Origin of the sequence: Holdemania massiliensis AP2, assembly GCF_000327285.1 — a bacterium.
Lineage (GTDB): Bacteria > Bacillota_I > Bacilli_A > Erysipelotrichales > Erysipelotrichaceae > Holdemania > Holdemania massiliensis.
The window spans coordinates 116807-232149 of the sequence record NZ_HE998567.1; the positions used below are offsets into that span (position 1 = coordinate 116807).

At 48.0% G+C, this 115343-nt stretch carries 108 protein-coding genes (2 of these 108 running past the window's edge); 95 read left to right on the top strand and 13 right to left on the bottom strand.

Annotation, left to right across the window (positions count from 1 at the left end; translation table 11 throughout):
- Positions 1-1130, top strand: the 3' portion of a protein-coding gene (locus BN162_RS00555) for a sensor histidine kinase (protein WP_020223097.1). Its footprint begins 211 nt before the window's first position; the window shows 1130 of its 1341 coding nt (coding positions 212-1341); the start codon falls outside the window, past its left edge; it ends in the stop codon at positions 1128-1130.
- 614 nt (positions 1131-1744) lie between these two features.
- On the opposite strand, the gene BN162_RS00565 is transcribed toward BN162_RS00555, so the two are convergent.
- Positions 1745-3187 carry a nicotinate phosphoribosyltransferase gene (locus tag BN162_RS00565; RefSeq protein ID WP_020223099.1) on the bottom strand — a complete coding sequence of 481 codons (1443 nt, stop codon included), beginning with the start codon at positions 3185-3187 and terminating at the stop codon, positions 1745-1747.
- A gap of 3 nt (positions 3188-3190) precedes the next feature.
- Complete coding sequence (locus tag BN162_RS00570) at positions 3191-3790, bottom strand: cysteine hydrolase family protein (protein ID WP_020223100.1); 600 nt, start codon at positions 3788-3790, stop codon at positions 3191-3193.
- A gap of 283 nt (positions 3791-4073) precedes the next feature.
- On the opposite strand from BN162_RS00570, the gene BN162_RS17540 reads away from it, so the two are divergent.
- The 32 genes from BN162_RS17540 (at position 4074) to BN162_RS00730 (ending at position 35953) form a co-directional block, all read left to right on the top strand.
- The gene (locus BN162_RS17540; RefSeq protein WP_020223101.1) at positions 4074-4472 is read left to right on the top strand and encodes a hypothetical protein; all 399 of its coding nucleotides are present in this window, start codon (positions 4074-4076) and stop codon (positions 4470-4472) included.
- Positions 4469-5344: a M16 family metallopeptidase gene (locus BN162_RS00575; RefSeq protein ID WP_020223102.1), complete on the top strand. Its 876-nt coding sequence runs from the start codon at positions 4469-4471 to the stop codon at positions 5342-5344. Before BN162_RS17540 ends, BN162_RS00575 begins: the two co-directional genes overlap by 4 nt.
- Positions 5328-6626 carry an EF-P 5-aminopentanol modification-associated protein YfmH gene (gene yfmH / locus BN162_RS00580; protein ID WP_020223103.1) on the top strand — a complete coding sequence of 433 codons (1299 nt, stop codon included), beginning with the start codon at positions 5328-5330 and terminating at the stop codon, positions 6624-6626. The genes BN162_RS00575 and yfmH overlap by 17 nt, the downstream gene beginning before the upstream one ends.
- 168 nt (positions 6627-6794) lie before the next feature.
- Complete coding sequence (locus BN162_RS00585; RefSeq protein ID WP_020223104.1) at positions 6795-7151, top strand: single-stranded DNA-binding protein; 357 nt, start codon at positions 6795-6797, stop codon at positions 7149-7151.
- Positions 7152-7231: 80 nt separating this feature from the next.
- A complete protein-coding gene (vanR, locus tag BN162_RS00590; protein ID WP_020223105.1) occupies positions 7232-7921 on the top strand; it encodes a VanR-ABDEGLN family response regulator transcription factor in 690 nt (229 codons plus the stop codon).
- Positions 7911-8999: a sensor histidine kinase gene (locus BN162_RS00595; RefSeq protein WP_020223106.1), complete on the top strand. Its 1089-nt coding sequence runs from the start codon at positions 7911-7913 to the stop codon at positions 8997-8999. Before vanR ends, BN162_RS00595 begins: the two co-directional genes overlap by 11 nt.
- Before the next feature lie 329 nt (positions 9000-9328).
- The gene (gene ffh / locus BN162_RS00600) at positions 9329-10717 is read left to right on the top strand and encodes a signal recognition particle protein (protein ID WP_020223107.1); all 1389 of its coding nucleotides are present in this window, start codon (positions 9329-9331) and stop codon (positions 10715-10717) included.
- A gap of 101 nt (positions 10718-10818) precedes the next feature.
- Positions 10819-11091, top strand: coding sequence for a 30S ribosomal protein S16 (gene rpsP, locus BN162_RS00605; RefSeq protein ID WP_006060882.1), 273 nt, complete (start codon positions 10819-10821; stop codon positions 11089-11091).
- 3 nt (positions 11092-11094) lie between these two features.
- Positions 11095-11349: a KH domain-containing protein gene (locus BN162_RS00610; protein ID WP_006060883.1), complete on the top strand. Its 255-nt coding sequence runs from the start codon at positions 11095-11097 to the stop codon at positions 11347-11349.
- Positions 11350-11395: 46 nt separating this feature from the next.
- A complete protein-coding gene (gene rimM, locus BN162_RS00615) occupies positions 11396-11902 on the top strand; it encodes a ribosome maturation factor RimM (RefSeq protein WP_020223108.1) in 507 nt (168 codons plus the stop codon).
- Positions 11899-12672, top strand: coding sequence for a tRNA (guanosine(37)-N1)-methyltransferase TrmD (gene trmD, locus BN162_RS00620; protein ID WP_020223109.1), 774 nt, complete (start codon positions 11899-11901; stop codon positions 12670-12672). The genes rimM and trmD overlap by 4 nt, the downstream gene beginning before the upstream one ends.
- A 121-nt stretch (positions 12673-12793) precedes the next feature.
- Positions 12794-13141 (top strand): 50S ribosomal protein L19, encoded by a 348-nt coding sequence (gene rplS / locus BN162_RS00625; RefSeq protein ID WP_006060887.1) that lies wholly within the window; start codon positions 12794-12796, stop codon positions 13139-13141.
- 65 nt (positions 13142-13206) lie between these two features.
- Positions 13207-13767, top strand: a complete 561-nt coding sequence (gene lepB / locus BN162_RS00630) for a signal peptidase I (protein WP_020223110.1) — start codon at positions 13207-13209, stop codon at positions 13765-13767.
- A 1-nt stretch (position 13768) separates the two neighbouring features.
- The gene (gene ylqF / locus BN162_RS00635) at positions 13769-14614 is read left to right on the top strand and encodes a ribosome biogenesis GTPase YlqF (protein ID WP_020223111.1); all 846 of its coding nucleotides are present in this window, start codon (positions 13769-13771) and stop codon (positions 14612-14614) included.
- The gene (locus BN162_RS00640) at positions 14611-15234 is read left to right on the top strand and encodes a ribonuclease HII (RefSeq protein ID WP_020223112.1); all 624 of its coding nucleotides are present in this window, start codon (positions 14611-14613) and stop codon (positions 15232-15234) included. Before ylqF ends, BN162_RS00640 begins: the two co-directional genes overlap by 4 nt.
- Positions 15235-15531: 297 nt before the next feature.
- Positions 15532-16314: a DNA-processing protein DprA gene (dprA, locus tag BN162_RS00645; protein ID WP_020223113.1), complete on the top strand. Its 783-nt coding sequence runs from the start codon at positions 15532-15534 to the stop codon at positions 16312-16314.
- 81 nt (positions 16315-16395) lie between these two features.
- Positions 16396-18423 (top strand): type I DNA topoisomerase, encoded by a 2028-nt coding sequence (gene topA / locus BN162_RS00650; protein WP_020223114.1) that lies wholly within the window; start codon positions 16396-16398, stop codon positions 18421-18423.
- Positions 18413-19723, top strand: a complete 1311-nt coding sequence (gene trmFO / locus BN162_RS00655) for a methylenetetrahydrofolate--tRNA-(uracil(54)-C(5))-methyltransferase (FADH(2)-oxidizing) TrmFO (RefSeq protein WP_020223115.1) — start codon at positions 18413-18415, stop codon at positions 19721-19723. Before topA ends, trmFO begins: the two co-directional genes overlap by 11 nt.
- Complete coding sequence (gene xerA / locus BN162_RS00660) at positions 19693-20679, top strand: site-specific tyrosine recombinase/integron integrase (protein WP_241675836.1); 987 nt, start codon at positions 19693-19695, stop codon at positions 20677-20679. The genes trmFO and xerA overlap by 31 nt, the downstream gene beginning before the upstream one ends.
- A gap of 182 nt (positions 20680-20861) precedes the next feature.
- Positions 20862-21803, top strand: a complete 942-nt coding sequence (rpsB, locus tag BN162_RS00665) for a 30S ribosomal protein S2 (RefSeq protein WP_020223117.1) — start codon at positions 20862-20864, stop codon at positions 21801-21803.
- 2 nt (positions 21804-21805) lie between these two features.
- Positions 21806-22696 carry a translation elongation factor Ts gene (tsf, locus tag BN162_RS00670; RefSeq protein WP_020223118.1) on the top strand — a complete coding sequence of 297 codons (891 nt, stop codon included), beginning with the start codon at positions 21806-21808 and terminating at the stop codon, positions 22694-22696.
- A 182-nt stretch (positions 22697-22878) separates the two neighbouring features.
- The gene (locus tag BN162_RS00675; RefSeq protein WP_020223119.1) at positions 22879-24465 is read left to right on the top strand and encodes a carbohydrate-binding domain-containing protein; all 1587 of its coding nucleotides are present in this window, start codon (positions 22879-22881) and stop codon (positions 24463-24465) included.
- A 339-nt stretch (positions 24466-24804) separates the two neighbouring features.
- Positions 24805-25506, top strand: a complete 702-nt coding sequence (pyrH, locus tag BN162_RS00680; RefSeq protein ID WP_020223120.1) for a UMP kinase — start codon at positions 24805-24807, stop codon at positions 25504-25506.
- 17 nt (positions 25507-25523) lie between these two features.
- Positions 25524-26072 (top strand): ribosome recycling factor, encoded by a 549-nt coding sequence (gene frr / locus BN162_RS00685; protein ID WP_020223121.1) that lies wholly within the window; start codon positions 25524-25526, stop codon positions 26070-26072.
- A gap of 47 nt (positions 26073-26119) precedes the next feature.
- Positions 26120-26821 carry an isoprenyl transferase gene (locus BN162_RS00690; protein WP_020223122.1) on the top strand — a complete coding sequence of 234 codons (702 nt, stop codon included), beginning with the start codon at positions 26120-26122 and terminating at the stop codon, positions 26819-26821.
- Positions 26818-27582 (top strand): phosphatidate cytidylyltransferase, encoded by a 765-nt coding sequence (locus BN162_RS00695; protein ID WP_020223123.1) that lies wholly within the window; start codon positions 26818-26820, stop codon positions 27580-27582. Before BN162_RS00690 ends, BN162_RS00695 begins: the two co-directional genes overlap by 4 nt.
- A gap of 1 nt (position 27583) precedes the next feature.
- Positions 27584-28738: a 1-deoxy-D-xylulose-5-phosphate reductoisomerase gene (dxr, locus tag BN162_RS00700; protein WP_040451110.1), complete on the top strand. Its 1155-nt coding sequence runs from the start codon at positions 27584-27586 to the stop codon at positions 28736-28738.
- A 3-nt stretch (positions 28739-28741) separates the two neighbouring features.
- Positions 28742-29788 carry an RIP metalloprotease RseP gene (gene rseP, locus BN162_RS00705; protein ID WP_020223125.1) on the top strand — a complete coding sequence of 349 codons (1047 nt, stop codon included), beginning with the start codon at positions 28742-28744 and terminating at the stop codon, positions 29786-29788.
- 51 nt (positions 29789-29839) lie between these two features.
- Entirely contained in the window at positions 29840-30853 is a 1014-nt protein-coding gene (galE, locus tag BN162_RS00710; protein WP_020223126.1) for a UDP-glucose 4-epimerase GalE, read from the top strand.
- Between the two features lie 717 nt (positions 30854-31570).
- A complete protein-coding gene (locus BN162_RS00720; RefSeq protein WP_020223128.1) occupies positions 31571-33598 on the top strand; it encodes an FAD-dependent oxidoreductase in 2028 nt (675 codons plus the stop codon).
- A gap of 63 nt (positions 33599-33661) precedes the next feature.
- On the top strand, positions 33662-34561 hold the full coding sequence (locus BN162_RS00725; protein ID WP_020223129.1) for a LysR family transcriptional regulator: 900 nt from the start codon (positions 33662-33664) through the stop codon (positions 34559-34561).
- A gap of 144 nt (positions 34562-34705) precedes the next feature.
- A complete protein-coding gene (locus tag BN162_RS00730) occupies positions 34706-35953 on the top strand; it encodes a S41 family peptidase (RefSeq protein ID WP_020223130.1) in 1248 nt (415 codons plus the stop codon).
- A 120-nt stretch (positions 35954-36073) separates the two neighbouring features.
- On the opposite strand, the gene BN162_RS00735 is transcribed toward BN162_RS00730, so the two are convergent.
- On the bottom strand, positions 36074-37948 hold the full coding sequence (locus tag BN162_RS00735; protein ID WP_020223131.1) for an FAD-binding protein: 1875 nt from the start codon (positions 37946-37948) through the stop codon (positions 36074-36076).
- 183 nt (positions 37949-38131) lie between these two features.
- Between BN162_RS00735 and BN162_RS00740 the strand changes: the two genes are divergently transcribed.
- The 4 genes from BN162_RS00740 to BN162_RS18500 all read left to right on the top strand — a co-directional run bounded on the left by BN162_RS00740 (position 38132) and on the right by BN162_RS18500 (position 44337).
- Positions 38132-39490 carry an MATE family efflux transporter gene (locus tag BN162_RS00740; protein WP_020223132.1) on the top strand — a complete coding sequence of 453 codons (1359 nt, stop codon included), beginning with the start codon at positions 38132-38134 and terminating at the stop codon, positions 39488-39490.
- A gap of 75 nt (positions 39491-39565) precedes the next feature.
- Positions 39566-40564 (top strand): hypothetical protein, encoded by a 999-nt coding sequence (locus BN162_RS00745; RefSeq protein ID WP_147612121.1) that lies wholly within the window; start codon positions 39566-39568, stop codon positions 40562-40564.
- Positions 40565-40574: 10 nt separating this feature from the next.
- Complete coding sequence (locus BN162_RS17545; RefSeq protein ID WP_020223134.1) at positions 40575-43772, top strand: glucosaminidase domain-containing protein; 3198 nt, start codon at positions 40575-40577, stop codon at positions 43770-43772.
- Positions 43773-43950: 178 nt separating this feature from the next.
- A complete protein-coding gene (locus BN162_RS18500) occupies positions 43951-44337 on the top strand; it encodes a hypothetical protein (RefSeq protein ID WP_147612122.1) in 387 nt (128 codons plus the stop codon).
- Between the two features lie 30 nt (positions 44338-44367).
- On the opposite strand, the gene BN162_RS00760 is transcribed toward BN162_RS18500, so the two are convergent.
- Together BN162_RS00760 and BN162_RS00765 are read right to left on the bottom strand one after the other, a co-directional pair.
- On the bottom strand, positions 44368-45039 hold the full coding sequence (locus BN162_RS00760; RefSeq protein ID WP_020223136.1) for a TetR/AcrR family transcriptional regulator: 672 nt from the start codon (positions 45037-45039) through the stop codon (positions 44368-44370).
- A gap of 157 nt (positions 45040-45196) precedes the next feature.
- Positions 45197-47353 (bottom strand): Tex family protein, encoded by a 2157-nt coding sequence (locus BN162_RS00765; protein WP_390620484.1) that lies wholly within the window; start codon positions 47351-47353, stop codon positions 45197-45199.
- A gap of 155 nt (positions 47354-47508) precedes the next feature.
- On the opposite strand from BN162_RS00765, the gene BN162_RS00770 reads away from it, so the two are divergent.
- The 12 genes from BN162_RS00770 (at position 47509) to deoC (ending at position 62099) form a co-directional block, all read left to right on the top strand.
- Positions 47509-49479: a PASTA domain-containing protein gene (locus BN162_RS00770; protein WP_020223138.1), complete on the top strand. Its 1971-nt coding sequence runs from the start codon at positions 47509-47511 to the stop codon at positions 49477-49479.
- Positions 49480-49871: 392 nt separating this feature from the next.
- Positions 49872-50783, top strand: a complete 912-nt coding sequence (locus tag BN162_RS00775) for a GGDEF domain-containing protein (protein WP_020223139.1) — start codon at positions 49872-49874, stop codon at positions 50781-50783.
- 219 nt (positions 50784-51002) lie between these two features.
- Positions 51003-51443 (top strand): GNAT family N-acetyltransferase, encoded by a 441-nt coding sequence (locus tag BN162_RS00780; RefSeq protein ID WP_147612123.1) that lies wholly within the window; start codon positions 51003-51005, stop codon positions 51441-51443.
- Between the two features lie 13 nt (positions 51444-51456).
- Positions 51457-51999 (top strand): hypothetical protein, encoded by a 543-nt coding sequence (locus BN162_RS00785; protein ID WP_020223141.1) that lies wholly within the window; start codon positions 51457-51459, stop codon positions 51997-51999.
- A gap of 169 nt (positions 52000-52168) precedes the next feature.
- Complete coding sequence (locus BN162_RS00790) at positions 52169-52549, top strand: BlaI/MecI/CopY family transcriptional regulator (RefSeq protein ID WP_020223143.1); 381 nt, start codon at positions 52169-52171, stop codon at positions 52547-52549.
- Complete coding sequence (locus tag BN162_RS00795) at positions 52546-55128, top strand: M56 family metallopeptidase (protein ID WP_020223144.1); 2583 nt, start codon at positions 52546-52548, stop codon at positions 55126-55128. Before BN162_RS00790 ends, BN162_RS00795 begins: the two co-directional genes overlap by 4 nt.
- Before the next feature lie 303 nt (positions 55129-55431).
- A complete protein-coding gene (locus BN162_RS00800; protein ID WP_020223145.1) occupies positions 55432-56736 on the top strand; it encodes a uracil-xanthine permease family protein in 1305 nt (434 codons plus the stop codon).
- Positions 56737-57099: 363 nt separating this feature from the next.
- The gene (locus tag BN162_RS00805) at positions 57100-57813 is read left to right on the top strand and encodes a 16S rRNA (uracil(1498)-N(3))-methyltransferase (protein WP_020223146.1); all 714 of its coding nucleotides are present in this window, start codon (positions 57100-57102) and stop codon (positions 57811-57813) included.
- Between the two features lie 4 nt (positions 57814-57817).
- Positions 57818-58582, top strand: coding sequence for a hypothetical protein (locus tag BN162_RS00810; RefSeq protein WP_020223147.1), 765 nt, complete (start codon positions 57818-57820; stop codon positions 58580-58582).
- A gap of 97 nt (positions 58583-58679) precedes the next feature.
- Positions 58680-59981, top strand: coding sequence for a tRNA (N(6)-L-threonylcarbamoyladenosine(37)-C(2))-methylthiotransferase MtaB (gene mtaB, locus BN162_RS00815; RefSeq protein WP_020223148.1), 1302 nt, complete (start codon positions 58680-58682; stop codon positions 59979-59981).
- A complete protein-coding gene (locus BN162_RS00820) occupies positions 59978-61453 on the top strand; it encodes a UDP-N-acetylmuramoyl-L-alanyl-D-glutamate--2,6-diaminopimelate ligase (RefSeq protein WP_020223149.1) in 1476 nt (491 codons plus the stop codon). Before mtaB ends, BN162_RS00820 begins: the two co-directional genes overlap by 4 nt.
- Positions 61437-62099, top strand: a complete 663-nt coding sequence (deoC, locus tag BN162_RS00825; RefSeq protein ID WP_020223150.1) for a deoxyribose-phosphate aldolase — start codon at positions 61437-61439, stop codon at positions 62097-62099. The genes BN162_RS00820 and deoC overlap by 17 nt, the downstream gene beginning before the upstream one ends.
- A 140-nt stretch (positions 62100-62239) precedes the next feature.
- On the opposite strand, the gene BN162_RS17550 is transcribed toward deoC, so the two are convergent.
- Complete coding sequence (locus BN162_RS17550; RefSeq protein WP_020223151.1) at positions 62240-63064, bottom strand: helix-turn-helix domain-containing protein; 825 nt, start codon at positions 63062-63064, stop codon at positions 62240-62242.
- A gap of 267 nt (positions 63065-63331) precedes the next feature.
- Here BN162_RS17550 and rpsU point away from each other — a divergent pair, with 267 nt between their 5' ends.
- From rpsU to BN162_RS00900, 14 genes are all read left to right on the top strand, one after another.
- Positions 63332-63511, top strand: a complete 180-nt coding sequence (gene rpsU / locus BN162_RS00835) for a 30S ribosomal protein S21 (RefSeq protein WP_020223152.1) — start codon at positions 63332-63334, stop codon at positions 63509-63511.
- A 182-nt stretch (positions 63512-63693) separates the two neighbouring features.
- The gene (locus BN162_RS00840; protein ID WP_020223153.1) at positions 63694-64659 is read left to right on the top strand and encodes a DUF6930 domain-containing protein; all 966 of its coding nucleotides are present in this window, start codon (positions 63694-63696) and stop codon (positions 64657-64659) included.
- 116 nt (positions 64660-64775) lie between these two features.
- Positions 64776-64973 (top strand): YabP/YqfC family sporulation protein, encoded by a 198-nt coding sequence (locus tag BN162_RS00845; RefSeq protein WP_006060198.1) that lies wholly within the window; start codon positions 64776-64778, stop codon positions 64971-64973.
- On the top strand, positions 64963-65913 hold the full coding sequence (locus BN162_RS00850) for a sporulation protein YqfD (RefSeq protein ID WP_020223154.1): 951 nt from the start codon (positions 64963-64965) through the stop codon (positions 65911-65913). Before BN162_RS00845 ends, BN162_RS00850 begins: the two co-directional genes overlap by 11 nt.
- A gap of 17 nt (positions 65914-65930) precedes the next feature.
- Positions 65931-66878 carry a PhoH family protein gene (locus BN162_RS00855; RefSeq protein WP_020223155.1) on the top strand — a complete coding sequence of 316 codons (948 nt, stop codon included), beginning with the start codon at positions 65931-65933 and terminating at the stop codon, positions 66876-66878.
- 3 nt (positions 66879-66881) lie between these two features.
- Positions 66882-67553 (top strand): response regulator transcription factor, encoded by a 672-nt coding sequence (locus tag BN162_RS00860; RefSeq protein WP_020223156.1) that lies wholly within the window; start codon positions 66882-66884, stop codon positions 67551-67553.
- A gap of 15 nt (positions 67554-67568) precedes the next feature.
- Positions 67569-68849, top strand: a complete 1281-nt coding sequence (locus BN162_RS00865) for a sensor histidine kinase (RefSeq protein ID WP_020223157.1) — start codon at positions 67569-67571, stop codon at positions 68847-68849.
- A gap of 280 nt (positions 68850-69129) precedes the next feature.
- A complete protein-coding gene (locus BN162_RS00870) occupies positions 69130-70083 on the top strand; it encodes a substrate-binding domain-containing protein (RefSeq protein ID WP_020223158.1) in 954 nt (317 codons plus the stop codon).
- Positions 70084-70170: 87 nt separating this feature from the next.
- Positions 70171-71112 carry a phosphate ABC transporter permease subunit PstC gene (pstC, locus tag BN162_RS00875; RefSeq protein WP_020223159.1) on the top strand — a complete coding sequence of 314 codons (942 nt, stop codon included), beginning with the start codon at positions 70171-70173 and terminating at the stop codon, positions 71110-71112.
- Positions 71109-72347, top strand: coding sequence for a phosphate ABC transporter permease PstA (pstA, locus tag BN162_RS00880; RefSeq protein WP_020223160.1), 1239 nt, complete (start codon positions 71109-71111; stop codon positions 72345-72347). The genes pstC and pstA overlap by 4 nt, the downstream gene beginning before the upstream one ends.
- 15 nt (positions 72348-72362) lie before the next feature.
- On the top strand, positions 72363-73118 hold the full coding sequence (pstB, locus tag BN162_RS00885; protein WP_020223161.1) for a phosphate ABC transporter ATP-binding protein PstB: 756 nt from the start codon (positions 72363-72365) through the stop codon (positions 73116-73118).
- 17 nt (positions 73119-73135) lie between these two features.
- Entirely contained in the window at positions 73136-73777 is a 642-nt protein-coding gene (gene phoU / locus BN162_RS00890) for a phosphate signaling complex protein PhoU (RefSeq protein ID WP_020223162.1), read from the top strand.
- Between the two features lie 229 nt (positions 73778-74006).
- A complete protein-coding gene (locus BN162_RS00895) occupies positions 74007-74969 on the top strand; it encodes a hypothetical protein (RefSeq protein ID WP_020223163.1) in 963 nt (320 codons plus the stop codon).
- A gap of 203 nt (positions 74970-75172) precedes the next feature.
- Positions 75173-76180: an Rpn family recombination-promoting nuclease/putative transposase gene (locus BN162_RS00900; protein WP_020223164.1), complete on the top strand. Its 1008-nt coding sequence runs from the start codon at positions 75173-75175 to the stop codon at positions 76178-76180.
- Positions 76181-76269: 89 nt separating this feature from the next.
- Here BN162_RS00900 and BN162_RS00905 read toward each other — a convergent pair whose 3' ends face one another.
- A complete protein-coding gene (locus BN162_RS00905; protein ID WP_020223166.1) occupies positions 76270-77961 on the bottom strand; it encodes a Na/Pi cotransporter family protein in 1692 nt (563 codons plus the stop codon).
- A gap of 235 nt (positions 77962-78196) precedes the next feature.
- On the opposite strand from BN162_RS00905, the gene ybeY reads away from it, so the two are divergent.
- The 12 genes from ybeY to BN162_RS00965 all read left to right on the top strand — a co-directional run bounded on the left by ybeY (position 78197) and on the right by BN162_RS00965 (position 89719).
- Positions 78197-78661, top strand: a complete 465-nt coding sequence (gene ybeY, locus BN162_RS00910; protein WP_020223167.1) for an rRNA maturation RNase YbeY — start codon at positions 78197-78199, stop codon at positions 78659-78661.
- Positions 78661-79008: a diacylglycerol kinase gene (locus tag BN162_RS00915; protein WP_020223168.1), complete on the top strand. Its 348-nt coding sequence runs from the start codon at positions 78661-78663 to the stop codon at positions 79006-79008. The genes ybeY and BN162_RS00915 overlap by 1 nt, the downstream gene beginning before the upstream one ends.
- Positions 79009-79023: 15 nt before the next feature.
- A complete protein-coding gene (gene cdd, locus BN162_RS00920; protein WP_020223169.1) occupies positions 79024-79419 on the top strand; it encodes a cytidine deaminase in 396 nt (131 codons plus the stop codon).
- A complete protein-coding gene (era, locus tag BN162_RS00925; RefSeq protein WP_020223170.1) occupies positions 79416-80312 on the top strand; it encodes a GTPase Era in 897 nt (298 codons plus the stop codon). Before cdd ends, era begins: the two co-directional genes overlap by 4 nt.
- Positions 80305-81057, top strand: a complete 753-nt coding sequence (recO, locus tag BN162_RS00930) for a DNA repair protein RecO (protein ID WP_020223171.1) — start codon at positions 80305-80307, stop codon at positions 81055-81057. The genes era and recO overlap by 8 nt, the downstream gene beginning before the upstream one ends.
- A gap of 65 nt (positions 81058-81122) precedes the next feature.
- Positions 81123-82499: a glycine--tRNA ligase gene (locus BN162_RS00935; RefSeq protein WP_020223172.1), complete on the top strand. Its 1377-nt coding sequence runs from the start codon at positions 81123-81125 to the stop codon at positions 82497-82499.
- A gap of 32 nt (positions 82500-82531) precedes the next feature.
- Positions 82532-84304 (top strand): DNA primase, encoded by a 1773-nt coding sequence (gene dnaG / locus BN162_RS00940; protein ID WP_040451115.1) that lies wholly within the window; start codon positions 82532-82534, stop codon positions 84302-84304.
- Positions 84282-85508: an RNA polymerase sigma factor RpoD gene (gene rpoD, locus BN162_RS00945; protein WP_020223174.1), complete on the top strand. Its 1227-nt coding sequence runs from the start codon at positions 84282-84284 to the stop codon at positions 85506-85508. Before dnaG ends, rpoD begins: the two co-directional genes overlap by 23 nt.
- 5 nt (positions 85509-85513) lie before the next feature.
- Positions 85514-86191 carry a tRNA (adenine(22)-N(1))-methyltransferase gene (locus BN162_RS00950; protein ID WP_020223175.1) on the top strand — a complete coding sequence of 226 codons (678 nt, stop codon included), beginning with the start codon at positions 85514-85516 and terminating at the stop codon, positions 86189-86191.
- Between the two features lie 298 nt (positions 86192-86489).
- Entirely contained in the window at positions 86490-87194 is a 705-nt protein-coding gene (locus BN162_RS00955; protein WP_020223176.1) for a hypothetical protein, read from the top strand.
- A complete protein-coding gene (locus BN162_RS00960; RefSeq protein WP_020223177.1) occupies positions 87194-88441 on the top strand; it encodes a GHKL domain-containing protein in 1248 nt (415 codons plus the stop codon). Before BN162_RS00955 ends, BN162_RS00960 begins: the two co-directional genes overlap by 1 nt.
- A 3-nt stretch (positions 88442-88444) precedes the next feature.
- Positions 88445-89719 carry a GHKL domain-containing protein gene (locus BN162_RS00965; RefSeq protein ID WP_020223178.1) on the top strand — a complete coding sequence of 425 codons (1275 nt, stop codon included), beginning with the start codon at positions 88445-88447 and terminating at the stop codon, positions 89717-89719.
- A 16-nt stretch (positions 89720-89735) separates the two neighbouring features.
- On the opposite strand, the gene BN162_RS00970 is transcribed toward BN162_RS00965, so the two are convergent.
- Positions 89736-90509, bottom strand: a complete 774-nt coding sequence (locus BN162_RS00970; protein ID WP_020223179.1) for a LytR/AlgR family response regulator transcription factor — start codon at positions 90507-90509, stop codon at positions 89736-89738.
- A 295-nt stretch (positions 90510-90804) separates the two neighbouring features.
- On the opposite strand from BN162_RS00970, the gene BN162_RS00975 reads away from it, so the two are divergent.
- The 4 genes from BN162_RS00975 (at position 90805) to BN162_RS00990 (ending at position 93594) form a co-directional block, all read left to right on the top strand.
- Positions 90805-92217: a hypothetical protein gene (locus BN162_RS00975; RefSeq protein ID WP_020223180.1), complete on the top strand. Its 1413-nt coding sequence runs from the start codon at positions 90805-90807 to the stop codon at positions 92215-92217.
- The gene (locus tag BN162_RS00980) at positions 92214-92738 is read left to right on the top strand and encodes a LytTR family DNA-binding domain-containing protein (protein WP_020223181.1); all 525 of its coding nucleotides are present in this window, start codon (positions 92214-92216) and stop codon (positions 92736-92738) included. Before BN162_RS00975 ends, BN162_RS00980 begins: the two co-directional genes overlap by 4 nt.
- Entirely contained in the window at positions 92735-93100 is a 366-nt protein-coding gene (locus BN162_RS00985) for a hypothetical protein (RefSeq protein ID WP_020223182.1), read from the top strand. The genes BN162_RS00980 and BN162_RS00985 overlap by 4 nt, the downstream gene beginning before the upstream one ends.
- Before the next feature lie 251 nt (positions 93101-93351).
- Positions 93352-93594, top strand: a complete 243-nt coding sequence (locus BN162_RS00990) for a hypothetical protein (RefSeq protein ID WP_020223183.1) — start codon at positions 93352-93354, stop codon at positions 93592-93594.
- A gap of 85 nt (positions 93595-93679) precedes the next feature.
- On the opposite strand, the gene rpsT is transcribed toward BN162_RS00990, so the two are convergent.
- A complete protein-coding gene (gene rpsT, locus BN162_RS00995) occupies positions 93680-93940 on the bottom strand; it encodes a 30S ribosomal protein S20 (protein ID WP_006060229.1) in 261 nt (86 codons plus the stop codon).
- Between the two features lie 181 nt (positions 93941-94121).
- Here rpsT and gpr point away from each other — a divergent pair, with 181 nt between their 5' ends.
- From gpr to hemW, 7 genes are all read left to right on the top strand, one after another.
- Positions 94122-94991 carry a GPR endopeptidase gene (gene gpr / locus BN162_RS01000; protein WP_020223184.1) on the top strand — a complete coding sequence of 290 codons (870 nt, stop codon included), beginning with the start codon at positions 94122-94124 and terminating at the stop codon, positions 94989-94991.
- A 54-nt stretch (positions 94992-95045) separates the two neighbouring features.
- The gene (locus BN162_RS01005; protein WP_020223185.1) at positions 95046-95888 is read left to right on the top strand and encodes a stage II sporulation protein P; all 843 of its coding nucleotides are present in this window, start codon (positions 95046-95048) and stop codon (positions 95886-95888) included.
- Entirely contained in the window at positions 95885-96163 is a 279-nt protein-coding gene (locus BN162_RS01010; RefSeq protein ID WP_020223186.1) for a hypothetical protein, read from the top strand. The genes BN162_RS01005 and BN162_RS01010 overlap by 4 nt, the downstream gene beginning before the upstream one ends.
- 63 nt (positions 96164-96226) lie before the next feature.
- Complete coding sequence (gene fmt / locus BN162_RS01015; RefSeq protein ID WP_244264182.1) at positions 96227-97180, top strand: methionyl-tRNA formyltransferase; 954 nt, start codon at positions 96227-96229, stop codon at positions 97178-97180.
- A 403-nt stretch (positions 97181-97583) separates the two neighbouring features.
- Entirely contained in the window at positions 97584-99389 is a 1806-nt protein-coding gene (gene lepA / locus BN162_RS01020; protein WP_020223188.1) for a translation elongation factor 4, read from the top strand.
- Between the two features lie 132 nt (positions 99390-99521).
- The gene (locus tag BN162_RS01025) at positions 99522-99797 is read left to right on the top strand and encodes a MazG nucleotide pyrophosphohydrolase domain-containing protein (RefSeq protein WP_020223189.1); all 276 of its coding nucleotides are present in this window, start codon (positions 99522-99524) and stop codon (positions 99795-99797) included.
- Positions 99775-100887 carry a radical SAM family heme chaperone HemW gene (hemW, locus tag BN162_RS01030; RefSeq protein ID WP_020223190.1) on the top strand — a complete coding sequence of 371 codons (1113 nt, stop codon included), beginning with the start codon at positions 99775-99777 and terminating at the stop codon, positions 100885-100887. Before BN162_RS01025 ends, hemW begins: the two co-directional genes overlap by 23 nt.
- Positions 100888-100945: 58 nt before the next feature.
- Here the strand turns inward: hemW and BN162_RS01035 are convergent, their stop codons facing one another.
- Complete coding sequence (locus BN162_RS01035; RefSeq protein ID WP_020223191.1) at positions 100946-101800, bottom strand: NAD(P)-dependent oxidoreductase; 855 nt, start codon at positions 101798-101800, stop codon at positions 100946-100948.
- A 261-nt stretch (positions 101801-102061) separates the two neighbouring features.
- Between BN162_RS01035 and BN162_RS01040 the strand changes: the two genes are divergently transcribed.
- Positions 102062-103894 carry a GGDEF domain-containing protein gene (locus tag BN162_RS01040; RefSeq protein WP_020223192.1) on the top strand — a complete coding sequence of 611 codons (1833 nt, stop codon included), beginning with the start codon at positions 102062-102064 and terminating at the stop codon, positions 103892-103894.
- Positions 103895-104009: 115 nt separating this feature from the next.
- Entirely contained in the window at positions 104010-104276 is a 267-nt protein-coding gene (rpsO, locus tag BN162_RS01045) for a 30S ribosomal protein S15 (protein WP_040451119.1), read from the top strand.
- 140 nt (positions 104277-104416) lie between these two features.
- Here the strand turns inward: rpsO and BN162_RS01050 are convergent, their stop codons facing one another.
- Positions 104417-104959: a YgjV family protein gene (locus BN162_RS01050; protein WP_020223194.1), complete on the bottom strand. Its 543-nt coding sequence runs from the start codon at positions 104957-104959 to the stop codon at positions 104417-104419.
- A 125-nt stretch (positions 104960-105084) separates the two neighbouring features.
- Between BN162_RS01050 and BN162_RS01055 the strand changes: the two genes are divergently transcribed.
- A complete protein-coding gene (locus BN162_RS01055; protein WP_020223195.1) occupies positions 105085-105819 on the top strand; it encodes a DeoR/GlpR family DNA-binding transcription regulator in 735 nt (244 codons plus the stop codon).
- Between the two features lie 309 nt (positions 105820-106128).
- Here BN162_RS01055 and BN162_RS01060 read toward each other — a convergent pair whose 3' ends face one another.
- Entirely contained in the window at positions 106129-107373 is a 1245-nt protein-coding gene (locus BN162_RS01060; protein ID WP_020223196.1) for a cation:proton antiporter, read from the bottom strand.
- Between the two features lie 114 nt (positions 107374-107487).
- Here BN162_RS01060 and BN162_RS01065 point away from each other — a divergent pair, with 114 nt between their 5' ends.
- Complete coding sequence (locus BN162_RS01065; protein WP_020223197.1) at positions 107488-108381, top strand: LysR family transcriptional regulator; 894 nt, start codon at positions 107488-107490, stop codon at positions 108379-108381.
- On the opposite strand, the gene BN162_RS01070 is transcribed toward BN162_RS01065, so the two are convergent.
- Complete coding sequence (locus BN162_RS01070; protein WP_020223198.1) at positions 108357-109238, bottom strand: LysR family transcriptional regulator; 882 nt, start codon at positions 109236-109238, stop codon at positions 108357-108359. The genes BN162_RS01065 and BN162_RS01070 overlap by 25 nt on opposite strands.
- A gap of 105 nt (positions 109239-109343) precedes the next feature.
- Between BN162_RS01070 and BN162_RS01075 the strand changes: the two genes are divergently transcribed.
- The 5 genes from BN162_RS01075 to BN162_RS01095 form a co-directional block, all read left to right on the top strand.
- Complete coding sequence (locus BN162_RS01075; RefSeq protein WP_020223199.1) at positions 109344-111062, top strand: ABC transporter ATP-binding protein; 1719 nt, start codon at positions 109344-109346, stop codon at positions 111060-111062.
- Positions 111059-112792, top strand: a complete 1734-nt coding sequence (locus BN162_RS01080; protein ID WP_020223200.1) for an ABC transporter ATP-binding protein — start codon at positions 111059-111061, stop codon at positions 112790-112792. Before BN162_RS01075 ends, BN162_RS01080 begins: the two co-directional genes overlap by 4 nt.
- 314 nt (positions 112793-113106) lie before the next feature.
- The gene (locus BN162_RS17555; RefSeq protein ID WP_020223201.1) at positions 113107-113739 is read left to right on the top strand and encodes a TetR/AcrR family transcriptional regulator; all 633 of its coding nucleotides are present in this window, start codon (positions 113107-113109) and stop codon (positions 113737-113739) included.
- Positions 113736-114440 carry an ABC transporter ATP-binding protein gene (locus BN162_RS01090; protein ID WP_020223202.1) on the top strand — a complete coding sequence of 235 codons (705 nt, stop codon included), beginning with the start codon at positions 113736-113738 and terminating at the stop codon, positions 114438-114440. Before BN162_RS17555 ends, BN162_RS01090 begins: the two co-directional genes overlap by 4 nt.
- A 2-nt stretch (positions 114441-114442) precedes the next feature.
- On the top strand, positions 114443-115343 hold the start of the coding sequence (locus BN162_RS01095; protein ID WP_020223203.1) for an FtsX-like permease family protein. Its footprint extends 2477 nt past the window's final position; the window shows 901 of its 3378 coding nt (coding positions 1-901); the start codon lies at positions 114443-114445; its stop codon lies beyond the right edge, outside the window.

A 115343-nucleotide genomic window follows, 5' to 3' on the forward strand; every position in this document is an offset into this window, starting at 1 on the left:
TTACTGCGCTTCCGGCGTGGCTTATAGCCGGCATACTTCTTTTGCGGTGGGCCTGCAATGAAAGCTGGAGCCGTCTGGTCTTTGTCCTGCTTCTCTCAATTCAGACCCTTCAATTCTGTCAGGCTGTGACGTATTTACTATACGGACTTTTCTTTCCAGCTTTAGCGGAGGGAATGTTTACCATCGCCGACATCTTAGGCTTCGGCATCCCGCGCCTGCTGATTACCCTGCCGCTGGCGGTCTTTTGTCAAAAGCTTTATCAAAAGCTTTTGGCAGCTGAATCCAAACAGCATTCCCGGCTGTGGGTCATTCCCCTGTTTTTTGTATTCTTATATTTCATGCAGAGCAACCTTTATTTCGTCAGCAACAATTTCACGATGGCCAACGGTTTTCGCATCATCATTTGCCTGTGTGCCTTTGTGACTTATTCCCAGATGGCTTCCGCCGTATTTCAGGCGGCCAACGCGGCAAAGGAAGCGGAAATCCGCGCCCAGCTTGCCCACCAGCTTGATTTACAGCGGGCGCGGGTGGAGGATCTGGAGAGCCACTCGGAGGAGATGAAGCGGATCCGTCATGACCGCAGACAGCACGTGCAGGTGCTGCGGGGCTTGCTGGAAAAGGGAGAGGTCAAGGAAGCGCTTGCTTATCTTAAGGATTATGAAGGGAGTATGGCCGAGGCGATCCAGCCGCCGCTGTGCGAAAACTTGGTGGCCGATACCCTCTGCCGCCGCTATGAAGCGCTGGCAAAGCAGGCGGGCGTGAAGGTTTTCATCAACGCGTCGCTGCCTAAGGATTCAGGTATCGCGGGCAGTGATCTGGCGGTTATCCTGGGCAATCTGTGGGAAAATGCCGTGGCCGCCGCCCTGGACGCAGCTGCCGACCGAAGATTTATCCGGCTGCGTATACAGATTCGGGAGGAACAAATCTTAATCCGCATGGAAAACGGCTACAGCGGTGTGATCTGTCATGAGGGAGGGCGTTTTTTGTCCGGCAAGCCAGGCCGGAATAACGCCGAAGGCGTAGGCATCAACAGCGTCCGGGCGATGGCGGAACGCTACGGTGGGCTGGCTGACTTCACCTGCACCCCGGACACCTTTACCGCTTCGGTGCTGCTGTACGCCGTCAGGTGAATGATGTTTGGCTTATCGAGCCAGTGAGTGACTGCCCAAACATTTGTTCAGTGGCAAAGAAAGAAACAGCGGATCAAAAACAGATTGTGATAAAGCAGGGATGAAGGCAAAGAAGATCTTTGCAGCCAATGGGACTAACACTATAATCTTCGTGAAAGTGAGCGGTGAATTCGTGATGAAGTCCGGATTATATCAAACAAACAGGGAGAGAAATGAAAAAATAGGGATGATCCCAGCGGAATGGTTTTGGCATCCTGAAACTGGATTGATATTCCACTTTCCTCTAGGACGGACTGATGATCCTGAATCGACTTAAAACAATGGGCAGCGCAGGGAATGGATAGCGCGGTATTTGCATTTTTGACAGCCAATTCCATACAAAAAGAACCAGACAAACCCATGGAAGGGCAGACTGGTTTTTTGCGATGATCTTCATGCCGGAAGACTTGGATTCTGATCTTTTCTTATAAAGTTCTTGCATTATTCACCCATTTTTCTTGGCCACCCGTCGTTCGTCTACTTTCTTTCTAGTTTTCTTGCTTTTATTCTTTTCTTCATAGTAAAAGGCTGTAATGTTTTGGTTTTTTACCTTGCGTTACAGCCTGCTGAGAAAATTAGATTTTTATTGTGTTTTTTTCAATCAGTTCCTGTTTCAAATCGTAGAGCTTGCGGGAATAATCGACATAATAACGATGCGGATAACGCAGCCGCTTGACTTCTTCCCACAATGTATTCATTTGCTGCATACAGTAATTCTTGACTTCTTCTGTTGACGGAACGTTGTAAATTAATTTTCCATGATCAAAAATCTGAACCTGCAGCTCACGCATTTCATAGTTCTTGATCCGCTTTTGTTTCCATGGCGCCTGCGGATCAAATAATACATATTCATCCTCCGGAATTACCTCATCGCGCAGCGCCAGCAGATCAGCGATCGCCTGATGATTCTCCTTATCGTAGAAGCGGATGATTTTCTTAAAACCGGGGTTGGTCAGCTTTTCCACATTGCCGCTGATCTTAATCTTCGGAATGATCTGTCCGTCTTTTTCATGTGCGACAACTTTGTAGACGCCGCCCAAGACAGGTGTGGATTTGGCGGTAATCATATTTTCGCCAACGCCGAATGTATCGATCTTCGCGTCCTGCATGATCAGATCGTCGATTAAGAATTCGTCCAGCGAATTGGAAACGACAACCTTGCAGTCTGTTAGACCGGCAGCGTCCAGCATTTTCCGTGCTTTCTTTGACAGATAAGCCAGATCGCCGCTGTCAATTCGGATCCCTTTTAAACGATGACCCTTCGGAATTAATTCCTCCTGGGCTACTTTAATCGCGTTGGGAATGCCGGAATGCAGCGTGTCATAGGTATCGACAAGTAGAATACAATTGTCCGGGGAAACTCGGGCATAGCTCCGGAAGGCTTCCAGCTCGCTGTCGTGCAGCTGAACGTAGCTGTGGGCGATCGTCCCACTGACGGGAACAGCGTATTTCTGTCCAGCAATCGTGCAGGCAGAACCTGCGCATCCTGCGATATAGGCGCCGCGGGCACCTTCCGCGGCCGCATCATAGCCATGAGCCCGGCGTGTTCCGAATTCCAGAACAGCCCGTCCCTTGCTGGCGCGAACAATACGGTAGGCTTTAGTGGTTGTCAAGGTTGGGTAATTGATGCACAGAAGCAGAATTGTTTCCAGAATCTGCGCCTGGATCAAGGTGCCGCGAATCGTAACCAGCGGTTCGTTGGCAAAGACCGGCGTCCCTTCCGGAATTGCCCAGACGTCGACGTCCATTGTCATGGTTTTCAGATAATGCAGGAAATCCTCGTCAAAACAGCCTGTTTGCCGCAGATAATCTATCTGAGCCTCTGTGTAATGAAAATTCTGAACGAAATCGATAAACCGATGCAGACCGTTTAAAATTAAGAAACCGCCGCCGTCCGGTATCGTCCGCACGAACATGTCAAAATAGGCGATTTCCTCATGCTTGTTTTCTTTAAAGTACGCATAGGCCATCGTGTACTCGTAAAAATCGGTTAAAAGCATTAAATCCTCAGGCTGCATTTGTTATTCCTCCTTGCCGCCAACGACATGAATTCCGGCGTTGGCCATCAATTTCAAAGCCCAATGACCGTAATCTTCAGCGCTGTGATTTTCAGCGTCAAAAGTTGCGACTTGATTCCTTGGGACAATGACCTCAATTCCCAGATTATTCTGATTAATATACCCTTTTAAAGATAAGGCAAACTGCAGAACGCAGATATCTGTGCAGCAGCCGACAATCATAACCGAACGTAAATTTGTCATCTGCTGGAACACTTCCAGAAAATCCGGCTGAACAAATCCGTTGGTCGAATTCTTATCCAGAATGATAAATTGATCGGCAAAAGGCTTCAGCTCGTCAATCAGTTCACTTTCTTCGCTGTTTTTCAAGCAATGCGGCGGAAAGCTGGAAAATTCCATGGCGTTTTCATTGTGACAGTCACGGAAGGCAAGGACAGGGAAATTCCAGTTTAAATAGTTTTTTACTGTGTCCAGCACAGCCGGGGTGATCTGGTCAATTTTAGAATCTGCTAAGGCTCCGGTATGGATAAAGCCGTTGATCATGTCGACGACGACCAACAAGGACTGGTCGTCTTTTTCTCTGAGAAAAAGTTCTGTTTTCATCTCTTTGGCCTCTTTTCTTCTTTGCTTATTGTTTATCATAACAAAATTTTCAAACGATGAAAACGAAATCGTTGGATTTTGCCGGGTTTTTTCACTTCACGGTGAATTTGTTATTCCAATGATCAGCTCCTTAACTTTCATTATAGCCGAAGGCGCGAAAAAAACTGCGGTTAAAAGCGCCGGCAGAGCTTTGCGAGCAGATTTACAAGACCGGCATCAGGAAAGATTTTCTGTTTTTTGCCGGGAAAGTGGGATATACTAAGTAACAAAGGAGGAACGTTTGATGAGATCAGAAACACTATGCAAAAATGTTGAAATTCATATTCTGGAAACCGGAAAATTTAAGGACGTCATCCTGTCATTCCGTTTTTTTAATGAGCTGAAAACCCCGGACAGCTGGGTCAGAACAGTCTTGGCTCTGATGCTGGCGGACCGGTGTGAAAAATATCCGACAAAGCGGGAAGTTTCGTGCTGCCTGGACGGGCTGTATGGAGCAAGCGCATCCGCCCGCACAACGACGTATGGTCAGGGACAGATTTTAGAATTCCGAATTAAGACCTTAAATGAAAAATATGTCGGCGGTGATTTGCTTCAGCGGCAGATTGCGCTGGCCTCCGAGTTTCTGCTGCATCCGTTAAAACCGAAGGACAGCTGTCCGAGGCTTTATTTAAGGAAGCCATGATCAATCTGAAAGCGATGATTCAGCGCCGCAGCGACAATCCGGCGGCGTACGCCGCTGCGCAGTGCGCAAAGCTGTTAGGCGAAGGCCAGGCGCTGGGGATCAGCGTTTTGCCAACGTTAAAGGAAGCGGAAGCGATCACGTTAGAACAAGTCAGTGAAGCTTATGAAAAAATGCTTTGTGAGGACCGCATTGATATCTTTGTGGAGGGCCAAGTGGAAGCTGACACCGTAACGCGGCTGTTGAAGCATGCTTTTCCACTGAAGGGCCGGGAGCTTAAAATCAAGAGTGAGTATTTAACGGAAAGTGATCAGCTGCGGCAGAAATCGGAAACCCGTGCGATTGATCAGACGGCGTTAGTCATGATGTATCCGACGCATGTTGCTTTAAGCAGTCCGGATTACTGGACGCTGCGAACTGGCAGCTGCATTTTCGGCCAGCTGCCGACCTCGCTGTTATTTCAGGAAGTCCGTGAAAAACGCAGCTTATGTTATTCCATTTATTCCAGCATTCTTTCCTATGATGGGGTGATGAGCGTCAGCACAGGCATCGATGGATCCCATCTGGAGGAAGTCAAAGAACTGATTGAGCAGCAGCGAAAGCGGATGGCCGACGGGGATTTTGATGAGGAAATGCTCAGCACGGCGAAGGAAATGCTGATCAACTCCATTCTTGCTTCTGAAGATGATCCGGTTTCGATGATCAACCGTGAATTCCAGAACTGTCTTTTAGGCCAGGCTCAGAAACTCGAAGAGATCAGCGATCAGATCCGCCAAGTTGACCGCAAAGCGATCATGAAGCTGTTTGCCAAGATGCAGTGCAAAGCTGTGTTCGCATTGATTCAAAAGGAGGATGTCCATGAAGAAAATTGTTAATGCCCAATTTGATGAAACGTGGTATACCCATACGCTGGACAACGGTCTGAACTTGATTTTCTGGCATAAGCCGGATTTTGTCAGCACGGCAGTCGTCTTTGCCACACCCTATGGAGCATTGGATTACCGGCAGATCGATAAGGCTGGAAATCATCTTGATTTTCCCAGCGGCATTGCACACTTTCTGGAGCACAAGCTGTTTGAATCGGATGAAGGCGATGTTATGGAAGACTTTTCGCGGATGGGAGCGAATGTCAATGCGTTTACGTCCTATAATGAGACCTGTTATTATTTTACGACCAGTCATGGAGATTTAAAGGAACCGCTGAATCTGCTGATTGATTTTGTTCAGGATCTGCGGATTACCGATGAATCGGTGGAAAAGGAAAAGGGCATCATCAATCAGGAATTGAAGATGTACCTGCAGATGCCGGACAGCCGTTTGTTTTTTGAAACGTTTAAAGCGCTGTATCACAAGCATCCGCTTAACCGCGATATCGGTGGGGATGAGCAGAGCGTCAATGCGACAACCCGGCAGCAGCTTCAGGATTGCTATGAGCTTAACTATCATCCTTCCCACATGACGCTGATCGTGGCCGGTCCGCAGAATCCGGAAACCTTGCTGGAATGGATTGAGGAAAATCAGAAGCCGAAGTCATTTGCTGAGGCCAAAGACGTTGGTCGTTATCTGGAAGAAGAGCCGGAAGCTGTCGTGTCCAGTCATACGGTGATCCCGATGGACGTGGCGGTTCGCAAGGTCAGCGTAGCTTACAAATTTGCGCCGTTAACAACTTCGGCCAAAGAGCGGGTGCGTCGGGAGTGGGCGATTCGCTGTCTGCTTGAATCCCATTTCAGTTCCCTGAATCCGGATTATCAGAAGTGGCTGGACAACGAGGTCATTAACGATTATTTCGGCTATGAAATTGATCTGGGCAAGGACTACGCGATGATGATGTTCTACAATGAAACGGAAGATGCCACGGCCTTTACGCAGTTTGTCGAGGAGCAACTGAACGCGTTGAAGACACGGGCGATGGATTATCAGCAGCTGCAGCTGTTAAAGCGCCGGTATTTTGGCGAAGCGATGCGGACGTTTAATAACATGGAGGATATTGCCGTGGCGATGATCCGTAATCAGTTCAATGGCGTCAGCTTCTTCGATACGCTGGAAATCATTGATCAGCTGGATCAGAAGCAGGTTCAGGATGCATTTGAATCACTGTCGTTTGAGCAGCGCAGCGTGGTTGAAATCAGTCCGGATGAAGGACAGCCTCAAGCGTAAGTCAGAATTAAAATAAAGAAATTTTAGAAAAATGGGGAATTTAGACTTCTCCGTTTTTTTTGTCAAGTTTTCCCCTTTACGTCCAGCTAACCAATAAAAAAAGGTCGAATTTGCCGATTTGTCAGAATCTTTAGTCTGCGCCATAATGGGAAAGCAAGGAGGAAAGCTATGTTAAATTTTACAGTGTTGGTAGGAAAGGTCAAAGAAATTCCTGAAATTCGTCTGACAGCCGCCGGGACAAAAATCGCAACGATGCTGCTGGAGGTCGATCGGGGATTCCGCAACAGCAATGGAGAGTACGATCAGGATATTTTCAATGTTGTCCTGTGGCGCGGGCTTGCGGAAACGTGTGCAGATTTGCTGCGGCCGGGTTCTGTCGTCGCGGTTAAGGGACGGCTGCAGGCGCACAACTATGAGCCGAAAGAAGGTCCGATGTATTACAACGCAGAAGTGGTGGCGGAGAAGGTTTCGTTTATTTCGGTTAAGCCGATCAATAATCCGCCGCTGGCTGAACAGAGCGCATGACGTTTATTTCTTTGTAAGAATTTGCAGATTGTTGGAAATTCGTTTATAGGCTATACTTGAAATCGAAATGAGGGATAAAGATGAATGAGAAAATTCTGATCGTGGATGACGATGCGGAAATCGCTCAGCTGGTTTCGGTTTATCTGAAAAACGAAGGATTCCAAACAACCGTTGAGTACAGCGGAACGGAAGCTAAGAAATTAATTCGTGACTGCAAATTTGATCTTGCGGTTCTCGATGTCATGCTTCCAGACTGCAGCGGATTTCATCTGTGCGAGGAAATCCGCTGCCATTATAATTATCCGGTCATCATGCTGACAGCGAAGGGCGAGGATATTGATAAGATCACAGGTCTGACCATCGGCGCTGATGATTATATTACCAAGCCGTTTAATCCGGTGGAGATGACAGCCCGAGTCAAAGCGCAGCTGCGCCGTTATATGCGCTATAATTCCCAGAAACGGGATGAGAATATCATTGATTTCCAGGGACTGATCTTAAACTGCAGCACCCATGAATGCACGCTGTATGGGGAGAAGCTGAATCTGACGCCGACCGAATTTTCGATTCTGCAGATGCTGTGCGAAAACCGCGGCAAGGTGATCAGTTCGCAGGATCTGTTTGAAAACATCTGGAAGGAAAAGTATTTTGAGTCCAACAATACGGTCATGGTTCACATTCGCCGGATTCGTGAAAAAATGCATGAACAACCGCGTAATCCGAAGTTTATCAAGACAGTATGGGGAATGGGGTATAAAATTGAAAAATAGTCTGCGGCGATTTAAGATCCGGCTGTTTCTGGAGTTAAGCCTGCAGATTATCGGCGCCATCGTATTGCTTTTATTCGGATTAAAGTTGGCTGATGGGATTTTGAATGATTTCATTGCGAATTTCCTTTCTTCGCTGGACAATGGACTCTATCGATTCTGCGTGCGCAACAAGGAAGCGCTGCTGCTGATCATCGCTTCCGGAACGATTATGGTCGTCATTTATTTTACGATCCGCAAGACATCCAATTATCTGGAGCAGATGATTACATCAATCAATCAGGTCTTTAACAAGGATGAAGGCTTGGTTGTTCTTCCGACGGATTTTAAGGAAATTGAAAATCAGCTGAATTCAATCAAATTTGAAACGCTGCGCAGCGAACAGGCACAGCAGCAGGAACAACAGAAACGGGATGATCTGGTCGTCTATCTGGCTCATGATTTAAAAACACCGCTGACTTCAATCATCGGTTATCTGTCTTTATTGAATGATGAAAAAGAAATCAGCGAGGAACTGCGTGAGAAATATACGCAGATCGCACTGGAAAAGAGTTACCGCTTGGAAAGCCTGATCAATGAGTTTTTTGATATCACGCGGTTTGCTTTGCAGAAACAGACCTTAAACAAAGAAGCTGTCAATTTAAGCATCATGCTTCAGCAGCTGACGGATGAGTTCTATCCGTTATTTGAGGAACGGCAGGTAGAATGCAAACTGCAGCTGCAGGAGGGCGTCATGATCAACGCCGACGCGGATAAACTGGCGCGAGTTTTCGATAATCTGCTGCGCAATGCGCTGGCGTATTGCGACAGCGGCACGGATATCGAGATTACGATGCGAGAGAATAATGATGGGGTGGAGCTGATGTTTGCCAACATCGGCCCGCAACTCAGCGAGGATCAGATTCCTATGTTGTTTGAGAAGTTCTACCGCGCTGATCCTTCACGCAGTGCCTCTACCGGCGGTGCGGGTCTGGGACTGGCGATTGCCAGAGATATCGTGGAAATGCACGGCGGAACGATCCGGGCTGTCGGCATCGGCAAACGGATTGAATTCCATCTGCATTTTAATAAGCGTCAGTAAGGATTCTTTCACCTCGATTGGTGGAAAGACGAAAAACAACACGAACGGCAGCAACGGACATAGAGAAATCCGCATCTCTCACGGATATGAAGTCAATTAACGGATCGAAAGATGTTGTCGTACTTTGTTCAATGAACGAGCGTGGGTTGAAAGAAGGCGGTTGGTCGTAAAAAGATTGTCACACAAGCTTAAACTGAACGAAAGAAGGCCGTTTTTCAGGCCTTCTTTTCTGAATTTGGTTTAAAAAGAAATGAAAAGAGTGCTTTGCCTTGCTTTTCTTGATATAATAAACCTCGGATAAGAAATTTGCAGGAAAGGAAGAAACAAGTATGGCATTTGAATCGTTGACAGAGCGGCTGAATAAAGCGTTTAAAAATATCAGCGGCCAGGGGAAACTGACAGAAAAAAACATGGACGACATGCTTCGGGAAGTTCGGCTGGCTTTGCTGGAAGCAGACGTCAATTACAAGATCGTCAAAGATTTTTTAGTCAATGTAAAAGATAAAGCGGTAGGTCAGGAGGTCTATACCTCACTGAATCCATCTCAGATGGTCGTCAAGATTGTTCATGATGAACTGGTTGCGCTTTTAGGTGAAAAGGAAGCACCGCTGAACTTTAAGGAATCCGGCATGACTGTCGTTATGATGGTCGGTCTGCAGGGGACGGGTAAAACGACCTCGGTTGGCAAGATTACCTCGCTTTTGAAGCGGAAATATAATAAGCATCCGATGCTGATTGCCGCGGACGTGATCCGTCCAGCAGCGATCGAACAGCTTCAGACTTTAGGCAAGGAAGTTGGTGCGGAGGTTTTCTCGTTAGGCATTGAAACCCCGGCTGTGGAAACGGTGCGTCAGGGTCTGGCACGGGCGAAGGAAAGCGGCGCGGATATCGTCTTGATCGATACCGCCGGCCGTCTGCATATCGACGATGAGCTGATGGAAGAGTTGGCTCAGATTAAGGAAATCGCGAAACCGGATGATATTCTGTTAACCGTCGATGCGATGACCGGTCAGGATATCATCAATGTAGCCCAGGCTTTCCATGAAAAATTGAATGTTACCGGATTAGTCGTTACCAAATTGGATGGCGATTCCCGCGGCGGCGGAGTGCTGTCAGTCCGTTCAATTACCCAGGTGCCGGTCAAGTTTATCGGTTTAGGTGAAAAGATGGAAGATCTGGACGTCTTCTATCCTGATCGGATGGCAGATCGAATTCTCGGCATGGGCGATATCATGACCTTAGTCGAGCAGGCACAGGAAAAAATGGATCTGGAACAATCCGAAAAGAGCGCCCGCAAGATGATGGAAGGCACCTTTACGCTGGACGATATGCTGCAGCAGGTCGAGCAGGTTCAGAAGCTGGGATCGTTGGGCGGCATCATGAAGATGATTCCAGGACTCAATCAGTTTGCATCGCAGATGGATGATGAAAAGACCACGCGGCAGATGAACCGCTCCAAGGCGATCATTCGCTCCATGACCAAAGAAGAACGTCAGGATCCAGGAATCCTGCGTGCCTCCCGCAAGAAAAGAATTGCGGCCGGCAGCGGCACTACTGTCCAGGAAGTCAATGCTTTGGTCAATCAGTTTGAGAAAACCCGGCAGATGATGAAACAGATGGCCCAGCTGCAGAAAGGCGGCAAGATGAACATGAACGCCTTGATGGGACAGAAAAAAGGCATGAATATTCCGCTTAATCCACGCCGGCGGAAGTGGTAGTCAGAAAAACGGTTAGAAAAATAAGCCTGTAAAGGAAAAACACTTGACAGGCTTTCTTTTTATGATATGATGAGTAAGTAATTTTCAGGAGGTATAGAAAAATGGCTGTTAAACTGCGTTTAAAGAGAATGGGTGCTAAGAAAGCTCCGTTTTACAGAATAGTTGCTGCGGATTCCCGCTTCCCAAGAGATGGACGTTCAATTGAAACGATCGGCTACTACAATCCGACAACGAATCCGGCTACGGTCAAGATCGATGCAGATCTGGCAATGAAGTGGCTGAGAAACGGCGCACAGCCTTCCGACACAGTTCGCAATCTGTTGTCCGGTGAAGGTCTGATGAAGCGTTTGCACGAAGAAAAAAACGCGAAGTAACTTATGGCAGAACTCGATCTGGAGAAAGTCTTACTGAACCTGGTCAAACCGATGGTGGAAGACCCGGACAGTGTATCAGTGAAGTCGCTGCCAAGTCTTAACGAAAACGAGATCCTGTTAGTGGTCTATGCCAAGAGCGAGGATATCGCTCGTCTGATCGGCCGCCAGGGAAGCATGGCTTCTGCACTGCGGCAGTTGATGAACGTGCCGGCTCGGATCGAAAACCGCCGGATTTCGGTAAAATTTGAGTCTTATTAAGAAGGATGCCCTGCATCCTTTTTTCAAAGCAGAAGGAGGAGTCGGGATGAAAAAAATGATCATCGGCAAAATCGTGAACACCTTTGGCATTCGTGGAGAATTAAAAGTCGTTCCGGATACCGATTTTATTGAGGAACGCTTCGCGCCGGGACAGACGCTGACCATCTGTATGCCTCAGGGAGATCAGATCGTCACGATTGCATCAGTCAAAGAACACAAGGGACTGCTGCTGGTGCTGCTGGAAGGCGTGACCAATATCAATCAAGTGGAATGCTACAAAGGCTGTGAACTGGCCATCGATCAGGAAACCTTGCCGCCGCTCGAGGAGGGGGAATATTATTTCTTCCAGCTGAAAGGCCTGAGGGCAGTGGATCCGCAGGGGCATGAACTAGGAACAGTCGTACGCATGGAAGCCTCGGCGGCGCAGAATCTGATTCGGCTGAAAAAACCGGACGGCAAAGAAGCATTAATTCCCTACATTGACGTTTTCGTCAAGCAGGTTGATCTGCAGGCGCAGACCATCACGCTGGATCTGATCGAGGGGCTGTTATGAGAATTACGATCCTGACGTTGTTTCCGGAAATGTTTGAAGGCTTTCTGACAACGTCGATCATTAAAAAGGCCCGGCTGAAAGGCCTGGCGGAAATCGAGGCGATCGACATCCGGGCGTTTACCGAGGATAAGCACAACCGCGTCGATGAATATCCTTTTGGCGGCGGTCAGGGAATGATTATGAAATGCCAGCCAGTGCTTGATTGTTTGAAAAGCGTCCGGACGCCCAGCAGCAAGGTGCTCTTGATGGCGCCGACCGGCCAGCAGTTCACTCAGGCCAAGGCCCGCGAGCTGCAGAAACAGGAACACCTGATTCTTTTATGCGGGCATTACGAAGGCTTTGACGCCCGAATCCGTGAATATGCAGATGAGGAAATCAGTATCGGCGATTATGTGCTGACCGGCGGGGAACTGGCCTCCATGGTGATCACCGATGCCGTGACCCGTTTGGTGCCGGGGGTGATCACCGAAGAAAGTCATCTTGATGAATCCTTTGAAAACGGACTGCTGGAATATCCGCAGTATACCCGTCCGGTGGACTATGACGGACATCGGGTGCCGGAGGTTCTGCTTTCCGGTCATCATGAGAATATCCGCAAGTTCAGACTGAAGGAATCCCTGCGTCTGACGCTGCAGGTGCGTCCGGATTTGCTTCAGCACCGCGCGTTTACGAAAGAGGAACTGAAGCTTCTCGATGAAGTTCGTGAGGAAGAGGAAGCCAAGGCGCTGAATCAGCTTGAAAGTCCTGAAATCAAGCCGGATTTGGAATAAAAAGGATTGCGTTTTCAGAAGGGGTATGTTATAGTTATACAGCTTAATAGCGTCCATGTTCCGCTGATTCCATGAATGAATGAGCATCGGATATATCAGGTATTTGAAAAGGAGAAAAAGTATGAATCTGAATTTAGTCAACGAAATTACAAAAGATCAGCTCCGTACTGACATTCCGGAATTTCGTCCAGGATGCACAGTTCGGGTTGACGTCAAAATCAAAGAAGGCGACAAATCCCGTATCCAGGCTTTTGAAGGTCTGGTTATCGCGAAGAAAGGCAGCGGCATCGCTGAAACTTTCACCGTTCGTAAAATGTCCAGCGGCGTTGGCGTTGAGAGAACATTCCCGCTGCATTCGCCGATTATCGACAAGATCACAGTTGTCCGTCGAGGCAAAGTCAGAAGAAGCAAGCTGTTCTATCTGCGCGGCCTGTCCGGCAAAGCGGCTCGTATCAAAGAAATTCGCTAGTCGAAGCCGGAGCTATCCGGCTTTTTCTTATGCAGCGCAGTTTTTGGGCGCAAGGAGGATAAGTCATGGATGAGATTAAAAAAGAACCAATCAACTGGGGACAGGAGATCTGGGAATTTGTCAAAATGCTTTTGATCAGTATCGTGGTTGTTTTCCTGTGCACACGATTTCTGATTCGACCGGTTCGGGTTGACGGGGATTCCATGTATCCGACGCTGCACAACAACGCTATCGGATTTTCGAATATTCTGACCTACCGGATGCAGGGGCTGAAGCGTTTTGACGTCGCAATCATTTATGTTCCGGAAAAGAAGGAACACCTGGTGAAGCGGGTGATCGGACTGCCGGGAGAGACCGTTGAATACCGTCAAGATCAGCTTTTGATCAACGGGGAAATTGTAGAAGAAGATTTTTTTGACGAGGACTACAAGCGCAGCCAGAGTACCAACGGCATCTTTACGCAGGATTTTGGTCCGGTCACGTTGGCGGAGGATGAGTATTTCATGCTTGGCGATAATCGGCCGTATTCCAGTGATTCCCGCTGGTACGGGGCATTTAAGAAAGAACAGATTAAAGCCAAAGATGTGGTCGTGCTGTTTCCGTTTCAACAGATAGGAGTGCATTGATATGACAATCCAGTGGTTTCCCGGTCATATGACCAAAGCCAAACGGGAAATGCAGGAGAATTTAAAGCTGGTTGACTTGGTGATCGAGCTGCGGGACTGCCGCATTCCTTTGTCTTCCAAAAATCCGATGCTGGATGACATCATTCAGACCAAACCCCGCTTGATCGTATTGTCGAAAAAGGATAAAGGGGAAGCCGAGATCACTCAGCAATGGATTGAAAAGCTGAAAGATGATACAACACTGGTCATCGCCGCCGATTTGCTTCATGACTCTTTCGTGCCGAAGCTGACGCAGGCCTGTAAGGAAGTCATGAAGGAAAAAATTGAACGGATGATTCGCCGCGGTATCCGTCCGCGGGCGATTCGGGCGATGGTAGTCGGGGTGCCGAATGTCGGAAAATCGACGATGATTAACCGACTGGCGGGCAAGAAGATCGCACAGACCGCGGATCGTCCGGGGGTTACCCGTTCGCTGCAGTGGGTCAAACTGAACAAAGACGTAGAACTGCTCGATACGCCGGGGGTGTTGTGGCCGAAATTTGAAGATCCGACCGTTGGGTTCCATCTTGCTTTGACAGGCGCGATCCGGGATGAAATTTTGCCCAAGGAAGACGTTGTGGTCTACGCGCTGAAATGGCTGAGTGCGCATGAGCCGCAGAAGCTGCAGGATCGTTATGCGCTGAGTGAAGTGGCGGAGGATCCATACGTTTTATTAGCGCAGATCGCTGCTTCCCGAAGACATTTAAACAAGCAGGGCGAAGCGGATCTCACACGGACGATCGACATGGTGATCAACGAAATCCGCAACGATAAGCTGGGTCCGATCAGCTGGGAGCGTCCAATATGAGCCATCAGGCTGGATTGGAATATGAACGCAGCTTCTGGGATCAAGGTAAACATGTCGTCGGCATCGACGAAGCCGGACGGGGGCCAATTGCCGGACCGCTAGTGGTCGCCGGAGCCGTGTTTGATATCGGCTATGCCAATTCAGAAATTTATGATTCCAAAGCCCTGAGCGAGAAAAAGCGGGAAATGTTGTTTTCACTGATTCTGAAAGAAGCCCGCTGCTACAAAATTAAAATTGTGACGCCTGAGGAAATTGACGCACTGAATATCTATCGTGCAACGCAGAAAGCGATGGAGGAAATCGCCCGTGAAATCAACGCGGAAGCCGTGCTGACCGATGCGATGCCGCTGTTAAACTGTGCCAAACCGACACTGTCGATCATCAAGGGAGATCAGAAGAGTCTGTCGATTGCCGCCGGCAGTATTTTGGCGAAGGTTGTTCGGGATCATATCATGCTGGGCTATGATCGGCTGTATCCGGAGTATGGCTTTGCCAAGCATAAAGGCTATCCGACAAAGGCGCATCTGGAAGCGATGGAGAAATACGGGGTGCTGCCATTTTATCGAAAAAGCTACGGCCCGGTTGCGCGAATGAACCAGTTAGCACTGAATCTGGATTAAGCAGCTTTAAAGAACAACAGAACAGGAATGATCTGAATTATCGGATCATTTTTTGCATTGCACGATCTGCGAAGACATAGGTTTACATCAAGCAGTACAAGAAATGAAGTCAGATATTTTATTAAGGGAAAAACGGATACGAATCTCAGGCGCAAGAAAGTAAACCCGTATCCCGCTGAAAATCCGGAATGATCCGAGTAAAATGTGCTTACCGGTAAAAAAGGAAGGCTGTTGGTAAAAAAAACAGTCTTTTTTAAAATGTTGCGTATATCTTTATAGAAGGGTCAAGGTGAAGATATGCAGAAGCAAATATTAGGATTAGCGTTAAAGTATCAGGGAGAATGGGAAAAGATCACACTGGGATTAAAGCAGGGAGAAAAGCCGCCTTGTCCGGCCATATCAGAAAAGTATGTCACCTGGGCGGATGCTCAATATCCAGCCTTGTTCCGACAGCTTCGCTATCCGCCCTGGATTCTGTTTTATCGCGGGAATCTGTCCCTGGCAGATTTGCCGGCCACGGGCATTGTCGGTTCGCGTAAGGCCTGCCGGTATGGTTTGACGATGACGGAACGCTGCTGCGCGGCACTGAAGGACGAGGTGATCGTCAGCGGTTTGGCGTTGGGCATCGATGGGGCGGCGCATCGGGCAGCGCTGCGAATGTGCCGGGGAACAATCGGCATTGCCGGATGTGGATTGGATCGGCCATATCCGGCGTATAATCGGGATTTGTATGAGGAACTGCCTAAGGCTAATTTACTGCTTAGCGAATATCCGCCGCATACACCGCCGCAAAAACATCATTTTCCCTGGCGCAATCGGCTGATCGCGGCTTTGAGCGATCGCATCGTTGTCATGCAGGCGGGCTTTCACAGCGGGACAATGCTGACAGTCAGTGAAGCGCTGGAGCTGAATCGGGAAGTTTGGTGTCTGCCCTATCCCGCAATGAATAAAGAAGGGGAAGGCTGCAATCTGCTGATCAGCCAGGGGGCAGAGATTCTATTGGAGCCCGCTCAGCTCACAAGAGGTCCTGGACAATGGACTCAAGCCTGTAAAAACCGTGTTAAATCGATGAAATTTTGAAAAGTTATTTGTAATTTCTGCAAAGTTATGGCAATATAGGTTATTGGAACTGAGAAGGACTCAGTAGTAAGGAGGATGACGATGAAAAACTTAGTCATTGTCGAGTCGCCGTCAAAATCAAAAACAATCGAAAAATACTTGGGAAAGGATTACGAAGTAGTTTCCTCCAAGGGACATATCCGCGATCTGGCCATCAAAGGAAAGGATGGTCTGGGCGTCGACATCAACGACAACTTCAAAGCGACCTATACGATCAGCGATGATAAAAAAGAGACCGTCAAAGAATTGAAAGCCAAGGCGAAAAAGGCCGATCAAGTTTATCTGGCAACCGACCCCGACCGCGAAGGGGAGGCGATTTCCTGGCACTTGGCCAGCGAATTAAAGCTGGACGTCGATCAGGATAACCGTGTGGTTTTTAATGAAATTACCAAGGATGCGGTGCTTCAGGCCTTTGATCATCCGCGCAAGATTGATATGGACCTTGTTCATTCCCAGGAAACCCGCCGGATTTTGGACCGGATCATCGGGTTTAAGCTGTCCAAGCTGCTCAAATCGAAAATTCGCAGCAAGTCCGCCGGCCGTGTGCAGTCGGTGGCTTTAAAGCTGATCGTGGAGCGGGAAAAGGAAATCAAGGCGTTTGTGCCGGTAGAATATTGGACGCTGGATGCCAAGTTCAAAGAGGACGGCAAGGAATTCAGCGCCGCCCTGGCGAAGATCAACGGGAAGAAGGCTGAAATTCACAATCAGGAGGAAGCCGATCAGGCGCTGGCAGCCTGCCAGGGCGAGATGACGGTTTCCGCGTTAAAGAAACAAGTCCGCAAAAAGGAAGCCAAGCCGCCGTTAATCACCTCAACTCTGCAGCAGGAAGCATCAACCAAGCTGGGTTTTTCCGCGAAGAAAACGATGCAGGTGGCGCAGAGGCTGTATGAGGGCGTAGAACTGGAAGATCACAGCGAAGGTCTGATCACGTATATGCGTACCGATTCCACCCGTCTGAGCAATGTCTTTATCGAAGCTGCCCAGGGCTATATTACAGAGCGTTTCGGCAAGGAATACTGGGGCAAATACAAGATCAAGAATGATGAAAATTCCCAAGACGCCCACGAGGCGATCCGTCCGACGAGTTTGGACAATGAGCCGGAACAGGTCAAGAAGTATCTAAGTCCGGATCAATACAAATTGTACAAGCTGATCTATGCCCGCGCCGTGGCCTCGCTGATGGCCCCAAGCAAGTCCAATACCGTCAGCGTTGTCCTGTCAATCAACGGTTATGATTTCAATGCCAGCGGCACGCAGTTAGCCTTTGAGGGTTATTTAAAAATGGTTTCCGATTATGAATCGAGCAAGGATGTGCTGCTTCCGGACTTAAACGAAGGTCAGAAGTGCACACCGGTTTCCCTCAACGGCAATCAGCATTTTACTGAACCGCCGCTGCGCTATTCCGAAGCTCGGCTGATCAAGGAAATGGAAGAACAGGGAATCGGTCGTCCGTCAACCTATTCGATGATCATTGACACGATTCAGCAGCGCGGCTACGTCGAACTGAAAAAGGCCAGTGAAACAAGCAAGACCAAGGTTTTCTTCCCGACCGAACAGGGGGAGCTGACCTCGCAGAAGCTGGAAGAATTTTTCAATGACATCATCAACGTCCGCTATACAGCGAACATGGAAACCGAGCTGGATGAAATTGCCGAGGGCGATCGGGATCATGTTCAGTCGCTGAAAGAATTTTATGATAAATTTGAGCCGTTAGTCGACAACGCTTATCAGAACATGGAAAAAATGGAACCGGAAAAGATCGGCGAAGCTTGTCCGGAATGCGGTGGGGAACTGGTGATCCGTCAGGGACGGTTCGGCAAGTTCATCAGCTGTCTGAACTATCCGCAATGCAAATACACGCGTAAAATTGAAGCACCGGAAAAAGAGAAGCCGGAACCGACGGGCAAGCTTTGCCCGGAATGCGGCGGCGAGCTGCTTAAGCGGAAAAGCCGCTACGGCAATTACTTCTTAGGCTGTTCCAATTTCCCGAAATGCCGCCACATTGAAAATATTGAAGGGGAAAAGAAGCCGACCTTCCGCCGGAAAGGAAAGAAAAAAGATGCCGAATAGAGTGACGGTCGTGGGTGCAGGCTTAGCCGGCAGCGAAGCGGCTTGGCAGCTGGCGCAGCGCCATATCCCAGTGACGCTCATTGAGATGCGGCCAGGAAAAATGACCCCAGCTCACAAAACCGGCAGCTTTGCCGAACTGGTCTGTTCCAATTCGCTGCGTTCGGATGCCCTGACCAATGCGGTCGGGATTCTGAAAGAAGAAATGCGGCGCCTGGATTCGCTGATCATGAAGGTTGCCGACGAGTTTAAAGTTCCGGCAGGCAGCGCCCTGGCAGTGGATCGTGAGGCGTTTTCGCAGGCGGTTACCGAAAGACTCAGCGCCCATCCGATGGTGGAGGTTGTGCATCGTGAGGTGACGGAGATCCCTGAGGGACCCTGCATCATCGCCAGCGGGCCGCTGACCAGCGACGCGCTGAGTCAACAGATCCAGGCTTTTCTGGATCAGGAATCGTTCTACTTTTACGATGCGGCCGCGCCGATCATCGAAAAAGACAGCATTGATTTCACCAAGGCTTATTTCAAGTCGCGTTATGATAAGGGCGAGGCCGATTACATCAACTGTCCGATGGACAAGGCTCAGTTTGAAGCTTTTTATGAGGCGCTGATCCATGCGGAAAGCGCGCCGATTCACGAACATGAAAAGGAAATTTACTTTGAGGGCTGCATGCCGTTTGAAGAAATGGCACGGCGCGGGGAGAAAACGCTGTTGTTTGGGCCGATGAAGCCGGTAGGACTGGAACGTCCCGATGGCAGCCGGCCTTATGCCGTCGTGCAGCTGCGTCAGGATAATGCCGCCGCCAGTATGTACAATGTCGTCGGTTTTCAGACGCATTTGAAATGGCCGGAACAAAAACGCATCCTGCAGATGATTCCGGGGCTGGAAAACTGCGTGATCTTACGCTATGGGGTCATGCACCGCAACAGCTATATCAATTCCCCAACCTGTCTGCGTCCGACATATCAGACACGAGGACGCGAGGATTTATTTTTCGCTGGGCAGATGACGGGGGTGGAAGGCTATATCGAATCCGCAGCCAGCGGCTTAAACGCTGGAATTCAATGTGCCCGGCTGGTTCTGGGACTGGATCTGATACCGTTTCCGCAAACCTGTATGATCGGGGCGATGGCGCATTATATTACCCATGCCGATCCGAAGCATTTTCAGCCGATGAATGCGAATTTCGGCATCATGCCGTTAGTTCAGAAAGTAAAAAAGAGTGAACGCAAGGAAGCCTATGGCGTCCAGGCGCTGAAGGAGCTGGAACAGTTTTGCCGCACACTGACATGGGACACGAAGTAACCCCGCAGCAAAAGGCAGCGGCTCAGCTGAGGATCAGGGTGGATGAATTCATCGAATTCATCGTTGCCCGCCGCAGCGGCTCGGCTGCCACGGCCGATGGCTACCGTCGGGATCTGGAACGCTTCGCCGCTTTTCTGGCGGAAAAGGAAATCGCGGATTTCGGCCAGGTCGATAAAGCGCTGATGTTTGACTATGTTTCGCTTTTGCGCAGCGGTAAGATTACCCGCGGCAAAATCAGCGACAGTTCTTTTTCAAGGATGTTGTCAACGCTGCGGTCATTCTACCATTATCTTAACCGCTATCAGGGGCTGCGGGTCAACCCGACGCGGGGGCTGCATTCACCCAAGCTGAACCGCACGATTCCGGAGTTTCTGACGTTTGATCAGATGATGACGCTGTTTGATTCCTTTGACTGCGAAGATCCGGCGGCGCTGCGCAACCGCGCGATTCTGGAAACGATGTACGCCTGCGGTCTTCGGGTCAGTGAAGTTTGTTCCTTAACCCTGAATGAGCTGGATCTTGATGAGCGGATTCTGACCGTCAGCGGCAAGGGCGGCAAGCAGCGGATCGTTCCCTTTTATAAACGGCTGCGGACACTGTTAATCCGATATCTAAAGGAGTCGCGGGCGCTGTATCTGAAAGAAGAGCATGGGGTGGTGTTTGTTTCCCAGCGCGGTGCGCCGATCACCCCGCGTGCCGTACAGATGATCCTAGCCCAAGCGGGGCAGGATGCCGGACTGAATCAGCCGCTGCATCCGCATATGCTGCGGCACTCGTTTGCGACGCATCTGCTCGACAACGGCGTGGATCTGAGGACGGTGCAGGAGCTTTTGGGACACAGCTCGCTCTCGACGACGCAGATTTATACGCATATCACCGTCGATCGGCTCAAGAAATCGGTCGACGATGCCCATCCGCATTCCCATGAGCGTTCAAAAAATCAAATAAATGCCTGAATCAGGCTTCAATAAGGCACTTTTGGGATTGCAACCGGAAGTGCCTTATGGTATATTAATACATGGCATCCGCTTCAGGTGGGTGCACAACACACATCATGGATTCACGGCTCCGTGCTTGAGCGATCAAGTGACCGTGTTGGAAGTGATGGAGGATATAACGGAAAGCGAGGAAATTAAAAATGTCAGTTGTATCTATGCGTAAAATGCTCGAAAGCGGCGTTCATTTCGGACACCAGACCCGTCGTTGGGATCCGAAGATGAAACCGTATATCTACACAGCGAAAAACGGTGTTTACATCATCGATTTAGCCAAGACACAGCAGAAGCTGGATGAAGCTTATGAAGCGATGAAGGCGATTGCTGAAAAGGGCGGCAAGGTTCTGTTTGTCGGCACCAAGAAGCAGGCTCAGAGCGTTGTTCTGGATGAAGCTCTGCGTTCTGGTTCTTTCTATGTTAACCAGCGTTGGCTGGGCGGCATTCTGACGAACTACCGCACAATTCAGAAGCGCATCAAGCGGCTTTTGGAAATTGAAGAAATGGAAGCTTCCGGATCGATCAATGTTTATCCGAAGAAGGAAGTCGCTCAGATCCGCAAGGAAGCAGCCCGTCTGGAAAACTTCTTAGGCGGCATCAAAGAAATGAAGAAACTGCCGGATGCAATCTTCGTTGTCGATCCGAAGGAAGAACACAACGCGGTTGCTGAAGCGAAGAAGCTGAACATTCCGGTCTTTGCGATGGTTGACACCAACTGCAACCCGGAAGAAGTTGATTACCCGATTCCTTCCAATGATGATGCAATTCGTTCGGTAAAACTGATCATCGGCGTATTGGCGGATGCGATCGTTGAAACCAAGGGCGGTCTGTTAAGCTATGCTTACCAGGAAGATCAGGAAGCGGAAGACATCACGATGAAGGAAGTCATCATCAACGTTGAACAGCAGGCGGAAGAAAACGAACGCCGCCGTCGTCAGAGAAACGAAGAACGCCGTCCGCGCAACAACCGCTATGGCGATAACAAGCGTTTCACACCGCGCCGCGAAAATGCTGAAGCTGCCAAGGCTGCTGAAGCTGCACCAGCTGCTGAAGCAAAACCGGCAGAAGCTGCAAAGGAGGCAAAATAGTCATGGCAATTACCGCTGCATTAGTAAAAGAACTGCGTGAAAGAACAAGCGCAGGCATGATGGACTGCAAAAAGGCCCTGACCGAATGCGACGGCGACATGGAAAAGGCCATTACCTGGCTGCGTGAAAAGGGCATCGCCAAAGCGGCGAAAAAGGCTGGCCGGATCGCGGCTGAAGGTCTGACCCGGGTCGTAGCCGAAGGCAACCGGGCTTGCTTGATTGAAGTCAACTCGGAAACCGATTTCGTCGCCAAGAACGAACAGTTCTTAGACCTGATCAATACGACAGCAGAGATGATCCTCAAAGCTGCGCCGAAGACGCTGGAAGAAGCTCTGGCTTTGGATGTCAAGGGTGCAACGCTGGAAAGCAAGTTCATCGATGCCACAGCGACAATCGGTGAAAAGATTACGCTGCGCCGCTTCGAAATCATGGAAAAGACAGACAACGACATTTTTGGAACATATATGCACATGGGCGGCAAGATCAGCGCCTGCGTCGTTTTAAAGAACAGCGATGACGCGGCGGTTGCCAAAGACATGGCGATGCAGGTGGCTTCGATGAGCCCAAGCTATGTTTCCCGCAACCACATGCCGGCGGAAGTTGTTGAAAAGGAAAGAGTCGTTCAGATGGAAATCATGAAGAATGACGAATCCCTGGCCAACAAGCCGGAAAAAGTGCTGCAGGGCATCGTTGAAGGCCGTCTGAGCAAGTCTTTGCAGGAAATGTGCCTGGTTGACCAGCCGTTCTTCAAAGATCCGAACCAGAAGGTTTCTCAGGTTCTTAAGGCTGCGAATACAGAAGTTGAAAGCTTCATTCGCTACGCTGTCGGCGAAGGTCTGGAAAAACGCGAAGAAAACTTTGCGGAAGAAGTCGCCAAGCAGATCGGCAAATAAGCACACCCTAAAGCGATTGAGTGATCAGTCGCTTTTTTTTGTTCTTATAAAACAATGGCTCTTTCAAAAATAGTGTTGGCAAAAGACGCCTTTTTTTGGAAAATTCAGGTGAAATTCTCATGTTGTTCACCCAGACTTCGTTTTAAATGGGTATACTATCTTCATCAAAAACGAGGTGAATTATGAAACATCATTCTTTTCCAGCACTGATCAGCCTGTATCTGATTCTGAGCGGATGCAGTACAGCCCCGACCTCAACACCTTCCACTTCCCCCGTCCAGACCGCTGAAGAAGCCGTGTCCATAACACTTAGCGATCAAGAAATTCTGGTAGATGGACAGGCGATCACCGGCACCGGTGCGGTCACGTTGTCCCATGACATCGTCTATTATGAAGCGGATCAGGGAACAGCGTATGGCGAAGGCAGCCCTGCGGATGAACATCCTGCCGAGGAAGCGGCGGCGCATTCGGTGATCACAATCCGCGAGCCGGGAACCTATCGGATCAGCGGTACACTCAGTCAAGGACAGATCGCGGTTGATCTGGGTGAAGATGCCGACAACGATCCCGCTGCTGTGGTTACCTTGATTCTGGATCAGGCGGAGATAACCTGCACGGTCGCCCCGGCGATCATTGTCTATCATGCTTATGAGTGTGCGGACGAACAGGCCCAAAGCGAGGTGAATACCCAGGTGGCAGGGTTTAACCTGATCGTTGCCGACAACACTGAAAACTACGTGAAGGGTGCCTATGTTACGAAAATATACCAAGAAGGCACAACGAAGAAGCTGCATAAATACGACGGTGCGATTGAGTCCAAAGTCTCGATGAACCTTGACGGTGAAACGGAAGGCAATGGAATCCTGAACGTTGAGGCCAGCAATGAAGGCATTGAAACGGCGATGCATATGACAATTAACGGCGGAAACTGGTTCATTCATTCCGCGGATGATAGTCTTAATGCCAATGAAGACGGCATTTCCGTCATCACGATCAATGACGGAACGGTGCGCTGCGATGCCGGAGCTGGTGAGGAAGGCGACGGGATTGACTCCAATGGCTGGATCGTCATCAACGGCGGTATGGTTCTTGCCTCGGCCAATCCAACAAGCATGGACAGCGGGCTGGATTCCGACAACGGGATTGTGATTCACGGCGGCACTGTGCTGGCAACGGGCAATATGTTTGATGAAATCGACGAGGCTTCAACGCAGAATGTCGCGGTCTTCAGCTTTGCTCAAACTCTGACGGCAGCGGACTGGCTGGTGTTGGCAGACAACGATGGACAGCCGGCTGTCGGTCTGAATGCACAGAATACTTATACAATTTTAATCTATTCCTCACCGCAGCTTGACGCTCAGGAGTATACGCTGGCGCAGACTTCAAGCGTGAAGGGAGAGGATCTCGGCGGACTTGTCACTTCTGTGCAGTCAACCGATGAACTCCATGCGCTTGGCTATTCGCAGACAACCCTGGGCATGGGAATGCGTCCGCAGGGCGGAGCGTTTGGTAAAGAAGAAAATTCGCAAACAGGTACGGCTGAAGATGGCCGTCCACAGGGAGAACGTCCGCAGCCTGATGAACAAGCGGAGCGTGATCATCAACCTCCGGCCGATCTGAAAAAGCCGGAGGAAGGTGATCGGCCGATACAGGATAGACAGGATCAGGGTGCCTTCAATGAAGAACCTGGGGAAGTGAATTCGGTTTTCTCCCTCCAGTCCGGTATCTCAATGTTCTCCGGAATCCGGCGGCTGGAAGAAGCTGAGTGATCAAAGGCGGCGTCAGCCGTCTTTTCCACATTTAAAGCAAAGTCCGGATGAAATGGAAGGCAGCGGAGGCGACAAATTAAAAAGATTGTCAACAAATTCAGCATTGTCCTTTTCAATCCGTTGGAAATCGCCTACAATAAAAGAAAGTGAGAAACTTTGCGGGATGAAAAAGGTCGGAAAGCTGATCGGTACGACATACACTTTTATGCGGGTGTCAGATTCTTTAAATTTGATGAACTTGGTGTCAGACCCTAGGAAAACATGGGCGAATATGATAAAATAACGTCTGAAAAAGAAGCAGTCACAGAATTCGTTTCTGATGAAAAAGGAGAGATAACTATGTACAAGCGCATCCTGCTCAAACTCAGCGGAGAAGCTCTGTCCGGACAAGGAACCAATTTTGACCCTGAAATTCTGAAATCACTGGCCAGCCAGATCAAGGAAATTCAGGATCTGGGCGTCGAAATTGCGATTGTGGTCGGCGGCGGCAACTTCATCCGCGGCAAAATGGCGGAAAAAATGGGAATTGAGCGTGTTCAGGCCGATTATATGGGCATGCTTGCCACAGTCATCAATGCATTGGCAATTCAAAGCTCGCTGGAACAGATCAATGTTCCGACCCGTGTTCAGACGGCGATTGAAATGAATAAGGTCGCGGAGCCGTTCATTGCCCGCCGCGCGATCCGGCATCTGGAAAAAGGCCGGGTTGTGATCTTTGGCGCCGGCACCGGAAGCCCGTTCTTCTCAACGGATACGACGGCGGCATTAAGAGCTTCGGAGATCAAAGCGGACGTCATTCTGATGGCCAAAAACGGCGTCGACGGCGTCTATTCCGCAGATCCTAAATTAGATCCAAACGCGGTAAAATATGACCGGTTAACGTATATGGATCTGATCCAAAAAGGCCTGGCAGTCATGGATACGACCGCAACATCGATGTGTATGGATAATCACATCGACCTGATCGTCTTCAATATGAATCAGGAAGGCAATATCAAGCGCGCCGTGATGGGCGAAAGCATTGGAACAATCGTAGAATAAACAGGAGGAACCTTACGATGATGAAAGAAATACTGGATAACAGCCGCTCTAAAATGCAGAAAGCGATCGACACCTTCAGCGAACATCTGGAAACCATCCGCACAGGACGGGCCAATGCCGGCATGCTTGCCGGAGTGGAAGCCGATTATTACGGCTGTCCGACGCCGATTAACCAGATCAGCTCGATTACGGTTGTCGAAGGCCGTCAGCTGGTCGTTAAGCCGTATGATTCCAGTTCGCTGAAAGCGATTGAGCATGCGATCAATAAGTCCGATCTGGGTCTGAATCCGCAGAATGACGGTTCTGTCATCCGCATCAATGTTCCGGCTTTAACGGAGGAAACTCGGAAAGAATTATGCAAGAAGGTTTCCAAGCTGTCGGAAGAAGCGAAGATTGCGGTCCGTAATCTGCGTCGGGATGCAAACGAGGCTGCGAAAAAAGACGAAACGCTGACCGAAGATGCAGAAAAAGAATGCCTTGAAAAAATTCAGAAGCTGACGGATGAAATGATTAAGAAGGTCGAAGCCGTCGCTGCTGAAAAAGAAAAAGAAATCATGACAGTGTAACGGCAAAGCTCACCTTGAAGTGAGCTTCTTTGATAAGGAGCGACGGTATGGAAGAAAAAATTAGACATGTAGCGATTATTATGGACGGCAACGGACGTTGGGCGAAAAAACAGGGCAAGGTCCGCACCGCCGGTCATTACCAGGGCGTTGAGAATGTGCGCAATATCGCGATTGCGGCGAATGATCTGGGCGTAGAAGTGCTGACGGTGTTCGCTTTTTCGACGGAGAACTGGAAACGTCCGGAGGAAGAAGTCAGTTATCTGATGAAGCTGCCGTCGGTCTTCTTTAAACGCTTTTTAAAGGAACTGATGGAAAAGAACATCCGGATCACGATGATCGGGGAAATGGATCAGATTCCTAAAGATACGGCAAAAGTGCTTCAGGCTGCGATTGATGATACGCGGGAAAATACCGGTATGATCCTGAACTTTGCGATGAATTACGGCGGCCGCCGGGAAATTGTATTGGCGGCACAGGCCTATGCCAAGGATGTGCGGGAGGGCAAAGCCAGCGATTCGATCAGCGATGCGGAGTTTGGAAACTACTTGATGGGTGCACAATTTCCGCCGCTGGATCTTTTGATCCGCACCAGCGGAGAGTATCGGATTTCCAACTTTATGCTTTGGGAAATTGCGTATGCAGAAATGATCTTTGTGGAGGAAGCCTGGCCGGATTTCACACCGGAGCTACTGAAGCAGTGTCTGGATCAGTTTAAACAGCGGGACAGGCGGTTTGGAGGCGTCAAGTGAAACAGCGTATCCTGACCGCCACGCTGATCATCGCGGTGGTATTGCCGCCGTTGATTTTAGGCGGAACGCTGATCGATCTGTTGATGTTGTTCTGCCTGGTCACCGGAGCGTATGAAATTACGCATTGTCTGAAAACGCCGCGTAAGAATTTACTCATGATCGCCATGATTGGCGTGATGATCGCTTTGGCTTTGATCAGTCCGCAGTTCTTGGGGGCTGGCCTGGCGCTGACGATGGTGGTGCTGTTTGCCGCGGCGATTGCCGATCCCAAGCTGGATTTAAACGACATTACGCTGGTTTTTGCGATGCTGACGATCTTTACGATGGCGGTTCGCTCGATTATTTCGATTTATGCTCAGAATTCATGGCTGATGATGTATGTGATTTTAGCCACCTATCTGACAGATACTGGTGCATATTTCAGCGGTTATTTCTTTGGCAAGCATAAACTGATCGAACGTATTTCCCCGAAGAAAACGGTGGAAGGCGCCATCGGCGGATGGCTGTGCGGGATGCTGGGCGCGTTTGTCTTTGCGCTGACCATGCTGCCGGAGCTGTCGATGGGCCTTGCGCTGTTTGGCGCAGCGACGATGGCGATTGTCGGACAGCTGGGGGATCTGGCGTTCAGTCTGATTAAACGAAATGTCGGTATCAAAGATTTCGGATCTTTTCTGCCGGGACATGGTGGGATTTTGGACCGGATCGACAGTCTGTTATTTAATTTGTTGTATTTTACGCTGATTTTAGCGATGGTGGTGTAATATGAAACGTTGTTGTGTAATGGGCGTAACCGGTTCGATCGGGGTGCAGACCGTGGACGTCTGTACGGCGCATCCGGAGGCTTTTCAAATCACTTCAATCAGTGCCGGACGCAATCTGGCACAGCTGCGAAAACTAATTGTACAGCTGCCGCACTTAAAAGCGGTCTGTGTTCAGGAGGAAGCGGATTGTCTGACGCTGACCCGCGAATTTCCAAATCTGGAATGGGTTTGGGGCGAGGCGGGACTGCTTCGTTTAAGCGAGCGGGAGGACTACGATGTGCTGGTCAACGCTTTAGTCGGATTTGTCGGCTTAAAGCCAACGCTCAAAGCGATTGAAGCAGGACATGACATCGCGCTGGCCAATAAGGAAACGTTAGTAGTCGCCGGAGCTTTCGTCAATGCGGCCTGCCGTCAGCATCAGGTAGCACTGCTGCCGATTGACAGCGAACATTCCGCGATCTTCCAATGCCTGCAGGGAAACCGCAGGGATCAGCTTCAGCGTTTGATCATCACCGCGTCCGGCGGCAGCTTCCGGGATTTAACCCGTGAACAGTTAAAGGGTGTGACGGTGAAGCAGGCCTTAGCGCATCCAAACTGGTCGATGGGAGCCAAGATTACGATTGACAGCGCGACGATGATGAACAAGGGGTTTGAAGTTATCGAAGCGCATTGGCTGTTTGATGTGGATTTTGATCACATTGACGTGCTGATTCATAAGGAAAGCGTGATCCATTCGCTGGTTGAATATCAGGATCATGCGGTGATCGCCCAGCTGGGAACAGCGGACATGCGGCTGCCGATTCAGTATGCATTAAGCTATCCTGACCGTCTGCCGTTAATCAACAGCCAGCCGCTGGATCTGGCTGCGATCGGAACACTGCATTTTGCCCCAGCCGATTTTACTCGCTATCCCTTGCTTGGGTTAGCTTATGAAGCAGGAAGAAAACAAGGAACGATGCCGGCGGTCATGAATGCCGCCAACGAGGAAGCCAACGCTGCATTCCGTGAGGGGAAAATTTCATTTTTAGACATTGAGGAGCTGGTGATCGACGCCTGCCGAACTCTCGCTTTCACGGATTCACCATCCCTGGATGCGATTTTCGAGGCAGATCATCAGGCCCGTGAGTTTGTGAAATCACATCTGAAAGGAGCCTAAGCAATGGCAATTTTGTATTTTATCATCCTGCTGTCCGTGATCATCATCGTCCATGAATGCGGCCATCTGATCGCTGCCAAGTGTTTCCATGTTTACTGCGGTGAATTTTCTATTGGGATGGGACCGAAGCTGTGGTCCTATAAAGGCAAGGAAACGACATTCACGCTGCGGGCTTTGCCAATCGGCGGCTACGTTGCGATGGCGGGCGAGGAAGGCAGCGAATTTGAAGGCGTGCCGCGTGAGCGGACGATCAAAGGCGTATCGCATTGGAAGCAGATCATCATCATGCTTGCCGGAGTGATCATGAACTTCGTGCTGGCCTGGTTGATCTTCGCTTCAATCATTTTGATCAACGGCAGCTACAACATTGCTCCCAAAGCGGTTGTCGGCGGCGTGGTCGCCGGTTCACCGGCGGAGGCCGCAGGTTTTGCGGAAGGCGATGTAATTACGAAAGTGGTCTTCGCTGACGGTACGGTCGTCAAGCCATCCAACTTTTATGAGATTTTGACGTATTCGATGGACAATACCGATCCGGTAACCTATACGTTAAAGCGCGGCGGGGAAACATTGGAAAAAACGGTAGCTCCAGTGTATGACGAGCAGGAGCAATCGTGGCTGGTCGGTATCAAAATCCCCCCGGCAACGCAGGTCAAAACCACACTGCTCAACAGCGGTTACTATGGCGCTCAGTATATGGGGCAGACCGTCAAGGAACTCATCACAGCTCTGACCCGTCTGGTCAAGGGCATCGGATTTGAGGATCTGTCCGGTCCGGTCGGCATTTATCAGGTTACGGAGCAGCAGGCCAGTCTGGGGCTGCAGAACTATATTTTATTGATCGCGCTGTTATCGCTGAATGTCGGCGTGTTCAATCTGCTTCCGCTGCCGATTTTGGACGGCGGGCGAATTCTGCTGGTGATCGTGGAAATGATTATCGGCAAGCCGCTCAACCAAAAGCTGGAGGCTGGAATTACAGCGGTCGGCGTAGCCCTAGTTCTGCTTTTAATGGTGTATGTGACCTGGCAGGATTTAATGCGGTTGTTTATTTAGCTCCATCTCCTCAAAGGCGAGGAAGACATAGAACAAATAGGAGGAATCAGCATGAGTATTTTAGTCACAGGCGGTACCGGTTTTATCGGCAGCCACACAACAGTGGAACTGATCAACGCGGGTTATGATGTTGTCATTATTGACAACCTGGTCAATTCCTGCAAAGGCGTAGTGGATCGCATTGAAAAGATCACCGGAAAACGTCCGCGCTTCTACGAAAATGATTTGCTGGACAAAGCGGCGGTGAAAAAGGTTTTTGAAGAAAATGAGATCGAAGCGGTCATTCACTTTGCCGGATTGAAAGCGGTCGGGGAATCGGTAACGATCCCTTTGACCTATTATCACAACAACTTAACCGGCACGCTGATTCTGTGTGAGGTCATGAAGGAACACAACTGCAAGAAGATCGTGTTCTCTTCCAGCGCCACAGTCTACGGTGATCCGCATAAGGTACCGATCACAGAGGATTTCCCGTTATCGACAACGAATCCTTACGGTTCAACAAAGCTGATGATCGAACGGATTTTAAGCGATGTCTTCGTTTCCGATACGGACTGGAGCATCATGCTGCTGCGCTACTTCAATCCTATCGGCGCGCATAAGAGCGGGCTGTTGGGAGAAACGCCAAACGGCATTCCGAACAACCTTGTGCCGTACATCGCTCAGGTTGCCACCGGCAAGCGCGAATTTTTGCGGGTTTGGGGCAATGACTACAATACGGTCGATGGTACCGGCGTGCGCGACTACATCCACGTCGTCGATCTGGCGTTAGGGCACATCAAGGCTGTTGAATATGTCCTGAAAAACAAAGGAGTGGAAGCCGTCAATCTGGGAACCGGTCACGGCTATTCTGTGCTGCAGGTCAAGGATGCCTTTGCCAAAGCCAGCGGTAAGGAAATTCCATATAAGATCATGCCGCGCCGGCCAGGGGATATCGCTACCTGCTATGCGGATACAGTCAAAGCTAAAAAGCTGCTGGGCTGGAGTGCCCAGTACGGCATTGATGAAATGTGCCAGGATTCCTGGTATTTCCAGCAGCAGAATCCGGACGGGATTACTGAATAACCAACTAAACGAGGAAAGCAGTCGTGAATAGGCTGCTTTTTTTGTTAACTGGGAAAGTACTCTAAAGAGCCGAGAAGAGAAAAAGTGCCAAAAAGGCACAATAAAAACCAGCAAGTAAGGATTAGAAATATTAAGATGTTAGAAAGGGTACCTATGTAAATTAATTCAATTTTTACGATATAAAGTATCACGATGACATTTGGAACATTGGAAACAAGGAGGATCACTTTCTCCAATCTCTTTTAAAAAGTCAGCTTCTTCACCATATACAAAATCTGGGATATTTTCCTCATGTCCACAATGGATGCATTTCATCGTGATATAGCTTTCGCGAGCTACATCGAGATCATTTAAAAAATCAAATTCATTTTCATCATTATAAGTCTTCATCTTGTGAAGCGAGAGAGAGGAGGAAGGAACAGATCTGCAGGAATACTCTCCTGGCAAGAAACAGAGAGGGGCTCTGAAGGTTTAGACTTTCAGAGTGATGCTTGCATCACTTTCTTGTTGGTAAAGTTCTATGCAAAGGCAGAGTCCTTGTCTCTAAATGAAAACAATCTTACTGGATATACTTTTTTATAGCTGATGAAAGGCAAAATAGATTAAGAGGAACGTCGCAAAGGAAGGACAAGTTCATCGAAAGGTTAAAAAAATTGAACTTTCTGTTGATGGAGAATGCAATGTGAAAATGTTATCATGACTTTGGAGGGAAGGAAAATGAAAAAAATAACAACCAGTCTTTTAGCTTTATTGATGATTCTGTCCGTCACGGCCTGTTCTTCAGTCCAAGAAGAAACCTTTGAGGGCTCAGCACAGGGGTACGGCGGAACGGTAACCGCCAAAGTCACATTCAAAGCCGACAAGATGACATCCGTGGCAGTGGTAGCACCTGATGAAACTGAAGGTGTAGGATCTCGGGCAGTAGAGGAACTGCCGGAGAAAATTGTCGCAGCCAACAGTGCCGACGTCGATGTCTGCGCTGGAGCAACAATGACGTCCAAAGCCATTTTATCTGCGGTGAAGCAGGCCATCGGCAAGAAAAATGGAGAAACTGAGAGCACAACGGCGATGACAGAGGGTACCTACAGTGCTGTCGTCGCCGGTCATAATGGTGAAATGACTGTGGAAACAACCGTGGATTCAACTTCGATCCTGGAGGTAAAAATCATCAGTCATACGGAAACCTATGGGATCGGATATGGTTCCGTAATGACACCGGTTGAGGTGCTGCCGCAGCGAATCGTTGAACATCAAACACTGAACGTGGATAATGTCTCGGCAGCGACCGTAACATCATCCGCGATCAAGGCGGGGGTCCGCGACTGTCTGACCCAGGCCGGAGCGAGTGAAACCGCGATGAGTGAAGCGGCGCCGAAGGCAAATCCGACAGAGGCGGAATATACAGTGGATATCGCAGTCATCGGCGGCGGAGCTGCCGGATTAACCGCGGCGAATACGGCCTTGGATGAAGGCAAAACCGTATTGTTGGTCGAAAAGATGGGAATTACCGGCGGTTCGACAGTTCAAAGCGGCGGGAATATCTTTGCCGCGGGAACCTCAGCACAGAAGGCCAACGGCATTGAAGACAGCGCGGAGGATCTCAATCAGTTTTTAATGAGCTATGATGAAGATCAGCTGCTGAATGCGGAAATGATTCGGGACTATGCTGAGCATATTGCGGAAGATTTAGATTATCTGGCTGATCAAGGCGTCCAGGTCACTTATGTGACAACTGCACAGCCGACATTGACGCCTAATCGGCTGCATTTGACCAGCCCGAAAAACGAAATCGCTTCCGGGATCGGCGGCGGGATTACCGTGCCGTTAACGAAATCCATGCTGGAAAAGGGCGGCACGCTGCTTTTGGAAACCCGTGCTGAGGCGCTTTTAACCGATGAACAGGGCCAGGTCATCGGCGTTCAGGCTGTCAATCAGAGCGGAGAAACCGTGACAATTTATGCGCATTCCGTGATTCTGACAACTGGCGGCTATGGTTCCAACCCGGAAATGACAGCGCGCTTTGCATCGTTTAATCCGATCTTCAATTCCGCTGCGAGCAGTACCGGTGATGGATTGACGATGGCGGGTGAAGTCGGCGCTCAGATCTTTGATTCCAACGGTCTGCAGCTGCAATATGTCGATTTCAATACCGGTGAAACTGGCAGCACAGCTTCCGGCCTAGTTGTGGATATGCAGGGGAAGCGGCTGGCTAACGAACACAGTTATCAATCGGTTTCTGCCGAAGCTTTTAAGCGTGAAAACAGTGCGGTGAATTATTATATTACAGCGACTAAGGACGGCGTATGCGCTGAACCTTATCCAACGGTTCAATACGGTGTCACTCTGGAAAATGCCGTTAAAGCGTCAAGTTTAGAAGAACTCGCTACACTGATCAAAGTGGATCCGGCAGTTTTGAAAGCTACCGTTGAGCGGTATAACGATTTATGTGCCAAGGGACCGGATGAAGACTTCGCAAAGCCTGCGGACTGGATGATTCCTGTAGAAGGTGATACGTATTATGCTTTTGCCCGCTATCCAGTTGCGGCAGCGACTTTCGGCGGCCTAGTGATCGACGCTCAGGGTCGTGTTCTGAATCAGGATAACAAACCGATTTCTGGTTTGTATGCAGCTGGAGAAGTTGCTTTAACCGGTGTTTTTGCCAATGTTTATCCAAGCTGCGGTCTGGCGATCGGCAATTCCATTCACATGGCTAGAAATGCAGCTGTCACAGCCTGCGGGGAATAACGATAAACGGTGCTTTAAACGAGCGCCGTTTTCATTTACAATAGACTTATGAATATTAACGAGTTGAAATATTTTATTAAAGTGGCCGAAGCAAAAAGCTTATCCAAGGCGGCCAATGAATTGTTTATTTCCTATCAGGGACTTTCAAAGTCATTAAAAAATTTGGAAACCGAGCTGGGCTGCCCGCTGTTCGAAAAAAATCGTTTTGCGGCAAAACTGACAGAATATGGAGAGGAACTTTACCGGAGCGCAAAACTGATCGTCGGTGAGTGGGAAAACCTGCAGCTTTCGCTCGGTCAAATTCAGCGCCGCAAAAATAAGCTGTTTCATATCGGCATCGCGATGGGCGTGGATATTCCGTTTCCGGACTTTCATCGCAGGCTGGATCAATTTCTGACTAACCATGGCGATGTCATCATGATCGACGCCTGGGATTCCTATTGTGAAGAAAAGCTGGAAAGCGGTGAGCTGGACATTGCGGTGACCTTCGGTCCGGTTGATGAACAGCGCTTTGATTCCACAAGGCTGCTTCAGGGATCTCTGGCAGCGATCGTGGATGACCATCATCCGCTGGCTGAACGTGATACATTATCCATTGCGGATTTGCAAGGCCAAAAAATCATTACGGTCAACCGCTATTTCCGCAATTATGACATTCTTATGCAGGCCTGTCTGGCACAGGGTTTTAAACCGGATATCGTATTGAATACTGTGAATTTAACCGCGACCCTGATCGCCTGTCAGGATAAGAATACAATCGGTATTTCCAACAATCTCTCCTATTTCAAAAAAACAGTTGTCGGCTATCGGATTATCCCTGTTGCCGGACCGAATACCACCTGTCAGATCAATCTGCTGATCCATTCCAAGCAGAGAAAGAATAAGGAAATTCTGCGGTTAAAGCAGGAATTGATGCGGTGTCTTTTTGTGGATTCGGAGTCTTTGGCGAAAGAGCTTCGATGAAGATCAAAAGACACGATCCCCAAGAATATGAAAATGAGAAGGTCAGAAAGCAGAAAAAGGCTTCCTAAATAATTTACTATAGTAAACCTTGTTGGCTTCCGCGGACTGTGATACAATGAAGCCGGTGTTTAAAGGAGGAGTTTTATGCCCCGCTATGATCAATTATTTCAGGAAATTGTCCATACTCTAAAAGAAGATTACGCCGGCTTTGTGATGTGTCAGGATCATCATGATCCGCGGCCTTACGTCCATACGATAGGCACGGCGTTTATGCAGAAGACACTGAATGAGGATTTATTTTTCCGACAGGTCAATCAATATCTGGCAGAGACGACAGACCGCAATCTGCGCTTTCAGCGCCGTCCAGATTCTGATTATCAACCCTTTACTAATGGCTTTTTCACCCGTCGGACAGGCGCAGTGCTGACGATCAGCGAGGTCAGGGAAGAAGACCGGTTGCAGCCAAAGGATGAAATTGTTGCGATTAACGGTCAGCCGCTGAGCTTTTATACCGAAACGCTGAATAAGAAAATCTTTTACGCGGAAGAAAAGGAACGTCAGCTCTGGACCGGCTTTTTAAAGATGGCGGATCGGATATCAGTGCGGCGAAACGGCCAGATTCATGAATTGACATTGCGGCGATTTCCAAAAAGGGAAATCGTGAAAACGAATACATTTGCGATAGAAGAAGGCTGTGCGGTATTGCGGATTGAACGGATTGACGAAACCCTGGAAGCTTTGGTGACTGCGCATCAGGCTGCTCTGGCAGAGGCTCAGAAGGTGATTCTGGATTTACGACACTGCGAGGAAGGTTGGGAATCTTCGATGCTGTGTCTGCTGCCATATATCCTTGATCATCCGATGTCGATTGCGGAAGTGATGGAGGGTCAGGGACTTCTGACCCATTATACTGAGAAGAACTGCCGTCGGCGCATCGAACAGCTGGAAGCGATGAAATCAGATCCGCAGCTGGAACCGATGATCAGCGAAATGATTGAAGAACTCGAAGCCAAAGCCGGTCTGGGCTGGATTCTGGAAACAGAGGCGGATTGGGGAGTGGATGAGGAAGAATTGATCCATCCCGTTAATGCAGAGCGTAAAACGGTTGTAATTCTTGATTTTCTGACTGCCGGTGCTGCGGAAGAACTGGCAGAGCTGGCTTCTCAATCCGCCCGCTGTACGCTTGTTGGCAGGATGAGCAGCGGACGATATCAGACCTGCAATCTGATTTCAGTTGTGTTTGATGATCAGTTTCAGTTGGACTATCCGATCAGCCGCCGCAAGGCCTGGAACAAGGATCAGCCACGGGGAGTTCGCTGCGACATCGAGCTGGCCTGGACACCGCAGGAATGGGATGAAGATCTTTTGATGGAAGCCGCGAAAACAGTTTAATTCCTGATTGGACAGTTTTATAAGATAATTAAAAAGCCGAAGGCAAAGCAGAGAACGCTGAGCCTGCGGCTTTTTCTTATAAAAAAACGGCGGACAAGCAAACTTATCCGTCGTAAGTCATTATTCTTCGCTGATGAACTGACCTGCCAGCCGGCCATGCGTTACCGCCATGCCGATGGAATTGCCTGCGCAAGGCGTAGAATAGCCTAATCCATAGCGTCCGCCCAGGCAGTTGCCGGCCGCGTAAAGACCTTTGATCTTCTTTCCGCTCATGTCCAGCACATTCTGTCGTTTATCAGTAACCAATCCGGACATCGTCACCATCATCGGCGTCGGTTTGTCATTCTTTGCGCTCTTGACAGCGTAGAATGGGGCTTCATCCACTGGAATCATGCAGGAAGCATCTTTACCAAAATCGGTGTCTTTTCCGGCATAGCACAGCCGGTTGTAAGCTTCAATCGAAGCCAGGAAGGCTTCTTTTGCTTCACCGCTGTAACCCAGATACTCCGCCAGTTCTTCCAAAGAATCAGCTTTGATGACCGTGGATTCCATCCGTTCCGCAACGGTGCAGCCGCGAACAGTGCCACCTTCCGGTCCGCTGATTAAAGCATCCATATCGTTGATCAGATCAATATAATACTGCGGCCGTCCGGCATTCGGCCCGCCATGTTCCAGGCCGGAAGCACAAACGGATTTGAGCCACTTCTTGTCGGTGACCAAACACAGCGTCCCTTCCGGCTGACGGGCACAGGCCGTCTGCGCAGCGGAGAGATTGCCCTCATTGGTGAAACGTTCACCTTCGCTGTTAAGCCACAGCATCGCATTGCAGCCCCAAGGTCCGCTCGGTCCGCCGCCTAAAAGCATACTTCCGCGCGGCGCCGGTTCAATCATTCCGCCGGCCCAGCAGCCCATTTTGACGGCTTCGCCCTTGCGACCGCCCATGAAGGAGAAGAAGTCCGGCTGTTCGCCGCCCGCCCGTTCAAAGCGTTCCATATATTCGTTGAGCAGCGCCCAGCACATGTCGGCATTGCCTGCGTAATCTCCGCCGCACAGAATGACACCTTTGGTGGTGTTGTACTTGATGTAGCGGCCATCGCTGGCTTTGCCGGCCAGCCCAATGATCTCTTTACTTTCATTTTGCAGCAGCACCACGGCTTCGGTACCATAGTACCACTGCGCTCCCAGCTGTACAGCTTTGTCGATGCAGGCCTGATTGATCAGCGGCAGAACGGAGTTGGCCGCAACGCCCTGAATTGGCTGGTCATTGTACTGTCCCATAAACTGCGCGGTCGCCGCCCATGTCTTGGTGCCCGGAGTCATCGGGTAGTCATACCGCAGGCAATCGTACAGATCCTGTCCTGCCTGAATTTTGGCATAATCCATATTGGCCTGCATGATCAGCCAACCATCCGGCGTATTATCATAGGTGTAGGCTTTTGGATCGACACCCATTTCTTTAGCGACCTCCAGCATATGATCCAGCGTCGGTCCTGAATTGTGAACATACGATTTGACAATGGCCGGGAAGCAGCGTCCGCCGGAGCGGGTGACAAATTCATTGACGACTTCGCCCAGATCATAGGTGCCAAAACCAATTTCCTGCTGGAGCTTGGAGTTGAACGCTCCAATATCTTCGCCATACCAGGTGAACATATCTTCTTCCATCCGTTCCAGCACAGCGACTTTCATTCCGGACTCCGCAGCGGCCAAGGCAGCCTGTACGCCGGCATGTCCGCCGCCGACCACCACGACATCGACATTGATTTCTTCAGCGTAATCGGTAATGACCGGAGCTTCGCCTAACCAGTCGCCGGGTCCAGAATAACCGGTGATTCGTCCGGCTGGGGCAGAAGCGGTTGGAGCATCAGGTGTGGCAGAGGGAGTCGTGGATTCGCTGCTGCATCCGGCCAAAAGCCCTGCAGCCGCAACACCAAAGGCACTGGCAGCAGCACCTTTGATAAAATCACGACGTGAGATTCCTTTTTTGTAACTCATAAGTTCTCCTTTCCTAAAAGTTTATTTAGATAAAATATTTACCTTGGTAAAATAAAATATCTGTGAACATCTTATCACATTAGTTTACGATAGTAAATTAGTAAGTGAGAAATGTTGACGAAAGAGACGACAAAATTTGACATTCGTTGATGATTGCATGATAATTAATTCGGTGATGATATTATGACGATGAATAAAAATGCCGACAGATCATTAATTCTCGATTCCATGCCGGTTAAGCAAGCGCTGATCCGTCTGGCGGTTCCTTCCATTCTGGCCTCCATGGTCACAACCATCTATAATATTGCCGATACGTTTTTCATCGGGCAGCTGCACAACACTGCGATGATCGCAGCGACTACCGTAGCGATGCCGGTCATGATGCTGACGCATGCTTTTGGTGAATCGGTAGGCGTCAGTGCCGGCAGCTATATCTCACGGCAGTTAGGCGCGGGACATCATGAACAGGTCAGCCGGATTGTACAGACAACGATGACGCTGGTGGTTTTGATTTCAATCGTTCTGCCGATTCTGTTCATCGTTTTTCTGGGGCCGTTATTGGGGATGTTCGGAGCGGAAGGCGATGTGACGATGTATGCGGCACAGTATGTGACGATCCTTCTGGTCTTCGCGTTCTCCCAGATTGTCAAACTGACGATTGTCCATCTGTTGCGGGCCGAAGGGGATGTAAATTTCCCGATGGCGGCAATTTTTACCGGCGTTGCTGCAAATTTGATTCTTGATCCGATTTTCATGTTTGACTGGGGTCTGAATCTGGGGATTGCCGGGGCAGCGTGGGCGACGGCGGCTGCGCAGTGCATTTCGTTAGCGATGCTGCTGTGGCGGTTAATGTTTAAAGCTGAGGCTGTGCGCTGGAATCCGCGGGTGTGGATGCTGGATAAAACGGCGGTGCAGGAAATAGTCAGTCTGGGTGTAGCGGTATTTGCCCGGCAGGCGCTGCCCAGCGTCACCTACAGCTGCCTGGCGATGCAGGCCAGTGTGTATGGTACGGATTTTTTGGCCGGCATTGGAATTGCCAAGAAGTGCCTGAATTTAGTCATGTTTGCGATCATCGGTTTTGCGCAGGGGTTCCAGCCGTTCGCGGCGTATAATTATGGAGCCGGAAATCGTTCAAGGCTGCGTCAGGCTTTAAAGAGTGCTTTGCTTTGGGTGACGGTGTACGGCTGTTTTGCGGCCGTTCTGTATATCGCGCTGGCGCCGCAGATCGTCCAGATTTTTTCGCGGGACGGCGCGGTCATTGAAATGGGACGGATGATGCTGTATGGTTATGCTGTCTCCATGCCGGTGGTGGGAGCGTATAATATAGCGGCGGTTCTGCTGCAGGCGCTGGGCGAGAAACGTTCAGCCTTCTTCCTGTCGATAGCCCGGCAGGGATTGTTCTACATCCCGATTATTTGGATTTTGCCGACAATTTTGGGTCAGCTGGGAATTTTTATGGCCCAGCCGGCTGCAGACTACCTGACGATCCTGACTGTGATCTTGTTATGCCGGCATTTATTTGCTGAATTGATGAAAGGTTAATATTGGTAAGGAAAAACAGGTTTTAACGCGCCCCGGTTTATGGTAGAATACCATTAGACTGGGGTAATGTTACTTATGAGAAAAATGAAGAATAAAACGACGATGCTGCTGGCCGGCGGCTTGGCTATCGTTTTGATACTCTTTGCCGCCGCAGCGATCTATTTCGGAATGATTGTAAAAGATCGCTCGGAATCGCAGCTGCCCAAAGAAACGGAAAAGCCGGTGCTGGCTGAACAGGGCGGACAGGAAAAGCCGCAGGAAACACAAGGTTTGGATGCCGTTGAAGTTGATCTGGTGAATGCGACCGTTTATCGCTTTGACGAACTGGACTTTCAGTTTGCGATCGCCAAAATCCGGGTTAAAGCCCAGGAACCAATCAATATTTCATTGGAGCATTTCACGACCGATGAAGGCATCAAGCTGAATGAAATTGACAGTTACTTAGATCAGCTGGATAAAAACGGACTCTATATCGGCAAGCAGAATGTCTGGTTCGAATTGGTTTCCAAGGAAGACAGTTATGTTGCCAATATCTTTGTGCCGATCCGGGACAAGACGGCGCAGAGTGCTGCCGTCAACATTGATTTTGGCAGCAATGATCCGCTCAAATTAAATCTGAAAGAAGCCAGCGGGACGCGCGAGATGCTGGGTTATGTCGCGGAAGATGTGATCACCGACGGCAAGACTTATCAGATGCAGGTAAATGTTGCTTTTCAGATTGCATCTGAGGAAGTATATCGACGAGTGAATGGAGAAATTATGTATGGTGGTATTCCATCTACGGCAGCTGTTTATGTCTTCAAAGTAGAAGCTGTTAGTCTTTGGGGAGATAAACTGGAAATAGAATCTGCTCGTTATGTGCTCGATAACGGAAATGAATTTGATGCGTTAGAGGCAGACTATGAATCTGAAAAGTATGAAAACATTATAGGTAAATCCATTCAGGAAAAAGATAACGGTGTTTTATTTATTGTTACTTATAACCCTGATAAAGAAGCGATATCCTATAGGGGTACATTGAAGCTTAAAATCAAAGGGCAAGAAAATTGGATTGATGTAAAGGTAAATTTGTAGGAGGAAGAATATGAAAAAGGCGCTTAAATTTCTTTTGTCAGTTTTTGTAGCACTGACACTTATCCAGAATTATTCCTCCGATAAACCAGTTACGAAAGTAATTGCGGAAGGAACATATCCAATGGCATGTGGAAATTATGAGGTTTCATGGGTCAATGATAATGGTACATTTTCAGAGATCAGTTGTCATAATGATTTAGGTTCTGCATTGAATACGATGTTTAATTATGGTATTGATGCTGTTGTTCGTCATCCAGCAAGTAAATCTCCAACGAAAATTATTGCTATGGTTTCAGGATTAGTTGCCAGCTATTCTTATCGCAGAGGATCAAATGTAACTCAAACAGGTGATGTAGTTAAAAGAGTAGCCGATTCAACAGTGACAATTACACAATATGAATCGTCAGGAGAAGAAACTTATGTGACAAGTCATCGAGAGATGATTTATCAACAAACCGCAAGCTATAATCCAAGTAATGGAACTGGTAAAATAGGGGTGAATTTGACAGGTTTCGATGGATTTATTAATTTGGATCAAGTTGACTTAATTCCTATGAAGTTCGTTACCCGTGGCTTAAGTATTCAGCTTGGAGGAAATAATGACGGAACTCCGTGGGAATCTCCGTTTTGGGTGAATCCAAAACAAAGCTATTATGAAGTTGTCCAAAATGGAAATTATAAAGATTTGGTTTATCATGTCTGGTCGTATTGGGCAAATAGTTCCAGAGTTCCGCAGGATTATTCTCAGACAATTGGTCCTGCAGAGGACTGGATGACAGTTGGATCAAAATATTATACTAACGATATGCATCATTTATATTCTGATCCCTATTTTCAGAATAAAGTAATGAATAATGGTCAACATGCTGCATATTATAATTATTATGAAATGCTTCCATTACGCAGTCAAACCAATATCTCAGGTCAAACTTTGGATGCTTTTCTTGCTCAGCGATACAGTGCGGACAGCTCTAAAATGTATGGTACGGGTAGTATTTTTACATCCAATCAGGAATCCTATGGAGTGAATGCTCTTTTAGTTTATTGTTTAGGGTTATTAGAATCCGCCTGGGGAACCAGTAAATATGCCAAAGAATATAATAATTTATTTGGCTGGAATGCTGTTGATAGTGATCCAGATAAAGCTGAATATTTTGATTCCATTGAAAAATGCATAAAGGAACAAATGGGGATAAATTTACGGGGTTATATGGATGTTCAGAATTGGCGCTTTTTTGGATATCATTTTGGTAATAAAGGGGCAGGATTTAACGTTAAGTATGCTTCTGATCCATACTGGGGTTTAAAAGTTGCAGCACTTGCTTATTCAATTGACAAGTTCGCTGCAGGATATAATGGCGATTTAATTGATTATGGAACATATGACCTTGGATTAATTAATCAAGTAAATGCTAGTGTTAAGCGTTACTCTGATGCAAATTCATCTACGCTATTTAACGCATCATTTAGTCAAAGTAACTATATGAAAGACTATTCTATTATTATACAGTCGAATAATCAGGGGTGGATAGGCTTTCCGACACCAAATGGAGTTCGTGCTGATGGTTCTTTAGTCTTACATGGCAAAGGTTTTGAAAACTATGATTGGAATAACAGTGTCGGATATTTGCGTAATGATCAAATTACTCCTCTAGGGATTATTGAGGCAGAGGGTAATAAACCAGTAGGGGATTTTGTACAGAAAATCACCGAATTAAGTTTAAATGGAAGCAAACTTACGATAAAGGGCTATGCTTACCAGCCAGGATTGTATGTCCAAAATGTAGAACAGCTTACCCATCAGTTGGTGATTGAAGATGCTGACGGAAACAAACAAATGTATAATCTTACACAGGCAGAGTATACGGATCAGAATTATAAGGCGGCAGGTTTTGCAGAAAGTGAGATACCACTTGATTTATTATTAACCGATGTTGGAACTTATAAATTATACATTCGAACGATTCATGATACTTATGATGAAACTAAGCCTTTGTCTGATATAACTTTGCCGGAAACAGGCTCAGAATTATTGTTTGACTATGTTTTTGAAAATCAAAACGGCGGAGTCACGGTAACAAAGAAAGCTCATGTAATTCAAGAATATTTTAATACTTTAGTACAGAGATTTACGTTAAGTGAAGAAGGAAAGTTGTCAATTAAAGGAATAGCCTTTGTAGAAGGCAGACATCAAGGTTCACCTGAACAGATTTCACATCAGTTGTTAGTATCACGTGTTGACAGTGATGAGGTGATTAAGACATTTGATCTAACCAGTTATGTTGGAGATGAAGGCGATCCAAACTTGAATCTAGGCTATAATCACACCCAGCTTGGTTTTGATTACAGTTACGGTTATTACAAAGGCGATGTAGATATTTCTGATCTTCCTGACGGAGATTACAGTTTCACGATTAAAACGATCTCTGATGGTAAGGAATTTACTAGAAAACTATATGGCTTAAGCAATATGAAAGATAGTGGTGTACTTACGCTCAGTAATGGTAAATTTGGTGAGTTAAAAAGACAGTATGAATTCTCAAATCGTTTTGAATTAGCGATTCGTAATTATAAAATTGAACTTCCTGAAGGAAAACAGCCATTACCGCGAATACGTGAATCATATCAGTATCTGAGTAAAATTGCTTTCTCTGAAAATGATGAAAATTTGATTATCAAAGGCGCAGGATTCATTTGGAATGGTGATTTTTCAGCTGAACAACATCCAAAATATACTTTGTACTTGATTCACAAAGAAACAGGCAAAATTCATTCTTATCAAGTTGATGGACTTACGGCACTGACTGAAGGAGATTACAGCTGGGATATGACTGAAGAAAAAGGTGGAAATTATGATTATAGTCATATTTGGTATGAGTTTGCAGTTCCTATGTCAGAGTTAGAAGATGGAAATTTTGAATTAAAGCTAATGGTTGAAACAGATTCATATGTTGATTTGCTTGATTTGAAGTCAAGGGCTTCTATTAAACTGCCGTCAGTTGACAGTGAGAAAAAGTTTAAGGCAACTCGGAATACTAAAAATAAATACAAAATTGAATTTGAATTAAAAGGCTGGTATGTTGAACCCATCTCGCTTGAATCAGAGAACCTAAATGATAATGAAGAAGCGGGAAATCCAACTGATTCTCCTGAGGAAACGAATGTTCCTAAACCTACTGTAGAAGCCAGTGAAACTCCAAACGGATGATTCTACGAAAAAAATGCAGAAACAGAGCAATCTGAATCTGCATTTTTTCTTGCTTGGAATGGAAAGGGAGACTGAAATAATTGCGAAATAAAATATTTCATCTCTGATGTCAGTAACATTACATTATTTTAGTACTTTTATTTTATGAGCGTGATATCGGTTAGAGAGTAAGGAAATCATGCCAAAAGAAACGGTTCCCAATCCCCATAACGGTTTGTTAATCAGAAATTGGACTGATCCCACGAAAAGCAACCCGACACTGGCGATGCTACCGATCTTCGTTCCGATTCTGTCAACTGCTGGAGAAGGGGTACGCAGGGTCTTCGATTTTTCGATCAGTGATTGTGTGAACGCTGTGGTTCTGGCTGTAGCTTTCCATGTCCGATCGAGGACAGAACGGGTTAAATCTGATGGGATTTTTGAATTTTTCTTGATGACTGAACTGTTTTTCTCCTGGTTCATAGTTTTACCTCCATGGATTATTGAAAATAATGCGGCTGTCAAATTGGTTAGAAACTTGAAATGCAAGCATATAAAACCGACCGTCGGTTTTTATTTTGGCTAAGAAACAGGCTGTTGATCCAGCCTTTTTTACTTAAGATGGTCTTTTCTGTTGTGATTGATCCAGACAGCTGTTTGCATGCATTGTTTTTAACAATACCGCAATCAACGCGTCGTCTAAAATATCCAAACCTAGTTTTTTCATCATGGTTTGAAGATAGTCAAGCCGAGCTTTAGTTTCTGCCGGCTTTCGGCTGAATATGACAGGATTTGTCCAGTAATTAAGCAGAAATGAGAAAATTTCTGCGCAAAGTTCAGGCTGATCAACCTGCAGTGAACCGTCTTCATTGCCTTTTTGGATTAATTCTGCAATAATCGGTGCATCGTGCAGCACACATCCCTGCATCCCTCCGACTATAAGATAAGGCTCAACGTGAGAAGCAACAGCTTGGTCCAGTGAATGAGTTTTGGTGTCAATAGCCAGCCTATAAAGTATTTTCTTTAGTTTTTCTCTGGCATTTTCACCTTGTGTATCACGAATTAATTCATGGAAGAGATTGTTGACGTACAGAATACGTTTTTCCATCACGGCTCCAAAAATCTGTTCTTTGGATTTGAAATGATGATAAAGGCCGCCTTTGGAAAGCCCGGAAACATCCAGAATATCCTGAATACTGGTTTGTTCATAGCCTTTTTCAACAAATAGTTGGGCGGCCGTTTCTACAATTTTCTCTAATGTTTGTTCCGGATGTTTATTTCGTGCCATAACTCCTCCTTATAAACCGACGGTTGGTCTGTTTGTATATTATCTGAAATCAGACAGTGTGTCAAGCAGAAAAAAATGAATATAGGATTAAACTTCTTTGCTGAAAAAAACTGTCTTCCGAGCTTCTAAACCACTCGATGAAGACAGTGTGATGAAATTAACGATGAGGATCAATCATAGTCAGCTGAACCCGGTGGCGTTCAGCATCAATCCCATAGACCCAGACTTTGAGAATATCGCCGATCGATACCACTTCACTCGGATGGGAAATCCGTCCCTGCACCATTTTAGAAATGTGAACTAAGCCGTCCTCATGCAAACCGATATCCACGAAGGCACCGAAATCGACTACGTTGCGGACAACACCTTCCAGCTCATCGCCTGAATGCAGATCTTCCAAGGTGAGCACATCGTGCCGCAGCATCGGACCATCAAACTGCTCACGGTAATCGCGCAGCGGCTGGGAAATTGCTTCGATCATATCCTGCAGCGTATAAACATCTGTGTTCAGCTGTTCAGCCGTTTCTTCAAGATTGAGCTGGTTAAGTTTTTCCCGGCACTCATCGCTGCCTAACTGCTGGATGCTTAACAGTTGACATAAACGATGCGCGGCTTGATAGCTTTCCGGATGGATCGGTGTTTGATCAAGCGGCTCTTCGCCATCATGAATGCGTAAGAATCCAGCAGCCTGCTGAAAGGATTTAACGCCCAATTTTGGAACCTCCAACAGCTGACGGCGGTTATAGAAACGTCCGTGTTCATTGCGGTAGGCGACAATTGCATTGGCGGAAGCCTTTGTCAGACCAGAAACATGACACAGAAGTTCACTGGATGCAGTATTCACATCGACGCCGACGCGGTTAACACTTTTTAAAATGGCAAAATCCAGCCGTTCGTTCAGAGCTTTGGTCGGTAAATCATGCTGATACTGTCCGACGCCGATACTTTTCGGATCAATTTTAATCAATTCAGAAAGCGGATCCAGAATCCGCCGGGCAATTGAAACCGCGGAACGCTGTTCGACGTGCAGATCCGGAAATTCTTTTCGGGCTAATTCACTGGCGGAATAGACAGAGGCGCCGGCTTCGGAAACGAGCGTGTAATCGACACTCAGATTTTCTTTCTGGATAACATCAGCGATAAAGCTTTCCGTTTCCCGGCTGGCAGTGCCGTTGCCAATCGCGATGACTTCAATCGGATAATCCTTCAGGATGGATAACAGCTTAGCCTTGGCCTCGGCTTTTTTGTTCACCGGCGGATGTGGATAGAAAACATCGATTTTTAGCATTTTGCCGGTTGAATCAATAACCGCCAGCTTACAGCCGGTTCGAAATGCTGGATCGACACCCAGTATCATCTTGCCTTCCAGCGGCGGCTGAAGAAGCAGCCGCTCAACATTCATTGAGAAAATTTCTATGGACTGAGCCTGGGCTTTTTCACTGAGTTCACTTCGGACTTCCCGTTCAACGCTGGGAAACGCCAGTCGCTTTAAGCCATCCTCGGCAGCTTCTTCAATCAGCTTCTGGCAGACGGTCATGCGCTCATGCGTGACGCCGCGGATGGCATAGTTGATCAGAAAGGTCTGGTTGTAGTCCAGCGTCACCGTGATGACCTTTTCCTTTTCGGCTCGGTCGATAGCCATGACGCGGTGATTAGCTAGCGTACTGATTTTTTCTTTGTAGTCATAGTACATTTTGTAAACTTGTTTTTCATCCTCATGTTTTTTCTTTTCCTTGCAGAGGATAAACCCATAGCGTTCAATCTGTTCTTTTATTTTCCAGCGCAGTTTTGCTTCATCGCTGATCCGTTCTGCCAGAATATCTTTAGCTCCCTGCAATGCTTCTTCGATTGTGGGAACCTGATCGTTAACATACTTTTCGGCCTGAACTGCTGGATCACCCGAACGTGGACAGGAAGCAATCCAATCCGCCAGCGGCGTGAGCCCTTTGGCCGCCGCATCGGTGGCGCGGGTTTTGCGCTTTTGTTGATAAGGACGGTAAATATCGTCTACCTGCGAAAGCTTGGTGCAGGCCAGAACCTGCTTCCGTAAATCTTCGGTCAGCTTGCCTTGGGTCTCAATGATCCGCAGCACGTCTTCTTTGCGTTTTTCTAAATTACTTAGATACTGGACCTGCTGCTGAATAAATAAAATCTGTTCTTCGTCCAGTCCTTTTGTCATTTCTTTGCGGTAACGCGCGATAAAAGGAACTGTATTGCCTTCTTCTAATAACTTTAATGTATTTCGTACCTGGGATGGCTCAATGTTCAATGAAGCCGCCACTGGCTGAATCAGTTGTTCAGTTTCCATATTCATTCCTCCTCGTGATGATTTTTATCATAACACGAAAATCTTTTCATGACTTCAAAAATTTGTAAGAATTCAAGCCAGTAACTTCCAAAGAAAGTCTACAAAGGCCGTTCTTTAGGGTTTAAAATTATGTTATACTTGTTAGCGTACAGGAGGGCAATATGAATATAGATTTTACGAATAAAAAGACGATCGCGCTGCTCAGTGCTGTCGGCGTATTAGCCATTGCAACAATTGCAGCCGTTGTCGTTTTGTTGACGCTGCCTGGCAAAGCGATTCAGGTGGAAGATTTCTCGGGGAAGACTGTTGAAGAAATCAAACAATGGGCAACTGAGAAAAAGCTGGCAGACAGTCAGCTGGTAATCGATTACGAATTCAGTGACACTGTAGATAAGGATAAACTGATTTCGCAGAGTATTGCCTCAGAACAGAAGCTGAACAAAGACAGCGTTCTGACGGTTGTATTCTCCAAAGGTCCGGATCCAGATGTCGAAGTTACGCTGCCGGATTTTAAGGACATGACGGAAGAAGAAATCGAAAAGTTTGTGGAAACGAACAAACTATTGGATGTAACTTATGAATATGCTGTTGACGAAAAGATCGAGAAAGGCAAATTCATTAAAGTGAATGTAACGGATACCGTTGTTAAGCGCAGCACAATGCTGATCTTTACGATATCCCAAGGCGAGGATGGAACAGGCGAACAGATTATTGTTCCGGACTTCAGTGATTATACAAAGGCGAAGATTACAAACTGGGCGAAAGCTAACAAGGTGACCATCAACTGGAAAGAAGAAGCTAGTGATAAGATCGCTAAAGACAAAGTGATTTCGCAGGATCCAAAAGCTGGAGAAACAATTAAAACCGGCGATAAGATTACAGTAACCTTATCCTTGGGAAAAACGGTGACGATGAAATCTCTGGCGAAGATGAGCAAGGATGAAGCAAAGAAATGGCTGAATGATAACGGTTTGGTCGGAGAATTCAGTGAGGCATACAGCGGTTCAATTGAATATGGCTATGTTATCTCCAATACACCTGAAAAAGGGGATGTTAAACAGGGAAGCACAGTCAAAGTCAAAGTTTCGTTAGGAAAGATTAAATTGGAATCCTTCATTGGCAAGAAAAAGGAAGATGCCGAGAACTTCAAGAAGAAGGTAAACAATTCGGAAGCCAATCTGACGTTTACTTACAGCGAAGTAGAAAGTACGGAAGCCGTCGGAACAATTGTTTCTCAGGGCTATGATTCTGGAACGTATTTATCTCCGGGAACGACAGTAAACTTTCAGATTTCCAAAGGAAAATCAGTAACTGTAGAGAATAAAGCAGGTTCTAGTGAAGATGATTTTAAGAAGTATATTAGTAGTCTAGGTTTAAATTTAGGAACACGTTCTACCGTATACTCAGATAAAGCCGCAGGATTAATTGTTGAAAATGAGACTGGAAGCAAGGCTGCAGGCTCGTCTGTTTGGTATAAGGTTTCACTTGGATTATATAATCCAGCAGCCAGCGATTTTAATAACAAAACTGTAGCTGATGCTCGGAAAATTATTGAAAATGCTAATAACTCCGGTGCAGGATGGAGTTTTGTTGAACAAGGAAGCGATTATAACGAAACAGTTGCTTCTGGGATTACCTATGACTGTTCGGCTTCTAGTTCTGAGAAGAAAGTAAGCTGCTTTGTTTCGAAGGGGCCGGCACCGAAACCTGTGAATGTTGGCAGTTTTGAAGGTAAATCATTTAATGAATTCAATAGTTTTATTACAAATAATGGATTGAAATTAGGCACGAAAACTGAAGAATACAGTGATACCTATGCAGCAGGAACGATCATTAGTAATGACACTGGTGAATTCACGAAAGGAACAGCTGTTAATTACACGATTTCGTTAGGTTCGAGCAAAATCCAAATTGTTGACTTAACGACAAAGGTTGTTGCAAATGATCCTGAAGGAACTAAGAACAACATTATGAATTATTTAACAGGTCAAGGCTTTCCAGCTGGAAATATTAATATAACAATCGAAACAAGTGATGTAACCAGAGGTGAACTTATTGACTATCCAGGTGCAGGTTTTATTGATAAAAATGATAAAATAACGATTGTCATTTCCTCAGGACCTTCAGATTAAGTTCTGAGAATTGAAAAATTTGCTTTATGAAAGAAAGTAAATTTACTTCGAAATATCAAAGACTGAGGAATTATTATAATGGCTTTCGAAATCATTCTGCCAGCTAAGAAAAGAAATGTGGATGAAGCGTGTTAAGCGCTCATCCTTTTTTTTGGTTATAGTGTTAAATAAGAGCTAACCACTAATGTTCCGATAGAATTAATGTTATAATAATAACGGAAAGACAACTATTTACAGCTCCAGGAAAAAGTCTGTGCAGCTGTAAATAAAGAATAAGTCAGGGTCAATCGCATAAACCGTGGATTTCCTTTGAATAAATTGGTTGAGTGCAAGGATAGCTGGAAACAAATAAGTTGGTATTTATTCCAGTATGTCGGAAAGGAAGTAAAGCTATGTTTGATTTAGAAAAAGCGGAACAGTTTATCCAAAAGCAAACGCAGAGATATCCTCTATTTGAATACTATCGGATTGTTGATGTTGATTCTTACGAGGTTTATGAGTGGAAAAAATCGCATCTGATGGCAACCGGGGAACATTGTTATCAGGTATGGAGTCGTAATTGCGCATGCCGAAATTGTGTGTCCCGATTAGCTGTGGATGAAAATCGGTCGATTATAAAAATGGAAACAACTCAGGATCATCGGATCTTTTTGATCGAATCTGTACCGTTAAAAGAGTTAGGAGATCATTACGCCCTGGAATTGATCAAGGAGGTGACGGATAATTTGTTATTTGCGGATCATGATCAAAAGAACAATGTGATGCTGACAGAAATTATTTATAAGATGAATGAATTATCTACCCATGATTCCTATACTGGACTTTACAATAAGCGTTTTATGGAACATGAGCTGAAACGGGAAATTTCCGACTGGAAAGAAGAAAGACCCTTGACGATAGCTTTGCTGGATATTGACCAGTTTAAGACCGTGAATGATAACTATGGTCATTTGGTGGGGGATCGGGTTATTCTGGCCTTGTCAGAAGCGTTGAAAGAATGTGCTGAAAGTCATAATGGCTGGGCTTGCCGAATTGGCGGCGATGAATTCCTGATTCTGTTCCGGGGGATCAATGAAGCGCAGGCGCAACAGGTGATTCAGAACTTTCGTTCAGAAATAGCCCGGATTTCATTCGGGGAAGCGGCTAGGGATTATCAGATTTCAGTCAGTGTTGGTCTTGCTGAATATGATCTGAAATTTCAAGATTGGGAAACTTGGTTTACACTGGCAGATCAGGCGATGTATGAAAATAAAATGCAGGCGGAGATCCGAAATTGTCCTCTCAAGGATAAACCTGTGCAATGACCGCGCTATGATGCTGAAGAAAGAAAAACAAGCGATTCTGACGAGGACTGAATACCTTCAAAATCCAGCCGTACTTCTGCAATACCCTTTTGGAAATGCTTTGATTATGAGTTGCCGGCAGGTGTTGAAGTTATCCATGAGGAAGAAATCGGAAAAATAGATATCGATAAAAGGCGGCAGGCTGTTCGTTATTTTCGCCTTTTTCATCGCTTGGACTGGATGCCGTCCTGTATCCAATCCAAGGCCGAGCTGCTGATCGCACCGAGGCAGACTGCCGATTTTGCCGCTATGATTAATGCAGCTTACGCGGATCTGCAGGTCAGCGAAGCGCAGCTGTTGCAGCTGCAGAAGCAGGCTAGTTTTGATCCTAAAGGCTGGCTTTTGGCAAAGGATAAGCAAACTGGATTACCGCTGGCCTGCGGCATTGCTGCGCTGGATAGGGAAACCCAGGAGATCAGCCTGGAATGGATTCAAGTGCTGCCTCAGGCTCGATGGCAGGGAATTGGCCGCGATCTTGTGATCCAGCTGCTGCTCAATCTGAAAGACCAAGCACGCTTTGCAACGGTGAGTGGGAAACTGGATGGCGCACATTCGCCAGAAAAATTTTATCGAAAATGTGGATTTACAGGAAATGATGTCTGGTATATCGTAAGGAAATAGAAGGAGTAAGGGCATGATGAAGAGAAAACGGCAGCGAAAGTTAAGCTTAGGATTCTTCCTGATTGTTCTGTGTGTAATCCTGACTGGCTGTTCTTCAGTAAGTTATCATTGGTACACGGAGCCGGATCGTTCAGTCAAGTTCAGTGTGAAAGCGGGGAAAGTTCAGCGGCTGCTCATTATTACGAATGTGAGCCAGCTGGAATCCATGAAGCTGAATGAAGAAAAAAACTGGTTGGAAGCCATGAACATTCGAGATTATTTTGACATTCAGCAGTATCCAAAAGACTTCTTCTTGGTTCATTATACAAGCCCGGGTCAAGGCGGAGTCGTATTCTATAATTTTAATTTTGCAGTGCCTGAGTATGATTTGGAAAATGAAAATGTTGCCGCGATACTGGATCACTTTGGATTAACGGAGGCTTTAGATCCTCAAACCCATACCATCGTCAAGGAGGCTCTGATTTCAGCCCAGACATTTCCTTATCATGACCTGTTTGAAAACGGGGATTATCAACGTTTGAAAACACCGAATTGGTATGAAGAACGCTGGAAGTAAATGAAACAATGCGTGGGATCCAAGGAAGGCCTTTGGATCCTTTTTCTGTTCTCTTTTTACAAAAAATGATAAAGATGCTTAAAATTATGCTGAAAGTGCTTGCTTTAAATGACTACAAAGTGTAGTATAATAATTGACTACACAATGTAATAAAAAGAGGTGAACGAAAATGGAATTGATGTCAGATTCCGAAAAGGAAATTATGAAGTTGATTTGGGATCATGGCGGGGTGATCACGATCAGCGAATTGCTGGATCAGATTGATCAAACTGGAAAGGACTGGAAGCGGACAACCGTCAGAACCTTTATTTCCAGATTGATTGACAAGGGGATGCTGATCAGTCAGAAAGAAGGCCGGGGAGCCTTATACATCGCCCAGGTCAGTGAAGCAGAATATCTGAAAGTCCAGTCAGTTCAGTTTGTGAATCAGGTGTTCGGAGGTAATGTCAGCACTTTGCTGACCTCTTTGTTTGGGCAGCAGTGTCTGGATAAAAAAGAAGTGGAAGAATTGGAGAAATTCTGGGAAGAAGGGAAGGGAAAATTGAAATGAATACGGTACTGATCGGTTTTCTTTCTGTTTCCATCTCTGCAGTATGCATGGCGGGTATTGTCTTGATCCTGGAAAAACTATTAAAAAATCATCTCAGTTTCCGCTTTCGGTATGGATTATGGCTGGTTATCATTCTGCGACTGTTAATTCCAGTTTCTCCCGTTTCCGGTCTGATGGGAACGCTGTTTACCGCTGAAACCTGGAAAGGGCAGCCGCAGCCGTTCGTCGCTCAGCCGGAAACTCATCGGGAGGAATGGCGTGAGCCTGCTGAAACTATATTCCCGCAGATTGACAATGAGCCGCTGCCAGACTTGTCATCAACGTCAGAATCCCTTTCAACCCAAACTTCCTGGCATTTTCAGACGCCTGCCTGGCTTGATGATTTAGTTCAGGCTGCCTGGGTGTTGTGGCTCAGCATCGCGGTTGTCTTAATGGTGCGGCGAATGACGAGTTATCAGGGATTTCTGCGGTTTATTCGCGCCGGCAGCTTTCCAGCTTCTAATCCCAAAACTTTGCAGATTCTTGACGAAGTACGTCAGGAAAAAGGTATCCGCCGGACTATTCCCATCTCGATCAATAAATTAGCTGTTTCGCCAATGCTGCCGGGGGTTGTCCATCCGCAGATTATTCTGACGAGCGAAGAATGCGGTGAAGAGGAAATGCGGATGATTCTGCGGCATGAACTGACGCATTATCAGCGTGGGGATATCTTTACTAAATGGCTTGTTCAGCTGGCTGTTTGCCTGCATTGGTTTAACCCGCTTGTCCGTCTGATCGGCAAGCATATGGAAAGCCTGTGTGAACTGGCCTGTGATGAACAAGTCCTAAAGCCGCTTTCAGCACAGGAGAAACGGTGTTATGGAGATACCTTGATCCATTCCCTGAAGGACAAGGGAACCTATGGGGATCTGATCGTTTCAATTACGTTAAATGAGAATCTGAGCTTATTGAAAGAAAGGTTAAGTGCGATTATGAATGAGAAAAAATCGACGGCGTCCCGAACGCTTATTTCGATGGCAGCCGGCGCTGTGCTGTTTGCCAGCGGAATTTTCTGCGGATCAGCGATCAGCTGGAAGGCGCCTGCCCCCTCTGCTGCCCCGGCGGCAACAACGACAACATCAACCAGCAATCAAAGAACTTTCTATTTTTCCGGAAGCGTTTATACACAAGGCTATATCGTCACCTTGAACTGGGCCGGGGCAGAGAATACCGAGAAAAATCGGGCTTATCAAGATTCCTTAGTCAGCGTGGCCTTTGATGAAAGCATGAAATCGGTGATGGAAAATGAGGAACAGATGGAAGCTGTGCGGCAGGCTGTGACTGAGCAGCATGCCCGTTTGGTTCGCAGCAACAGTACCTTAGCTTCCAATACACCGCTGCTGACATCCATCGAAGGGCCTTACAGTGAATCGGCAGAGGAGCTGGCCGCGCGTTTTCATAAAGAAAATAAAATGGCGCAGTTCCGCGCAGTTGCCGCAAAACTGGAGGCTGAATCGGCTGTGAAGATGGCGCGGACTTTCTACGCTTCTAAAGAAATGGACTACTTTGCCGTTCTGGCCGATTCCTTATCGGAAGAAGAAGTCATTGAATTTTGCACACAGGCCTATCAGAATCAAATTGAGGATGCTTTTGATCTGCTGATACAAAAACTGCCGCAGGATCAGATTCAGACCCTGGCTCAGCAAGCCTACGAGGATGAACGGATTCAATATTATGAAATGGCGATCTATTCGCTGCCTGTTCAGCAGCGGGCGGATTGGGCTGAGAAAGCCTATACCGATGCCCGTCTTGATTATTTTGAAGAAGCTGCTTATGATCTGACAACGGCGCAGCTGGGGGAATGGGCGGATCGAATTTATGCGGACAGTCAGCTGGAATTCTTTGAGATCATCGTGCGCCGGCTGACTTCACAGCAGCTGCAGAGCTTGGCTGAAAGAGCCTATGCGGATAATCGTCCCGACTATTTCAGAGAATTATACTATGATTTATCCAAGGAGAGCATCGAAAAATATGCACAGCGCGTCATTGACGATCAGCGGATTCAGGACTATCTGTTTATCTTTGATGAAGATCTGCCTGAGGCATTAATGAATACCCTGGCTATTCAGGCTTATGAAGAAAAACAAAATGGTTTATTTGATCGCATCAATTGGAAAATTTCAACCGAAACAGCCAATGAACTGCTTAAACGAGCATATCAAGATCATCGCATGGAGATTCTGTACCGCATGTCCTCTTATGCCAGTGCTGAGAATTTAAAGACGCTCATAGAACAAGCCTTTAATGATAACCGAACAGATGTTTTCATGAACCTCTGCGATGATCTGTCAAGTCAGCAGAAGGCCGAGTATGCTGTGCGGGCGTATGATAATCAAAACATAGAAATCATGTCCAATCTCGTTTACGATTTGTCCCATGATCAGGTTCTGCCGCTGGCTCAAAAAGCCTATGACGATCAGCGAATTCAGTATTTTGAAATGATCGTCTATGAATTAAACAGCGGTGATATTGCGAAATTCAAAGCTCAGGCCAAGCAAGACGGCCGGGATGAATTCTATTATCTGCTTGAAAATTACTAATTTCAGTCCGATCCGTGGGTTTCATAAACGGATTAATCGATGTTGAATTCCGCTGCGGCATTGACTTTCATGCTATGATTTGAGTTCTGTTATTCATAAGAACAGATCAATGAAATCGATTCCTGATGGAGTTTGGGGCTTTTCCGATGAATTTAATGAAATCCGATCTGACTTGTGTTATAATAAATTCCGCATAGGGCTTTTAAGCGGATCCAGAGAGATCGCAAGGCTGAACTACACTTAGGGGAAAGTCCTTTTGCAAAAATCAAAAGGGCTTTTTATTAAGCCCGGAAAGGGGTATTTATGTCACAGCGAGTAGAAATGATCCTCGACGTCAACGAAAAACCGCAGCCGGCACAATGGATTTTGCTGAGCTTCCAGCATGTCTTTGCGATGTTTGGCGCCACCATCCTGGTTCCGGTATTAACCGGCTTCCCGATTTCCGTTGCTTTGTTTGCTTCCGGAATCGGTACGATTATTTACAGCTGCATCACCCGTTTTAAAGTTCCGGTTTACTTAGGTTCTTCTTTTGCTTACATCAGTGCTGTTCAGATTGCCGTTGCCGCGATGAGCGGAGATGTCAGCGCGGCACAGACGGGTTTGATTTTAATTGGTCTGGTCTATGTCATTGTATCCATCATCGTTCGCTTTATCGGCAAGGATTGGATTGATAAGCTGCTTCCGCCGATCGTCATCGGTCCGATGATTGCGGTTATCGGCCTGGGCTTAGCTGCCAACGCCGTCAGCAATGCTGGCTTTGTTGCCGGGGGAAGCTGGAAAGTGATGCTGACCGCCGTCTTCACGTTCATTCTTACAGCGCTCATCTCCACCAAAGCCAAAGGCTTCTTCAAAATCATTCCGTTTCTGTGCGGCATCCTGGGCGGTTATTTATTTGCCTTAGCGTTAGGCATTGTGGATTTTACACCCGTTATGGAAGTCATCGAATCCCGTCAGTTTCTGTCGCTGCCGGAGTTCATCCTGCCGTTTGCGGTGCCAGGATTCAAGCAGTATCATCTGTATTTCGGACCGGAAACCTTCGCGATTCTGCCGGTAGCGCTGGTTACGATTTCTGAGCATATCGGCGATCATACAGTCTTAGGCAAGATCTGCGGCCGCAACTTTTTAAAGGAGCCGGGGCTGGATAAGACGCTGATGGGCGACGGCATTGCGACTTCGATTTCCGCGCTGTTAGGGGGTCCGGCAAATACAACGTATGGTGAAAACACCGGAGTGATCGGAATGACTAAGGTTTCCTCTGTCTATGTTACCGTCGGTGCCGCCTGCATCGCGATTGTCTTAAGCTGCGTACCGATTGTTTCAGCGTTTATCTCTACTATTCCAAGTGCAGTATTGGGTGGTATGTCGATTATTCTCTACGGTGTCATTGCTTCCAATGGTCTGCGGGTTCTGATTGATAATCAGGTTGATTTTGGCCAGCAGCGTAATCTGATCATTGCCTCGGCGATGCTGGTCATCGGCTTAGGCGGTGCGGTTCTGCCGTTAGGCAAGCTGGTCACGCTGTCCGGTACAGCCTTGTCAGCCAGCGTCGGGATTGTCCTGAACTTAATCCTGCCGCGTTCAAAACAGACGGAAGACAGCAAAAATTAAAGTCCTTCTTATTTAAAAAACAGTGTGCTGGAAATGGAATCAGAAAGGTTCTTACACGAACTGGGATGAAGCATAATCAGCAAAAAAGAGGAACGGTAAACTTATGATCAGTGAACGGCATAATTTTACTGTTCCTTTTATTTTGGTTTTAACTGCGGCCAAGAAGTCGGTCAGACCGCTGAACCTATAGCTTTTTCTGTCCGCTATTTTTGTATCTGATTTTATGCGAACGCACGGAAAGTGTGCTTAAGATGATCATAGGTTCCCGCTGTGTTCTTACCTGTTCTTTTACTTTATACCGCGCAAACGGGTTTTTCATTTCCTTTGTGTGTGTTTTCTGGTAAAATAAAGCACGGTGATAACATGCAGCAGATATTTATACAACAGAAAGCAGAAGTCCAGAACTTCGTTGAACCGGATGCGCAGCAGCGTCATCATCTGCAGCGCGTGGTGCGGATGAAGGAAGGCGAAATCCTGCGGGTGATCGATGGACAAGGCCAGGTTTTTTCCGGTCAATTGAACACAGACGGGCGCATTCTGATTTTAGAACAAATCCAGGAAGACCGCGAGCTTCCTGTTTCATTGACTTTGGTGGCCGGTTTGATCAAAGGTGAACGCTGGGATTGGCTGCTGCAGAAATGTACGGAGCTGGGTGTCAGCCGAATTGTACCATTTCAATCCAGCCGCACCGTGGTAAAGTTGGATGGGGAAAAGGTCGATAAAAAGCAGCAGCGGTGGCAGAAGATTGTGCAGGAAGCCAGTCAGCAATGCAAGCGTACGCAGATTCCGCAGGTCTGCCTGCCGATTGCTCTGAGAGAGGTGGATCAGTATCTCAGCGAACAAAACTTCGTGGCATATGAAGATGAAGCGCTGCAGGGCGGATTGTTCAGCACGCTGCTGGAAAAAGGACGCAGTACAACGATCGTCATCGGTCCGGAAGGCGGATTCAGCCCCGCTGAGATTGCGCAGCTGCAGGCGCAGGGCTTTCGCTGCTGCTCGTTAGGCAAGCGGATTCTGCGTGCGGAAACGGCTGCCATTGCTGCGGTATGTTTGGCAGCGGCTGTTATGGAGGCATAAAACGATGAATCCGAAAATCATTAAAATTCTGCGCAAGGCCAACGATCAGGAACTGCTCAAGCTTCCTGAAGTCCGCAAGGAAACCGCGCGCATCAATGCCCTGCTTAAACCGTATCAGCTGGATCGAACGGTGAAAACCGCACGGGATGTCTACACGTTGAGCATCCTGGAGGAAGGCTTGAAAAATAAACAGAAGATTGAAGAACTGTACGAGCAGACCCGCCGTGAGATGCTGGATATCTGGGATATGCTTGATTATCCCAAACGCAATGAATTTGTCCGACCGAAAATTCAGGCGGCGATCTCCGAAATGAAACAGTTTAGCAGTGAGGGCAAGCTGATCATGATTCCGTTTTTTGATCCGCTGATCAATGCGCTTTACGATCATGAAACCGCGGTCCTGGAACTGCCGCAGTTTTTCAAAATGTATAAAAACTTTGCGGATAAAATCGTGGATCCGCTGACCTACGGACGCTTGCCTTATGAGGCTGGCTTTGCTTCGCCACAGGTCATCTTTCAGAATGAACTGGGTTTTGCGGTGTATGAGGGGCGGGTGCATTGTCTGGAAATCTTCGCGTTTGACGGGAGGGAAACGGAGCTGCCGCTTTCCTTGGTCTGTACCGGACAAAAGCTGGATCCAGCTCAGGGTGCGCCGTTAGCGGCTGCGGTATTAAGCCAGGATCCTGTCCAAATCCGTGATGCCTTGTGTGCCAGCGGATATGTTCTGCCGAAGCTGAAAAGCAAAATTGCCCGAATTCACAGGCCGTAAGGCCTTTTTCTTTGAAAGCGGCGAAGAACCGCCGTTAAAAGACTACCTTGGGGGTAAAAAGTTTGATATAATATCCATCATGGAAGGGGATAAATTCATGACGACAGTCGCAATTTCAACACTGGGCTGCAAGGTTAACGCCTACGAGTCGGAAAGTACCGCTCAGGCGCTGCGGCAGCGTGGTTATCAAACGGTGGACTTTAAGGAGAAGGCTGACGTTTACATCATTTTTACTTGTGCGGTGACCAATACCGCCGCCAGCAAGAGCCGGCAGAAGATCCATCAGGCCAGACGGCAGAATCCGGATGCTCTGGTGTGCGCCGTAGGCTGTTATGTTCAGATCCATGCCGAACAAATGAGCGAACAGGAGAAGATTGATCTTCTGATTGGCTCCAGCGGCAAGGATAAGCTTCCCCAGCTCATTGACCAGGCGCTGCAGCAGCGTCAGGTTCCGATCGTACCGATCCAGGATGTGCGGCAGGCGGCCGAGTTTGAGATGCTGCCGCTGGATGAATTTGAACATCAGACGCGGGCGTATTTAAAGGTCCAGGATGGCTGCAATCAATTCTGCGCCTACTGCATCATTCCTTATGCTCGCGGCCGGGAGCGCTCGCTGCCGCTGGATGAGGCGCTGCAGGAAGCTCGTCGGCTGGCGCAGAAGCATAAGGAAATTGTCTTAGCAGGAATACATACCGGTCGTTATGGGAAGGATAGAAACACCAGCCTGACAGAACTGATCCGCGGGATGGGCAGCATTGAGTCTTTAAAGCGAATTCGAATTTCGTCGATTGAGATCACAGAAATTACCGATGAACTATTGGAACTGATGGAAAAACAGCCGAAGATTGCCCGGCATCTGCACATTCCGCTGCAGGCGGGCTGTGATGCAACGCTTAAACGTATGGGCCGTCCGTATACGACCCAGCAGTTTTTGCAGCGTGTTGAAGAAATCCGCGCCCGGATTGAGGGCATTTCGATCAGTACCGATCTGATCGTTGGTTTCCCTCAGGAAAGTGATGAGGAGTTTGCCGCAACGATGGCGTTTTTGAAACAGATCCGCTTCAGTTTCTGCCACGTTTTTCCGTTCTCGGCGAAAACCGGTACACCGGCGCAGCGGATGAGCGGTCAGGTTCCGGCAAATATAAAAAAGCAGCGCGCTCAGGAAGTCGGCGATTTTTCCCGCAGCAGCTATTACGAGGTCAAAAGCCGATGGATCGGCAAGGCGGTTGACGTGCTGATTGAAACCTGTGAAAACGGTGTTTCGTTCGGTCACAGCAGTGAATATCTGCCGGTTCAGGTTGAAGGGCAATGGGCCAGTGGTCAGCTGGTTCGCGTCTGTTGTACGCATATGATCGGGGATCAGCTGGTGGCCCAGGCGCAAGGAGGTCAGGAAAAATGAAGTTATCTGCATTATTTGACAACGCTCCGGATATTGAAATTGAAAATCTGATGGTGGACAGCCGCGATGTGCTGCCCAACGCCATTTTCTTCTGCATCAAAGGGATGATCCATGATGGTCACCGATATGTCAACGCCGCGATCAAAAACGGTGCCGTGTGCATTGTTCACAGCGAGGATATCAAGCGCAACAACACCAATGTCATTTATATTAAAGTCCGTGACGTTACCGCAGCTTTAAATCAGGTTGCTGCCTGTTTCTATGGGTATCCGTCGAAAAAGATGGTCGTATATGGGGTAACCGGCACAAATGGAAAATCCTCAATTGCTTGCATGATCCGCAATCTGCTTAACCCAATCTATGCCTGTGGCTACATCGGTACGATTTCGATTGAATACGGGGATACCAAGCTGCCGCCGCTTTTGACAACGCCGGATATCGTTCCGCTGCAGAAAACGCTGCATGACATGGCAGAGGCTCAAATGAAAGCCTGCGCATTAGAAATCAGCAGCATCGGTTTGGAACAGCACCGCACCGACAGCGTGGATGTTGATATCGCGATTTTTACCAATCTGACGCATGATCATCTTGACTATCACGGTACGATGGAGAACTATTTTGAAGCTAAGAAACGGCTGTTTGACCAGCTGAAACCCGAGGGTACGGCGATTACGAACAAGGATGATCCACATGGCATGGCGGTGGTGGCTGATTGTCCAGCTCATGTTGTGACCTATGGGGTCTTGGAAAAGGCCGATTATGAAGCTAAAGATATTCAGCTCAATGCCGATAAAACCGCTTTTACGCTGGTGTATGAGGGACAGGAATATCCTGTCCAGACCAATCTGGTCGCGATGTTTAACCTGTATAATCTGCTTGCGGTGATCGCGGCGCTGCATGAAGGCGGCCTGCCGTTAGAACAGATCCTGGATCAGCTCAATACCATTCCGCAGATCGAAGGGCGGATGGAACGCATTGAGGAAGGACAGCCTTTCAATATCATCGTGGATTTCGCTCATACTCCGGATGGATTGGAACAAATCTTCAAGTTTGCTTCCGCAATTACGCCAAAGGAAAAACGGATCATTTCTGTTTTCGGGTCAGCCGGCAAGCGGGATACGAAGAAACGTCCGGTGTTTGGCCAGCTGGCGGATAAATACTGTGATCTGATCATTTTGACCGAGGATGATCCGCGCGATGAAGATCCGATTCAGATCGCCGAGGAAATTGCTTCCGGAATTGAGAAAACTAATCGGATTATCATTGAAAGCCGTTACGACGCGATCCGTCAGGCGATCGAAGTTGCCAATGTTGGGGATACGATTTTGATTTTAGGCAAAGGCGATGAAACGTTTATTTATCGTGAGTTTGGACGGGAGCCGTGGATGAGTGATCCGGCAGCTGCCCGCGATGCCTTGCATAAATATTATTTTGAAACGGAGGAGGAAGAGGAAGATGAAACCGTTGAATAAGTACATTGATCACACCCTGTTAAAACCTGCCAGTACCCGCAGTCAGCTGGAAAAGCTGTGCACCGAAGCCCGCGACCATGATTTTGCGACAGTCTGCGTCAATCCTTGCTGGATTGAATTCTGCAAGCAGCAGCTGGAAGGCAGTGACGTTCAAGTCTGCACCGTTATCGGCTTCCCATTGGGGGCCATGACCAGTGAAGCCAAAGCTTTTGAATGCCGCGATGCCATTGCCAAAGGCGCGGATGAAATTGATATGGTCATCAACATTGGAAAAGTCAAGGATCAGGATTTTGATGGTGTTGTTCACGATATCAAAATGGTCAAGGAAGCGGCGGGCGAACACGTATTAAAGGTAATTTTAGAAACCTGCCTGCTGAGTGATGAAGAAAAAGTGTTTGCATGCAAGGCTTGTATGGAAGCCGGAGCTGACTTTGTGAAGACATCAACTGGCTTTTCGACAAGCGGGGCCACTGTTGAGGATGTCCGCCTGATGAAGCAGACCGTGGGGGATGTTTGCCAGGTAAAGGCTGCCGGCGGGGTGCGCTGCTTTGATGATCTGAAAGCGATGATTGAAGCCGGTGCGGATCGGATTGGAACTTCCAGCGGAGTAGCTTTATTGGCCGGTCAAGAAGCTGTTGGATATTAAGCCTTGAAGAACCAATTATTTTAGGCTGAGCATAAAAAATACCGGGAAGATCCCGGTGCTGGAGGGGAAGTCAGTGACTTCCTCTTTTTTGTCTGCTTTGCGGTCAGTAAGATCCTTTAAGAATGGAAAATCGAACTTGTTTATCGCCGTGTGGCCAGATCAATGAAGTAAAAGAGCAACGCTCCCCCCAGCAGGCAGCCTAAGAGAATCCAGTCGGAAATCAGGGTATGCCGCAAACCATTCAGGCGCAGAATCTGATTGATGGAAAGCAGCGGCCCCAGCGCCAGAATCAGCATGGAATAGGACAGAATCTGCCACTTGCGCTTGAGAATCATCAGCAGTTTAAGCAAAAGATACAGGCAGACGACACTGACTAAACTGATCGGCAAGGCCAATGAAATCAGCCAGCCTTGAGTCCCGCTGAGTTTTTCGATCATCGCCAGATAGATCATAAGTGAAAACTCCAGGGTTCCCATCAATATTTCCAGTCGATGAGCGTGGGGCAGAAGCAGCGCCAGCGTCAGACTGAGAACGATGAGCAGCGCGCCGATCGGATAGTAAGCCCAGCTGAGCTGATGGTTGACGGCCAGGTTAATGATCGCGCATATAAGCATGGCTGTCAGAAGCAGCGGGATAAAAATCAGACAGAAAATGCGTTTGCCTTTGGAAAAGGTATCGCGTTTTGAATAAACGAGGGTATCGGCAACTACGGAATCGAACACTTCAGGATCGAGCGCCGGCTCACTCAGCTGCTGACCGCTGATGATTTCGCCGACGGTGACATGAAAGACATCGGCCAATCGAGGCAGCAGGGTGATGTCTGGAAACGATAATCCGCGTTCCCATTTTGAGATGGCTTTGTCTGAAATCCCGATTTTGCTGCCAAGTTCCTTTTGGGTCCAGCCTTCCTTTAAGCGCAGCTGGCGGATCAGGCTGCCGGTTTTCTGTTCGTTCATATTCTGCATGGGTTTGTCCTCCATCTTTTCTTCCATCATAAGCGATCATCGGAAAGTTTACAACCGACTGGCAGTAGAATCCCAATCGACGGCGAAGAGAATCAGATTTTTCAGCATGTAAGCGCTGTCATTTTAGCTGGGAGAAGGCTAGACGAAGATGTAGGAAATACGCCATGAAAATTTGTGAAAAACATTCTTTAAATCGTTCTGAAAAGGTTGCTTTTTTTCATTGGTTTGGTTATAATATATCTGCTTGCATCAGAAGGGAGGGTAAGTATGCCAAGAGTTGTCTTAAAAGAGAACGAAGTATTGGATGACGCATTACGTCGTTTCAAGCGTCAGGTTTCTCGCAACGGAACCCTTGCTGAGGCTCGCAAAAGAGAGTTTTATGTAAAACCAGGCGTCCGTCGTAAACTGAAGTCGGAGGCTGCAAGAAAGGCTAGACGTTCAAAGTAAAGAAGCGCAAGCTTCTTTTTTCGTAGTTGGATGAAGTCAGAAAATCAGTATTCAAGTAGAAAGCGCTTTGTCATATTAGGGCAGCTGTTTTATTATAGAAGAAACGCATGACTGTCATCCGGTCATAATAAAGGAAAAAGGGTGGAAGAGGAACCTTAAGAAGATCAAGGAGGAATGTAGCGATGCAAAGTTCAAGCCGATCGCTTCAGCAGTTTAAGCAAGCTTTATCCGATCTCTATCAGCAATGGCGGGATAAACAATGGGAAATGCTGAATGTCAAACTGGAACTGCCGCTGTTTGACGCGCAGGTTTGTCTGTCCCTGCTGCAGATGGACGAGGAAACCGTATTGGAAATCTGCGATGACGACTGGGATCAGCTGGTCGGTAATTCGCTGGCGATGGAAGATTCCTATCATATGGCAGTCCAGGCGTCAAGGCGGATCATGTGGCGGCCTTTCAATGCGGAGGAAGCCGAAGTTGCTTTGTTTCAGCAGGGGGACCTGCAGGTCTTTATCAATGATATTCATTGTGGACTTCTGGAAGTTCGGCCTTCCTCCCGCTGGATTGAGGAAACCCGTCTGCTTGTAGAAGCACTGAGCGGGGTGCTAAAGCAGTATTCAGGTCGGGAAACGACGGATGAGGAATGGCTGGAGGCTGTTCAGCTGAGTGATCAGAGCTGGCGTCTGACGCCGAAATCCGGGGCTGTCCGGATCGAAGGTCCAGCCTGCATGATTGATGAAGTGGCGGCCGAGAAACTCAGTCAGCTTAAGCATACCCGCGAAACAGCACAGCTGGATGTCGTCAGTCTGATTGATCCATTGGAGGCGGAACATGGCAGTGCCGTTGCTTTCCGTATGCTGGTGCTGGTCTGCTCCAATCGTCATCAGACGCATGTGGAATTTAATTTTCGCAAGCGTGAGGATTTATGTACGGCGCTGGTTGAAGGTTTGCGTCAATTCATTCTGACTGCCGGCATTCCAGCCCGGCTGCAGGTCAACCATGGCTTGTATGAATTTATTCTCGCAGATTTAGCTCAGCGGCTGGGAATTCAAATTGTCAGCGTGGAGCATTTGATCTTAACAGAGCAGCTTAGTGAAGAACTGGCGGCCGGGCTCTCCATGCTTTCAGCTCCGGAAACGATGAATTAATAAAATTAGAATAACCTGGATGGGGTACAGTCCGGTGAAAAGCGTTCTTAGGGGACGCTTTTTTCATGTTTGAGGCATCCCGCGCATAATCTACAAAAGAGGAAGGAGTGTGCGCGATGATCACAGTCAGTGAAAAACAGGCCATGATCGAAGACTTTGAGCGGCTGATCCTCGTCAGCCCCGAACAAATTATTACCGAGTCCAAACAGGGCAGAATGATCGTCGAAGGCAGCGGCCTTCATATCCGGGTGTTCAGCGCCGATGAAATTATCTTGTCCGGACAGATCAGGCGGGTGAAGTTCGATGCGGAATAGACTTCCTTTTCTGTTTGGCATGGACTGCTGGCGGCTGAAAATACCGTTGACGTTTTTTCTGAATCAGTGCTTCCGACAGGATATTGAGGTCATGGAACTGAAACAGACGCCAGAGGGGCTGGTTTTCTGGTCACCGGTAACCAGCCGGCGTCGGATTCTCAGCTTGTTTGAAGCGGCAGAGCGGGTAAAGACCAGCGGTGTTGCCGGTTTTTTGCTGCATCAGTTTCATCAGCCGCTGCGGCTGTTTTCGGTGGCTTTGTCCATTGCATTGTGGACTTTTTATTCCCATTGCATCGTTCAGGTCGATGTCAGCGGTACCGATCCTGTTTTGCAGCGGCAGATTGAGCAGCAGCTCGCCGACAATGGCTATGCCGTTCCCTTTTTTACGACGGATCAGAATCTGGCCGAAACGATTGAATTTCTGATCAAGGAAAGTTTTGAGGACCGCTTGGGCTGGACCGAAGTGACCCGCACCGGTTCGCGGATCCAGCTGCAGTTTACGGATAAAGAATATGTTGAAACACCGCAGCTGACCAACGAGCCGATCTATGCTCAAAAAGAGGGAATGGTCGTCCGTTTTGATGTTCAGCATGGCGAAAAGAAAGTGAAGATCAACGAGATTGTTCACCCCGGTGATCTGTTGATTGACAATGAGCTGAAAGATGCGTTTGAAGTGCCGCAGCCGCTGTATGTTAAGGGAAAGGTCTACGGTTATACGTGGTATACCGTGGAAAGCACACTGCAGGAAGCGCCGGATTTTCCACTGCACGATGCCCTGGCGTTTTTTCGTCTGTTAATGGACTGCCGCGGTCAGATTGCCCAGCAGTTACAGGCGGATGAAAAAATTATCAAAGAAAATGTTTTACTTTTTGACAGGAATGCGGGTACAATAACGATGAAGATCCACTACACCTTGCTGGAGGATCTGACACGACCTTAAATTCGAGGAGGAAAACCATGACTCATGTCCTGTCAATGGAACATCTGAGCGCGTCGGAAGCCGCGGAACTGATCGGCTTTGAAGACCGCAACCTGAACTGCTTATGTGAACTGTATGGTGCGGACATTGTATTCCGTGATAATCAGTTTACGATCCGCTGCGAACATCCTGAGGCAGTGGCCGAAACGCTGCAGGAAATGCTGAAAATGATCCGGCGTTCCCAACAGATCAGCGAGCAGGAAATTCGATACTTAGTCCGCACGCAGCGCAAGCAGCAGGCGGTGGATCTGGGCGATTTAAAATCCAAGGTGCTGGCCCGCACCCACAGCGGCAAGGCGATTGCGCCGAAAACTGAAGGTCAGCGCAGCTTCATTGAGGCGATGGAGAAGAAAACGATTGTCTTTGCGGTGGGTCCGGCAGGAACCGGCAAGACGTATTTAGCCGTAGCCTATGCCGTCAGTATGCTGAAAAAGGGTGAGATTCACAAGATCATTCTGACCCGGCCGGCTGTCGAAGCGGGAGAAAGTCTGGGATTTCTGCCAGGTGATCTGAAGGAAAAGGTGGATCCGTATCTGCGGCCGCTTTATGACGCTCTGCATGATCTTCTTGGCGCGGAAACGACCGAGCGGCTGATCGAAAAGGGCACGATTGAGATTGCGCCGTTAGCTTATATGCGCGGCCGGACGCTGGATGACGCGGTGATTATTCTGGATGAGGCGCAAAACACAACGCCGGCGCAGATGAAGATGTTTTTAACCCGGCTGGGCTTTCAGTCGCGGATGATCATCACCGGCGATCTGACCCAGGTGGATCTGCCGAAGTCTCAGCGCAGCGGACTGATGGATGCCGTAGGATTGTTAAAAGGCATCGAGGAAATCGGCGTCCTGCAGCTCAGCAGTGATGACGTCGTCCGTCATCCGCTGGTACAGAAAATTATTGACCGCTATGGAGAAAAGGGGGAGTAAGCCATGCCGCGCATTCTGTTAATTGAAGATGAAGACAGCATCCGTCATTTGATCAGCTACGATTTAAAAAACGCCGGATATGAGGTTGTTGGCTGTGCTGACGGTGCCAGTGCCAAAGAGAAAGGGCTGAGTCAGAGTTTTGACATCATGATCATTGACTGGATGCTTCCGGAAATCAGCGGAATCGAACTGGTTCGGCTGTTTCGCGGCAAGGGAATTGACAGCGTCATGATGATGCTGACAGCCCGCGATGAGGAAGAAGATATTCTGGAAGCCTTTGACGCCGGCGTCGACGATTACATCACCAAACCCTTTTCTCCGCGCGAGCTGCTGGCCCGAATCCAGGCGCATGTCAAGCGGATCGTCAAAACCAGCCGCAGAGTTTTGGAAATGGGCGGTCTGACGATGGATCTGGGCAGCCGGGAGGTTCGTGTCAACAACCAGCCGGTCAGCTTAACCAAGAAAGAATTTGAATTGCTGGAGTATATGCTGCGCAATCCGCAGATCGTTCTCTCGCGCGACAATATCCTCAATGAGATCTGGGATTTTGACTATGATGGCGATACGCGGATTGTCGACGTTCATATTTTTAAGCTTCGCAGCAAGCTTTCCGGCAGCGGGGTGCGGATTTCCTCACTGCGGGGTGTCGGCTATAAGCTGGAAGCTGAAGGCTGAGAGGATCGGTAAGGAATGAAAACCTCAGAAATTCTGATCCTGATTCTGACGGTTGCCGGCCTGTCCTTATTCTGCGCCCAGGGATTATTGGAAGCGTGGAGCGCCTTAGTTTTATTGGGCCTGGTTGCGGCGGCGCTGTTGTGGCACAGCCAGGATCAGCTGCGCGAAAAAATGCGGACGAAGGAACAATCGTTAAAAACGCAGGTTCGCAGTTCAGCCAAGGATGCGTCATTGAAACAGAAGCAGATTCTGACCATTCTGACCAACATTCCTTCTCCGCTGGCGATGATGGATTCCTATGGTCATCTGACATTGTATAATGAGGGCTTCAGCCAATTTCTGACAGAGGAAAGCGAAGCAGAAATCAATTACCGCGATGAACGGATCGCGGTGGAAGTTCGGCTATTTCTTAAAGAAGCGTATTTAAGCGAAAATGCGATCGTCCGCAACCTGCATCGAAATGGCATTGATTTTCAGTGCCTGTCCGTGCCGATTCATGAAAATGGCCGGTTTAACGGCTGTCTTCTTGTATTTCAGGACATCACTCAGGCAATGGAAAAGGAGCGGATGCAGAAACGCTTCATCGCCGATGCTTCGCATGAGCTGAAAACCCCGATTGCCGCGATCAAGGGCATGATTGAAATCCTCAACCGAGATACCTTTGATGATCCGGAAACGATGAAGGATTTTCATCTGCAGATTGAGAAAGAAGCAAAGCGGCTGGAAATGATCGTGGCGGATCTTTTGAAACTGTCGCGGCTGTCGATGAATACACTGGCGCTCACCCCTTCAGCCTGTGAACTGACGCCGTTATTTGAGAGCTTGATCAAGGAACTCCGTCCGCAGGCTGAACAGCGAGGGGTCAGCATTGAAGCGGAGAATCTGACGCAGGAGGTTTTCTGGCTGGATGAACAGAAAATTCATCAGGCGCTGGCCAATTTGTTAATGAATGCACTGGTTCACAGCCAGCCGGAACATATTTGGCTGAAAGCGCAAATGCATCATGGCCGGCTGCGGTTGACGGTGCGGGATGACGGCTGCGGGATTGATCCGAAACATCTGGATCGAATCTTTGAACGCTTTTACCGCGTTGAGGAATCACGGTCGCGGGCCAGCGGCGGCAGCGGATTGGGATTAGCGATTGTAAAGGCGATTGTGACTGCCCATCAGGGAGAAATCGAAGTTGTCAGCGAAGTTGGAAGGGGGACCTGCTTTGAGATCAGCCTGCCCGTTTCGCTGTCAGAGAATCCAGAACATTCATCAAGTGCACCCATTTCAGTCAATTCATCGAAATAAAACAAGAGTTCAGGCGTAAGGCGCCTGACTTTTTTTGTGTTCATGCACGGGAGGCAGAAATGAATTTTCATCCTTTTCCAGCTGGAAATCATCCCTCAGAACTTGAAAGCATCAAAATTAGTAACAGCCCCTTTCAGTCAGAAACTGCGTGATCTTTGATTTTTGGCGATCATGATTTTTTTTGGATTCTGTTATTTTTTAACCATTTCTTAACGCGATCTTCATTTTCTATTAATTGAAGCGCTGTACACTGGAAACTGTTCAAGAAAGGATGAATGAAATGAAGAAATTAACGATTTTCCTGCTTGCAGCGCTGGTTATGCTGGCTGGCTGCAGCACTCCATCAGGTTCTGATACTCCAGGTGACGCGACGGCTACACCGTCGGCTTCCGCAGCAACGATTCATGTTTACACACGGGATGCGACTTCCGGTACCCGCGAAGCGTTTGAAAAAGCCGGGGATTTTGCGGAGCAGCTGACCTCTTCGGCAATTGAAGTTTCCAGCAATGGCGATATGGCCACCAAAGTGGGGGCTGACGCTAACGGAATCGGTTATGTTTCCCTGTCAACCGACTTTGCAGCCAATGGTGTTAAACCCCTGAACTTTGAAGGGGTTGAGCCAAGCGAAGCAACTGTCTTGGATGGTTCCTATGGCATGCAGCGGCCATTTATGTTCACAACCCGGGCTGCAGGCGACTATGAAAGCACAGAAAAAGAAGAACTGATCGCCGCTTTCCTGGATTTCATGCAGAATTCAACGGAAGGTATGCTGGTGGTGGAAAAGGCCGGCGGTGTTGTCGATAAGACGAAAGGAACAGCCTGGGCAGAGCTGGCAGCGAAGCATCCGATTGTCAATCAGGACAACTCGTCGATCTCGATTGCAACCAGCGGGTCCACATCCGTAGAAAAGACGCTGAAAGCTGCTTTGGAAGCCTTCCAGCCGATGGCGGGCAACTTCCAGTTCACAATGAATCAGACGGGTTCGGGCGATGGCTACAAGCGTGTTCTCGGCTCGGAAAAAGACGGCGCCAACCGTGCGGATATCGGCTTTGCTTCACGGGCATTCAAGAGCGGAGATGAAGACACTTCGGCGGCGATGGCTTCGGGTCAGTATTGCATCGATGCGGTCGTCACGATTGTCAATCAGGCCAATACAAGCGTATCGGATCTGACACAGCAGCAGGTTCATGATATCTTCACGGGAACAACAACTTCTTGGGAAGAAGTAAAATAAGCTGAATTGAACGCATTCTGATGTAAGCCGCTTTGTTGGCCGGACGGGCTGAAGAAAGCGGCTGATTTTTTTAGGAAGGGTGATTTTATGGAAGAAAATCTGCGAGATTGGATCAAACCTGGTCAGGCCATTCGCAAACAGAAAACTGACCGCGCCGTGCGGACGCTGTTCTTTCTGGCGGCGCTGATTTCCGGCAGCTGCATCGTTCTGATCACATTCTTTATTTTAATGAAGGGAATCCAGCCGTTTCTTCCTAACTATGCTTATGGTACGGTGTCGCTGAAGGATTTCCTGTTCGGGACACTGTGGCGGCAGGATCAGGGTGTTTACGGCGTCGGCTTCATCGTCATCAATACGCTGATCTCTGCGTTTGGCGCGCTGCTGCTGGCATTTCCGATCTCAGTGCTGACGGCGTTGTTCATCGTCAAAATTGCGCCGAAACCGATAAAACCATTCATGAAAACGGTAGTTGAGCTGCTGGCCTCGATTCCCAGTGTCGTTTACGGCGTCTTTGCAGCCGGAGTGATTACAACCTTAGTTAAGACCCTGGCGGCGTATTCCGGCATCAGTACGGCCGGCGGCAGTTCCTTACTGGCGGTCATTCTGCTTTTGGCCATCATGATCTTTCCGACGATCACTTCGCTTTCGATTACTGCGATTGAAGCCGTTGATCGGGATCTGGAGCTGGGCTCACTGGCCTTAGGGGCAACAGCGACGCAGACCCATTTCAAAGTGGTGCTGACCAGTGCCAAATCTGGGATCTTTGCCGGTGCGATCTTAGGGATTGGCCGGGCATTTGGGGAAGCAACGGCCGTGGCGATGGTTGCCGGCAACAAGCTTTTCGGACCGACCTTCAATCTGTTTGATATCACGCGGACACTGACTTCCACAATGCTGGCAGGCTTAAAGGAAACAACCGGATTGGATTACGATATTCGTTTCTCCGTTGGCCTGGTGCTGATGGCGGTCATTCTGATTTCCAATCTGGTGCTGAATCTGATTAAAAAGAAAGTGGGGAATATGAATTGAAAACCAACCTGATCCGGCGGAAGCTCAGCGACGGCTTTCTGCAATTTCTCACCCTGTTCAGCAGTCTGCTGGCCGTCGGCGTTTTAACGGCATTGTTCTACTATATTTTTGCCAACGGCCTGTCCCTGATGAATACGGATCTGCTGCGCAATGATTATTGGTCTGTAAGCAAGATCGTCGCTTTTGATGAAACAGTCAATCAACCTGGCCTTTATCCGCGGCCGCAGGATCTGGATGAAAGTGTAGCCTGGAGTGAAAAATGGGGGATTGGCTTCGTCGATTATCTCTCCCATGAGAAAAAACAGCTGGTCCTGATCGAAACGGTTGCGGCTGATTCCCCGCTGCAGAGTGCTTTTGATACCAGTGCCGGAGCAGCACAGGGCAAACCGGTAGCCCTGTCTGCTGGACTGCAGGTTGAGAAAATTGATTTTTCACAGGCTGCCGGAACGGCGGACTTCACCGGCATGCTGGCATCGGCTACAGCCGCTGAAGTTGCTCAAACGCTGGATCAGCAAGCTGTGAAGCTGACCTCGATTTTTATCAAGACACCGGGCGGCGGGATCCGCGGTTCGATAATCACGACTGCTTACCTGATTCTTGTATCACTGCTCATCGCTTTGCCGATCGGCATTGCCAGTGCTGTTTATCTCAGTGAAATGGCTAAAAAAAACCGCATCAACATGCTCATTCGGACTGGGATTGAAACACTGACCGGCGTGCCGTCGATTGTTTACGGTTTAATGGGAGTCAGTGTCCTCTTTCCGATCACCGCTCTGATGGGCGCTAAGACCACCAATATTCTGCTCGGTGCACTGACGATGGCGATCATCCTGCTGCCAACGATTATCCGCTCCACTGAAGAAGCGCTGCTGGTCGTACCGAAGGGACTGCGCGATGCTTCCCTGTCTTTGGGTGCCAGTCAGACCCAGACGATCTTCAAGATTACGCTGCCCTGTGCGATGCCGGGAATCCTCAGCGGGATCCTGCTCAGTATCGGTCGGGTTGTCGGAGAATCCGCGGCGCTGATCTATACAATGGGTACCTTTATCAACGATAAGCCGGGTCTTTTGAAGCAGGGAACTTCGCTGGCGGTGCATATTTGGTCTGTGATGTCCGGCGAGCAGCCTAACTTTGAACTGGCCTGCGCGATATCCATTATGATTTTGATCTTTGTCTTGATTTTAAATATAGCGGTAAAATTTTTGACCCGCCGGCTTCAGAAAAGCTGGCATTAGAAAGGAAAGGACATTATGGAAACTTGTTTTGAAGTGAAAGACCTGAATCTGTACTATGGGGAGAATCAGGCGCTGAAACATCTGAACCTGACAATTGGACGGAATCGTGTCATGGCGCTGATCGGTCCTTCCGGCTGCGGAAAGTCCACCTTTCTGCGCTGCCTGAACCGGATGAATGATCTGATTGAAAACTGCCGCATCACAGGTGAAATTCATCTGTTGGAACAGAATATCTACGATCAAAAAATGAATGTTGTCCAGCTGCGGACAAAGGTAGGGATGGTGTTTCAGAAACCCAATCCGTTCCCAATGTCAATTTATGACAATATCGCTTATGGACCGCGCTGTCAGGGCGTCAAAGAGAAGAAGCTTTTGAATCAGATCGTTGAACGCTCTTTGAAATCGGCGGCGCTTTATGAAGAAGTCAAGGATCGTCTGCATGACTCAGCGATGGCGCTTTCGGGAGGTCAGCAGCAGCGCTTATGCATTGCCCGGGCGATTGCCATGGAACCGGAAGTGATTTTGATGGATGAACCGACTTCAGCATTGGATCCGATTGCCACCGCGAAGATCGAAGAACTGATCGAACAGCTGAAAAAGACGTACACGATTGTTATCGTCACGCATTCAATGCAGCAGGCTTCGCGTGTATCCGATGATACGGCTTTCTTCTTGCTGGGAGAAATTGTCGAAACTGATAAGACGCTTACGATTTTTTCCAAACCCAAGGATAAGCGGACGGAAGATTATATCAGCGGACGGTTCGGTTAATTAAGGAGGAACAGACAATGAAAATGGATGAATCCCTGGCTTTATTCCAGGCTTTAATCATCGAGATGTACCGCAAAGTCAGACTGATGCATCAGATGGCTCTGGAAGTGATCCACACCGGCGATAAGGAAAAAGCGCTGCAGTTAATTCGCATGGATGACTTTGTCAATCATATGGAAGAGGAAGTCAATGATCAAGCTCAGTCTGTCCTGGCTCTGTTGTCACCAGTAGCAAGTGATCTGCGCAAGGTGATCGCCGGGATCAAAATTGCTTCCGATCTGGAACGAATCGGTGATTATGCGAAAAATGTTGCGGAGTTCGTCATTAAAAAGGGCCCGGCGGAGCCGACCTTTGTCGCTGAGCAGGCAACCGCCATTGGCGAACGATTTTTAGCCATGCTGGATGATGCGATGCGTGCTTACGAGCAGGAAGATGTTCAGCAGGCCTATGAAATTCCGCAGCAGGACGAACAGATCAACGCTCAGTTTGAGCAGCTGACTGGACAGATTGAATCTGCACTGCAGGAAGGGATGACTATGAAGCATCTTGTACCGTTGGTTGCGATGCTGCGCAACTTCGAGCGTTCCGGCGATCATACAAAGAATATCTGCGAGCATTTAATTTATCAGGTTAAAGGTCAGCATATTGATTTTGGCTAAGAAGCGAAAATAGCTTGTTTTCTTGGAAACGAGCTTTTTTTTCGGCTCGTGCAATTTTGGTGTAATTTTGATAGGGCATGAAATGGCAGAGCTGATTTCTCGGTTTGGAAAAGGCATGGGCGGAATTTAGCTTTTCACATGAGCGTCAGATTCAGAAAATATTCTGCAGAACATTGACATATTTGCCATAGGTTCGTTATACTGAGGGTAAACTCAAGAGGTGGACAACATGAAAAAACTCTTTCTGCTGGGATTGACATTGGTCTTGATTGCGACGATTGAAATATTCCAGTCCAGTGCTCAAAAACAGATGATGGATCAAATGCCGCGGATGCAATGGGCGGTATCCGGATATGCTGCGGCCTGTTACGAAGTCAAGTTTACAGAAGGCCAGCAGGCTCAGCAGCGGCAAAGAATGGCGGAGCTGCTTGCTGTCGGACAGGAAAACGATGATTCTGAAGAAGATCGTCTGAATGCCCGCAAACTGGCGGTCATGGAAGTGAAATCCAGTGCGGATGGGAATTCAGCCTATTATTATGGCGGAATGAAAAATCCGCTGCATGATTTATTTCCGATTTCCGGGACACCTGAAATCAGCTTCAATCAAGCTCAGGCGATGTATTATACAGCCAATCGAAAAGATTCAGCAATGCCGCAGATGACGATGATCCAAAGCGCAAGGGTTCAGGTGGAACCGTTTTACAACAGTGCTGATCAGCCGGGTACAAAGACGACGCTGTGGTTTTTCGCGGAACAGCCTTCAGATTGGATTGAGCTGATCTATCAGCTGCGCCAGGAGTTTCCGGAGATGACATGGATCAAACAGCCGATTCAAATTGAAACCGGGATTTCCGATTCACTGAGCCGGCAGCGTTCGCTGATGATCGGCGGGATTGCCGCAGGAGTTACCTTGGCTGCTCTGGCGTTGACATGGTATGAAGTCAGCCGGAAGAAAAAGCAGCAGCCGCAGCTTTCCGCTCTGGACAATCTGGGTCAGAGCTGTGGACTGACTGGATTGATTGCCTTTCTGGAGATTCCAGTATTGATCGTGGTTGTCAATCGTTTGCAGGGGGTGGCCTGGAATTACTATACTAATTTCTTCTATACTGATTTATTCCATCTTTACGGCTGGATCAGTGCAGGTTTGGTGCTTTGCGCCTTGATCGGTTGGCTCCGGGCGCGTTATCATTAGAGTTATCATTGTTCATTCAAGGGTCGGCAGGAAATATTCCGCCGGCTTTTTTTATTTCTTGATGCAGTACAGATCCAGATGAAAATGGATTAATGTAAAAACTTTCAACACGGCGGTCTGTTTTAAGCAAAAAAACAAAAAAATTGACAAAATCAGGAAGGAATTTCCAGAAAGTCAGCAATATTAAAGGTGAAGGTGATTGTATGCAAAAACAAAAGCTGAAACCTTGTGTTGAATTTGTCAGGCCTCAGAAAACAAACCGGCTGTCCCTGACTACGGACTGGGTATTTAAACCTGTGATGGCTCATCCGGATAACCGGCTTGCTTTGCATAGTTGTCTTCAGTCCATGCAGACTGGCTATCCCATTCGGGAAGTGAACTTAAATCCCAATGAAGAAGTTGTCGTATTCTCTGCGCAGAAAGCGATTCGTTATGATATTGTGGGGACTATAAACGGAAATCGTAATTTTAACCTCGAAATGCAGCAGCGGCGTAAAGCGAAGTCAGAAGAATTGCGTCTGCTTTACTATGCTGCCCGATTGTTCAGTGGTCAGTCGATTCGCGGCAAGGAAACGGATGATCTGATGTCAGTCTGGAATATCATGATTACGGATTTCAAAGTTTTCGCACAACAGGATATGCATGTCGGTAATCTTTTTGAGATGAAAGCGAAAACAGGAATAGACTTGACAGATTATTTTCAGCTGAGTATTATGGAGATAGAAGGAGCGCTGCAGCTAAAAGAGAAAGAAGTTTCATTGTTGCGGCCCGATGAACAATGGATGGCCGTATTCAAATTTGCGGGTGATCCGGCCCAGGAAAAATGGATTCATGCCATAACGAGAATGAATGAAGGGTGCAGAAAGGCGGTGGAAAGAATGATGGCAATTCCTGCGGAAATGATGGAATACATAGAGGAAACACGGCGGAATATTCAAATGATGGAAATGCAGGAGCAGCTGAATCAAGCACGGCGCAGCGGGCTGGCTGATGGCAAAGAGGAAGGTTTGCGGGAAGGACGGCAGAAATATTTAGCGAAATTGATTCGGAGTGTACAGAAGAAAATGCATCAGGGAATGAGCGCGGCAGAAATTGCAGAGGACTGGGATGAGGATATTCATTTGATCCAACAGATTATGTTTACGTTTCAGTTTCATCCGGAATGGACAATGCCGCAGCGGATTGAGATTTTGACAAAGGAAAAAGTCTGATCCGCTTTGATCATTCTGAATTGTATTTGAAAAAGAAAAGAAGCGAATTCTTTTCGGCAGGGCCGGAAAAATCAGCTTCTTTATTTTTATCAATGATGTTCAAGGACAGGAGCTTCCTTGCTGGAGGAGGATTCAATTGAGCAGCGGGCGATGTTGCAGCAATGGTCTGCCATACGTTCGAGATTACCCAAGATATCGCAGTAAACACTGCCGCCGACAGAGGTCGCACATTCGTTGCGGGCCATTCGGTCAAAGTGTTTCTGCCGGGCTTTGTACTCTAATAAGTCCATATAATTTTCATCTTCCATCAAAGCTGAATATAAGGCATAATCCTCATCGCGATAAATGGAGATCGAGGTGTTGAGCATATGTTTGAATAATTCAAACATTTCCAGAACATCTTTTTTAGCTCCGTCGCTGAAATCGTTTTTGTCTTCATGCACCATGTCGAAGAACTCAACGAGGTTGACGGACAGATCACCGATGCGCTCCAGATTCTTGATAACCTGAAGATGAAGATTGAAGTCCTGCATATCCCGATCGTTCAGATTTTCCTTGGATACGCTCATCAGATAACTGGTGATCTTGGTGTCAATCGAATTGATTAAATCCTCCGTTTGATTCACGAGTTCTTTTTCATCGGAACCGCCGCGGGTATTCATAAAATCACGGGCCTTGTCGACGGCCGCGTCAACGACTGTGCTCATTTTCAAAACCGCCTGTTTGGCAATGGCCAGGGCGGCCGTCGGCATCTGATGCGCAATGCCGGCATCCATATCGTCAAGATTGATTTCGATCCGTTCCGGTTCATTGCCGGGAATCAATTTCTTGATAAAGTTGCACATGACGTTCAATAACGGCAGATAAACGATAACGCCAACGATCTTAAACAGAATATGTACGACCGCGATCTGCATCATCGGCGGTATGAGGAGTAAATCTGAGATCCAATTGATAAACTGGATGTAAAACGGCAGAAAAAGCATGCCGATCGTCGCCGCAATGACATTGAACAAGGTATGCAGACCTGCGGTTCGCTTGGCCGCCAAACTGCCGCCGATGGCTGCGAATACACCGGTAACCGTCGTTCCGATACAGGCGCCGAAGACAAACGGCATCGCTGCATTCAAGGTCATCGCACCAGATTCATATAACTTCTGAACAACGCCGATCGTTGCCGCAGAGCCTTGAATCAAACCTGTCAGAACCGTTCCGGCTAATAATCCCAGTACCGGTTTTTCCGACATCACTTTGGCAAATTCGATAAAGGCCGGGAGATCCTTCAGCATTTTTAACGAATCGCCCATGATTTTCAAGCCGTAGAACATCAAACCAAAGCCCAAAATAATGTCGCCAATATACCGGGTTTTCTTTCTCTTTCCAAACGAGATGATCATGCCCCCAATGAATACAAAGTACATGGCAAACTGTTCCACTTTTAAACCGATCAGAAACGCGGTCATCGTTGTTCCAATGTTGGCGCCCACGACGACTCCGGCCGCCTGTTCGAGTTTCATTAAACCTGCGCGGACCAAACCGATGGTAATCGCTGTCGCCGCCGAAGAAGACTGAACGACAATGGTGACGACAATCCCGACCAGCACCGCCATTAAGGGATTGGAGGTATATTTGTCGATGTATTCACGGAGCTTATGGCCGGCAACATTTTTTAATCCGTCGCCCATAAACTTGATGCCAAACAAAAACAGCGCAAATCCGCCGAGGATCATGTCCCACGAGATATCTCCCAGCGTGATCATTTCCGTCGCTACGATATTCATTTGTTTTTCTCTCTCTCCTGTTTCTTCTCTTTTTCTTTTCTCTTGTTTCATGTTTATTTTAACAGAATCATTACAAAGTTTTAACACAAATTTAACATTTATAGACAAAAACTGACAAACATCGATTTCTCTGCCTGTCCAACTTGTGAAAGAAATCAGGAAAAGCAGTTTGTTTTCAGTCGAAAAGAGGTAGAATATGCTATAATAGCAATGCAAAAATCAAGAGGTGAAGACGATGATAACCTGTACTTTTGTCAATAAAACGCGGGAAAAGCAATGGAAAGAATATTATGCGGATTTTGAGAAGATTGCAGCGCATGCGCTGACAGTCTTAGATAAGCCAGGCGACTATACGATTTCAGTGATTCTGGTCAAATCCAAACGAATCCATCAGATCAATCGCGACTATCGGCAGGTGGATCGGCCGACGGATGTGATTTCGTTTGCGGCCTGCGACAGTCAGGATGAATTTGAATTAATCGAGGAAGCCGAAGTGGAGTTAGGCGACATCTTCATCAATGTTGAAGCTGCGCTGGCTCAGGCTGAGGACTATGGTCACTCCCTGCGCCGAGAAATCTGTTTTCTGTTTACTCATGGCCTTCTGCATTGCTTTGGTTATGATCACATGCAGCCGGATGAGGAAAAAATCATGTTTGAGCTTCAGCATGAAATTCTTGATCCGCTGGTGCCAAGATCCTAATGCGGACTTTTATCAAAAAATTCAGGCCTGCGATTGAAGGCTTGATCTGTGCCGCACAGGACCGCAGCATCGCACTGCAGCTGGGACTGGCCGTGCTCACCGGATTAGCCGGCATTGTTCTGGGCTTTGTGTGGTGGGAATGGGCGTTGGTGATCACGCTGATCGGCTTGGTGGTGACCGCGGAAATACTGAACACCGCGATTGAAAAACTGTGTGATTTTGTCCAGCCCAATCACGATCCCCGGATCAAAACGATTAAAGATCTGGCTGCGGCGGCAGTGCTGTTTGCGTCACTTACGGCGCTGATCGTCGGTCTGATGCTGGTTGTCATCCATCTAATAAGATAGAACAGGAGAAATAAAATGTACGAAAATTTAGTTAAAGAAGCTTTTGAGGCGATGAAATCAGCATATGCTCCCTATTCCAACTATCATGTCGGAGCGTGTGTCTTATGCAAGGATGGCCGCACCTTTCGCGGCGTGAACATTGAGAATGCTTCCTATGGGGCTACCAACTGTGCTGAACGCAGTGCCGTTTTTGCCGCCTATTCCTATGGATACCGCAAAAATGAAATTGAAGCGATCGCGATTGTCAGCGATGGTGCGCGGATCGGCACGCCATGCGGAATTTGCCGTCAGGTGCTCAGCGAGCTGCTGAACAGCGATACCCCGATCATCCTGTCCAACGGCAAGGAAACCATGACGACAACCATCGCCGAACTGCTGCCGATGAGCTTTGGCATGGAGGATCTGGCATGAAGTCCGGCTTCGTCGCGCTGATCGGCCGGCCCAATGCCGGGAAAAGTACCTTGCTCAACGCTTTGGTTCAGCAGAAGGTGGCGATCATTTCCCCTAAACCTCAGACGACACGCAATTCGATCCGGGCCATTCGCACGGATGACGATTCACAGATTATTTTTGTGGATACGCCGGGCATTCATAAACCCAAGCATGAACTAGGGACCCAGATGAATAAGGAAGCCTATTCTGCGGCGGCGGGGGTGGATTTGATCTACTATCTGGTCGACGGCTCGGTTCCCTTTGGCAGCGGCGATGAATTTGTGCTGAACACGCTTCGGCAGATGCATCTGCCGGTGTACTTGATCCTCAACAAAATTGATCTTTTGGAAAAAGAACAGCTGATCGAGCTGTTGCTTCAATGGCAGAAACGGATGGATTTCAAAGAGATCATTCCGATCAGCGCCAAGACGCAGAACAACCTGGATCAGCTGATTGAAGTGACCAAAAATGATCTGACCGACGGCATGCAGTATTATCCGGCGGATCAGGTCTGTGATTATCCAGAACAGTTCATCATGGCGGAAATCATTCGTGAAAAAGTGCTGATGCTGACAGAAGAAGAAGTTCCTCATTCCGTAGCCGTGGTGATCGAACGAATTCGCAAGAACCGCGAACATCTGATCATCCATGCGATGATCTTAGTGGAACGAGATTCGCAAAAGGGAATTATCATCGGTAAACAAGGCAGAATGATCAAACAGATTGGGATGCTGGCGCGGGAAGAGCTTCAGGGACTGCTGGGGGAACCGATCTTTCTGGAGCTGTTTGTGCGGGTTGAAAAAGACTGGCGCAACAAGCGTGCAAAACTGCAGCAGTTAGGCTATATCCAAACGGAGCTTGAGGATGAGTGAAGCTAGAATTGAAGCGGTAATTCTGAAGCAGCAGGACTATCGGGAAAACGATGCGCTGATTACGGTGCTGTCGCGGGAACATGGCAAGCTGGGTTTTGTCTGCCGCGGAATCCGCAAGATGGCGAGCAAGAATGCTGTATCGTGTATGCCGTTTGTTCTGTCGGAACTGATGTTTGAGTACAAGGAACAGGCGACGCTGTTTTCACTAAAAACCGCGCGGGTGTTGGCGTCACATCGGTATATTCGCGAAGATTTGGAGAAAATGACAATTGCCCAGGTGATGTGTGAGATCGCGGATAAGCTTTTAGAACAGGGCGAGAGTGATCTGGATGCGGCGGCGGAGGTCTATGATCTGTTAAGTGCCAGTCTGGATCGGTTGGATCAAGAGGCGGATAGCTATCTGATTCTGGCGCAGTTTGCCGCCTTAATTCTGAAAGTGGAAGGCATTGAGCCGATCGTCGATGAATGCGTCCTATGCTCGAATACTCAGGTCCAGACGATTTCCGTGGAAGACGGCGGATTTCTGTGCGCGGAATGCGCAGTGATGGTGCATGCCCGGCCGATGGAGGTCGGGGCGTTAAAACGTTTCCGGCTGATCAACAAGGCGCAGCTTGTCCACTTTAAGCAGCTTCAACCCTATGGCCCCTGGACAAAAAAAGATGCGGAATTGCTGGTCGAATTTTTAATGCTACACAGCGGTGTAAAGCTGGAAAGTTGGCGCTTTCTGGACCGTTTATCCAATTGACGAAAAGCGCTGATTTGTACTATAATAAACTTTGTCTATAAAAATAAAGAAATGAGGAATTGATCATGGCAGTGAAACAGTTTGAGACGATTGTCGCGCACGCAAAAAATTCCGGTTTTGTGTTTCAGGGCTCCGAAATTTACGGTGGCCTGAGCAATACCTGGGATTTCGGTCCGCTGGGCGTTGAACTCAAAGACAATATTAAACGGGCCTGGTGGAAGAAGTTCATTCAGTCCCATCCGAATAACGTCGGCATCCAGGCGGCGATCTTAATGAATCCGAAGGTGTGGGAAGCCAGCGGTCACTTAAAAGGCTTTTCTGATCCTTTGATGGACTGCCGTCACTGCAAGACCCGTCACCGCGCGGATCACCTGATTGAAGAAGCGACGGAAGGCAAGGTAGTGCCGGAGGGCTGGAGCAACGAAAAAATGATGGATTTCATCAAGGAAAACCACATTGCCTGCCCGAATTGCGGCAGTCATGACTTTACGGATATCCGTCAGTTCAACCTGATGTTTAAAACCTTCCAGGGCATTTTGGAGGATGCAAAGAATACGATTTATCTGCGTCCGGAGACCGCCCAGGGCATGTTTGTCAACTTCAAGAATGTCCAGCGCTCAATGCGCCGCAAGATGCCGTTTGGCATCGGTCAGATCGGCAAAAGCTTCCGCAACGAAATCACACCGGGCAACTTCATTTTCCGCACCCGTGAATTTGAACAGATGGAAATGGAATTTTTCTGCAAGCCAGGCGAGGATCTCGAATGGTATGAATACTGGAAAAATTTCTGCATGAGCTGGCTGACCCGTCTCGGTTTAACAACGGAGAACCTGCGGTTTAGGGAACATACGCCGGAAGAGCTGGCCTTCTATTCCAAAGGCACCAGCGATATTGAATATCTGTTCCCTTTTGGCTGGGGTGAACTGTGGGGGATTGCCGATCGGACCGATTATGACCTGAAATGTCACCAGGAACATTCCGGAGAGTCCTTAGAATATCTCGATCCGCAGACCAATGAAAAATATCTGCCGTACTGCGTGGAACCGGCAGTCGGTGTTGAACGTTTGATGCTGGCTTTCCTGTGTGATGCTTATGATGAAGAAGTGATCAATGAAAAGGATACCCGCATTGTTCTGCATCTGCATCCGGCCCTGGCTCCAATCAAAGCCTGCATTCTTCCGCTGTCCAAACAACTTTCCCAGCAGGCGAAGGATGTTTATGGCCAGCTGGCTGACAGCTTTGTCTGTGAGTATGATGAGGCCGGCAGCATCGGTAAGCGTTACCGCCGTCAGGATGCAATTGGAACGCCGTTTTGTGTCACAATTGATTTTGAAACGGAAAAGGATGGCTGTGTCACCGTGCGTGAGCGCGACAGTATGAATCAGGTGCGTCTGCCGATCAGTGAATTGGAAGCGCACATCCAAGCAGCGCTGAAATTCTGATTCGGATTGAATGAGCAGAACAGGGGGGGATGATGATGCGTCTGAGCGAGGAAGAAATCACCGCGGTCAGAAACAGCGCGGATATCGCGGAAGTCATCGGACACTATCTGCCGTTAGTCAAAAAAGGCCGTTCGATGGCCTGTGTCTGCCCCTTCCACGACGATCATGATCCGTCGCTGTCGATCTCTCAAGACAAACAGATTTATAAATGTTTCGTCTGCGGCGCCGGCGGCAACGTCTTTACCTTCGTCCAGAATTATGAAAAAGTAAGCTTTCCTGAAGCCGTTGCCAAGGTTGCAGAGATTAGCGGCTACAAGCTTTCTTTCGATCCCTCTGCATTGAAAACGCCGGTGGATCCGAAGAAAGACGTATTATATAAGGTACTGGCGGAAACGATTCGCTACACCCATTATCAGCTGGGGGCTCAGGCGGGAACGCCGGTGCGTCAGTATCTGTCCCAGCGCGGGATCGACGAAGCTACGATTGAAAAGTTTGAGATCGGCTGGAATGGTCCTGGGGATGAACTGCTTCGTTTTCTTCAGGCCAAGGGCTATAACGAACAGGATATGGTGGCTTCCAATGTCGTAAGACTGAATGAAAGCGGTCTTCACGATGTGTTTTCCAGCCGAATCACATTTCCGATTCATGACTCACTCGGCAATCCGATCGGATTTACCGCCCGCAGCATGGATCCGGAAGCGCAAAGCAAGTATATCAACACGACCGAAACCGATGTTTACGTCAAAGGTCATACCGTCTTCAACTACCATCGTGCTAAACAGCCCTCCCGTCAGGAAGGGCGGGTGCTTTTATGCGAGGGAGTCACCGATGTGCTGGCTTTTTCCCAGGCGGGAATGGACAATGTTGTCGCAACGCTGGGCACAGCCTGCACGTCTGAGCAGCTGCGGCTGCTGCGGCAATGTTCGCTCCATCTGACTTTCTGTTACGATGGCGATAAAGCCGGACAGAATGCGACCTACAAGGCGGCGCAGCTGGCCCGCGCGGCCGGCTTTGAGGTGGGCATTGTCAACAATCAAACCGGATTGGATCCGGATGAGATTCTGCGTCGGCACGGCGCGGAAGAATTGAAGGCCATGACCCGCAAAGAGCTGACGTGGATGGAATTTGTTTTCCAGTATTTAGCCAGCCGCTACGATCTGGAAAATTATTCTGAGAAAAAGGAATTCACGTTCAAAGTTGAAGCCGAGATTAAACAGCTCACCGATGAATTTGACCGACAGAATTTTGCCCATCAGCTGGAACAGTTAACCGGATTTCATCTGGATCTGGGGGCAGCTCCTGCCTTGAAAACAGAAGATTCCCCGTCCAGCAGGGTAAAAAGAGTTCCAGTTCGTTTAAATCCGTCGCGAGATGGTAAGACTAATGCAGAACACCTGATTCTGGCGCTAATGCTTACCAGCCGCGATGCTGTAGAAATGTTCAAAGAAAAACTCGGTTTTCTGCTCAATGAAGAAAATCAGCAGCTGGCGATGATGATCCTGGATTACAGCCGGTCCCATCCTCAGCTGCAGCTTGCGGATTTCATCAGTACGATTGATGAGGAAGCGCTGAGACAAAAGGTTCTGGATCTTTCAGAATGGGAGTGTCCACAATTTACACCGGAAGTGATGGAGGGAGCAGTCCGCCGTCTGCAGCGGTGTATGCTGGAAGAAAGAATAAATGATCTGAAACAACAGATCCTGCGGATCAGCAATCCGGAAAGCCAGGCTGCCCTTCTCCATGAACGGATGCAGCTGCAAAGAGAATTAAGGGGGTACCTTGATGAAGAAAAACACCAAGACTAAGGAGACAAAAATGCCAGTTTACAAAACGTTGGATCAATTAAAGGAAGAATTTAAAAAGACCTATCTTGCCGATAAGGTGATTTATCAGAAGGATGTCATGGATGCTCTGGAGCATCTGGATCTGACTGATAATGATATGGATGACCTGTACGAATGGTTCGCTGCCGAAGGCATCGATATCAGTGAGGATGACGATATCGAGGAATTGGAAAATATCGATATTCCTGAAGCCGGAGCGATGACCCAGGATATCGGCGATGATCTGGAGTTTTTAGCGGAAGATGCCGGCGAGGATTTCGATGCGGAAGTTGAAGACGTTGAAGTTCCAGTCGACCTCAGCGAAACTTACAGCAGTTCTCCTTATGTACGGATCAATGACCCAGTCAAGATGTATCTGAAGGAAATCGGACGGGTACCGCTGCTGAATCCGGAAGATGAGCCGGAAATTGCCCGGCGGATTCAGGCCGGTGATGAAGAGGCTAAACGCATTCTGATTTCTTCCAATCTGCGTTTGGTCGTTTCGATTGCCAAAAAATATGTCGGCCGCGGCATGTTGTTTCTGGATCTGATTCAGGAAGGCAACATGGGTTTGGTCAAAGCTGTTGAAAAATTTGACTACACCAAGGGCTTTAAGTTTTCGACCTATGCAACCTGGTGGATCCGTCAGGCGATCACCCGTGCGATTGCCGACCAGGCTCGAACGATCCGAATTCCGGTACATATGGTAGAAACCATCAACAAATTAACTCGTGTACAGCGCCAGCTTGTTCAGGATCTGGGCCGGGAGCCGACGGCAGAGGAAATTGCCGAAAAGATGGAAAACATTACGCCGGATAAGGTACGCGAAATTCAGAAGATTGCCTTAGAACCCGTATCGCTGGAAACCCCGATCGGTGAGGAAGATGATTCCCACCTGGGTGATTTTATCGAGGATAAAGACGCGATGTCGCCGGATCAGTATGCCAACAATCAGCTGCTGAAAGATGAGATCAACAATGTTCTGCAGGGCTTGACGGAACGGGAAGAAAAAGTGCTGCGGCTGCGGTTTGGCCTGTATGACGGCCGGACGCGGACGTTGGAGGAAGTCGGTAAGGAATTCAACGTAACCCGTGAACGTATTCGTCAGATTGAGGCGAAGGCACTGCGGAAGCTGAAACATCCGACCCGCTCGAAGCGGCTGCGGGATTTCGTCGATAAGAATTAAGAACGATGTTAAGCCTGCGACTCAAGGCGATTGCCGATTGTGTTCCTGCCGGCGTGATCGTTGCGGATATTGGAACTGACCATGCTTTTTTACCGGTAGAATTGGTGTCTTCCGGACAAATCCCGCGAGCCTATGCCTGTGATATCGGAGTCGGGCCGTTGGAGCATGCCCGTGCTACGATTGAAGAAGCAGGGCTGCAGGCACAGATTGCTTTAATTCTGACGCCGGGACTGGAAAAAGTGCCGGCCGATGCCGAAGTGGCCGTGATTGCCGGAATGGGGTGGATGACCGCCAAATCAATCCTTGAAAATGATTTTGACCGGCTTGCCCATTTTCAGCTGATTCTAATGCAGGTGAATCGCGAGGTCGCTTCACTGCGCCGCTGGATTATGGAGCATGGTTTTGAAATTGTAACGGAAAAGCTTGTGCATGACCGCCACTACTACCAGATTGCCGGTTTTCGTAAAGCGGAAAAACCGGTTTCCTATACTGAAGTTCAGCTGCGCTATGGCCCGCTGCTCTTAGAAAATCAGGAACCAGTTTTACATGAATATTACCGTTATCGCAGAGAGAAACTGCAGCGAATAGCCGAGCAGATTGAAGATCCGGCAAAGCGGACAGAAATTCTGTGCCAAATGGAAGAAATTGATCATATCATTTTAAATCGAAAGTCATCTGATTAAGGGAAAGGGCCTCATGCTCTTTCCTTTTCATTTTGTCTTCTTTTCCGTTCTTCCAAAAAACGGATTTGTTACTCCTTAAGAAAACCGGTAGAGAATTGATTTTCGATTATCCTTTCATGGAACCGAACTGCTTCCAATTTTGTGAGATAAAAAGAGAATGCTGATAATCACTTCCTCTTTGCAGGCGTTTGACGCAAATGGACAACAAAGACTTTTTGATTTACAATAAAGTAAACAGGGGTGCTGCAAAGAAGCTTGAAATAAAAGTTTTTGTTTGTTCAACATGAGGGGGAAAAGCATGAATAGTAAAAAAACAATCTTGTATTTAATCGGATTTTTCCTGTGCCAGATCGTTTTGGTGGCAGCCGTGTTCGGCGTCCAGAAGGAAATGGCGATCTTTGAGATCTTTGTGATCATTTCGTTTGCGATCGGGATTACGCTGGTTGGTGATTTCTGCATCTTTGAAATTATCCGCAGCGTCATGCAGTACAACGAAGCGGAACTCGAATTGAAGCGGATGACAGAACTGAATCAAAAGAACTATCAGTTTTATCAGTTTGCGGTCATGCAGCAGAAAAACATTCGTTACTTTTATCATGATCTGTCCAATCATTTGATGACATTGCAGATTTTGAAGGAGCAGGGACAGGAAGCAGAGCTGAAAATTTATGCTGAGAAAATTCTGAGTCAATATCAGACACAGCTGCCGGCTTATCAAACGGGGAATGTCATGCTGGATATTTTAATCCAGTATTATCAGCTTCATGAAGATACATGCACGTTGGCAGTAAAAGGTCAGGTTCCCCAACAGATTGATTTTACCGGACTGCTGGAACTTCTGCATGGACTGGCCGAACCTTATGCTGGGAAGCAAGTGACGATCTGCTTTGATCCGCAGCTGCATCTGGAGGTACCCGCTCCTAAAAATGCGCAAATGCAGGAATGCTTGCGGTTACTGAGAGCCGCTGTAAATTCAATCGAGATTGACGAGGTGAACTGCTGATGCTGGATCAAACGCTGTATTATCTGAATCACATCCCCTTGATGATGACTTGGGCTTATTTTTACAATGAATTTCTGCCGGTTCGGAAAAGCTATCGGAAAGATTATGTGATGTTGGCAGCGGCGATCTTAGCTGCAGTGCTGGTCTTGATCCAGATCTATGAAATTCCCGGCAGCGAGCAGGATAATGCTGTTTTTCGGATGACGGTATCGGCCGCGACGATCGGTGTTGTTGTTTATCTGGTAAAAGGGGCCGGCTTGAAAGCCACAGTATTTGCCCTGTTTGCCCAGCAGCTGCTTTCCATTACCGCTGAAATGGTAACCATGCTGATCACCCTGGTCGGGGTGCAGTTCAGCCGCAGCGCCTATGAAGGCACCTTCTATATGAATGTCTATTCGTATGTTCTGCTCGATATCATGAGCCTTTTGTTTTTTATGCTGGCTTTAGGAATTGTCAGAAAACGCCAGGGAACAACGGAGGGGGAATATACGACTATCGGCACGTTGCTTTTAATCTGCCAGTTTCTATGGCTTTACATCCTTTCTTATAAACTGATCTATATCGTTGAAGCCAGTACGATGCTTTTGGTTCAGTCCTTGCTCTTTTTGCTTCTGACTGATGCTGCAGTTTTTGTCATTGCCCGCCGGATTATCCGTCAGAAACGAAAGAAGCAGGAACTCGAAGCGAAACGCCAGATGAATGCGGAGCTGGAAATTCAGCTGCGGAAACTTTCCGAGAAGCAGGATGTTATCAATGCCGTCTTCAAAGAGATGACAGGACTGGATGATCAGCTTGAAACTCTAAGTACGCTGCAGCATCAAATGAAGCAGATTCGTGAAGATCTGATCTGTGCTAATCCATACGTTAATGCCTTGCTGAATGCTTATCTTATCGAAGCAAAGGAAAAACAAATTTCAATGCAGTTTGAAATCAAAGCGGAGCTGTTGAAGGGGATTGACAATTATGATTTGAATACGCTGCTGTCGAATCTGCTGAAAAACGCTGTTGAAGCTTCCGAAAACAGTGAAAATCCGATGGTGACGCTGCAGCTTACGGAAAAGGCCGGATTGCTGATGATCCGCTGCTGCAACAGTGTTGCTGAACAGCCCAGTCCGGTTAAGAAAAGAATCCAGGGACAGGGGCTCATGATCATGGATGAAATTCTGCAGCGGTATCAGGGAGTGCGAAGCATGAAGCAGGAGCAGAACCTGGCCGTGGCGGAAGTGATGCTGAAGAAAGAAGGCTGACGTATGCTGAATGACAATCCTTTCTTCTATGTTAACCATCTCATTTTATTTGGAATTTGGACGGCTTTTCATGGGACATTTCTGCATTCCAAAGAACCTCGGAATGCCTTTTTCCCCAAGCTGTATCTGGCTATCACGATCAATGCCATCATCAACTATATTCTGTTTTTTCTGTTTGCGGATTTCTTTTCTGTCAATCTGGTACGAACGCTGTTTACCGTAATCATGCTTTATCTAGTCCTGCGGCTGATGATCCAGGATACGCGAATGAATACCCTGTTTGCTGTGCTTTTTCATGTGCTGTGCCTGGTGATTTCAGAAATGCTGGCGATTTTGATCATGCTGGCCGGCAGCGGCTTCGATCAGCTCGCGTTTGAAGAAGCTTCGTTTTTTGGAACTGTGGGTTTCGTGGTGATGGATGGAATTCAAGGACTTCTTTTTGGTTTGATCTTGATTCTGAAAAAGAAAGTCTTTCCTAACATTGACTGGCAGAAACAGGCGCGCTTGGTCCCGCTGCTGGCCATTCATGCCGGCTGGATCTATCTCTTATCTTATAAACTGATCTATGCCTATGAAATGACTGTGAACTTAACAGGTTTTCTGATCGTATCCTGGATTTGTGTGCAGGGCGCTTCGTTTTTCTTAATTCGGAGTCTGCTGAAAATGAAAACAGCGAAAGAACGAGCTGAACTTGAACATCAAAACAATCTTGAAATTCAGGCTCAGCTGATGGAGCTGCATGCAAAGCAAAGCGTCATGAACAAAGTGTGGGCATCCGTTCAGTCCCAGGCATCCGAATGGAATGTCGATCAGATTCGTGCAGCTTATGATCAGATTGGTTCTATCCGGAATTCCTTATACTGTGATCATCCTTCTGTCAACGCTTTGCTGGCGTCTTTTCAGCGTCAGTTTGATGCAAAAGATATTGAATTTACGGTGGAGATCAAGGCTTCTTTCGCTTCGGGCTTCGATGATTTTGATCTGAACACACTGTTGGCAAATCTATTAAAAAATGCCCTGGAAGCGGCGCAGGACAGTCCGCAGGCTTTTGTTCATTTAACGATTACCCAGCACAAGCAGATGATTTTAATCCGTTGTGAAAATACCAATGGCAGAATGCATTCCAGTCCGAAGCTGATTCAGGGCAACGGGAAGAAAATTATCACGCAGCTGGCTGAGCGTTACCATGGACAGGCTCGGTGGAATAAACAAGCCCGCACTACAACCGCAGAAGTGCTGCTGAACAAAGAAGATTCAAAATTGTGTGAAACAGATTAAAAGAACCGCGGTTTTGTTATTCCGCGGACTCGATGTCAAAGAATTGTTTCATAATCGCATTCATCGTTGCTTTTTTATAACTGCGGGAGATCGGGATGAACGCATCATTGAATAAAATAAGCCCCTTGGTTTCTACGGATTTGACATAGTTCAAATTCGCGATGTAGGAACGATGGGTCTGCACAAAGGACTGCGGCAGCTTTGGCAGATAGTCATCAAATACGGCATAGGTGATGATCTGCATCGTGGATTCAAGCGAATCGCTTTTCTGTGAACCCGCTTTGGTCATCCGACAGTTAAAGATGATTTTGCGGCGGTCTTTCTCCAGGTAAAGGATATCTTGATACAGAATCAGCCGAGGATGTCGGTTAATCATGACCGTTAAGGAATCCTGCCCGATTTGTCTGCCCTGCAGAACGTTCAGCGCTTTATTCATGGCGAGGGGCAGCCGTCTTTCCAAGTCTTCCTTTAACAGGCAGTAAACATGCTGACAAAGATAGACGTCAGGAAAATACTGAAGATATCCGGTAATAAAAATAATCTGTAATTCAGGGGCGATTACAGAACACTTCTGAGCCAATTCCAGACTCGTCTGTTTTTCAGCCTCAAATCGAATGTCCAGTAAAAGCAGATCAAACTGGCCGTCAAAAATCTGATCCTGAAGCTCCTGCAGGGAAGTCCAGGTTGTAATATAAGCCTCAGTCCTTCTTTCTTTGAGAATTGCCTGAGCTAACTGCCTGATTTTTTCCAGCTCATAGGGCGCATCATCACAGATGGCAACTCGAATCACAATTATTCCCCCCATATCATTTCAAAATGAAATTGCTTAACCATAATAGATAATCTTATTTTAACATGAAGCCGCTTCCTATTTCTATTTTATACGAAAAATAAATCGAACGTCTATTCTGTGAATTTGGAATCTGCAATAATAGAAGTGTTCTTTTCCAGATATTCGAGAAAGAAGTACATTAATTCTTATAGAAACGACCACTTATGTTTCTTTGATGACCACTTACACAGAATTCATAGTCAACGTGTGAGGAGTCAGGTACAATAATCTCAACTGAAGGGGAGGGATCGATATGGCCAGAATGGGAATAACAATACTGATTACGCTGATCCTATTCGCAGCCGGCTTGTTGTGGATACTGACGTATTCTAAATATCAGCGGCAGGAAATTCAGGGAGCGGAAACAGCGATGAACGGCAGTCCGCAGTCCATCGTGATGGTGGGCGCCGGATTGGCACTCTTATTGCTGCAATGGGATTCTCCGGTCTCCCCGCTGCAGTGGCTGATGTTTGCGGCGGCTGCGGTGGGCTTTATTCACTTGACACGGAATCTGCGGCAGGGATTATTTGCCGGGGCCGGCTTATTGTTATTGGCGGGCATGCTGATGAAGCTGGTATGGAATGAGGCGTTAGTCCAGCGGATGCTGCCGTTGGTTTTCTTCATGGGATATGAATGTTTGGCAGCCGGTTTTTTTGCCAGTTCGACAGAACCCATCGTTCGCCGACGCTTCCAAAATTTAATGGTATGGCTGGCTTTGATGTTTGCCGTGGTGCTGCTTGCCCGTGCGAATGCCCAATGGCTGTCTATGCAGTCATTCTTTCAGCTGATCTGTGCTTATAAAGTCTATTCACGAGCTTTGGATTTCAGGGAACAGTTCTATTTCGTGCAGAAACAGAGTCGAACAGTCCATTGGAAACCGGTTCAGGCCGGTTTGCTTTTCGCTGCAGCAGCAATCCTGCTTGCGGCAACGCAGACTGGATTAATCCGCTCAGAAATTAAAAATTCTCAGCCTGCAGTCTGGGTCTATCGAACAGAAGATGAACACTTGAGCAATGTGATTGTGATCCAAGGCAGACAGGTTAAAATCAATTTGGCCTATCCGGTCAGTGAAACTTATCAAGATACTACGGTTTCATTGAAAATCACTGAGAGTGAAACGGGGGAGATCGTCTATGAAACTGAAGAAGCATTGGATGATGGTCAGACGGAGCCCGGCAGTTATTGGATTCTCAGCGAACACCCGGGCCTCAATTTAGCGGATCGTCAGCCAAAACCCTGGACAATCAGCTGGTCAATCCGCAAAGGAGATCAGGTTTTGGAAGCGCAGACTTTGAACTGTGAACCCACGATGATCCCAACCTTTGCGGGAGAAGGCCGTTACTTTCAAATTTACAATCTGGCGGCAGGCTATGGTTATTTTTCGAGCGCGGAGGTTATCGCCAGGAACACGCTTCAGATCAATCTTCTGCGTTATCGCAATTTAAACTATCGGATCACGATGTTTGATGCGCAGGGACAAGCTGTGGTTGAGAGTGCTTCTTCCGGAACGTTGGGATTGGGAGAAACGGTAAGCATGAGCCGTTCCGGCTGGGGTGTTGACTTTACGGATGCGGAAGCGGTCCGCGGCGAAATCACAGTCTGGGTCAGCGATACGGAAGGAAAGAAGTTCTATGAAGAAACGATAGAGCTGGTGAAGCAGCCATGATCAATCTGATTTGCCGGCCGGACCATGAGGAACAGCTGCGGCAGCGGCTTCAATCCTTTGAAGCTCTGGATTTAACTTTGGTTGAAAAAGGTGTGGATTATAATTCGATCGGCATTCAATTTCAAATGGAAGATCTTGATGAATTAATCACTTTTCTCAACGATCATTTTTTGCAAAAGAAGGGCATGACGCTGACTGGACAAAAGGCCGGACGTACCTATGTCGTGGATTTATCCGATGTCTTGTATATCGAAGGACTGCAGCGTGAAACCTTTGCTTATACAGATCACTTAGGCCTTCAGCTAAACCGCAAGCTGTATCAGCTGCAGGAAGAGTTGTATCCGCGGCAGTTCATTCGGATCAGTAAATCTTATCTCGTCAATCTGGCAAAGGTGGAACAGATTGCCCCCAGTTTTAACGGTAGGCTGACGTTGATCTTGAAAAATGGGACCCAGCTGGAGGTCAGCCGCAGCTATGCCCCGCATTTTCGCAAAGCGATAGGAATGGAGAGAAAACGATGATTGAACGCTTGATTTATAACGGTATGATCGGCATGGCAATCCCTGTACTGGCGCAGTTTCTTGATTCACGCAGGGCATCGCCGGACTGGCTTTGGATTGTTTTGGCCGGGGCGGCCTATGCTTTGTTTTTAGAAAGCTATCGAATCTGGATGCAGTCTTTGCAGCGGGGGCAGACAGGCATTACAATCGCAAGTGTGTTTATCTTAACCGTCGTTGTTTTCAGTCATTTGACGTTTGAAGGTTTGTTTATGCTGATCGCTTTGAGTCTTTCCATGATTTCCTTGGTTCGTTCAACGAAGAAATATACTCAGGCTTTAGATCACTTTAAACAGCAGCTGCAGGAAGACCATGATGATCAATGAAGAAATATGAGAAAGAAAGACCGGGGCTAAACGGCTGGAGAAAAGGGTTTTCTCAGACCGTCGGTTGATAAGGAAGTTTGGCGGCAATAGGGCCAATATGATGTTGATTATCCAGCTTCTGCTTATGCCCAATTATCCATAATACTTGAAAATCAGCTTAAAAACCAACTGGACGAAGTGATTCAGAAAAAAACGGCCTGCTCGGCTTTAATTTCTGGACTAAGAACAATCGTAAGACGGACCGTCAGCGAATGATCAAGACGGGCGGTCAGGTCCGGCTTCTTTCAATGCAGGCCAGTCCTGATCTTCTGCGTCGACGGGCTAAGCTGATCGAGGTCCGTGCTGCATTTGAAATTACGAAACCAATTTTAGAAGAAAGAAATTTGCTGAGTTTTGAAGCGCTGGAAGGGGAAGGAGAATTTACCGTGGAATCGGAAATTCGTCGGGCAATGGCAGTTTGCAGAGAGAATGTTTTAAGAATCATCCACGAATGAGATCAGTCTGGACAGGCTCTTAACTATCTTAATCCGTGCTAAAAAAGAGTATAAAAAAAAGATCCGCAACGGGATCTTTTCGTTCTTACAGAGAATTGACCGCTTTTGCTAAGCGAGCCTTCTGACGTGCTGTATAGTTCTTGTGCTTCAGATGGCTGGTAACGGCTTTATCTAATAAAGAATTTGCAGTGTTGTACGCCGCAACTGCTTTTTCCTTATCCTTCGCTTCAACGGCAACCAGGACTTCCTTAATTGCTGTTTTCAGCGCGGACTTTTCAGCAGTTTTCGCTGCATTTCTCTTTAAATTAGTAATCGAACGTTTCTTCTGAGACTTGATGTTTGGCATTCTGACACCTCCTCCGCATTTATACCTTAAGAATTATAACAAAAGGAAGGTGAAAATGCAAACACTAATGGAAAAAGGTGACAAGAAACAAAGGAAGAAGGTGGAGCGAAGCCTATCATTTCGGCATAAATGAACGGCATATCTCAAGCAATTCAGGCCATACTAAGTCTGAGGTGAGCTTATGCGCAAACACAGAACGGATCTGGCCTATGAAGAAGTGCTGGATTTGCAGGATAATGAGAATTTTACCCATACTAAAAAAAGTTACCACGGGATTACAACCCATCATATTTCCATTCATCATCCCTGTGAGGAAATTGAGAAGCAGCCAGGTGAGTATATTACCATCGAACTGGATGATCTGAATGATGCAAAACAACGGGAAGAAGCGATTGCGGTAACCGGCGATTGTCTGAAACAGGTGATCGACGGCTTAAAACTCAGCGGTACCCGCGCTTTAATTGTCGGCTTAGGCAATCAGGAAATTACGGCGGACTCGTTAGGGCCTATGGCGGCCAAGCAGGTGATTGTCACAGCCCATCTGCATCGTCTGCAGGAAGAAGAACTCGCGCAGGGGACCAGTGAAGTCGCGGTGATCGTGCCGGGCGTGATGGGCCAGACCGGTTTAGAAACCGCGGAATTTGTGCAGGCTGTGGCCCGTCAGTTTCGGCCTGATTTTGTCATTGCCATTGATGCTTTGGCGACCCGGTCTATTGAACGGATCAACCGCGTTATTCAGATCAGCGATACCGGTATCCAGCCCGGCGGCGGCGTTGGCAATCATCGTAAAGTGCTTAATGAAGAATTAGTCCAGGCGCCGGTGGTTGCGATCGGTGTGGCGACGGTTGTCAGTATTGAAGCGCTGATCGATCAGGTGCTTTCAACGATTCAATGTGACGACTATCAGAAAGTCATGGAACATATCCATTATCAGGAATCTTATCAGATGGTCGTAACGCCCAAGGAAATGGATGAGGAAGTCAAGCACTTGACGGAAGTCATTTCCACTGCGATCAATCAGGTGCTGCATCCCCGTTTTTCCCAGATGTAAGTCATGATCCCCCTTTCCTTCGCATAAACTGCGGAAAGAGAGGGGGATTTTTTCTTGAAAACAAAGCTGAAAATCACACTGAAATTATTGCTGATCCTGGCCTTTCTGGCGGTCACTTCATTCTTTACCGGTTTGGGTGATCTGCTTTCGCAGAATAAGACCTCGGTGCTGGAGTCCATCCTGCATCCGGTGATCGATCTGGACCGTATCTCAATCAAAGAACAGTTGGCGCTGCTGCCGGACTTTAAACAAGCGGTGGAACGGATTGACGAAGTCGTGATCAACGAACCGTTTGTACCTAAATTTGAAAAAGAAGAAAAACCGGAAAAGAAATCCGTTTACATCTATAACACGCATCAGTCGGAAACGTACAGCGACGGCACTACAACCTATGAAATTGGGATGGAGCTGGCAAAAATGCTGGAAGAAGAGGGCTACTATGTTTATTTTCAAACCGGGAATTTTTTGCGGGAAGCTGAAGAAGAAGGCTTAAAATACAACCAATTATATACAATTTCCCGCCGCCATATTAATGATACGTTTGCCGAGCACGGCGGTTTTGATTTGGTCATCGACCTGCATCGGGATTCGGCTCCCCGCTCCGCTTCGGTTTTTGAGAATGATGGCGTGACTTATGCCAAAATGATGTTTGTGGTCGGAATGAAATCATCCAATGCCGCACACGTTATGGCGCATTCCCGGCAATTAACCGACAAAATCAACCAGGTGATGCCCGGTATAATGAGATCAGTCTTTGAACGGCAGTCCGTATACAATCAGGATATGGCGGAAAACATGGTGCTGCTGGAATTGGGAACCGATCAAAACAGCACTGAGGAAGTCCGCAATTCGCTGCGGATTTTAGTCGAAGCGCTAACGAACGGAGGGATTGAATGAAACGGTTTTTCTTGGATGCCTTTTTGATTTTAATCGTCGTCAGTATCGGCAGTACGCTGAATCAGCAACAGCCTGAATCCACAATTCAGCAGCGCATCGAGGCCTTTAATCAACAGATTGAGAAGCAGGAGGTCATTGAGCCGCCGGTTCATCGAGCCTCTATGTATCAGATTCAGGAAAATACGGCGGGTCAGCTGGGTGCGAATATTTCTGAGATGGTGATTCGCGTTGTTGAAGATTCTGTCCGCATGATCGCTTCGGCTTTTGGACAATGAGCTGCGCAACTTCTCTTGGTTTATGGTATAATCGTTGACGTAACCAGTGAGGAGGGATGCCTCTTGAAAACAAGAGTTTTATTTATGGGCACGCCGGAGTTTGCCTGCGGGATTTTACAGGCCTTAACGCAGCTGCCTTTTGTGGAGCTGGTCGGTGTGGTTTCCCAGCCGGACAAAAAGGTTGGCCGCCAGCAGAAGCTGCAGATGACCCCGGTGCATGCTTTGGCTGAACAGCTGGGATTGCCTGTGATGCAGCCGCAGAAGATTCGGACGGATTATGCGGAAGTCCTGGATCTGCATCCGGAACTGATCGTGACCTGTGCTTACGGCCAGATGGTGCCGGAAGCGGTGCTGAACGCGCCCCAACATGGCTGCATTAACGTTCATGCGTCACTGCTGCCGAAATATCGTGGGGGATCGCCCATCCATACCGCGATTATTCAAGGCGATTCAGAAAGCGGCGTCACCATTATGCAGATGGTAAAAAAGATGGACGCCGGAGATATGCTGGCTGTCAGAAAAGTTGCAATTGATGAGGCAGATACGACGGAAATGCTCCATGATAAGCTGCAGGCGGCGGGCGCTGACTTGTTAAAGGAATGTCTTTTGGACTATCTTGAAGGTCGGATTACGCCAATCGCACAGGATGAAACTCAGGTCAGCTTCGCTTGGAATATTACAAAAGAACAGGAACAGATCGATTTTTCCAAGACGGGCCGGCAGATCTACAATCAGATCCGCGGATTGATTTCCTGGCCGGTCGGTTATGGTGTGATTGCTGGACAGAAGATGAAATTCTGGGGCGTGCGCTATCGTGAGGATAAAACCGAGCAGCCCAGCGGAACGATTCTCGGGTTTGACGGGATGGGGATGCTGGTGGCGGCTGGCGGGGCGATGATTGTCATCACGGAGCTGCAGATGGAAGGCAAAAAGCGCGTCAGCGCCAAAGATTTCTACAATGGCAAAGGCAAGCAGCTGATCGGCTGCCGTTTTGAACCTGTCAGTTCAACGAAATAAGCGAGGATTCCCCCATCTCTGCGGGGGAGGGAGAAACCGCCAAAAACAGGCTTAACGGCAGGGGCGGGCATCGATCCCCCGCGGACATGAAGTCAAGCCGATCCGGAAATGAGATCCAAGGCAGCAACGCTGCCGCGACATGTTGAGCGATATAGGACTCATCATCGGGATTGAAATAAAAGCGGCGCAGGAAATAGAATCAGAATGATGAAACCGGGGATGAAAGCCGGTTTTTCATTTGAAGAAAAACAGACTGATCTTTAGGAAGAAGAATCCAAAATTTCTCAATTTCAGATTCAGAAATAAAGAATTTCACCTCCGTCTAAGGAGGGATGAAAAGGTTCTGCTTTCTTTTGAGATCGGCTTTTGATATAATAGGACAGAAGTTTAAGGAGGAATGGCAATGGATCAGTCGAAGATCAGAAACTTTTCGATCATTGCCCATATCGACCATGGCAAATCGACCTTAGCGGATCGGATTCTGGAAATGACCGATACCGTTCAGCATCGAGAAATGGTGGATCAGATTCTGGATTCTCTGGATCTGGAACGGGAACGCGGCATTACAATTAAGCTGAATGCAGTTCAGCTGAAATATCGGGCGAAGGATGGCGAGGAATATGTTTTCCATCTGATTGACACCCCCGGACATGTTGACTTCACCTATGAAGTATCCCGCTCACTGGCGGCCTGCGAAGGGGCGGTGCTGGTTGTGGATGCGGCGCAGGGAATTGAAGCGCAGACCTTGGCCAATGTCTATCTGGCGTTGGACAATGATCTTGAAATTGTGCCGGTTATCAATAAAATTGATCTGCCGAGTGCGCAGCCGGAGGTCGTTAAAGAAGAAATTGAAAATGTTATTGGATTGGATTGCGCGGAGGCTCCGTTAATATCGGCGAAAACCGGATTGAATGTGGAGGATGTACTGGAAGAAATTGTAAAGAAAGTTCCGGCGCCCTCCGGAGATCCCAACGCTCCGTTAAAAGCGCTGGTCTTTGATTCCATCTATGATTCTTACCGCGGCGTTATTGTTTTCGTCCGGGTTAAAGAAGGCCGCATTCAGGTTGGCGACAAAATTCGTTTCATGAATAATCAGGCTGAATATGAAGTGCTGGAATGCGGTGTACGCAATCCGAAGGAAGTGAAACTGGGCGCTTTGGAATGCGGTGAAGTCGGCTGGTTTGCCGCCAGCATCAAATCGGTTCAGGACGTCAGTGTTGGGGCGACGGTCACGCAGGCCAACAATCCGGCTAAGGAAGCGCTGCCCGGTTATCGCAAAATGAATCCGATGGTTTACTGCGGGCTGTATCCGACGGATTCTGCGAAATACAATGATTTGCGCGAGGCTTTGGAGAAGCTGAAGCTCAACGATGCCTCCTTGCAGTTTGAGGCGGAAACTTCCCAGGCGCTGGGCTTTGGCTTCCGCTGCGGATTTCTGGGTCTGCTGCATATGGATGTCGTTCAGGAACGGCTGGAGCGGGAATACAATCTGTCGTTGATTGCCACAGCGCCCAGCGTTATCTATCATTGTTATATGACGGACGGATCCATGATGAAGATTGACAATCCGGCGCATTTGCCGGAGGTTCAGCGGATTGACCGGCTGGAGGAACCGTATGTTAAGGCCGGCATCATGGTGCCGAACGAGTATATCGGAGCGGTAATGGAGCTGTGTCAGAACAAACGCGGTATCTATAAGGATATGCATTACATTGATGCCCACCGCAATACGCTGGAATATGAGATTCCGCTAGGTGAAATTGTTTTTGATTTCTTTGATAAACTGAAAAGCTGTACTAAGGGTTATGCTTCTCTGGACTATGAAATCAGTGAATACAAAAAGAGTGACTTGGTGAAGATGGATATTCTGCTTAACGGCGAATTGATCGACGCCTTATCCATCATCGTTCATCGTGATTTCGCGTATGCCCGCGGCAATTCCATTACGGTGAAACTGAAAGAGCTGATTCCGAAGCAGCAGTTTGAGATTCCGGTGCAGGCCGCTGTTAACGGTAAGATCATTGCCCGCACCAACATCAAGTCATTGCGTAAAAACGTTTTGGCGAAGTGTTATGGCGGCGATATTTCGCGTAAGAAAAAGCTGTTGGAAAAACAGAAAGAGGGCAAAAAAAGGATGAAGGCAGTCGGCTCTGTGGAAATTCCGCAGGAAGCCTTTATGGCGGTCTTGTCGATGGATGACGATAAATAAAACAGGCGGAACCGCCTGTTTTCAGTTTGGTTTTTGTTTCTTTGTCCAGTGTCGCTGGGGGATCAAGCTGACTCAGTCCTCAGACTAAAGCTCAAAATAAAAAGGAAGCCTCAAGGAAAGGAGCGTTGAAGGATGATGAGTATAATCAAAGAAATACAAGAGCTGCGCAAAGACTGCGGCTGGGATAAAACGGATACGCCCGCGATTTTGGCCAAATCGGTGTTTGCGGAAGCGGGAGAATTGTTGGAATGCTTTGTTGAACGGGAGGAAACTCCGGATTGGAATGCAGTGAAAAGTGAGATCGCCGATGTCTTGATGTATGCGATGTCGATCTGTATTGATCAGGGATGGGATGTTGACGAAGTGATTCGGGAGAAATTTGCCGATGTGCGCCGCCGCTACCTTTAAGAATCAGTCGCTGTATGTTCATATTCCCTTTTGTCAGGGGATTTGCGCATACTGTGATTTTACCCGTGTGCGTTATCATGCCGGGCTTGCGGATCAGTATTTAACGCAGCTAGCCGGCGAGTTGGAGCAGCGGGTGCCGCGTCAGGCGATGGAAACCGTCTATATCGGCGGCGGAACGCCGACCGCTTTGTCCCTGGGTCAGCTGCGGCGGCTGCTCGATATGCTGAAACCATATACGGAAGGCGCCTTGGAAGTGACGATAGAAGCCAATCCGGAGGCGATTAAGCCTGAACTGATTGACATTCTGTTAACCGGAGGCGTCAATCGGATATCCCTCGGCCTGCAGTCCTGTGATGATCAAATATTAAAGCAGATTGGCCGGCGCCATACTTTTGATCAGGCACGTCAGGCAATCCGGCTGCTGCAGCAGGCGGGTCTGACGAATATTTCCTGTGACCTGATTTACAGTCTGCCGGGACAGACGAGAGAACAATGGACGGCGACGCTGCAGGGCGTTTTGTCATTAAATATCCCGCATTGCTCGCTGTACTCACTGACGATTGAGGAACACAGTGAATTTGGCCGGACAGGCCGGCAGCCGTTGGATGAGGATACTGAAGCGAGTATGTATTTTGAAGCTGTGCAAGTTCTGAAACAGGCGGGTTATCAGCATTATGAAATCTCGAATTTCGCCTTTGCCGGTTATGCTTCCAGACACAATTTGCATTATTGGCGGTATGATGATTTCTATGGCGTTGGACTAGGTGCCAGCGGCAAGCTGGGGGCCTTCCGTTATGATAACACCCGTAATTTTCAGGACTATTTCCAAGGCCGGTGGATCGCAGAGAAGATTGAGCTGACGCGCGAGGATCAGATGTTTGAGATGGTGATGATGAATCTGCGTACGGCTGCCGGTTTGTCTTTAATTGAGTTTGAGCGGATTTTTCAAACACCAGTGACTTCCGTTTATTCTGAAGCCATCCAAAACGGCCTCCGTCAGGGGTGGCTGCATCTGGACGAGGAACATTTAGCGGCGACGGACAGCGGAATGGCGTTGTTAAATACAGTGTTGGAGGAGTTTCTGGATTAAGAAATTCCTTTTTTTATTAAAAAAGACCTTCAGCATAGGCCGAAGGTCAACCGGAACCTTATTTTGTGTAATGCTTGATGATTGCCTGAGTTCCCAAATCTCCATCTCCCTCGTCCTGCATTTGTTCGTACATGGACAGCACAATATCCAGAACCGGCAGCTCAACATGCTGCGCTGCGGCCGCTTCTTTCGCCAATCGCATGTCTTTAATAAAATGCTTGATGAAGAAACCTGGGTTATAATCCTGCTGCAGCATTTTAACGCCGTTGTTGCTCATCTGCCAGCTGCCGGCCGCACCTTTGCTGATGGCGCCGAGCAGTTTCTCTGGATCCAGACCGTTGGCTTTCGCATAGACGATTGCTTCCGCAACAGCGCTGACTGTCCCGGCGATGGCAATTTGATTGGCCATTTTGGTATGCTGTCCGCTGCCGGCAGGCCCCATGAGAAGAATTGATTTTCCCATCTTATTGAAATAAGGCAGACAGGCATTGAAATCAGCTTCTTCACCACCGACCATGATCGATAAGGTTCCCGCTGCGGCTCCGCTGTCACCGCCGGAAACCGGGGCATCCAAAACGCGGATCTGATGCTGCTGTCCCAACGTGTGCAGCTGGACAGCCAGGGATGGGGAGGAGGTCGTCATATCGACAGCAAGGGCTCCCGGCTTGGCGGCCTTGAAGATTTCGCTGTAAACTTCCTCTACGTCTTTTGGAAAACCAACGATCGTGAAAATGAAGTCGGCATCCTTTACCGCTTCGGCAACAGTCTGGGCCACCCGGGCTCCTTTTTCTCTTAATGCTTCAGCCTTTGCCGCTGTCCGGTTGTAAACCGTCACTTCATCACCTTGATTTAATAGATGGGAAACCATGGATTTGCCCATGACTCCCGTTCCGATCCATGCTATTTTACTCATTGTATCACCTCTGGCTTTATTATACGCGTCCCTGCGGACAGCTTCAAGAAGACAATCATCAGCAAGCGCGCGACTTTACTGAAATGAATGTGAAATTACATGCCGCGAGGTTATCTTGGATTGATTTAAATAACCAGCTGTTTTATAATAAAAATAATCTTGAAATCAAGCTGAGGGACTGCGTAAAATCAACAAAGGATGTGATTTGCCATGTTTAACATAGTAAATTGTATCCTGAAAAAGACGGGGGGAGGCTGAACCATGAAACTGACGCAACGATCAAGCAGTCTGATGCTTTTGGCCAGTTTGCTTTTTGTGGGGACGATCTGTGGTATTTTTGTTGATCAGCAGCGCCGGCTGCGGCAGGAATTCAATACCCTGATTTTGGAAAATCTTGACTCCTATTCAGCAAGTCAGAGGCGGCAGTTTCATGGCGTTGTCACAGATGCCGGGCATACTTTAAAAAGCATTGCCGGCGTGCTGAGTGCCGTGGAAGTTTCCGCTGAAGAGCCGTGGCTGGATACCTATTTGACCGCCATGAATGAAGGCAATCGGTATTATGAAGTTCAATACAGTACAGAAAACGAAATTGATCAATGGATACAGCAGGGAACGGAACCGGCGGCAGCCTTTTGGCAAGCGGTTCAGACTCAGGATGAAGTGACGCTGGGCTTTTTGCAGATGGAAGACCGACTTTATTTTCTGATCGCCCAGCCAATATCGCGCCAGGGTTCTCATGAGGGCGTTTTGTGGACACGGCTTGAGGCTTCAACCTTGTCCGCTTTAGCAATGAATAGCCCAGTATTTAAAAAAGTTACGTCTTTGGTTGTTCGGCCGGAAGGAACAATTCTGTATTCCAGCAATGTTGATTTCCTCTCCACTGGAAATCTTTTGACATCCCTGACTTCACTTTCTCTGCCGGATGATTTTGTCTGGAAGATGCAGGAATTATTAGGACAGCCTAGGGGGGAAGCTTACTATTTTCAGGCTGAAGGCCGGCAGTTTTTCTATTCGGTTTCGCCGCTGGCGCAGGATTGGGTACTCATTAATTTTGTCCAGACGCCGGATGTGCTAATTCGTTCCGATCACATGCTCAACATCGTCTTAATTTCCGGGGTTGTTTTGATTGCGGCAACCTTGCTGCTGTGTCTGAGTTTGGTGAGCGTGCTGTTTCGCAAACGCCGACAGATTGATTTGGATCAGCAGCGTTATACGATGCTGGCTCAGTTTTTGGATACGATTTTGTTCGAGTATGATCTGAATCAGGATAAGATTGAGTTTACATCCAATGCCAACGTCCAGTTCGGACAGGATAAGCGCATTATCAGACAGGCTTCAAAAAATCCGGAAATTAAGGCGTTGATTCATCTTGAAGATTTTCCTCCCCGCAGGCGATATTCGCCGCAGCAGCTTAATGAAATGCAGGAACAGATCTTTAGTGCATCTGTGGGGCTACCGATGAAAGACGGGTCGTTCCGTCAGTTTGCCTGTCAATATAAATGGGTATTCAGCGAGGGAGAACTCGTTAAAATTATTGGTAAATTGACCGATATCACCGGTCAGTACAGTCGGGAGCAACAACTTTTAAAGCAGGCGCAGCGTGATGTTCTGACCCAGCTTTATAATAAGGCTGGAGAAGAGGCGATCGAAGCTCAGCTGAAGCAAGATCAGCGGGGAATTCTGATCATGGCGGATCTGGATAATTTTAAGGAAATTAACGATCGGTACGGCCACACCGCGGGTGATCAGGTTCTGAAAGCCTTTGCGGATATTCTGAAGCGCTTGTTTCGGAGTGATGATATTCTGATGCGTACAGGCGGAGATGAGTTTATCATGTTTATTCATGGTCTTCAGGATGCAGGCTTGGGAAAACAAAAAGCCCGGCAGATATTGGATCAGATTCAGCAGCTGCGCTTTGCGTCGATGCCCGATCTTCAGCTTACAGCCAGTCTGGGCGTTGCCCGCAGTCCTGAGGCCGGAACAAGCGTCAGAGCGCTGATTGAAAGCGCAGATCAAGCCATGTATGCATCTAAAGAAAAAGGAAAAGGAAATGTAACGGATTATGCGGAAATGAATGCAAACCGCGATAAATAATTCTTGAATAAGCCGCTTTGCTGTGCTATGATTAACACGCTGTTGAACTGGGATGCGCGATGACTCCGTCGGCACACGCGGTTCATCAGGTCTTAACGATATAGGAGGAAAACACATGTTAAGTAAAGCAGAAAAGACTGCAATCATCAAAGAATACGCTCGTTTTGAAGGCGATACAGGTTCCGTTGAGGTTCAGGTTGCCGTTCTGACAGCGCAGATCAATCGTCTGACAGAGCATTTAAAGGAACACAAGAAAGACTACCATTCAACACGGGGTTTGATGATGATGGTCGGCCGCAGAAGAAAGTTCTTAGCTTACCTGCGCGATACGGATATCAACCGTTACCGTGAACTGATTCAGCGTTTAGGTTTAAGAAAGTAATTAAAAAAGCTGTAACGAATTTGTGAGTTTCAGAAAATTCTGAACCATGATAAGCGTTATAGCTTTTTTTATAGGATGGAAACGATTTAATCTGGAATTTAGGTATATTGAGTATAAAACTGCTGTTGTGATTCAGAAAATCAACGCCGGGATGTCGATGTAAAAAAACTGACTTTTTGTTTTATCAAGGGATAATCCAGACGCAGTATACCAATCAGAATCGCAGACAAACTGATGACTTCGCACACAATGCCCGCGTAAGACTGAACGATGATGTTGAATATCAGCCATCCAGTGCTGGCGGCGAGTGTGATCATTCGCAGTATTCTAGGGTTTTTATTGCCATAGGCCAGTGTAGAAAGAAATTTTACGAAGATAATCATAATGCTGCTGAAGCCGTCCCATGTGGACAACCCTAAGATAAGAAAAAGGCAGCAAAACACAACGATCGGTATTTGAGTCGATTTGTTTTTTTGAACACAGCGGCTGAAAATAAGGTTTCGGAGACAGACGCATAAATTGGCAAGGACGCCGGAATAGATGCCGAGAAAAAAATACTGTATCGCGAATAGAAATTCGTTAAGCGTACGGTAGAATAAGATTTTCTTATGCGTTTGGCACTGAAACGAAATAATGTTCATTACAATACCGAGGATTCCTGTGAGCTGAATAAAGACTTCCATTTTTGACCTCCGTTTGATAATATTGTTTCTATATGAACATTATCATATCACTGAACAAATTAAACACAATAGATGTTTGATTTGTTGAAAAATAAACATTTTTGCGAACAGGAAGGAAGACTGAAATGGAAGAACGGCAGAAACAGATTTTTGATTTAGTTCAGCAGCTTGGCAAGGTCAGCGTTGATCAATTAGCAAAGACGTTTTATGTTTCACCGATGACGATACGTCGCGATCTTGCCGAGCTGGAACTCATAGGGATGATAAAGCGGTACCGCGGCGGAGCAGTTTCTAAAATTGAAGACGGTGAACTGCCGATTACGCAGCGCGCACTTCTTGGAGAAGCTGAAAAAAGGGAATTAGGGAAAAAAGCAGAGTGTTTTTTAAGCAACGGACTTAGCGTTTTTCTGGACAGCTCGTCTACTTGCTCCTATATCATTCCATTTCTGAAAAAATATACAGAAATTCAGCTGATTACCAACTCAGTTAAATCGCTGCTTTATGCGGCGGAGTATCATATTCCTGCGTTGCTGCTCGGTGGCAATTATAGCGAACAGGATATGTGCTTAACGGGTGCGATGACGAACCAGGCGGCTGAAGAAATCAATGTGGATATTGCGTTTTTTTCGACGCAGTCGTTTTCTGATGACGGGGTGATTTCAGACTCCAGCCAGGCTCAAATCGAGGTGCGAAAATACGTGATGAAAAACGCAAAGAGATCCGTATTTCTTTTTGAGAGCAGTAAGCTGCATAAAAAATCATTGCATACGCTGTGCTCAGAAGCTGATGTTTTTGCTGTGCTGCTGCCGGATTCTGCAGAAGGGCAAAATAAATCCGAGATTCAGAAGAATACAGCATGAAGAGCAAAGTCCTTAAAAAGACTGACAAAAGCAGAGCTTGTATTTCTAAATCCTTGCAGCTTTCAAATTTGTCAAGAAATGAACGCTATATTGCCGCCTGATGTTCCCAGGCAATAAGAAGATCGGCGATGAAACCCGAAAATTTGAATTCTTATTCCGTTAAAGAAGCTTTTGCAAACCATGTAAAAAGGAACAACCCGATTAAGCGGTGAACGCCTCATTCTTAAGTTGTTCCTTTTGATGTCTATTTTACTGATTAGGAGTAAGAACCGACCTTTTGCGCCGTTGACCTTTACTTTGGTTAGCGAGTCAGGCGGCAGCCTGATGAGAATGTTTGTGATGGGATGAATGCAGATTTTCCCTTGGGATGGATCCGGAAAGAATCAAAGACGTCTTGGCGCACAGCGGACCGATGATTTCGTAGAGAATTGCCGTAGACAGAATGACGGTGGATAACAATGTTCCATATTCATCCGGAAGAATCCGCTGGCCTAACGCCGCAAGGCCAATCGCAACCCCGGCAGAGGGAACTAACGCTAGGCCAAAATAATTGCGGATCGTAGCTGGGGCCTGAATCAAGGAACAGCCGATCCACGAACCGGCCAGTTTGCCGACGATGCGGAAGAAGAAGAATCCCAAGCCAATCAAACCGACATAGCGCAGTGCCGGAATGTTCAGATTCATGCCGCTGACGACAAAGAAGATCGTCATAATCGGCGGCGTGAAGCTGCTGACCTGATCAAACAGCTGGATATCCTTGGATAAATTCAGATAGGCAGCACCCATCGCCATGCAGCATAATAACGGTGAAACATCCAAGGCCGTGCACAAAGCGCTCATGATCAGAATCATCGAAACAGCGATGATCAGGCGGTTGTCATCCGAACGTTTTTCTGTAATCATCTTATGCATGACGAAGCCGCAGCCGATCCCCATTGCAACCGCCATGCCGTTGGTGATGAGCGGTTCGATAAAGACCATGATATTCATTGCGGAACGCTGCACCAGCGCCTCAGCAATCGCGGCGCAGACACTGAATGCTAAAATTGAAACAGCATCGTCAAGCGCCACAACCTGCAGAATCAGATTGACGAAATCACCTTTGGCCTGATACTGCCGGATTGTCATGATCGTCGAAGCCGGTGCGGTAGCTGAACCGATGGCTCCCAAAAGCAAGGCAAAGGCTAATGGCTGACGGAAGATCACGATCATGACGAAGATGATAACCACCGCGGCAATCAGTGCCTCACAGCAGGTCAGAATTAAAATGTTGATGCCGTTGCGCTTCAGTTCATGAAACCGAAAGTAACGTCCGACGCCGAAAGCGATAAAGCCCAGGGCAACGTCGGTGACAAAGCCGAGGCTGCTGATGACGGCGGTTGGGATCACCTTGAAACAGAACGGTCCCAATAGTACGCCGGTCAAAATATAAGCTGTCACATTGGGCAGCTTCAGCAGCTTGGTGATGCGGGTTAATAAAAACCCGCTCAGTAAGATAATGGCCAGACACAATCCCAATTCAGAATTGGGCTGTAAATTGAATGAACTTAACATCGTTTGATTTCCCCCTTGTCATTTTCTACTTGATTATATGGACCAGAGAGAATAAAATCAAATTATGAATATTTTGCGTATTATAAAAATATTTAATAATAGGAGGATGCCCTGATGATTGATCCCAAGATTAGAACGCTTTTAGCCCTGGTGGAATGCGGCAATTATACCAAAACTGCAAAACAGCTGTCGCTGACGCAGCCGGCGATTACCCACCATATTAAACTGCTGGAGGAGGAGTTCGGCATTAAAATCTTTTATAAAAACCGCCGTCAGCTCGTGCCGACTCCGGAAGGGGAGGTGCTGATTAAATATGCACGGCGGGCTTACGCGCTTTCAGAGAATCTGCGGCAGGCGCTAAGCGATGTCCGCAGTCAGGTAAAAAGCCTGACGCTGGCCATCACGCCAACCGCCCAGAACAATATCGTGCCGCTTTTGTTCGCCAAATACTGCAATGAACATCCGAATGTGCATATCAATATTATTACGGATAACATAAATAATATTTATAGTAAGCTCAAGATGTACGAAGCGGATCTGGCCATTATCGAGGGCAATATCACGGCCCCGCACTTTACTTCGATTCTGCTGGATACCGATTCGTTGTGCGCTGCGGTGTCCGTGAACCATCCGCTGGCGAAGAAGCAGAGCGTGTCGCTGCGTGAACTGCAGCACGAAAACTTTATTCTCCGTTCGCAAAGTGCCGGTACCCGCAGTTTATTTGAAAGTCATTTGATCTCACAGAATTTAAGTATTCATGATTTCAATGTGATCATGGAAATTGACAGTGTCGTGGTGATTAAAGAACTGGTTGCTTCCAATATGGGAGTTACGATTATCTCGAAAAATGCCTGCCGCAGCGAGGTGCAGAAGAAAAAGCTGGTGACTCTGCCGATTGAAAACATGATGATGGTGAGGGAAATCAACATGGTGTATTATCGGGAATTCCGGCATCCGGAAATTCTGCGCGACATTCAGGCCATCTATACCTCAACTTTGGAATCCTGAGTCAGAAAATCAATCAAGAGCGCGGTGGGTGCGGAGAGCGGCCGTTTTTTGGGCCAGATCAGACAAGTCTGAGTCACTAAGCGGGGGCAGTCCAGCGGTTTGACATGCATTGTTGACAGATCGATAAAACCGGCGGCGGAGTAGGGAACGATGGCCAGACCGAGGCCGGCCTGCGCCCATTGAATCGAGGTTCGGGCATCATCATTCAGACAGAGCGGGGAAGGCAGAAAGCCTTCCTTTTCGCATTCTTCACCGAGCAGCGCGGCAAAGCGGCGGTAATAGATCAGAGGCTGATCTTTCAGCTGACGAATGGATATTTGATCTTGGGGGAAACAATCCAGCTCGCTTCGCATGACCACGGCCAGCGGATCGGCGTCCAGCTTTAGCACATGGACTGAGGGATCATGAAACGGCGTGCGCACGATTGCCGCTTCCACCAATCCGGCTGCCAGGTTGTTCAGCTGTTCAAAGGTATTGCCTTCGTCGATCTGATAGCGTATTTTCGGATGCTGGGCGGCGAAACGAAACAGCCGCGGGTATAATAGGGAGGCTGCTGAAGAGGATACCGCCCCCAAGCGCAGGACGCCGGCCTGCCCTTGGGCGTAAGCGCTGATTTCCCGGCGGGTATCCTCACTCAGCGCCAGAATGTCCTGGGCCCGCTGGTAAAAACGTTCGCCGGCCGCGGTCAGCTGAATTCGCCGCGGCCCGCGGTAAAACAGAGGTGTGCCCAGCTCCTGTTCCAGCTGCTTCATAGCTACGCTTAAAGGCGGCTGGGATAAATTCAGCGTGTTTGCGGCCTGCAGAATGCTGCCCTGTTGCACGACGGTGACAAAGTATTCAAGCTGACGCAGTTCCATGTTTATCCTCCTATATGTTTTATGTATATTTAATATAGTAAAACAATATTTTTTCTATATCAAGAGCGCTGGTATAATAATCAAGTCTGAAAGGGAGAAAAATTTATGAAAACGATCGTTTCCTATTTTCGATATTTTAAGAAAGAACTGGTTTTCGGTCCGTTATTTAAACTGGCAGAAGCCATCTTTGAGCTGCTCGTCCCCTTGGTCATGGCGCAGATCATTGACATCGGCATGGCCCAGAAGGATTGGACTTATATACTGCAGCGGGGCGGCGTTATCGTGATCTTTGCGGTAGTCGGGATTGTCTGTTCCGCGACGTGTCAGTATTATGCTGCGCGCTGTTCGCAGGGGATGGGAACGGTCCTGCGCAAAAGCGTCTATCACAAGATCAATCAACTCTCATCCCAACAAGTCAGCCAATTTTCCTCCTCTTCGCTGATCACCCGGCTGACTAATGACGTCAATCAAGTCCAGCAGGCTGTTGCGATGTTGATTCGTCTGGCCATCCGCGCGCCGTTTTTGGTCATCGGATCTTTGACCATGGCGATGATGATTGACCGTCAACTGGCACTGGTTTTCCTCGCCGCCATTCTTGTGATCGCCATGGTTTTAGGCGTGCTGATGACCTGTTCTTCCTATTTCTTTAAGGCTGTGCAGCGTCAGCTGGACCGCGTTTCACAAATCAGCCAGGAAAATCTGGAAGGTCAGCGCGTCATCCGCGCCTTTTCCCGCCAGCAGCTGGAAACAGAGCGGTTTGATCAGGCAGCGCAGGCAAGTTATAAAGCTTCGATGCGGGTTGGCTGGATCAGCGGTCTGTTCAATCCGGCCACGCAGATCGTAATCAATTTGGGGATTGTCGTCTTGTTGTACTGCGGCAGCTTTCAGATCAACAGCGGGGTGCTCAGCCCAGGCAGTCTGATCGCTTTGGTCAACTACATGACGCAGATGTTTCTGGCCTTAGTCGTGCTGGCCAATTTATTTGTGATCTTCACCAAAGCCGCTGCCTCTGCCGGCCGGATTGAAGCTGTATTAAAAACAGAAGCTCAAATCGTCGGCGGAACCTCTGTCTGCACGCCGACGGAAGATCCGCTGTTGGAAATGGAGGAGGTCAGCTTTGGCTACAATGAAGGTGAAAGTGCTGTCGAAGGGATCAGCTTCACAATTCACACCGGTCAAACAATCGGGCTGATCGGGGGAACGGGCTGTGGTAAGAGTACGATTGTGCAGCTGCTGCCGCGGTTAATCAATCCCACCTCGGGCATCATCCGTTTCTGCGGAAAACCGCTTCAGGTGTATTCATTAGCGGATTTGCGGAAGCAGATCCGGATCGTACCGCAGAAAGCAGTGCTGTTTTCCGGAACGATCCGTGAGAATCTGCGCTGGGGTAATGAAACCGCCGGGGATGAGCAGCTGTGGCAGGCGCTGGAACTCGCTCAGGCCAAAACTTTTGTGGAAGCGATGGAGCAGGGGTTAGATACAATGCTGGTCCAGGGCGGTAAAAATTGTTCCGGCGGTCAGCGGCAGCGTTTATGCATCGCGCGGGCTTTAGTCGGCCATCCGCAGCTGTTGGTGCTGGATGACAGCACCAGCGCGCTGGACTATCAAACCGACGCCCGGCTGCGGAGCGCTTTAAAAACCTTATCCCCAGCCCAGGCGGTTCTGATTGTTTCCCAGCGGATCGCGTCCATCCGGCATGCGGACTGCATTCTCGTCATGGATCAAGGCCGGCTGGTGGGCCAGGGTATGCATGAAGAATTGCTCGAAACCTGCAAGTTCTATCAGGAAATTGTTCGTTCACAGACAAGGGAGGATCAGCGATGAAACAGACAGACTTACTGCGGCGTTTACTGCATTACGTCCGGTCTTACGGACTGCTTTTGGCAGGGGCGTTAGGCTTCGCGTTGCTTCAGGTCGCAATGACCTTAAGTGCTCCGGTGCTGATCGGTCAGGCTGTCGACGCGATGGTGGCCGCCGGTCAGGTAGATTTTATGCAGGTCGGGCAGATTCTGTTTCGGTTAGTTCTCATTTTCATTCTCGCGGCGGTCTTTCAGTGGCTGATGACGCTGTGCACCAATGCCTGCTGCTATCGGACGGTTCGGGATCTGCGCGTACAATGCTTCCGGCAATTTCACGCGCTGCCGCTGGCGACTCTGGACGGCACGCAGCAGGGAGATTTTATGAATACGCTGGTCAATGACATCGATGTGATTTCCGATGGTCTGCTGCAGGGATTTACCCAGCTGTTTACCGGGGTAATCACCATCGTGGGGACGCTGGGTTTTATGCTTTCCATCCATCCTATGATTACGCTGGCGGTTGTTCTGATCACGCCGCTGTCGCTGGGGGTGGCGTCCTTGATCGCTTCCCGCAGTTCCCGGTTGTTTAAGCAGCAGGCAAGAATTAAGGGAGAACTGTCCGGATTTGCGCAGGAGCGGATTGGTGGCCAGAGCCTGGTTGCCGCCTATAATCAGCAGGCTGCCTCGGAAGCCGCGTTTGATGAAATCAATGAGCGCCTTAATCACGTGGGAACGCGGGTTCAGTTTATTTCCTCCCTGACCAATCCCTGCACCCGTTTTGTCAATAATTTGGCCTATGCGGCAGTTGGGATCATCGGGGCACTGACAGCACTTGAAGGTGGGATGAGCGTTGGTCAGCTGACTTCATTTCTGAGCTATGCTTCGCAATACACCAAACCGTTTAATGAAATCAGCGGGGTCGTCACCGAGCTGCAAGCTTCCTTAAGCAGCTGCGAGCGGGTCTTTCGGCTCCTTGATCTGCCGCAGGAAAAGGATCAGGCAGATCGGGGCAGGCTGCAGTCATGCCGGGGCGAACTGAAACTGGAGCATGTCGCTTTCCGTTATCATGACAGCAAACCGCTGATTGAAGATTTCAATCTGACCGTCAAACCGGGGCAGAAAATTGCGATTGTTGGGCCAACCGGCTGCGGCAAGACGACATTGATCAATCTGCTGATGCGTTTTTATGAAATCCGCAGCGGATCCATTTGGCTTGATGATTGGGATATCCGAACGCTCAGCCGCAGTGAACTGCGCCGCAATTTCGGCATGGTGCTGCAGGATTCCTGGATTTTTTGCGGAACGATTCGGGAAAATATTGCTTACGGCAATCCGGACGCGCCGTTGGAAGCGGTTGAAGAAGCCGCGCGCAAAGCCCATCTGGATTATTTTATCCGGCAGCTGCCGCAGGGTTATGATACGCTGCTGGATGAAACCGTCTCACTTTCGCAGGGGCAAAAACAGTTGTTATGTATCGCCCGGGTGCTGGTCAGCGACCCTAAAATTCTGATTTTGGATGAAGCTACCAGTTCTATTGATACGCGGACGGAGTTGTTGGTTCAGTCGGCATTTGATCAGATGATGAAAGACCGGACAAGCTTTGTCGTCGCTCACCGGCTGTCAACCATTGAACAGGCAGATCAAATTCTTGTGATGAATCAAGGTCAAATTGTTGAACAAGGCACCCATCGTGAGCTGTTAAACTACAATGGTTTTTATGCTCAGCTTTATAACAGTCAGTTTGCGGGAGAATAACCGGATGGGCTTCAATCAGCATCAGAAAAAGTCAAATTGTAAGTAAAAGGGGTGCCGCTAAACATGGATGGCGTCACCTTTTTTGGCCTGAATGAACCTGTCACGATACGGAAAGCGTGATCTGATCTCACTTATAAGGGCAGCGCCAGATGCAGTGCATCATATGAAACTTCATGCAAAAAGTCTGCGCTCTTACGCCGAACCGTCTATAATCGTTTAGACAAGGTAGGGGATCTGTCTATTTTCAAACGATTGACAAAATCAGTGAACGACCGTATATTATTAATAAGTAAAATAATGAACGGAGGTTTACTATGGCGCAGGTACTAAAAGAAGCCCAGCGGGATAAAATATTGGAAGCCGCCAAACTGGAGCTGCTGCACTATGGCTACAAAGAGGCTTCGATGCGTCGGATCGCGGCCCAGGCGGAAATGACGGTCGGCAATTTATACCGTTATTTTAAAGGGAAGGATCAGCTTATTCAAGCGATTACCCTGCCTGCGCTGATGCAGCTGGATCAGCTGGTCCGGCGGCTGACGGATGATCGAATTTCTTTGAATCAGCCGCATTCCCGCGTCGGTTTGCCGATGAGTGAGCTGCGGCAGAAAACAGATCAGCTAGCGATGGATCTGACAGAATTATCTGTTCAGATGCCGCAGGAGATGCGGATTTTAATGCTGCACAGTGACTTGAGCGAACAGATATCCGGATGGCTGCTGTCTTTGATGGAGGTGCTGGCAAAGGAATGGGCGCTGTTTCCGCAGCATCGGGAAGCTGAGTTCAGCGCCTTGTGCCGAATGTTTTCGGCGTCCTTGTTTCAAGGGGTGCGCGAAGTTTTTTCCGACGCCGTACAGCTGGATCAAAACCAGCTCTGCGCCGTACTGCGGATTTATTTTGATTTGTTTTTAAGCATGTTTAAGCCTGCTGTGAAAGGAGATCAGGAATGAGTGAATTTATTGAGTTCCGGGATGTGCGGAAAGTATATAAGATGGGTGAAGTTGAAATTCCGGCGTTGGACGGCGTTAGTTTTCAGATCAAAAAAGGTGAATTTGTCGTGATTGCCGGCGCTTCCGGCGCAGGCAAGAGTACGATTTTGAATATTCTAGGCGGCATGGATACCTGCACCAGCGGTGAAATCATGGTTGATGGAGAAGAGGTGTCCAAGATGGATGCCCGCCAGCTGACGACCTACCGGCGCTACGATATCGGCTTTGTCTTCCAGTTTTACAATTTGGTGCAGAATCTGACAGCCCGTGAAAACGTTGAATTGGCCGTTCAGATTTGTAAAAATCCGCTGGATGTTGATCAGACGATTGAAGCGGTGGGACTGCGGGAGCGCCGCAATAATTTTCCTTCCCAGCTTTCAGGCGGGGAACAACAGCGGGTCGCGATCGCGCGGGCGCTGGCCAAAAATCCCAAGCTGTTATTGTGTGATGAGCCGACCGGAGCCCTGGATTATCAAACGGGCAAGTCCATTTTGAAGCTGCTGCAGGATACCTGCCGTCAGCAGCAGATGACGGTGATCGTGATCACGCACAATTTGGCCCTGACACCGATGGGAGATAAAGTGATTCGCGTCAAGAGCGGGAAGATCCGCTCCATAGAGGTCAACGAGCATCCGAAACCCGTTGAACAGATCGAGTGGTAAAGATGCGCAGTCCATTATTCAAGGATACGCTGCGGGAGATTCGGAAAACCAAGGGCCGGTTTTTCTCGATCTTCGGCATTGTGGCGATCGGCGTGGCTTTTTTTGCCGGAATCCTGGCTTCTGCGCCGGATATGAAATATTCGGCTGACCGCTACTTTGATGATTACAATCTGATGGATTACCGCGTGGTTTCCAATTTTGGGATCACAGAGGAGGATGTACGGCAGCTGCGCCAGGTTGAAGGGATCGAAGGGGTTCAGGCGAGCTATACAAAAGATGTGATCACCCGCATCGGCTCCAGAGAACTGGTCTTAAAAGTGCATGCCTTGGATTTGAATCATAAGGATCCGCAGGATCCGAATTATATCAATCAGCTGGTTGTCACCGCCGGCCGGCTGCCAGAAAAAAGTGGTGAATGTGTTATTGAAGACGGCAAAATTGTTGTTTCCGGGATGAAGATCGGGGATACGATCCGAATTGAAAGCGGAATGTCGGATGCTTTGACGGACAGCTTCAGCCGCGATACGTTTACCATCGTCGGTACGGTCAATACGCCGTACTATCTCTCTTATGAAAAAGGCACAAGTTCGATCGGCTCCGGCAGTGTGGATACGTATGTTTATGTTCCTCAAAGCGATTTCAAGATGGAAGTTTACACTGATGTCTATCTGACGGCCCGCGGTGCCAAGCCCTTCAATAGTTACCAACAGGCTTATTTTGATTATTTGGAACCGCTGAGTGAAACGCTGACGACGCTGGGCGGGGAGCGTGCAGAGCTGCGGCGGCAGGCGATTGTTGATGAGGCGATGCAGGAATATACGGAGGGCCAAGCGGAATACGAGGAAGCGTTGGCCACATTCAATGCGGAAATTGAAAAAGCGGAAAAGAAGCTGCAGGATGGCA

Bases quoted from the DNA above. Each gene is read 5' to 3' on its own strand.
- BN162_RS17540 (WP_020223101.1), top strand. From the start codon at position 4,074: ATGAGATCAGAAACACTATGCAAAAATGTTGAAATTCATATTCTGGAA.
- trmFO (WP_020223115.1), top strand. From the start codon at position 18,413: ATGCCGAATAGAGTGACGGTCGTGGGTGCAGGCTTAGCCGGCAGCGAA.
- phoU (WP_020223162.1), top strand. From the start codon at position 73,136: ATGAAAATGGATGAATCCCTGGCTTTATTCCAGGCTTTAATCATCGAG.
- rpsP (WP_006060882.1), top strand. From the start codon at position 10,819: ATGGCTGTTAAACTGCGTTTAAAGAGAATGGGTGCTAAGAAAGCTCCG.
- BN162_RS01040 (WP_020223192.1), top strand. From the start codon at position 102,062: ATGAAACTGACGCAACGATCAAGCAGTCTGATGCTTTTGGCCAGTTTG.
- BN162_RS00900 (WP_020223164.1), top strand. From the start codon at position 75,173: ATGCAAAAACAAAAGCTGAAACCTTGTGTTGAATTTGTCAGGCCTCAG.
- BN162_RS00935 (WP_020223172.1), top strand. From the start codon at position 81,123: ATGGCAGTGAAACAGTTTGAGACGATTGTCGCGCACGCAAAAAATTCC.
- BN162_RS00790 (WP_020223143.1), top strand. From the start codon at position 52,169: ATGGAATTGATGTCAGATTCCGAAAAGGAAATTATGAAGTTGATTTGG.
- BN162_RS00785 (WP_020223141.1), top strand. From the start codon at position 51,457: ATGATGAAGAGAAAACGGCAGCGAAAGTTAAGCTTAGGATTCTTCCTG.
- BN162_RS00845 (WP_006060198.1), top strand. From the start codon at position 64,776: ATGATCACAGTCAGTGAAAAACAGGCCATGATCGAAGACTTTGAGCGG.
- topA (WP_020223114.1), top strand. From the start codon at position 16,396: ATGAAAAACTTAGTCATTGTCGAGTCGCCGTCAAAATCAAAAACAATC.
- BN162_RS01070 (WP_020223198.1), bottom strand. From the start codon at position 109,238: ATGGAACTGCGTCAGCTTGAATACTTTGTCACCGTCGTGCAACAGGGC.
- BN162_RS00800 (WP_020223145.1), top strand. From the start codon at position 55,432: ATGTCACAGCGAGTAGAAATGATCCTCGACGTCAACGAAAAACCGCAG.
- BN162_RS00610 (WP_006060883.1), top strand. From the start codon at position 11,095: ATGGCAGAACTCGATCTGGAGAAAGTCTTACTGAACCTGGTCAAACCG.
- rseP (WP_020223125.1), top strand. From the start codon at position 28,742: ATGGCAATTTTGTATTTTATCATCCTGCTGTCCGTGATCATCATCGTC.
- BN162_RS01075 (WP_020223199.1), top strand. From the start codon at position 109,344: ATGAAAACGATCGTTTCCTATTTTCGATATTTTAAGAAAGAACTGGTT.
- BN162_RS00770 (WP_020223138.1), top strand. From the start codon at position 47,509: ATGAATATAGATTTTACGAATAAAAAGACGATCGCGCTGCTCAGTGCT.
- BN162_RS00985 (WP_020223182.1), top strand. From the start codon at position 92,735: ATGATTGAACGCTTGATTTATAACGGTATGATCGGCATGGCAATCCCT.
- BN162_RS00980 (WP_020223181.1), top strand. From the start codon at position 92,214: ATGATCAATCTGATTTGCCGGCCGGACCATGAGGAACAGCTGCGGCAG.
- BN162_RS01035 (WP_020223191.1), bottom strand. From the start codon at position 101,800: ATGAGTAAAATAGCATGGATCGGAACGGGAGTCATGGGCAAATCCATG.
- BN162_RS00990 (WP_020223183.1), top strand. From the start codon at position 93,352: ATGATCAAGACGGGCGGTCAGGTCCGGCTTCTTTCAATGCAGGCCAGT.
- BN162_RS00840 (WP_020223153.1), top strand. From the start codon at position 63,694: ATGCAAAGTTCAAGCCGATCGCTTCAGCAGTTTAAGCAAGCTTTATCC.
- dprA (WP_020223113.1), top strand. From the start codon at position 15,532: ATGCAGAAGCAAATATTAGGATTAGCGTTAAAGTATCAGGGAGAATGG.
- BN162_RS01050 (WP_020223194.1), bottom strand. From the start codon at position 104,959: ATGGAAGTCTTTATTCAGCTCACAGGAATCCTCGGTATTGTAATGAAC.
- BN162_RS00735 (WP_020223131.1), bottom strand. From the start codon at position 37,948: ATGAGTTACAAAAAAGGAATCTCACGTCGTGATTTTATCAAAGGTGCT.
- BN162_RS01060 (WP_020223196.1), bottom strand. From the start codon at position 107,373: ATGTTAAGTTCATTCAATTTACAGCCCAATTCTGAATTGGGATTGTGT.
- cdd (WP_020223169.1), top strand. From the start codon at position 79,024: ATGTACGAAAATTTAGTTAAAGAAGCTTTTGAGGCGATGAAATCAGCA.
- BN162_RS00915 (WP_020223168.1), top strand. From the start codon at position 78,661: ATGCGGACTTTTATCAAAAAATTCAGGCCTGCGATTGAAGGCTTGATC.
- pyrH (WP_020223120.1), top strand. From the start codon at position 24,805: ATGTACAAGCGCATCCTGCTCAAACTCAGCGGAGAAGCTCTGTCCGGA.
- BN162_RS00765 (WP_390620484.1), bottom strand. From the start codon at position 47,353: ATGAATATGGAAACTGAACAACTGATTCAGCCAGTGGCGGCTTCATTG.
- BN162_RS00775 (WP_020223139.1), top strand. From the start codon at position 49,872: ATGTTTGATTTAGAAAAAGCGGAACAGTTTATCCAAAAGCAAACGCAG.
- dxr (WP_040451110.1), top strand. From the start codon at position 27,584: ATGAAACGTTGTTGTGTAATGGGCGTAACCGGTTCGATCGGGGTGCAG.
- lepA (WP_020223188.1), top strand. From the start codon at position 97,584: ATGGATCAGTCGAAGATCAGAAACTTTTCGATCATTGCCCATATCGAC.
- ylqF (WP_020223111.1), top strand. From the start codon at position 13,769: ATGACAATCCAGTGGTTTCCCGGTCATATGACCAAAGCCAAACGGGAA.
- pstC (WP_020223159.1), top strand. From the start codon at position 70,171: ATGGAAGAAAATCTGCGAGATTGGATCAAACCTGGTCAGGCCATTCGC.
- BN162_RS17545 (WP_020223134.1), top strand. From the start codon at position 40,575: ATGAAAAAGGCGCTTAAATTTCTTTTGTCAGTTTTTGTAGCACTGACA.
- BN162_RS00675 (WP_020223119.1), top strand. From the start codon at position 22,879: ATGAAACATCATTCTTTTCCAGCACTGATCAGCCTGTATCTGATTCTG.
- BN162_RS01065 (WP_020223197.1), top strand. From the start codon at position 107,488: ATGATTGATCCCAAGATTAGAACGCTTTTAGCCCTGGTGGAATGCGGC.
- BN162_RS00780 (WP_147612123.1), top strand. From the start codon at position 51,003: ATGCCGTCCTGTATCCAATCCAAGGCCGAGCTGCTGATCGCACCGAGG.
- BN162_RS00690 (WP_020223122.1), top strand. From the start codon at position 26,120: ATGGAAGAAAAAATTAGACATGTAGCGATTATTATGGACGGCAACGGA.
- BN162_RS00810 (WP_020223147.1), top strand. From the start codon at position 57,818: ATGAATCCGAAAATCATTAAAATTCTGCGCAAGGCCAACGATCAGGAA.
- rimM (WP_020223108.1), top strand. From the start codon at position 11,396: ATGAAAAAAATGATCATCGGCAAAATCGTGAACACCTTTGGCATTCGT.
- trmD (WP_020223109.1), top strand. From the start codon at position 11,899: ATGAGAATTACGATCCTGACGTTGTTTCCGGAAATGTTTGAAGGCTTT.
- rpsT (WP_006060229.1), bottom strand. From the start codon at position 93,940: ATGCCAAACATCAAGTCTCAGAAGAAACGTTCGATTACTAATTTAAAG.
- gpr (WP_020223184.1), top strand. From the start codon at position 94,122: ATGCGCAAACACAGAACGGATCTGGCCTATGAAGAAGTGCTGGATTTG.
- BN162_RS00960 (WP_020223177.1), top strand. From the start codon at position 87,194: ATGCTGGATCAAACGCTGTATTATCTGAATCACATCCCCTTGATGATG.
- BN162_RS00955 (WP_020223176.1), top strand. From the start codon at position 86,490: ATGAATAGTAAAAAAACAATCTTGTATTTAATCGGATTTTTCCTGTGC.
- rpsB (WP_020223117.1), top strand. From the start codon at position 20,862: ATGTCAGTTGTATCTATGCGTAAAATGCTCGAAAGCGGCGTTCATTTC.
- BN162_RS01025 (WP_020223189.1), top strand. From the start codon at position 99,522: ATGATGAGTATAATCAAAGAAATACAAGAGCTGCGCAAAGACTGCGGC.
- lepB (WP_020223110.1), top strand. From the start codon at position 13,207: ATGGATGAGATTAAAAAAGAACCAATCAACTGGGGACAGGAGATCTGG.
- ybeY (WP_020223167.1), top strand. From the start codon at position 78,197: ATGATAACCTGTACTTTTGTCAATAAAACGCGGGAAAAGCAATGGAAA.
- recO (WP_020223171.1), top strand. From the start codon at position 80,305: ATGAGTGAAGCTAGAATTGAAGCGGTAATTCTGAAGCAGCAGGACTAT.
- BN162_RS00805 (WP_020223146.1), top strand. From the start codon at position 57,100: ATGCAGCAGATATTTATACAACAGAAAGCAGAAGTCCAGAACTTCGTT.
- tsf (WP_020223118.1), top strand. From the start codon at position 21,806: ATGGCAATTACCGCTGCATTAGTAAAAGAACTGCGTGAAAGAACAAGC.
- hemW (WP_020223190.1), top strand. From the start codon at position 99,775: ATGTGCGCCGCCGCTACCTTTAAGAATCAGTCGCTGTATGTTCATATT.
- BN162_RS00575 (WP_020223102.1), top strand. From the start codon at position 4,469: ATGATCAATCTGAAAGCGATGATTCAGCGCCGCAGCGACAATCCGGCG.
- BN162_RS00860 (WP_020223156.1), top strand. From the start codon at position 66,882: ATGCCGCGCATTCTGTTAATTGAAGATGAAGACAGCATCCGTCATTTG.
- BN162_RS00865 (WP_020223157.1), top strand. From the start codon at position 67,569: ATGAAAACCTCAGAAATTCTGATCCTGATTCTGACGGTTGCCGGCCTG.
- BN162_RS01090 (WP_020223202.1), top strand. From the start codon at position 113,736: ATGAGTGAATTTATTGAGTTCCGGGATGTGCGGAAAGTATATAAGATG.
- frr (WP_020223121.1), top strand. From the start codon at position 25,524: ATGATGAAAGAAATACTGGATAACAGCCGCTCTAAAATGCAGAAAGCG.
- BN162_RS00855 (WP_020223155.1), top strand. From the start codon at position 65,931: ATGACTCATGTCCTGTCAATGGAACATCTGAGCGCGTCGGAAGCCGCG.
- yfmH (WP_020223103.1), top strand. From the start codon at position 5,328: ATGAAGAAAATTGTTAATGCCCAATTTGATGAAACGTGGTATACCCAT.
- BN162_RS17555 (WP_020223201.1), top strand. From the start codon at position 113,107: ATGGCGCAGGTACTAAAAGAAGCCCAGCGGGATAAAATATTGGAAGCC.
- era (WP_020223170.1), top strand. From the start codon at position 79,416: ATGAAGTCCGGCTTCGTCGCGCTGATCGGCCGGCCCAATGCCGGGAAA.
- BN162_RS00570 (WP_020223100.1), bottom strand. From the start codon at position 3,790: ATGAAAACAGAACTTTTTCTCAGAGAAAAAGACGACCAGTCCTTGTTG.
- deoC (WP_020223150.1), top strand. From the start codon at position 61,437: ATGAAACCGTTGAATAAGTACATTGATCACACCCTGTTAAAACCTGCC.
- BN162_RS01010 (WP_020223186.1), top strand. From the start codon at position 95,885: ATGAAACGGTTTTTCTTGGATGCCTTTTTGATTTTAATCGTCGTCAGT.
- BN162_RS00760 (WP_020223136.1), bottom strand. From the start codon at position 45,039: ATGGCACGAAATAAACATCCGGAACAAACATTAGAGAAAATTGTAGAA.
- dnaG (WP_040451115.1), top strand. From the start codon at position 82,532: ATGATGCGTCTGAGCGAGGAAGAAATCACCGCGGTCAGAAACAGCGCG.
- BN162_RS00795 (WP_020223144.1), top strand. From the start codon at position 52,546: ATGAATACGGTACTGATCGGTTTTCTTTCTGTTTCCATCTCTGCAGTA.
- BN162_RS01055 (WP_020223195.1), top strand. From the start codon at position 105,085: ATGGAAGAACGGCAGAAACAGATTTTTGATTTAGTTCAGCAGCTTGGC.
- ffh (WP_020223107.1), top strand. From the start codon at position 9,329: ATGGCATTTGAATCGTTGACAGAGCGGCTGAATAAAGCGTTTAAAAAT.
- vanR (WP_020223105.1), top strand. From the start codon at position 7,232: ATGAATGAGAAAATTCTGATCGTGGATGACGATGCGGAAATCGCTCAG.
- BN162_RS00820 (WP_020223149.1), top strand. From the start codon at position 59,978: ATGAAGTTATCTGCATTATTTGACAACGCTCCGGATATTGAAATTGAA.
- BN162_RS00640 (WP_020223112.1), top strand. From the start codon at position 14,611: ATGAGCCATCAGGCTGGATTGGAATATGAACGCAGCTTCTGGGATCAA.
- BN162_RS00730 (WP_020223130.1), top strand. From the start codon at position 34,706: ATGCCCCGCTATGATCAATTATTTCAGGAAATTGTCCATACTCTAAAA.
- rpoD (WP_020223174.1), top strand. From the start codon at position 84,282: ATGAAGAAAAACACCAAGACTAAGGAGACAAAAATGCCAGTTTACAAA.
- BN162_RS00895 (WP_020223163.1), top strand. From the start codon at position 74,007: ATGAAAAAACTCTTTCTGCTGGGATTGACATTGGTCTTGATTGCGACG.
- BN162_RS00565 (WP_020223099.1), bottom strand. From the start codon at position 3,187: ATGCAGCCTGAGGATTTAATGCTTTTAACCGATTTTTACGAGTACACG.
- BN162_RS00745 (WP_147612121.1), top strand. From the start codon at position 39,566: ATGAGAAAAATGAAGAATAAAACGACGATGCTGCTGGCCGGCGGCTTG.
- BN162_RS00950 (WP_020223175.1), top strand. From the start codon at position 85,514: ATGTTAAGCCTGCGACTCAAGGCGATTGCCGATTGTGTTCCTGCCGGC.
- BN162_RS00850 (WP_020223154.1), top strand. From the start codon at position 64,963: ATGCGGAATAGACTTCCTTTTCTGTTTGGCATGGACTGCTGGCGGCTG.
- BN162_RS00740 (WP_020223132.1), top strand. From the start codon at position 38,132: ATGACGATGAATAAAAATGCCGACAGATCATTAATTCTCGATTCCATG.
- BN162_RS00965 (WP_020223178.1), top strand. From the start codon at position 88,445: ATGCTGAATGACAATCCTTTCTTCTATGTTAACCATCTCATTTTATTT.
- mtaB (WP_020223148.1), top strand. From the start codon at position 58,680: ATGACGACAGTCGCAATTTCAACACTGGGCTGCAAGGTTAACGCCTAC.
- galE (WP_020223126.1), top strand. From the start codon at position 29,840: ATGAGTATTTTAGTCACAGGCGGTACCGGTTTTATCGGCAGCCACACA.
- rplS (WP_006060887.1), top strand. From the start codon at position 12,794: ATGAATCTGAATTTAGTCAACGAAATTACAAAAGATCAGCTCCGTACT.
- BN162_RS00975 (WP_020223180.1), top strand. From the start codon at position 90,805: ATGGCCAGAATGGGAATAACAATACTGATTACGCTGATCCTATTCGCA.
- BN162_RS00720 (WP_020223128.1), top strand. From the start codon at position 31,571: ATGAAAAAAATAACAACCAGTCTTTTAGCTTTATTGATGATTCTGTCC.
- rpsU (WP_020223152.1), top strand. From the start codon at position 63,332: ATGCCAAGAGTTGTCTTAAAAGAGAACGAAGTATTGGATGACGCATTA.
- rpsO (WP_040451119.1), top strand. From the start codon at position 104,010: ATGTTAAGTAAAGCAGAAAAGACTGCAATCATCAAAGAATACGCTCGT.
- pstB (WP_020223161.1), top strand. From the start codon at position 72,363: ATGGAAACTTGTTTTGAAGTGAAAGACCTGAATCTGTACTATGGGGAG.
- BN162_RS18500 (WP_147612122.1), top strand. From the start codon at position 43,951: ATGCCAAAAGAAACGGTTCCCAATCCCCATAACGGTTTGTTAATCAGA.
- BN162_RS00870 (WP_020223158.1), top strand. From the start codon at position 69,130: ATGAAGAAATTAACGATTTTCCTGCTTGCAGCGCTGGTTATGCTGGCT.
- BN162_RS01080 (WP_020223200.1), top strand. From the start codon at position 111,059: ATGAAACAGACAGACTTACTGCGGCGTTTACTGCATTACGTCCGGTCT.
- BN162_RS00585 (WP_020223104.1), top strand. From the start codon at position 6,795: ATGTTAAATTTTACAGTGTTGGTAGGAAAGGTCAAAGAAATTCCTGAA.
- BN162_RS17550 (WP_020223151.1), bottom strand. From the start codon at position 63,064: ATGCAGAATATGAACGAACAGAAAACCGGCAGCCTGATCCGCCAGCTG.
- BN162_RS00905 (WP_020223166.1), bottom strand. From the start codon at position 77,961: ATGAATATCGTAGCGACGGAAATGATCACGCTGGGAGATATCTCGTGG.